At 61.5% G+C, this 113,760-nt stretch carries 107 protein-coding genes, 1 other RNA gene, 3 pseudogenes and 1 riboswitch (2 of these 112 running past the window's edge); of the genes and pseudogenes, 53 read left to right on the forward strand and 58 right to left on the reverse strand.

The window, feature by feature from the left end:
* From HX815_RS02590 to HX815_RS02655, 14 genes are all read left to right on the forward strand, one after another.
* Positions 1-837, forward strand: the 3' portion of a protein-coding gene (locus HX815_RS02590) for a nucleotide sugar dehydrogenase (protein ID WP_003216295.1). Its footprint begins 480 nt before the window's first position; only the last 837 of its 1,317 coding nucleotides appear in the window; its start codon lies beyond the left edge, outside the window; its stop codon occupies positions 835-837.
* Positions 838-921: 84 nt separating this feature from the next.
* The gene (gene alg8, locus HX815_RS02595; RefSeq protein ID WP_003216294.1) at positions 922-2,403 is read left to right on the forward strand and encodes a mannuronan synthase; all 1,482 of its coding nucleotides are present in this window, start codon (positions 922-924) and stop codon (positions 2,401-2,403) included.
* 36 nt (positions 2,404-2,439) lie between these two features.
* On the forward strand, positions 2,440-3,609 hold the full coding sequence (locus HX815_RS02600) for an alginate biosynthesis protein Alg44 (RefSeq protein ID WP_003216292.1): 1,170 nt from the start codon (positions 2,440-2,442) through the stop codon (positions 3,607-3,609).
* A 90-nt stretch (positions 3,610-3,699) separates the two neighbouring features.
* On the forward strand, positions 3,700-5,124 hold the full coding sequence (gene algK, locus HX815_RS02605; RefSeq protein ID WP_371135978.1) for an alginate biosynthesis TPR repeat lipoprotein AlgK: 1,425 nt from the start codon (positions 3,700-3,702) through the stop codon (positions 5,122-5,124).
* Positions 5,121-6,608, forward strand: coding sequence for an alginate export family protein (locus tag HX815_RS02610; protein WP_177027775.1), 1,488 nt, complete (start codon positions 5,121-5,123; stop codon positions 6,606-6,608). The genes algK and HX815_RS02610 overlap by 4 nt, the downstream gene beginning before the upstream one ends.
* Complete coding sequence (algG, locus tag HX815_RS02615; protein WP_043225844.1) at positions 6,608-8,167, forward strand: mannuronan 5-epimerase AlgG; 1,560 nt, start codon at positions 6,608-6,610, stop codon at positions 8,165-8,167. Before HX815_RS02610 ends, algG begins: the two co-directional genes overlap by 1 nt.
* Positions 8,168-8,178: 11 nt before the next feature.
* A complete protein-coding gene (locus tag HX815_RS02620; protein ID WP_177027826.1) occupies positions 8,179-9,627 on the forward strand; it encodes an alginate O-acetyltransferase in 1,449 nt (482 codons plus the stop codon).
* Between the two features lie 8 nt (positions 9,628-9,635).
* Positions 9,636-10,745: a mannuronate-specific alginate lyase gene (locus HX815_RS02625; RefSeq protein WP_177027776.1), complete on the forward strand. Its 1,110-nt coding sequence runs from the start codon at positions 9,636-9,638 to the stop codon at positions 10,743-10,745.
* Between the two features lie 217 nt (positions 10,746-10,962).
* On the forward strand, positions 10,963-12,528 hold the full coding sequence (locus HX815_RS02630; protein ID WP_087692834.1) for an MBOAT family protein: 1,566 nt from the start codon (positions 10,963-10,965) through the stop codon (positions 12,526-12,528).
* 11 nt (positions 12,529-12,539) lie between these two features.
* Positions 12,540-13,727 (forward strand): alginate O-acetyltransferase, encoded by a 1,188-nt coding sequence (locus HX815_RS02635; RefSeq protein WP_102369877.1) that lies wholly within the window; start codon positions 12,540-12,542, stop codon positions 13,725-13,727.
* A 16-nt stretch (positions 13,728-13,743) separates the two neighbouring features.
* The gene (locus tag HX815_RS02640; RefSeq protein WP_008434181.1) at positions 13,744-14,391 is read left to right on the forward strand and encodes an alginate O-acetyltransferase AlgF; all 648 of its coding nucleotides are present in this window, start codon (positions 13,744-13,746) and stop codon (positions 14,389-14,391) included.
* A gap of 149 nt (positions 14,392-14,540) precedes the next feature.
* Positions 14,541-15,992 (forward strand): mannose-1-phosphate guanylyltransferase/mannose-6-phosphate isomerase, encoded by a 1,452-nt coding sequence (locus HX815_RS02645; RefSeq protein ID WP_003216275.1) that lies wholly within the window; start codon positions 14,541-14,543, stop codon positions 15,990-15,992.
* A gap of 154 nt (positions 15,993-16,146) precedes the next feature.
* On the forward strand, positions 16,147-16,611 hold the full coding sequence (locus HX815_RS02650; protein WP_177027777.1) for a multidrug transporter: 465 nt from the start codon (positions 16,147-16,149) through the stop codon (positions 16,609-16,611).
* A gap of 20 nt (positions 16,612-16,631) precedes the next feature.
* A complete protein-coding gene (locus HX815_RS02655) occupies positions 16,632-17,444 on the forward strand; it encodes an SDR family oxidoreductase (RefSeq protein ID WP_177027778.1) in 813 nt (270 codons plus the stop codon).
* A gap of 161 nt (positions 17,445-17,605) precedes the next feature.
* Here HX815_RS02655 and HX815_RS02660 read toward each other — a convergent pair whose 3' ends face one another.
* Positions 17,606-18,469 (reverse strand): LysR family transcriptional regulator, encoded by an 864-nt coding sequence (locus HX815_RS02660; protein ID WP_177027779.1) that lies wholly within the window; start codon positions 18,467-18,469, stop codon positions 17,606-17,608.
* 111 nt (positions 18,470-18,580) lie between these two features.
* Between HX815_RS02660 and HX815_RS02665 the strand changes: the two genes are divergently transcribed.
* Together HX815_RS02665 and HX815_RS02670 are read left to right on the forward strand one after the other, a co-directional pair.
* Positions 18,581-19,771, forward strand: a complete 1,191-nt coding sequence (locus tag HX815_RS02665; protein ID WP_177027780.1) for an MFS transporter — start codon at positions 18,581-18,583, stop codon at positions 19,769-19,771.
* Positions 19,768-20,166: a hypothetical protein gene (locus HX815_RS02670; protein ID WP_008434185.1), complete on the forward strand. Its 399-nt coding sequence runs from the start codon at positions 19,768-19,770 to the stop codon at positions 20,164-20,166. The genes HX815_RS02665 and HX815_RS02670 overlap by 4 nt, the downstream gene beginning before the upstream one ends.
* Positions 20,167-20,268: 102 nt before the next feature.
* Here the strand turns inward: HX815_RS02670 and HX815_RS02675 are convergent, their stop codons facing one another.
* The 4 genes from HX815_RS02675 to HX815_RS02690 are packed head-to-tail and all read right to left on the reverse strand — an operon-like array spanning position 20,269 to position 25,035.
* Complete coding sequence (locus HX815_RS02675) at positions 20,269-21,129, reverse strand: HlyD family secretion protein (RefSeq protein WP_177027781.1); 861 nt, start codon at positions 21,127-21,129, stop codon at positions 20,269-20,271.
* 10 nt (positions 21,130-21,139) lie between these two features.
* Positions 21,140-21,340, reverse strand: coding sequence for a DUF1656 domain-containing protein (locus HX815_RS02680; RefSeq protein ID WP_003216262.1), 201 nt, complete (start codon positions 21,338-21,340; stop codon positions 21,140-21,142).
* Complete coding sequence (locus tag HX815_RS02685; RefSeq protein ID WP_177027782.1) at positions 21,330-23,513, reverse strand: FUSC family protein; 2,184 nt, start codon at positions 23,511-23,513, stop codon at positions 21,330-21,332. The genes HX815_RS02680 and HX815_RS02685 overlap by 11 nt, the downstream gene beginning before the upstream one ends.
* Positions 23,514-23,523: 10 nt before the next feature.
* Complete coding sequence (locus HX815_RS02690; RefSeq protein WP_032899258.1) at positions 23,524-25,035, reverse strand: efflux transporter outer membrane subunit; 1,512 nt, start codon at positions 25,033-25,035, stop codon at positions 23,524-23,526.
* A gap of 182 nt (positions 25,036-25,217) precedes the next feature.
* On the opposite strand from HX815_RS02690, the gene HX815_RS02695 reads away from it, so the two are divergent.
* Positions 25,218-26,186: a LysR family transcriptional regulator gene (locus HX815_RS02695; RefSeq protein WP_003216257.1), complete on the forward strand. Its 969-nt coding sequence runs from the start codon at positions 25,218-25,220 to the stop codon at positions 26,184-26,186.
* A 13-nt stretch (positions 26,187-26,199) separates the two neighbouring features.
* Here the strand turns inward: HX815_RS02695 and HX815_RS02700 are convergent, their stop codons facing one another.
* From HX815_RS02700 to HX815_RS02715, 4 genes are read right to left on the reverse strand one after another with little or no spacing between them, the layout of a single operon-like run.
* Positions 26,200-27,564: a heavy metal sensor histidine kinase gene (locus HX815_RS02700; RefSeq protein WP_003216256.1), complete on the reverse strand. Its 1,365-nt coding sequence runs from the start codon at positions 27,562-27,564 to the stop codon at positions 26,200-26,202.
* The gene (locus HX815_RS02705) at positions 27,554-28,231 is read right to left on the reverse strand and encodes a heavy metal response regulator transcription factor (RefSeq protein WP_003216255.1); all 678 of its coding nucleotides are present in this window, start codon (positions 28,229-28,231) and stop codon (positions 27,554-27,556) included. The genes HX815_RS02700 and HX815_RS02705 overlap by 11 nt, the downstream gene beginning before the upstream one ends.
* 31 nt (positions 28,232-28,262) lie before the next feature.
* On the reverse strand, positions 28,263-31,358 hold the full coding sequence (locus HX815_RS02710) for a multidrug efflux RND transporter permease subunit (RefSeq protein WP_177027783.1): 3,096 nt from the start codon (positions 31,356-31,358) through the stop codon (positions 28,263-28,265).
* A complete protein-coding gene (locus tag HX815_RS02715) occupies positions 31,355-32,521 on the reverse strand; it encodes an efflux RND transporter periplasmic adaptor subunit (RefSeq protein WP_003216249.1) in 1,167 nt (388 codons plus the stop codon). The genes HX815_RS02710 and HX815_RS02715 overlap by 4 nt, the downstream gene beginning before the upstream one ends.
* A 214-nt stretch (positions 32,522-32,735) precedes the next feature.
* Between HX815_RS02715 and HX815_RS02720 the strand changes: the two genes are divergently transcribed.
* The 4 genes and pseudogenes from HX815_RS02720 (at position 32,736) to HX815_RS02730 (ending at position 35,621) form a co-directional block, all read left to right on the forward strand.
* A complete protein-coding gene (locus HX815_RS02720) occupies positions 32,736-32,978 on the forward strand; it encodes a hypothetical protein (protein WP_003216247.1) in 243 nt (80 codons plus the stop codon).
* Between the two features lie 169 nt (positions 32,979-33,147).
* Positions 33,148-33,939 (forward strand): transporter substrate-binding domain-containing protein, encoded by a 792-nt coding sequence (locus tag HX815_RS02725; RefSeq protein WP_008434195.1) that lies wholly within the window; start codon positions 33,148-33,150, stop codon positions 33,937-33,939.
* Positions 33,940-34,046: 107 nt separating this feature from the next.
* Positions 34,047-34,328: pseudogene (locus tag HX815_RS31860) on the forward strand (PAS domain-containing protein); the annotation flags it as partial.
* Between the two features lie 246 nt (positions 34,329-34,574).
* A complete protein-coding gene (locus HX815_RS02730) occupies positions 34,575-35,621 on the forward strand; it encodes a methyl-accepting chemotaxis protein (RefSeq protein ID WP_371135979.1) in 1,047 nt (348 codons plus the stop codon).
* A 3-nt stretch (positions 35,622-35,624) separates the two neighbouring features.
* On the opposite strand, the gene HX815_RS02735 is transcribed toward HX815_RS02730, so the two are convergent.
* From HX815_RS02735 to HX815_RS02750, 5 genes and pseudogenes are all read right to left on the reverse strand, one after another.
* Entirely contained in the window at positions 35,625-36,368 is a 744-nt protein-coding gene (locus HX815_RS02735) for a YkgJ family cysteine cluster protein (protein WP_003216242.1), read from the reverse strand.
* Positions 36,369-36,476: 108 nt separating this feature from the next.
* Positions 36,477-36,959, reverse strand: a complete 483-nt coding sequence (locus tag HX815_RS02740) for an N-acetyltransferase (RefSeq protein ID WP_177027785.1) — start codon at positions 36,957-36,959, stop codon at positions 36,477-36,479.
* Between the two features lie 3 nt (positions 36,960-36,962).
* Positions 36,963-37,865, reverse strand: coding sequence for a chemotaxis protein CheV (locus HX815_RS02745; protein ID WP_102369883.1), 903 nt, complete (start codon positions 37,863-37,865; stop codon positions 36,963-36,965).
* Between the two features lie 51 nt (positions 37,866-37,916).
* A pseudogene (locus HX815_RS31550) lies at positions 37,917-38,015 on the reverse strand (outer membrane lipoprotein carrier protein LolA); the annotation flags it as partial.
* A 28-nt stretch (positions 38,016-38,043) separates the two neighbouring features.
* On the reverse strand, positions 38,044-39,018 hold the full coding sequence (locus HX815_RS02750) for a D-glycerate dehydrogenase (RefSeq protein ID WP_003216236.1): 975 nt from the start codon (positions 39,016-39,018) through the stop codon (positions 38,044-38,046).
* A 351-nt stretch (positions 39,019-39,369) separates the two neighbouring features.
* Between HX815_RS02750 and HX815_RS02755 the strand changes: the two genes are divergently transcribed.
* The 3 genes from HX815_RS02755 (at position 39,370) to HX815_RS02765 (ending at position 43,829) form a co-directional block, all read left to right on the forward strand.
* A complete protein-coding gene (locus tag HX815_RS02755) occupies positions 39,370-40,692 on the forward strand; it encodes an OprD family porin (RefSeq protein WP_177027786.1) in 1,323 nt (440 codons plus the stop codon).
* Positions 40,693-40,778: 86 nt separating this feature from the next.
* On the forward strand, positions 40,779-42,272 hold the full coding sequence (locus HX815_RS02760) for a sensor domain-containing diguanylate cyclase (protein ID WP_177027787.1): 1,494 nt from the start codon (positions 40,779-40,781) through the stop codon (positions 42,270-42,272).
* Positions 42,273-42,323: 51 nt separating this feature from the next.
* A complete protein-coding gene (locus tag HX815_RS02765; RefSeq protein ID WP_003216229.1) occupies positions 42,324-43,829 on the forward strand; it encodes a diguanylate cyclase in 1,506 nt (501 codons plus the stop codon).
* A 103-nt stretch (positions 43,830-43,932) separates the two neighbouring features.
* Here HX815_RS02765 and lpxC read toward each other — a convergent pair whose 3' ends face one another.
* The 18 genes from lpxC to rsmI all read right to left on the reverse strand — a co-directional run bounded on the left by lpxC (position 43,933) and on the right by rsmI (position 63,441).
* Positions 43,933-44,844, reverse strand: a complete 912-nt coding sequence (gene lpxC, locus HX815_RS02770) for a UDP-3-O-acyl-N-acetylglucosamine deacetylase (protein WP_003216227.1) — start codon at positions 44,842-44,844, stop codon at positions 43,933-43,935.
* 112 nt (positions 44,845-44,956) lie between these two features.
* Positions 44,957-46,153, reverse strand: coding sequence for a cell division protein FtsZ (gene ftsZ / locus HX815_RS02775; RefSeq protein ID WP_003216225.1), 1,197 nt, complete (start codon positions 46,151-46,153; stop codon positions 44,957-44,959).
* Positions 46,154-46,218: 65 nt separating this feature from the next.
* Positions 46,219-47,481, reverse strand: coding sequence for a cell division protein FtsA (gene ftsA, locus HX815_RS02780; protein ID WP_003216224.1), 1,263 nt, complete (start codon positions 47,479-47,481; stop codon positions 46,219-46,221).
* Positions 47,482-47,496: 15 nt separating this feature from the next.
* On the reverse strand, positions 47,497-48,363 hold the full coding sequence (locus tag HX815_RS02785; protein ID WP_023659197.1) for a cell division protein FtsQ/DivIB: 867 nt from the start codon (positions 48,361-48,363) through the stop codon (positions 47,497-47,499).
* 4 nt (positions 48,364-48,367) lie between these two features.
* The gene (locus HX815_RS02790) at positions 48,368-49,324 is read right to left on the reverse strand and encodes a D-alanine--D-alanine ligase (protein ID WP_177027788.1); all 957 of its coding nucleotides are present in this window, start codon (positions 49,322-49,324) and stop codon (positions 48,368-48,370) included.
* Positions 49,321-50,766: a UDP-N-acetylmuramate--L-alanine ligase gene (gene murC, locus HX815_RS02795; protein WP_177027789.1), complete on the reverse strand. Its 1,446-nt coding sequence runs from the start codon at positions 50,764-50,766 to the stop codon at positions 49,321-49,323. The genes HX815_RS02790 and murC overlap by 4 nt, the downstream gene beginning before the upstream one ends.
* Positions 50,759-51,829 (reverse strand): undecaprenyldiphospho-muramoylpentapeptide beta-N-acetylglucosaminyltransferase, encoded by a 1,071-nt coding sequence (gene murG / locus HX815_RS02800; protein ID WP_003216217.1) that lies wholly within the window; start codon positions 51,827-51,829, stop codon positions 50,759-50,761. The genes murC and murG overlap by 8 nt, the downstream gene beginning before the upstream one ends.
* Entirely contained in the window at positions 51,819-53,042 is a 1,224-nt protein-coding gene (ftsW, locus tag HX815_RS02805; RefSeq protein ID WP_003216215.1) for a putative lipid II flippase FtsW, read from the reverse strand. The genes murG and ftsW overlap by 11 nt, the downstream gene beginning before the upstream one ends.
* Positions 53,039-54,385 (reverse strand): UDP-N-acetylmuramoyl-L-alanine--D-glutamate ligase, encoded by a 1,347-nt coding sequence (murD, locus tag HX815_RS02810; RefSeq protein ID WP_076014386.1) that lies wholly within the window; start codon positions 54,383-54,385, stop codon positions 53,039-53,041. The genes ftsW and murD overlap by 4 nt, the downstream gene beginning before the upstream one ends.
* A gap of 6 nt (positions 54,386-54,391) precedes the next feature.
* The gene (gene mraY, locus HX815_RS02815; protein WP_008434230.1) at positions 54,392-55,474 is read right to left on the reverse strand and encodes a phospho-N-acetylmuramoyl-pentapeptide-transferase; all 1,083 of its coding nucleotides are present in this window, start codon (positions 55,472-55,474) and stop codon (positions 54,392-54,394) included.
* Positions 55,474-56,844, reverse strand: a complete 1,371-nt coding sequence (gene murF, locus HX815_RS02820) for a UDP-N-acetylmuramoyl-tripeptide--D-alanyl-D-alanine ligase (RefSeq protein ID WP_134327308.1) — start codon at positions 56,842-56,844, stop codon at positions 55,474-55,476. Before murF ends, mraY begins: the two co-directional genes overlap by 1 nt.
* Positions 56,837-58,300, reverse strand: coding sequence for a UDP-N-acetylmuramoyl-L-alanyl-D-glutamate--2,6-diaminopimelate ligase (locus HX815_RS02825; RefSeq protein WP_003216207.1), 1,464 nt, complete (start codon positions 58,298-58,300; stop codon positions 56,837-56,839). Before HX815_RS02825 ends, murF begins: the two co-directional genes overlap by 8 nt.
* The gene (locus HX815_RS02830; RefSeq protein WP_166742205.1) at positions 58,300-60,042 is read right to left on the reverse strand and encodes a penicillin-binding protein 2; all 1,743 of its coding nucleotides are present in this window, start codon (positions 60,040-60,042) and stop codon (positions 58,300-58,302) included. The genes HX815_RS02825 and HX815_RS02830 overlap by 1 nt, the downstream gene beginning before the upstream one ends.
* On the reverse strand, positions 60,042-60,335 hold the full coding sequence (gene ftsL, locus HX815_RS02835; RefSeq protein ID WP_003216203.1) for a cell division protein FtsL: 294 nt from the start codon (positions 60,333-60,335) through the stop codon (positions 60,042-60,044). Before ftsL ends, HX815_RS02830 begins: the two co-directional genes overlap by 1 nt.
* A complete protein-coding gene (rsmH, locus tag HX815_RS02840; protein ID WP_003216201.1) occupies positions 60,332-61,279 on the reverse strand; it encodes a 16S rRNA (cytosine(1402)-N(4))-methyltransferase RsmH in 948 nt (315 codons plus the stop codon). Before rsmH ends, ftsL begins: the two co-directional genes overlap by 4 nt.
* The gene (gene mraZ, locus HX815_RS02845) at positions 61,276-61,731 is read right to left on the reverse strand and encodes a division/cell wall cluster transcriptional repressor MraZ (protein ID WP_003171868.1); all 456 of its coding nucleotides are present in this window, start codon (positions 61,729-61,731) and stop codon (positions 61,276-61,278) included. The genes rsmH and mraZ overlap by 4 nt, the downstream gene beginning before the upstream one ends.
* Before the next feature lie 355 nt (positions 61,732-62,086).
* Positions 62,087-62,440: RNase P RNA component class A (gene rnpB, locus HX815_RS02850), an RNA gene on the reverse strand.
* A gap of 95 nt (positions 62,441-62,535) precedes the next feature.
* Positions 62,536-63,441: a 16S rRNA (cytidine(1402)-2'-O)-methyltransferase gene (gene rsmI / locus HX815_RS02855; RefSeq protein ID WP_161635740.1), complete on the reverse strand. Its 906-nt coding sequence runs from the start codon at positions 63,439-63,441 to the stop codon at positions 62,536-62,538.
* A gap of 176 nt (positions 63,442-63,617) precedes the next feature.
* Here rsmI and HX815_RS02860 point away from each other — a divergent pair, with 176 nt between their 5' ends.
* The 4 genes from HX815_RS02860 (at position 63,618) to HX815_RS02875 (ending at position 67,064) form a co-directional block, all read left to right on the forward strand.
* A complete protein-coding gene (locus HX815_RS02860; protein ID WP_177027790.1) occupies positions 63,618-65,429 on the forward strand; it encodes a penicillin-binding protein activator in 1,812 nt (603 codons plus the stop codon).
* Entirely contained in the window at positions 65,429-65,800 is a 372-nt protein-coding gene (locus HX815_RS02865) for a YraN family protein (protein WP_003216193.1), read from the forward strand. The genes HX815_RS02860 and HX815_RS02865 overlap by 1 nt, the downstream gene beginning before the upstream one ends.
* Before the next feature lie 92 nt (positions 65,801-65,892).
* Positions 65,893-66,486, forward strand: a complete 594-nt coding sequence (locus HX815_RS02870; RefSeq protein ID WP_003216190.1) for a phosphoheptose isomerase — start codon at positions 65,893-65,895, stop codon at positions 66,484-66,486.
* The gene (locus HX815_RS02875; RefSeq protein ID WP_003216188.1) at positions 66,483-67,064 is read left to right on the forward strand and encodes a BON domain-containing protein; all 582 of its coding nucleotides are present in this window, start codon (positions 66,483-66,485) and stop codon (positions 67,062-67,064) included. Before HX815_RS02870 ends, HX815_RS02875 begins: the two co-directional genes overlap by 4 nt.
* 67 nt (positions 67,065-67,131) lie before the next feature.
* Here HX815_RS02875 and HX815_RS02880 read toward each other — a convergent pair whose 3' ends face one another.
* Together HX815_RS02880 and HX815_RS02885 are read right to left on the reverse strand one after the other, a co-directional pair.
* Complete coding sequence (locus tag HX815_RS02880; protein ID WP_032899265.1) at positions 67,132-67,902, reverse strand: OmpA family protein; 771 nt, start codon at positions 67,900-67,902, stop codon at positions 67,132-67,134.
* 218 nt (positions 67,903-68,120) lie between these two features.
* Entirely contained in the window at positions 68,121-68,765 is a 645-nt protein-coding gene (locus tag HX815_RS02885) for an MBL fold metallo-hydrolase (RefSeq protein WP_003216184.1), read from the reverse strand.
* Between the two features lie 179 nt (positions 68,766-68,944).
* Here HX815_RS02885 and HX815_RS02890 point away from each other — a divergent pair, with 179 nt between their 5' ends.
* Genes HX815_RS02890 through HX815_RS02910 form a run of 5 tightly spaced genes read left to right on the forward strand, consistent with a single transcriptional unit; the run spans position 68,945 to position 72,758 of the window.
* Positions 68,945-69,541: a paraquat-inducible protein A gene (locus tag HX815_RS02890; RefSeq protein ID WP_008434242.1), complete on the forward strand. Its 597-nt coding sequence runs from the start codon at positions 68,945-68,947 to the stop codon at positions 69,539-69,541.
* Positions 69,538-70,182, forward strand: a complete 645-nt coding sequence (locus HX815_RS02895; RefSeq protein WP_003216181.1) for a paraquat-inducible protein A — start codon at positions 69,538-69,540, stop codon at positions 70,180-70,182. Before HX815_RS02890 ends, HX815_RS02895 begins: the two co-directional genes overlap by 4 nt.
* Positions 70,163-71,818, forward strand: coding sequence for an intermembrane transport protein PqiB (locus tag HX815_RS02900; RefSeq protein ID WP_177027791.1), 1,656 nt, complete (start codon positions 70,163-70,165; stop codon positions 71,816-71,818). Before HX815_RS02895 ends, HX815_RS02900 begins: the two co-directional genes overlap by 20 nt.
* Positions 71,819-71,835: 17 nt before the next feature.
* Positions 71,836-72,390, forward strand: coding sequence for a membrane integrity-associated transporter subunit PqiC (locus HX815_RS02905; protein ID WP_177027792.1), 555 nt, complete (start codon positions 71,836-71,838; stop codon positions 72,388-72,390).
* 23 nt (positions 72,391-72,413) lie between these two features.
* Positions 72,414-72,758, forward strand: a complete 345-nt coding sequence (locus HX815_RS02910) for a hypothetical protein (RefSeq protein ID WP_003216175.1) — start codon at positions 72,414-72,416, stop codon at positions 72,756-72,758.
* Positions 72,759-72,767: 9 nt separating this feature from the next.
* Here HX815_RS02910 and HX815_RS02915 read toward each other — a convergent pair whose 3' ends face one another.
* The 5 genes from HX815_RS02915 to HX815_RS02935 form a co-directional block, all read right to left on the reverse strand.
* Complete coding sequence (locus HX815_RS02915) at positions 72,768-75,497, reverse strand: LuxR C-terminal-related transcriptional regulator (protein ID WP_177027793.1); 2,730 nt, start codon at positions 75,495-75,497, stop codon at positions 72,768-72,770.
* A 309-nt stretch (positions 75,498-75,806) separates the two neighbouring features.
* Positions 75,807-77,171 carry a DUF1329 domain-containing protein gene (locus HX815_RS02920; RefSeq protein ID WP_008434250.1) on the reverse strand — a complete coding sequence of 455 codons (1,365 nt, stop codon included), beginning with the start codon at positions 77,169-77,171 and terminating at the stop codon, positions 75,807-75,809.
* Between the two features lie 43 nt (positions 77,172-77,214).
* Positions 77,215-79,074, reverse strand: coding sequence for a DUF1302 domain-containing protein (locus tag HX815_RS02925; RefSeq protein WP_008434252.1), 1,860 nt, complete (start codon positions 79,072-79,074; stop codon positions 77,215-77,217).
* 331 nt (positions 79,075-79,405) lie between these two features.
* The gene (locus HX815_RS02930) at positions 79,406-81,088 is read right to left on the reverse strand and encodes a fatty acid--CoA ligase (protein WP_177027794.1); all 1,683 of its coding nucleotides are present in this window, start codon (positions 81,086-81,088) and stop codon (positions 79,406-79,408) included.
* A 131-nt stretch (positions 81,089-81,219) separates the two neighbouring features.
* Positions 81,220-81,852 carry a LysE family translocator gene (locus tag HX815_RS02935; RefSeq protein ID WP_003216169.1) on the reverse strand — a complete coding sequence of 211 codons (633 nt, stop codon included), beginning with the start codon at positions 81,850-81,852 and terminating at the stop codon, positions 81,220-81,222.
* 84 nt (positions 81,853-81,936) lie between these two features.
* Between HX815_RS02935 and HX815_RS02940 the strand changes: the two genes are divergently transcribed.
* The 3 genes from HX815_RS02940 to HX815_RS02950 all read left to right on the forward strand — a co-directional run bounded on the left by HX815_RS02940 (position 81,937) and on the right by HX815_RS02950 (position 84,775).
* On the forward strand, positions 81,937-82,902 hold the full coding sequence (locus tag HX815_RS02940; protein ID WP_003216168.1) for a 2-hydroxyacid dehydrogenase: 966 nt from the start codon (positions 81,937-81,939) through the stop codon (positions 82,900-82,902).
* A gap of 30 nt (positions 82,903-82,932) precedes the next feature.
* Positions 82,933-83,931, forward strand: coding sequence for a class I SAM-dependent methyltransferase (locus HX815_RS02945; protein ID WP_008434258.1), 999 nt, complete (start codon positions 82,933-82,935; stop codon positions 83,929-83,931).
* Positions 83,932-83,982: 51 nt separating this feature from the next.
* Positions 83,983-84,102, forward strand: a riboswitch (yybP-ykoY riboswitch).
* A gap of 88 nt (positions 84,103-84,190) precedes the next feature.
* Entirely contained in the window at positions 84,191-84,775 is a 585-nt protein-coding gene (locus HX815_RS02950) for a TMEM165/GDT1 family protein (RefSeq protein ID WP_003216166.1), read from the forward strand.
* A gap of 160 nt (positions 84,776-84,935) precedes the next feature.
* Here the strand turns inward: HX815_RS02950 and HX815_RS02955 are convergent, their stop codons facing one another.
* Positions 84,936-85,754 carry a M48 family metallopeptidase gene (locus HX815_RS02955; RefSeq protein ID WP_177027795.1) on the reverse strand — a complete coding sequence of 273 codons (819 nt, stop codon included), beginning with the start codon at positions 85,752-85,754 and terminating at the stop codon, positions 84,936-84,938.
* A 1,332-nt stretch (positions 85,755-87,086) separates the two neighbouring features.
* Here HX815_RS02955 and HX815_RS31865 point away from each other — a divergent pair.
* Both HX815_RS31865 and HX815_RS31870 read left to right on the forward strand, forming a co-directional pair.
* Positions 87,087-87,287: pseudogene (locus HX815_RS31865) on the forward strand (HAMP domain-containing protein); the annotation flags it as partial.
* Positions 87,288-87,401: 114 nt separating this feature from the next.
* The gene (locus HX815_RS31870) at positions 87,402-88,145 is read left to right on the forward strand and encodes a methyl-accepting chemotaxis protein (protein ID WP_371135980.1); all 744 of its coding nucleotides are present in this window, start codon (positions 87,402-87,404) and stop codon (positions 88,143-88,145) included.
* A gap of 133 nt (positions 88,146-88,278) precedes the next feature.
* Here HX815_RS31870 and HX815_RS02965 read toward each other — a convergent pair whose 3' ends face one another.
* Genes HX815_RS02965 through HX815_RS02975 form a run of 3 tightly spaced genes read right to left on the reverse strand, consistent with a single transcriptional unit; the run spans position 88,279 to position 89,386 of the window.
* A complete protein-coding gene (locus HX815_RS02965; RefSeq protein ID WP_003216163.1) occupies positions 88,279-88,899 on the reverse strand; it encodes an SOS response-associated peptidase in 621 nt (206 codons plus the stop codon).
* Positions 88,900-88,935: 36 nt separating this feature from the next.
* The gene (locus HX815_RS02970) at positions 88,936-89,196 is read right to left on the reverse strand and encodes a putative signal transducing protein (protein WP_017477710.1); all 261 of its coding nucleotides are present in this window, start codon (positions 89,194-89,196) and stop codon (positions 88,936-88,938) included.
* A gap of 10 nt (positions 89,197-89,206) precedes the next feature.
* Positions 89,207-89,386, reverse strand: a complete 180-nt coding sequence (locus HX815_RS02975) for a CPXCG motif-containing cysteine-rich protein (RefSeq protein WP_102369897.1) — start codon at positions 89,384-89,386, stop codon at positions 89,207-89,209.
* Between the two features lie 144 nt (positions 89,387-89,530).
* Between HX815_RS02975 and HX815_RS02980 the strand changes: the two genes are divergently transcribed.
* On the forward strand, positions 89,531-90,694 hold the full coding sequence (locus HX815_RS02980; RefSeq protein ID WP_029615884.1) for a 1-acyl-sn-glycerol-3-phosphate acyltransferase: 1,164 nt from the start codon (positions 89,531-89,533) through the stop codon (positions 90,692-90,694).
* A gap of 135 nt (positions 90,695-90,829) precedes the next feature.
* Here the strand turns inward: HX815_RS02980 and HX815_RS02985 are convergent, their stop codons facing one another.
* Positions 90,830-91,087, reverse strand: a complete 258-nt coding sequence (locus HX815_RS02985; protein WP_003216159.1) for a hypothetical protein — start codon at positions 91,085-91,087, stop codon at positions 90,830-90,832.
* A 181-nt stretch (positions 91,088-91,268) separates the two neighbouring features.
* Between HX815_RS02985 and HX815_RS02990 the strand changes: the two genes are divergently transcribed.
* A complete protein-coding gene (locus tag HX815_RS02990) occupies positions 91,269-91,478 on the forward strand; it encodes a hypothetical protein (protein ID WP_008434269.1) in 210 nt (69 codons plus the stop codon).
* Positions 91,479-91,585: 107 nt separating this feature from the next.
* On the opposite strand, the gene HX815_RS02995 is transcribed toward HX815_RS02990, so the two are convergent.
* A complete protein-coding gene (locus HX815_RS02995; RefSeq protein WP_003216157.1) occupies positions 91,586-92,170 on the reverse strand; it encodes a YajG family lipoprotein in 585 nt (194 codons plus the stop codon).
* Between the two features lie 184 nt (positions 92,171-92,354).
* Between HX815_RS02995 and HX815_RS03000 the strand changes: the two genes are divergently transcribed.
* The gene (locus tag HX815_RS03000; protein WP_003216156.1) at positions 92,355-92,588 is read left to right on the forward strand and encodes a hypothetical protein; all 234 of its coding nucleotides are present in this window, start codon (positions 92,355-92,357) and stop codon (positions 92,586-92,588) included.
* 727 nt (positions 92,589-93,315) lie between these two features.
* Positions 93,316-94,824 carry a malate dehydrogenase (quinone) gene (gene mqo, locus HX815_RS03005; protein WP_003216154.1) on the forward strand — a complete coding sequence of 503 codons (1,509 nt, stop codon included), beginning with the start codon at positions 93,316-93,318 and terminating at the stop codon, positions 94,822-94,824.
* A gap of 94 nt (positions 94,825-94,918) precedes the next feature.
* Here mqo and HX815_RS03010 read toward each other — a convergent pair whose 3' ends face one another.
* The 3 genes from HX815_RS03010 to HX815_RS03020 all read right to left on the reverse strand — a co-directional run bounded on the left by HX815_RS03010 (position 94,919) and on the right by HX815_RS03020 (position 96,519).
* The gene (locus HX815_RS03010) at positions 94,919-95,206 is read right to left on the reverse strand and encodes a PA4642 family protein (protein ID WP_003216153.1); all 288 of its coding nucleotides are present in this window, start codon (positions 95,204-95,206) and stop codon (positions 94,919-94,921) included.
* Positions 95,207-95,414: 208 nt separating this feature from the next.
* Positions 95,415-95,900: a hypothetical protein gene (locus tag HX815_RS03015; protein WP_008434279.1), complete on the reverse strand. Its 486-nt coding sequence runs from the start codon at positions 95,898-95,900 to the stop codon at positions 95,415-95,417.
* A gap of 61 nt (positions 95,901-95,961) precedes the next feature.
* Positions 95,962-96,519 carry a hypoxanthine-guanine phosphoribosyltransferase gene (locus HX815_RS03020; protein WP_003216150.1) on the reverse strand — a complete coding sequence of 186 codons (558 nt, stop codon included), beginning with the start codon at positions 96,517-96,519 and terminating at the stop codon, positions 95,962-95,964.
* 165 nt (positions 96,520-96,684) lie between these two features.
* Here HX815_RS03020 and upp point away from each other — a divergent pair, with 165 nt between their 5' ends.
* Both upp and HX815_RS03030 read left to right on the forward strand, forming a co-directional pair.
* The gene (gene upp, locus HX815_RS03025; protein WP_003216149.1) at positions 96,685-97,323 is read left to right on the forward strand and encodes a uracil phosphoribosyltransferase; all 639 of its coding nucleotides are present in this window, start codon (positions 96,685-96,687) and stop codon (positions 97,321-97,323) included.
* A 2-nt stretch (positions 97,324-97,325) separates the two neighbouring features.
* Positions 97,326-98,600 carry a uracil-xanthine permease family protein gene (locus HX815_RS03030; RefSeq protein WP_087692860.1) on the forward strand — a complete coding sequence of 425 codons (1,275 nt, stop codon included), beginning with the start codon at positions 97,326-97,328 and terminating at the stop codon, positions 98,598-98,600.
* Between the two features lie 129 nt (positions 98,601-98,729).
* On the opposite strand, the gene hisC is transcribed toward HX815_RS03030, so the two are convergent.
* From hisC to HX815_RS03080, 10 genes are all read right to left on the reverse strand, one after another.
* Positions 98,730-99,782 carry a histidinol-phosphate transaminase gene (gene hisC, locus HX815_RS03035; RefSeq protein WP_003216145.1) on the reverse strand — a complete coding sequence of 351 codons (1,053 nt, stop codon included), beginning with the start codon at positions 99,780-99,782 and terminating at the stop codon, positions 98,730-98,732.
* A 3-nt stretch (positions 99,783-99,785) separates the two neighbouring features.
* Positions 99,786-101,111, reverse strand: a complete 1,326-nt coding sequence (hisD, locus tag HX815_RS03040) for a histidinol dehydrogenase (protein ID WP_008434283.1) — start codon at positions 101,109-101,111, stop codon at positions 99,786-99,788.
* Between the two features lie 127 nt (positions 101,112-101,238).
* Complete coding sequence (gene hisG, locus HX815_RS03045; RefSeq protein WP_003188599.1) at positions 101,239-101,874, reverse strand: ATP phosphoribosyltransferase; 636 nt, start codon at positions 101,872-101,874, stop codon at positions 101,239-101,241.
* A gap of 247 nt (positions 101,875-102,121) precedes the next feature.
* The gene (gene murA, locus HX815_RS03050; RefSeq protein ID WP_003216140.1) at positions 102,122-103,387 is read right to left on the reverse strand and encodes a UDP-N-acetylglucosamine 1-carboxyvinyltransferase; all 1,266 of its coding nucleotides are present in this window, start codon (positions 103,385-103,387) and stop codon (positions 102,122-102,124) included.
* A 23-nt stretch (positions 103,388-103,410) separates the two neighbouring features.
* Complete coding sequence (locus HX815_RS03055) at positions 103,411-103,650, reverse strand: BolA family protein (RefSeq protein ID WP_008434291.1); 240 nt, start codon at positions 103,648-103,650, stop codon at positions 103,411-103,413.
* A 114-nt stretch (positions 103,651-103,764) separates the two neighbouring features.
* Positions 103,765-104,070, reverse strand: a complete 306-nt coding sequence (locus HX815_RS03060; RefSeq protein ID WP_003216137.1) for a lipid asymmetry maintenance protein MlaB — start codon at positions 104,068-104,070, stop codon at positions 103,765-103,767.
* Entirely contained in the window at positions 104,067-104,720 is a 654-nt protein-coding gene (locus HX815_RS03065; RefSeq protein WP_003216135.1) for a phospholipid-binding protein MlaC, read from the reverse strand. The genes HX815_RS03060 and HX815_RS03065 overlap by 4 nt, the downstream gene beginning before the upstream one ends.
* An 11-nt stretch (positions 104,721-104,731) precedes the next feature.
* A complete protein-coding gene (mlaD, locus tag HX815_RS03070; RefSeq protein WP_003216133.1) occupies positions 104,732-105,199 on the reverse strand; it encodes an outer membrane lipid asymmetry maintenance protein MlaD in 468 nt (155 codons plus the stop codon).
* Positions 105,199-105,996 carry a lipid asymmetry maintenance ABC transporter permease subunit MlaE gene (mlaE, locus tag HX815_RS03075; RefSeq protein ID WP_003216131.1) on the reverse strand — a complete coding sequence of 266 codons (798 nt, stop codon included), beginning with the start codon at positions 105,994-105,996 and terminating at the stop codon, positions 105,199-105,201. Before mlaE ends, mlaD begins: the two co-directional genes overlap by 1 nt.
* Positions 105,996-106,805, reverse strand: a complete 810-nt coding sequence (locus HX815_RS03080; protein WP_003216128.1) for an ATP-binding cassette domain-containing protein — start codon at positions 106,803-106,805, stop codon at positions 105,996-105,998. The genes mlaE and HX815_RS03080 overlap by 1 nt, the downstream gene beginning before the upstream one ends.
* Before the next feature lie 292 nt (positions 106,806-107,097).
* Here HX815_RS03080 and HX815_RS03085 point away from each other — a divergent pair, with 292 nt between their 5' ends.
* The 9 genes from HX815_RS03085 to rapZ form a co-directional block, all read left to right on the forward strand.
* Positions 107,098-108,072: a KpsF/GutQ family sugar-phosphate isomerase gene (locus HX815_RS03085; RefSeq protein ID WP_003216126.1), complete on the forward strand. Its 975-nt coding sequence runs from the start codon at positions 107,098-107,100 to the stop codon at positions 108,070-108,072.
* Entirely contained in the window at positions 108,073-108,597 is a 525-nt protein-coding gene (locus HX815_RS03090) for an HAD family hydrolase (protein WP_087692862.1), read from the forward strand.
* 8 nt (positions 108,598-108,605) lie between these two features.
* Entirely contained in the window at positions 108,606-109,178 is a 573-nt protein-coding gene (lptC, locus tag HX815_RS03095) for an LPS export ABC transporter periplasmic protein LptC (protein ID WP_003216122.1), read from the forward strand.
* Positions 109,165-109,737: a lipopolysaccharide transport periplasmic protein LptA gene (gene lptA, locus HX815_RS03100; protein ID WP_023659193.1), complete on the forward strand. Its 573-nt coding sequence runs from the start codon at positions 109,165-109,167 to the stop codon at positions 109,735-109,737. Before lptC ends, lptA begins: the two co-directional genes overlap by 14 nt.
* A complete protein-coding gene (lptB, locus tag HX815_RS03105) occupies positions 109,737-110,462 on the forward strand; it encodes an LPS export ABC transporter ATP-binding protein (protein ID WP_003216119.1) in 726 nt (241 codons plus the stop codon). The genes lptA and lptB overlap by 1 nt, the downstream gene beginning before the upstream one ends.
* A 184-nt stretch (positions 110,463-110,646) precedes the next feature.
* Complete coding sequence (locus HX815_RS03110) at positions 110,647-112,140, forward strand: RNA polymerase factor sigma-54 (RefSeq protein ID WP_003216117.1); 1,494 nt, start codon at positions 110,647-110,649, stop codon at positions 112,138-112,140.
* A gap of 75 nt (positions 112,141-112,215) precedes the next feature.
* Positions 112,216-112,521 carry a ribosome hibernation-promoting factor, HPF/YfiA family gene (hpf, locus tag HX815_RS03115; protein ID WP_003216115.1) on the forward strand — a complete coding sequence of 102 codons (306 nt, stop codon included), beginning with the start codon at positions 112,216-112,218 and terminating at the stop codon, positions 112,519-112,521.
* 12 nt (positions 112,522-112,533) lie between these two features.
* A complete protein-coding gene (gene ptsN, locus HX815_RS03120) occupies positions 112,534-112,998 on the forward strand; it encodes a PTS IIA-like nitrogen regulatory protein PtsN (RefSeq protein ID WP_003216114.1) in 465 nt (154 codons plus the stop codon).
* 2 nt (positions 112,999-113,000) lie between these two features.
* Positions 113,001-113,760, forward strand: the 5' portion of a protein-coding gene (rapZ, locus tag HX815_RS03125; RefSeq protein ID WP_003216111.1) for an RNase adapter RapZ. The gene runs 98 nt beyond the window's last position; the window shows 760 of its 858 coding nt (coding positions 1-760); it begins with the start codon at positions 113,001-113,003; its stop codon lies off the right edge, out of view.

Below are 113,760 nucleotides of genomic sequence, written 5' to 3' on the forward strand. Positions count from 1 at the left end.
GAAAGCACCGCCATCGCCGACTACGACCTGCCGCCGATGACCGTCATCGGTGAATTCGACACCGCTTCCGGCGATGTTCTGCAGTCGCTGTACGAAGAACTCGACGCGCCGATCATCCGCAAGGACATCGCCGTCGCCGAGATGATCAAGTACACCTGCAACGTCTGGCATGCGACCAAAGTGACCTTCGCCAACGAGATCGGCAACATCGCCAAGGCGGTGGGTGTCGACGGTCGCGAAGTGATGGAAGTGGTCTGCCAGGACAAGACCCTCAACCTGTCCCAGTACTACATGCGCCCGGGCTTTGCCTTCGGCGGTTCCTGCCTGCCCAAGGACGTGCGCGCCCTGACGTACCGCGCCGGCTCCCTCGACGTGGATGCGCCGCTGCTCAACTCGCTGATGCGCAGCAACGAGTCCCAGGTGCAAAACGCTTTCGACATCGTTTCCAGCCACGACAAACGCAAAGTCGCCCTGCTGGGCCTGAGCTTCAAGGCCGGCACCGATGACCTGCGCGAAAGCCCGCTGGTGGAACTGGCAGAGATGCTGATCGGCAAGGGTTTCGACCTGAGCATCTACGACAGCAACGTCGAATACGCTCGCGTGCACGGCGCCAACAAGGACTACATCGAAGGCAAGATCCCTCACGTGTCGTCCCTGCTCAACTCGGACTTCGACGAAGTGATCAACAACTCCGACGTGATCATCCTGGGCAACCGCGATGAGAAGTTCCGTGCCCTGGCGCACAACGCACCCCACGGCAAGCAAGTGGTCGACCTGGTGGGCTTCATGTCCAAGGCCACCAGCGTGAGCGGCCGTACCGAAGGCATTTGCTGGTAACAGCAACGGCAAGTTTCAAGCGGCAAGCGTCCTGATCCCCGGCGCTTGCTGCTTGAAACCTCCTTCACCTGCGGAATGACGCCTATGTCCAAGTTAAAACACGTACTCCTCCAATCTGCCGGCTGGCTGTTTTTCCTGAGCCTGCTGATGGGACTCGCCCTGCTGTTGCCGGCGAGTACGTTCGACTCAGAGTCGAAGAATTTTATTTTCCTGATTGGCGCCGTCGGTATCTGGCGCTACTCAATGGGTGCTACGCATTTCTTTCGCGGCATGCTGTTCCTGTACGTGGTCTACCCGCACCTGCGGCGCAAAGTGCGCAAGCTGGGCAAGGCGGCAGACCCGTCCCACGTATTCCTGATGGTCACCAGCTTTCGGATCGACGCGCTGACCACGGCCCAGGTCTACAGCTCGGTGATCCGCGAGGCCATCGAATGTGGCTTCCCTACCACCGTGGTCTGCTCCCTGGTGGAAATGTCCGATGAGCTGCTGGTCAAGAGCCTGTGGGCCAGGATGAACCCGCCCGACCACGTCAAGCTGGACTTCGTGCGCATCGCCGGTACCGGCAAGCGTGACGGCCTGGCCTTCGGTTTTCGCGCCATCTCCCGCCACCTGCCGGACAACCGCGCCGTAGTGGCCGTGATCGATGGCGACACCGTGCTCGCCGAGGGCGTAGTGCGCAAGACCGTGCCGTGGTTCCAGCTGTTCGGCAATGTCGGCGGCCTGACCACCAACGAGTTCTGCGAAGTGCGCGGCGGCTACATCATGAGCGAGTGGCACAAGCTGCGCTTCGCCCAGCGCCACATCAACATGTGCTCCATGGCCCTGTCCAAACGCGTGCTGACCATGACCGGCCGCATGTCGGTATTCCGCGCCAACGTGGTCACCGACCCGGGCTTCATTGCCGATGTGGAAAGCGACTCGCTGCAACACTGGCGCCTGGGCCGCTTCAAGTTTTTGACCGGTGACGACAAGTCCAGCTGGTTCAGCCTGATGCGCCTGGGCTACGACACCTTTTATGTGCCGGATGCCGCGATTCACACCGTGGAACACCCGCCGGAAAAGAGCTTTATCAAGGCCAGCCGCAAACTGATGTTCCGCTGGTACGGCAACAACCTGCGCCAGAACTCACGTGCCCTGGGCCTGGGTATGCGTCGCCTGGGCCTGTTCACCAGCATCGTGCTGTTTGATCAACGCGTGTCGATGTGGACCTCCCTGCTGGGGCTGACCGTGGCGATCATCGCCACCTTCAAATACGGCGGCGCGTTCATCCTCGCCTACCTGCTGTGGATCGGCATCACCCGCCTGATTCTGACCCTGCTGCTGTCGTGCTCCGGCCACAAGATCGGCCCGGCTTACCCGGTGATTCTCTATTACAACCAGATCATGGGCGCGCTGGTGAAGATCTACGTGTTCTTCCGCCTTGATCAACAGTCCTGGACCCGCCAGGACACCAAACTGACCCGCGATTTGGCCAGCTTTCAACGTTGGTTCAACACCTGGTCGTCTCGGACCATGACCTTCTCCGCCGGCAGCATTTTCGTCGCCGTGTTGCTGATGATGGTTTGACCCTGCCAAGCCTGAATTAACTAGGAACTAAACACCATGAATAGCCCAGTAAACGCCAACGTTGTCCACGAATCGGAAGCCCAGCGCCAACACGCCCGGGTCAAAATCCCGGCCAAGCTGCGCTTCTTCGGCGCCGATCAAACACCGATGGAAGTGCGGGTGATCGACCTGTCCGCCGGCGGCCTGGCCTTCAACGCCCCGCAGCAGCCGCTGAAAGTCGGCGATGTGCACAAGGGTCGCTTGCAATTCGTGATCGACAACCTGGGCCTGGCGATGGACGTCGAGCTGCAGATTCGCTCCTACGACCGCCAGACCGGCCGCACCGGTTGCCAGTTCCAGAACCTCGATGCACAAGACATCTCCACCCTGCGCCACCTGATCACCTCGCACCTGGCCGGTGACATCGTGACCATGGGTGACGTGCTGGCAACCCTGCAACGCGACAACTTCACCAAGGCGCGCAAGGTCAAGGACGGCGGCAGCAACATGAGCGTCGGTGGCCGCCTGCGGGCGGTGACTTTCAGCCTCGGGATCTTCGTGGTGGGCCTGGCGGCATTCGGCTTCGTGGTCAAATCGGTGTACGGCATGTACTTCGTCAGCCACGCCACCTCCGGCCTGGTGAGCGTGCCCGGGATGAACGTGACCATGCCCCGCGATGGCACCGTGCAAAGCCTGATCAAAGGCGATGCGGTCGCCGCCAAAGGCGCGCCATTGGCAACCTTCAGTACCAGCATGCTCGACGTACTCAAGGGCCATCTGGACGAAGACCAGCTGCAACCGGCCAAGGTCGAAGAACTGTTCGGCAAGCAAATGACCGGCACCCTCACCTCCCCTTGCGACTGCGTCGTGGCCCAGCAACTGGTCGCCGACGGTCAGTACGCCAGCAAGGGCGACGTGATCTTCCAACTGGTGCCACGCGGCAGCCAGGCCAACGTTGATGCGCGCTTCTCCTATCGCCAGTTTGCCGACGTACGCCCGGGCACCCGCGTGAACTTCCAGGTAGCGGATGAAGAGCAGGTACGCACCGGCACCATCGTCAGCAGCACCAGCCTGAACAGCAGCGAAATGTCCTCCGACATCCGCGTGCAGATCAAACCCGACGCCCCGCTGGACAGCACCTACGCCGGTCGCCCGGTTGAAGTGACCAGCGATCGCGGCCCGTCCCTGAACTGGCTGATCGACAAAGCCATGGCCAACGGTCTGTAAGCAGAGGACATGCCTGTGATGACTCTCTCAAAAACACCGCAATCCCTGTGGGAGCGGGCTTGCTCGCGAAAGCAGTGTGTCAGCCAACACATGCATCAACTGACAGGGCCCCTTCGCGAGCAAGCCCGCTCCCACATGGGAACTGCGGCGTTGCTGGCTGTTGCGGTCAGCCTCGCCGGTTGCGCCGGCCTGCCCGACCAACGCCTGGCCAATGAAGCGCTGAAACGTGGCGACACCGTCACTGCCCAGCAGAACTACCAGCAGCTCGCGGATTTGGGCTACAGCGAGGCCCAAGTAGGCCTGGCGGATATCCAGGTCGGCACCCGCGACCCCGAGCAAATCAAGCAGGCCGAAGCGACGTACCGCGCGGCTGCCGATACCTCGCCCCGTGCCCAGGCACGCCTGGGCCGCCTGCTGGTGGCCAAGCCCGGCGCGACCGAAGCCGAACACCATGAAGCCGAAGGCCTGCTGAAAAAAGCCTTTGCCAATGGCGAAGGCAACACCCTGATCCCGCTGGCAATGCTCTACCTGCAATACCCGCACAGTTTCCCGAACATCAACGCCCAGCAGCAGATCAGCAAATGGCGCGCCTCGGGTTACCCGGAAGCCGGTCTCGCCCAGGTGCTGCTGTATCGCACCCAGGACACCTACGACCAGCACCTGGATGAAGTGGAAAGCATCTGCAAGGCGGCGCTGAACACCACCGATATCTGCTACGTCGAGCTGGCCACGGTCTACCAGAAAAAAGCCGAGCCGGAAAAACAGGCCGAACTGCTCAAGCAGATGGAAGCCGGCTACAGCCGCGGCACCGTCACCGCCCAACGGGTCGACAGCGTGGCTCGTGTACTGGGTGATGCAAGCCTGGGCAAGACCGACGAAAAAACCGCCCAGGCCCTGCTGGAAAAAATCGCCCCCGGCTACCCGGCCTCCTGGGTCAGCCTGGCGCAACTGCTCTACGACTTCCCGGAACTGGGCGACGTCGACCAGATGATGAAGTACCTCGACAACGGCCGCGCCGCCGACCAGCCCCGCGCCGAACTGTTGCTGGGCAAGCTCTACTACGAAGGCAAGTGGGTCCCGGCTGACGCCAAGGCCGCCGAAGAACACTTCCAGAAAGCCGTCGGCCGCGAAGTCGCCGCCGACTACTACCTCGGCCAGATCTACCGCCGTGGCTACCTGGGCAAGGTCTATTCGCAAAAGGCCCTGGACCATCTGTTGACCGCTGCGCGCAACGGCCAGAACAGCGCCGACTTCGCGATTGCCCAGCTGTTTTCCCAAGGCAAGGGCACCAAGCCCGACCCGCTTAACGCCTATGTCTTCAGCCAGTTGGCCAAGGCCCAGGACACGCCGGAAGCCAACGACCTGGCGACCCAGCTCGAAGCGCCGCTGACCCCGGAACAACGCGCCGAAGGCCAACGCCTGGTGCAACAGGAGCTGGCCGTGCGCGGCACCCTGGCCCAAAGCACGCTGCAATTGCACGCCCTGCAAGAAGAAGACGGCGAGGAATCCCTATGAAGCTCAACCCATTCGTCAAGGCCGGTATCGGCCTGACCTTCGCCCTGCTGTGGTCGTGCCCGACCCTGGCGGCGCTGACCGAAGCCAAGAACTTCGGCCTGGAAGTCAAAGTCACCGGCCAGTCCGAAGATGACCGCGACCTGGGCACCCAGAAAGGCGGCGACGTCAACGGCATCGGCCTTGACCTGCGCCCGTGGATCTACGGTGAAAGCGGCAACTGGAGCGCCTACGCCATGGGCCAGGCCGTGACCTCCAGCGACATCATCGAGACCGACACCCTGCAACAGTCCTCGGATGACGCCACTCAACAGACCAGCAATGACGACCGCAAGAGCAAGAAGAACTACCTGGCGATGCGCGAGTTCTGGGTCGCCTATGGCGGCTTCACGCCCTACCCCGGCGAGATCCTCAAGCTTGGTCGCCAACGCCTGCGCAATGACGACGGCCAATGGCGCGACACCAATATCGAAGCGCTGAACTGGACCTTCGACACCACCTTGCTCAAGGCCAATGTCGGCGTCGCCGAGCGCTTCAGCGAATACCGCACCGACCTCAAGGAACTGTCGCCCAAGGACAAGGACCGTCAGCACCTGTACGCCGACGCCGCCTACCAGTGGACGCCAGGCCAGTGGATCGGCCTGCGCGCGCACCACACCCATGATGACGGCAAGCTCGACTACCCGGAACCGGGCGTGGCCACCGACTCGCTGGACAAGCGCGAGAACGGCGACCTGACCTGGCTCGGCATCGAAGCCAACAGCGACGCCTACAACTGGCGCAACACCAACACCGTCAACTACTGGGCGAGCGTCACCGGCATGCAGGGCGACCGCGACACGGTCAACGCCTTGAACGCCGACGGCACCCGCCCCACCAACGCCAAGCGCAGCGATGACGTGAATGGCTGGGCCACCGACCTGGGTGTGCGCCTGCGTCTCGACCCGCAGTGGCAAGTGGGCGCCGCCTACTCCCGCGCCAGTGCCGAATACGAGCAGAACGGCCTGCAAAGCAACCGTTCGAACTGGACCGGTACCCAGTCCCGCGTCCATCGCTTCGGCGAAGCGTTTCGCGGCGAGATGAACAACATGCAGTCCATGAGCCTGTTCGGGTCCTGGCAGCTGCGCGAGGACTATGACGCAAGCCTGGTGTACCACAAGTTCTGGCGCGTCGACGGCAACAAGCCGGTGGGCAGCAACGGCATCGATGCCGTGCAGAACAACACCGATGACGTGACCGGCGCGATCCTGTCCAGCACGTCCCTGCCGCTTGAAGACGGCAAGAAAGATCTCGGCCAGGAGATGGACCTGGTGGTCACCAAGTACTTCAAGAAAGGCCTGCTGCCGGCCGGGCTCAGCCAGTCGATCGACGAGCCGTCGGCCCTGGTGCGCTTCCGTGCAGGCGTGTTCAAGCCGGGCGACGCCTATGGCAGCCAGGTCGACTCGTACATGCATCGCGCCTTTGTCGACGTGATCTGGAAGTTCTGATGGGAGCCTGCGCAATGAAGTCTCAAAGCCTGCTCGTCGCGGCCATGCTGCTGGCCAGCGCCTCGGCCTTCGCCGACAAAGCGCCGACCATCGCCAAAGAGCTGCAACAGGCCAAGACCTACACCATCTCCAGCCCGCCGACCGAGCCGCTGGAGATGGCCAAGCCTGCGCTGCCGGACGTGTCCGGCTACACCGCGGCCAATATCGCGAAAAAGATCGTGCGTACCAAGCCAGGCAAAATCAGCATCCGCCGGATGATGCAGGAAGACGCCCTGAAGGACTTCATCGGCGGCGACAACAAGATGGCCGAATGGGTAGTGCGCCAGCACGGCATTCCCCAGGCGATCTTTGTCGACGACGGCTACATGAACCTCAAGGACCTGCTGAAGAAAGTGCCCAAGCAGTACTTCAGCGAAACCTCGCCGGGGGTGTTCCTGGCCAAGTTGCCGATCGTGGTGGGCCGTAAAGGCATCCTCGAAATCGACAAGCAGACTCAAGAGCTGCGCCTGTCCCAGGAAGCCGGTTCGTTCCTGATCAACGACGGCCAGTTGTTCGTACGTGACACCAGAATCACCGGCTGGCGCGAGAAGACCAACGGCCCGGCGACCTTCCAGTCGCCCAAGGAATTCCGCCCGTTCCTGCTGGCCTGGGGCGGCACCGAGACCTACATAGCCAACAGCAAGATGGCCAGTTTCGGCTACGCCAACAGTAAGTCGTATGGCGTGAGTATTTCCCAGTACACGCCGAACATGGCCAAGGTGCTCAAGCGTCCTGAACCGACGGGCTGGATCGTCGACTCCGAGTTCTCGGACATGTGGTACGGCTTCTACTGCTACGAAACCACCGGCTTTGTGCTCAAGGGCAATACCTACAAGGACAACATCGTCTACGGCATTGACCCCCACGACCGTTCACACGGCCTGATCATCACCGACAACACCGTCTACGGCACGAAAAAGAAGCACGGCATCATCATTTCCCGGGAAGTGAACGACAGCTTCATCTTCAACAACCGCAGCTTCGACAACAAGCTCTCGGGCCTGGTGATCGACCGTAACAGCGTCAACAACCTGATCGCCGACAACGAGATCTACCGCAACCACACCGACGGCATCACCCTCTATGAGAGCGGCGATAACCTGCTGTGGGGCAACAAGGTGATCAGCAACCGTCGCCACGGCATCCGCGTGCGTAACAGCGTGAACATTCGCCTGTACGAGAACATTGCCATGGCCAACGGGCTGACCGGCGTGTACGGCCACATCAAGGATTTGACCGACACCGACCGCGACATCGCCCTCGACCCGTTCGACACCAAGGTCTCGCTGATCGTGGTCGGCGGTGAACTGGCCGCCAACGGCAGCGGGCCGCTGTCCATCGACTCGCCGTTGAGCGTCGAGCTGTACCGCGTATCGATGCTTGCGCCGACCAAATCCAGTGGCATCAGCTTCTCGGGCGTTCTTGGCGATCGCCAGGAAGAGATCCTCGACTTGCTGGTACGCCAGAAGAAAGCCGTGCTGATCGACCCTGTCGAACGCCAGACCGAAATGCAGGACTGAGGATGACCTTTATGCACCCACACATGATCAAACTGCTCAGCCTTTCGGGTTTGACCCTCGGCCTGCTCGCGGCCAGCCAGGGCGTGCGCGCCGACGAAATCAAGGCGCCAACCTTCACCGCCGAACCGTGCTGCAGCCTGTGCCCGGCCGCCCACGACGCGAAGAACTACACCACGCGCTACCAGCAGAACTTCACCACCCTGGTGCAAGCTCAGGGCGATTGGCTGTTCCGGACCCAGGAAGACCTGCGCACCGAATTCGACACCAGCCCCGCCGGCTACAAACGCATGCAGCAGCTGCACGATGCGTTCAAGAGCAAGGGCGTGGAACTGGTGGTGGTCTACCAGCCGACCCGTGGCTTGGTGAACCGCAACAAGCTCAACCCTGAAGAGAAAGCCAAGTTCGATTTCGACAAGGCCCTGGGCAATTACAAGACCATGCTCGGGCGCTTCGCCAAGATGGGCTACGTCGTGCCGGACCTGTCGCCGCTGACCAACGAGCAACTGCCGGATGAATTGCCGGCCCACGATTTCTACTTCCGCGGCGACCAACACTGGACGCCATACGGCGCCCAGCGCACCGCCAAAATCGTCGGCGCGAAAGTGCGGGCGATGCCTGAATTTGCCGGCATCCCCCAGCGCGAATTCGAGACCAAACGGTCCGGGCGCATGGGCAAGACCGGCACCCTGCACAACATGGCCGGGCAACTGTGCGGCACCAGCTACGCGATCCAGTACATGGACCAGTTCACCACCGAGCCCAAGGGCGAAGCGGCGGACGGCGACCTGTTCGGTGATTCCGGCAACCCGCAGATCACCCTCGTGGGTACCAGCCACAGTGGCAAGAACTACAATTTCGCCGGCTTCCTGGAACAGGAAATCGGTGCCGACATCCTTAACGTCGCCTTCCCCGGTGGTGGCCTGGAAGGCTCGATGATCCAGTACCTGGGCAGCGAAGAATTCCAGAAGACCCCGCCGAAGATCCTGATCTGGGAATTCTCGCCGCTGTATCGCCTGGACCAGGAGACCATCTACCGCCAGATGATGTCGCTGCTGGACAACGGCTGTGAAGGCAAGACCGCCCAGATGACTGCCAGTACCACGCTGAAACCCGGCAAGAACGAATTGCTGGTGAACAGTTCGAACAAAGACCTGCGCAACAGCAGTCACCAGGTCGACATCCGCTTCGCCGACCCATCGGTGAAAACCCTGCAAGCCACCCTCTGGTACATGAACGGGCGCCACGAGGACATCAAGATCGAGAAACCCGAAACATCCGATACAGACGGGCGTTTCGCCTTTGAACTGCGCACCGATGAAGACTGGGCCACGCAAAACCTGCTGGCCGTGGAAGTGCAGGGCCCTGAAGCGGGCCAGGCCGCGCAGAAAGTCGAAGCGAAAATTTGCACACGCAACGTATTCCCCGCCGGTGGTCAACAGACTGCTTCGGCCGGGCAATGAGGTTACCTATGCAGAAGTTATTGATTCCATCGTTGCTGGGCCTGGCGATGTTTGCCGGCCAAGTCAACGCCGCCGCACCACTGCGTCCGCCCCAGGGTTATTTCGCCCCGGTGGAAGCATTCAAGACCGGCGACTTCAAGAATGACTGCGACGCCATGCCGGCGCCGTACACCGGCTCGCTGCAATTTCGCAGCAAGTACGAAGGTTCGGACAAGGCTCGTTCCACCCTGAATGTGCAGTCCGAAAAAGCCTTTCGCGACAGCACCGCCGACATCACCAAGCTGGAAAAAGACACCAGCAAGCGCGTGATGCAATTCATGCGCGACGGCCGTCCGGAGCAGTTGGAATGCACGCTGAACTGGCTCACGAGCTGGGCCAAGGCCGATGCATTGATGTCCAAGGACTTCAACCACACCGGCAAGTCCATGCGCAAATGGGCACTGGGCAGCATGGCGTCGGCCTATGTGCGCCTGAAGTTCTCCGACTCTCATCCGCTGGCCAACCACCAGCAGGAGTCGCAGTTGATCGAAGCCTGGTTCAGCAAAATGGCCGACCAGGTGGTGAGCGACTGGGACAACCTGCCGCTGGATAAAACCAACAACCACTCCTACTGGGCTGCCTGGTCGGTGATGGCGACCTCCGTCGCCGTGAACCGCCGCGACCTGTTTGACTGGGCCGTGAAGGAATACAAGGTCGGCGCCAACCAGGTGGATGCCCAAGGCTTCCTGCCCAACGAATTGAAGCGTCAGCAACGAGCCCTGTCGTACCACAACTACGCCCTGCCGCCGCTGGCGATGATCGCCAGTTTTGCCCTGGTGAACGGTGTGGACCTGCGCCAGGAAAACAACGGCGCGTTGAAACGCCTGGGTGACAAGGTGCTGGCCGGGGTGAAAGACCCGGAGATCTTCGAGCAGAAGAACGGCAAGGAACAGGACATGAAGGACCTCAAGGAAGACATGAAATTTGCCTGGCTTGAGCCCTTCTGCACCCTCTACACCTGCGCCCCGGATGTGATCGAGCGCAAGCACGGCATGCAGCCGTTCAAGACGTTCCGCCTGGGGGGTGACCTGACCAAGGTCTACGACCCGGCGCATGAGAAAGGCAACAAAGGCAGCTGACGAAACGCACTTCAAATGTGAGAGCGGGCTTGCTCGCGAAGGCGGTGTATCAGTCGCCCTCTGTGTTGAATGACACACCGCATTCGCGAGCAAGCCAGCTCCCACATTTTGAGCCGGTTTCGTCAGTGGGAATGTAATACCGCCCCTCTCCGTTTTCGGTGGGGGGTTTGGGGGGGCCGTTGGCCCTTGACTGTTGGTTAAACATGGAGAGATCGGGATGGTTTTCTCGTCCAATGTGTTCCTGTTCCTGTTCTTGCCGATCTTCCTCGGCTTGTACTACCTGAGCGGGCAACGCTATCGCAATCTGCTGCTGCTGGTTGCCAGTTATGTGTTCTACGCCTGGTGGCGAGTGGACTTCCTGGCGCTGTTCGCCGCCGTGACGCTGTGGAACTACTGGATCGGCCTCAAGGTCGGTGCGGCAGGCGTGCGCACCAGGCCGGCCCAGCGCTGGCTGCTGCTGGGCGTGGCGGTCGATCTGTGCATCCTCGGCTACTTCAAGTACGCCAACTTCGGTGTCGACAGCATCAACCTGATGATGAAGTCGGCCGGCCTTGAGCCTTTCATCCTGACCCACGTGCTGTTGCCGATCGGGATCTCGTTCTACATCTTCGAGTCCATCAGCTACATCATCGACGTGTACCGCGGCGACACCCCGGCCACCCGCAACCTGATCGACTTTGCGGCGTTCGTGGCGATCTTCCCGCACCTGATTGCCGGCCCGGTGTTGCGCTTTCGCGACCTGGCCGACCAGTTCAACAACCGCACCCACACCCTCGATAAATTCTCCGAGGGCTGCACGCGGTTCATGCAGGGTTTCATCAAGAAGGTGTTTATCGCCGACACCCTGGCGGTGGTCGCCGATCATTGCTTCGCCCTGCAAAACCCCACCACCGGCGATGCCTGGCTCGGCGCACTGGCGTACACCGCGCAGCTGTACTTCGACTTCTCCGGCTACAGCGACATGGCCATCGGCCTGGGCTTGATGATGGGTTTTCGCTTCATGGAAAACTTCAAGCAGCCGTACATCAGCCAGTCGATCACCGAGTTCTGGCGGCGCTGGCACATCAGCCTGTCCACCTGGCTGCGTGACTACCTGTACATCACCCTGGGCGGCAACCGTAAAGGCACGCTGACCACCTACCGCAACCTGTTCCTGACCATGCTCCTCGGTGGCCTGTGGCACGGTGCGAACATCACCTACATCGTGTGGGGCGCCTGGCACGGCATGTGGCTGGCGATTGAAAAAGCCATCGGCCTCAACACCGCACCGCGCAGTTTCAACGTTGTGCGCTGGGCCTTCACCTTCCTGCTGGTGGTGATGGGCTGGGTGATCTTCCGCTCGGAAAACCTGCACGTCGCCGGCCGTATGTACGGCGCGATGTTCAGCTTCGGCGAGTGGTCGCTGTCGGAACTCAACCGCGCCAGCCTCACCGGCCTGCAAGTGGCAACCCTGGTGGTGGCGTACGCAACCCTGGCGTTCTTCGGCCTGCGGGACTTCTACAGCAACCGCCCACCGGAAAAAACCAAGCCTGCGGTGAACACCCAGGCCGACGGCCCGGCGACTGCGCAACCGGGCTTGATCAAGGCCGTACCGGGCGACAACCCGGGCAGCATCCATGAGCCCGGCTACACCGTGGGCACCGAGGCCACCGTGCAACCGGCCTACTGGAGCGCCACCTGGCCACGCTACGCCATGCGCGCCGCAGTACTGCTGCTGTTCGTGGCGTCGATTCTCAAACTTTCGGCGCAGAGCTTCTCGCCGTTCCTTTACTTCCAGTTCTGAGGGAGCCGACCATGACCCGTTCATTACGCGTCCTCTACATCGCCTTGTTCCTCGCCGTGCTGCTGGCGTTGGGCGCCTGGTCGATGCGCAGTTTCCTGGGCTTCAGCACCAACGCCGACGCCACCGTGCTCAACGGCCGCTGGACCAAGGCCGTCGAGACCCACTACGACGACCAGTTCCCGATCAAGCGCCTGGGCACCAACCTCTGGGCAGCGCTGGACTACAAGCTGTTCAACGAAGGCCGCCCTGGCGTGGTGATTGGCCGCGACCACTGGTTGTACAGCGACGAGGAATTCAACCCGATCGTCAACGAAGACCAGAACCTGCAAGGCAACTACGCCTTGGTGGAAGGCGTGCGCCAGAAACTCAAGGCCCAGGGTATCCAACTGGTGATGGCGATCGTGCCGGCCAAGGTGCGGCTGTACCCGGAACACCTGGGTGAAGTGCAGCCGGCGAGCATCCGCGCCGGTCTGTACCAGGACTTCCATGCCCGCATGGCCGCCGACAAGATCGTCGCCCCTGACCTGATGGGCCCGCTGCAACAGGCCAAGCTGCACGGACAGCAAGTGTTCCTGCGCACCGACACCCACTGGACCCCGGACGGCGCTGAAGTGGCGGCCAAAGAATTGGCCAAGACAATTGCCAACAAAACGCCCCTGAGCGGCGAGCCTCAACGCTTTGTCACCGAAGCCGAGAAGACCGAGCCACACAAGGGCGACCTGCGCCTGTTCCTGCCGCTGGACCCGCTGTTCGAAAACCTGATGCCGCCCAAGGAGCCACTGCAAAAACGCGTGACGCACCTGGCTGAAACCAAAGGCGACGATGCGCTGTTCACCGACAGTGAAACCCCGGTGGCCCTGGTGGGCACCAGTTACAGCGCCAACCCGAACTGGAACTTTGTCGGCGCGCTGAAGCAAGCCCTGGGCAGCGACGTCATCAACTACTCCGAAGACGGCCACGGCCCGATCCTGCCGATGCTCAGCTACCTGAAAAGCGACGACTTCAAGAACAGCCCGCCACAGGTGCTGATCTGGGAGTTTCCCGAGCGTTATCTGCCTGTGAACAACGAAATCGGCGATGCCGACCCGCAGTGGGTTGCGCAGCTCAAACAAGCCGGTATGCGCCAACAGAACATGGCTATCAACACCCCCACCGTTAAAAACATGAACTCCGAGACGCCCGACCGGGCGCAAAACTGAAAGAGAGGTAACTCACATGACTTTCACTACTAACCTCGCAAAAACTTTTGCCCTCGTCGCCGGCATGAGCGTTGTTTCGATGTCCGCCTTCGCCGGTGGCGACGCCGCCCTCTACGGTCCCGTCGCGCCAAAAGGCTCGAGCTTTGTGCGGGTGTACAACGCCAGCAACCAGGAAGTCAGCGCCACCGTCGGCAGCACCAACCTCAACGAGGTTGCACCGCTGGCCAGCAGTGACTTCAGCTTCATGCCGGGCGGTGACTACAGCGCCAAGGTCGGCAGCCAGACCCTGCCGGTCAAGCTCGCCGCCGACCACTACTACACCCTGGTCAGCAGCGGCAGCGGCCAACCGCAACTGATCGAAGAACCGCCGTTCAAGAACAAGCAGAAATCCCTGGTGCGCGTGCAGAACCTCAGTGACAAGTCGCTGACCCTGAAAACCGCCGATGGCAAGACCGACGTGGTCCAGGCCGTGGCCGCCAAGGGCCGTGGCGAGCGCGAGATCAACCCGGTGAAGGTCAGCCTGGCGCTGTATGAAGGCGATAAAAAAGTCGGCGACGTGAAGCCGGTAGCTCTGGAACGCGGTGAGGCCGCAGTGCTGTACGTCACCGGCACCGGCGCCAACCTGTCGCCAGTGTGGGTGAAACGCCCTGTGTCGACCCGCTGATTAGATTTTCAGATTGACGCTGCCCCCTGTGGGAGCTGGCTTGCCTGCGATGCGGACAACTCGGTGTATCAGGTACACCGAGGTGATGCCATCGCGGGCAAGCCCGGCTCCCACAGGCTCTAACCAAATTTGATTCAAGGAGAAACACCATGATCCCAGTAATCCTTTCCGGTGGTAGCGGCTCACGCCTTTGGCCGCTTTCGCGTAAACAGTTTCCCAAGCAGTTCTTGGCCCTGACCGGCGAGCACACCTTGTTCCAGCAAACCCTGGAGCGCCTGGTGTTCGACGGCATGGACGCGCCCATCGTGGTGTGCAACAAGGACCACCGCTTTATCGTCAACGAGCAACTGGCTGCCCGCAAACTGGAAACCCAGCGCATCCTGATGGAGCCGTTCGGCCGCAATACCGCGCCGGCCGTGGCCCTGACGGCGATGATGCTGGTCAACGAAGGCCGCGACGAACTGATGCTGGTGCTGCCCGCCGACCACGTGCTGGATGACCAGAAAGCCCTGCAACGCGCCCTGGCCCTGGCCACTGTGGCGGCTGAGCGTGGCGAAATGGTGCTGTTCGGTGTGCCGGCCACCCGTCCGGAGACCGGCTACGGCTATATCAAGTCGACCAACGATTCGCTGCTGCCCGAAGGCGTCAGCCGCGTGCAACAGTTCGTGGAAAAACCCGATGAAAAACGCGCCGCCGAATTCGTCAAGAGCGGTGGTTATTTCTGGAACAGCGGCATGTTCCTGTTCCGTGCCAGCCGCTTCCTCGAAGAGCTGAAAAAACACGACCCGGACATCTACGACACCTGCCTGCTGACCCTGGAACGCAGCAACCAAACCGCCGACACCATCGACATCGACGAATCCACCTTCGCCTGCTGCCCGGACAACTCCATCGACTACGCCGTGATGGAAAAAACCCAACTGGCCTGCGTGGTGCCGTTGACTGCCGGCTGGAGCGACGTGGGTTGCTGGGCATCGTTGTGGGACGTGAATGAAAAAGACGCCAACGGCAACGTCAGCAAGGGCGACGTGGTGATCCAGGACAGCAAGAACTGCATGATCCACGGCAACGGCAAGCTGGTGTCGGTGATCGGCCTGGAAAACATCGTGGTGGTAGAAACCAAGGACGCGATGATGATTGCCCACAAGGACAAGGTCCAGGGCGTCAAGCAGATGGTCAACACCCTCAACGAGCAGGGCCGCAGCGAAACCCAGAACCACTGCGAGGTGTACCGTCCATGGGGCTCGTACGACTCGGTGGATATGGGCGGGCGCTTCCAGGTCAAGCACATCTCGGTGAAACCGGGCGCGTGCCTGTCGTTGCAGATGCACCACCACCGCGCCGAACACTGGATCGTGGTCAGCGGCACCGCCGAAGTCACCTGTGACGAGAACGTGTTCCTGCTCACCGAAAACCAGTCCACCTACATCCCGATTGCCTCCGTGCACCGTTTGCGTAACCCGGGCAAGATTCCATTGGAGATTATCGAGGTGCAGTCCGGCAGCTACCTGGGTGAAGACGATATCGAACGCTTTGAAGATATCTACGGTCGATCCACGCCAATCGAGCGTGGCGTTTCGGTGAAAACCATCGCGCAGTAAACAGAGCAGCACAACAAGCCCCCGCCCCACCGACTGCGTCCCCTATCCGCAGCCGGTGGGCCGGGGGCTTTTTCTTTGGGGCCGGGGAACCCGAAGATGGTCAACTCCACCTACGCTTGGTTAGGATGCCCGTTCCGTTTTCGAGGTTGTTGCCATGTTCTTTGGTGTCTTGCTGATTATCACCTGGCTGATCCTCTTGCTGCGCTACCCCGCCAGGGCGTTGCCGGTTTCCCTCGCGGCCGCCGTCGGCCTGGGCCTGGTGGCGGTATGGGTGGTGTGGCTGGACAACCGCGAGGCCCAGCAATTGGCACGCCTGGAACTGCGTACCGCCTACGCGCCGAAAGAATGCCCCGCAGACCGCCCGCTCAAGCTCACCTTGAACAACGGCAACAACGTACCGCTGACCGAACTGCGTTGGCGCATCGCCGCGTATGCGCCGGGCGATACGGTCAACCTGGCAGACAACGTGTACGCTGCCCCGCGCTATCGCGGCCCCGGCGAACTGCAGGCCGGCGCCACCTGGGAAGACTGCCTGCCAGTGCCGCCGCTGCGCCCCGGCTACCGCCCGCAAACCCTGGAATTTCGTGCCGAGCATTTGCAAGGCAGCTTCTCTGACTGATAACGACAAAGGACTGATCCATGCCCAACGTACTGATCACCGGGTGCTCCAGTGGCATTGGCCGTGCCCTGGCGGACGCCTTCAAGCAAGCCGGCTTTGACGTGTGGGCCAGCGCCCGGCGCAGCGAGGATGTGGCGGCACTTGCCAGCGCCGGCTTTAACGCGGTGCAACTGGACGTCAACGACAGCGCTGCACTGGCGCAGTTGGCCGGGCAGGTCGGCGAGCTGGATGTGCTGATCAACAACGCCGGCTATGGCGCCATGGGTCCGTTGCTCGACGGCGGCACCCAGGCGATGCAGCAGCAATTCGAGACCAACGTATTCTCAGTGGTCGGCGTGACTCAGGCGCTGTTCCCGGCCCTGCGTCGCCGTAAAGGGTTGGTGGTGAATATCGGCAGCGTGTCCGGCGTGTTGGTCACACCGTTCGCCGGTGCGTATTGCGCCTCGAAAGCCGCAGTGCATGCCTTGAGTGATGCGTTGCGCATGGAGCTCGCACCGTTTGACGTGCGGGTGATGGAAGTGCAGCCAGGCGCCATCGATACAAGTTTTGCAAAAAACGCCGGCACCCAGGCCGAACTGTTGATCAATGAAAAGTCGCCCTGGTGGCCACTGCGCGAAAGCATCCGCGCCCGGGCCAAGGCCTCCCAGGATCGGCCTACGCCCGCCAGCCAGTTTGCGGCAGACGTGCTCAAGGCCGTGCAACAGGGCACGCCGCCGCGCCTGTTGCGCTCGGGTAATGGCTGCCGGGCATTGCCGTGGATGGCGGCGCTGTTGCCCAAGGGCTTGCTGGAGACTGTCTTGAAAAAACGCTTTGGCCTGAGCGGCCAGCTCTAAGAGCCCCCGCCTCCCCGTGGCGAGGGAGCTTGCTCCCGCTGGGCTGCGCAGCAGCCCCAAAACCACCCATCCAAGTTTCCTGAAAGAATGCGCTGACCTTTTCAGGGGTGCTTCGCCCCCCAGCGGGAGCAAGCTCCCTCGCCACACGGTTTCTCGGCTGATCAGCCTTTCATGAAATCAATGAAGGCCCGCACTTTCAGGGGCAAATGCCGGGTATCCGGGTACAACGCGTACACCCCCTGCGGCGCAAATCGATACCCCGGCAGCAACCGCACCAAACGCCCCGCATCCAGGTCTTCCTGCACCAGCCACTGGGGCAGGATCGCCACGCCATGCCCGCGCACGGCAAACGCCTGGAGAATGGCGGCACTGTCGGCAACCAGTGAAGCCTTGCCGGGGCCTGGACGGTACAGGTGCTCATGGCCGGCCGGGTCGAGCACCGTCAACTCCGTCAGCCGCCCGTGCCCCAGCTTGGGCAGTTGCTCCAGTTCTTCCAGCGTGGCGACCCCGGCAAACCCCGGTGCAGCCACGGCGAGGATTTCGTAGCTCGACAGCTGCACCGCCCGATGATTGGAGTCGAGCATCCGCCCCAATCGAATAGCCACATCGAAGCGCTCGGAGATCAGGTCAGCGTGGCTGGAGGAGGTGGATAACTGGATGTTCAATTCCGGGTGCAGGCCGCGAAAGGTTTCCACTGCCGGCACCACCACCGCCAATCCGTATTCGACGGTGGTGGTGATCCGCAATGTGCCCTTGAGCTGGCTGTGCTCCGAACGGGCCTCTTCCACCGCCAGGCGCGCTTCTTCCAGCATGCGCGTGCAGCGCAGGTAAAAGCGTTCGCCCGCATCGGTCAGTGCCAGTTGCCGAGTATTGCGGGTCAGCAGGGTCACGCCCAGCTCGGCTTCCAGGCGCTTGAGGTTGAAGCTCACCACTGCTCGCGTCTGCCCGAGGACATCAGCGGCTGCCGTCAACGAACCGGCCTCGACCACGGCCTTGAAGGTGTCGAATCGATCCAGACTGACCATTGGTCACGCGCTCCTTTGTCAAAATATTTTTGACAAACTAACAGTCAAACCGCTGTTTCCCAAGTGCCCGCACCCGCCTACCCTGCCGCCATCCACAGCAGGAACTGCGCAATGACCTACCGCTCGAAAGTCACCTGGATCTTTCTACTGGGCTTCGCCCTCGACCTGGTGAACATGTTTGTCGCCACCATCGCTTACCCGGACATCGCCCGCGAGTTGCACGCCTCGGTCACGCAACTGGCATGGATCGGCAACGCCTACATGCTCGGCCTGACCGTGGTGATTCCCCTGAGCGTTTGGCTGGCGGCGCTGCTGGGTGAGCGCCGGTTGATTGCCGTCAGCCTGTTGCTGTTCGGCGTAGCCTCGGTGCTGGTGGGCCAGGCCGCCTCGATTGAAGCGCTGATCGGCTGGCGCCTGTTGCAGGGCTTGGGTGGCGGCTTGTTGATTCCGGTGGGGCAAGCCTTGGCCTATCGGCATTTTCCGCCGGCAGAACGCAGCCAACTGACAGCCAGGGTCATGCTGGTGGCGCTGCTGATTCCGGCGTTGTCGCCAGCATTGGGCGGCCTGGTGGTGGACAGCGTGTCGTGGCGCTGGATCTTTTTCGCCAACCTGCCGCTGGCGTTGATTACCTTGATGTTGACGTTGAGCTGGCTGGAGGCGGACACACCCGCTGCCACCCGCCCAACTCTTGATCTCGGCGCGGTGCTCGCGCAGATTCGCCGGCCAATGCTGCGGGTCGCGATGCAGGTCTACCTGTTCATCCCGGGCGTGTTTATCGGCACCAGCCTGGTGGCGATTCTTTATCTGCACGGCCTCGGCTTTACCGCCAGCCTCATCGGCGCGCTGATGCTGCCGTGGGCGCTGGCCTCGGGGCTGGCGATTGCCTTGAGCAAAAAACTGTTCAATCGCTGCGGGCCGAGGCCGCTGCTGCTGGCGGGCATGCTGCTGCAAGCCCTCGGCATCCTGTTGCTGATCGAGCCGCACCCGGTTGTCGTGGTGCTCGCCTACCTCCTGATGGGCCTGGGCGGCAGCCTGTGCAGCAGCACCGCGCAAACCCTGGCCTTTCTCGACATTCCGGCCGAGCGCATGGGGCATGCCAGCGCCTTGTGGAACATCAATCGGCAATTGAGTTTTTGCCTCGGCGCCGCCGTGCTCAGTGGGGTGCTGGCTGCGCTGGACTCGTTCACCGTCACCTTCGCGATTGCCGCAGCGTTGACCCTGTTTCCGTTATTTGCCGTACTGTGCCTGGATGCGTCCAAGGTACGGACACTGCTTCACCCTGCCAGCGAGCCCATACGATGATTGACTACCGCGATTTTTTTGATGAAGTGATCCAGGCCCACGTCGAGATCGAACAATGGTTTGCCGGCACAGCCCCCGAGGGAACACTGGAGGTTTTGCTGAGGCGTTTTTCGCCGGACTTTTCCATGATCACCCCGGCGGGCAAACAACTGGATTTTGCACTGCTCAACCAGCTGTTCAGCCAGGCTGGCGGCAAGCGGCCCGGGTTCAGGATCAGCCTCAGCGAGTTTGCCGGGATTGACCGACATGCCCGTGGCGCGACGGTGAGTTATCGCGAGCAGCAGGTGGATGGCAGCGGTGCCCAAACCGATCGGCGATCGACCGTGGTGTTTGAAAAACAGGCCAGTGGCGCCCTGCTGTGGCGCCATTTGCACGAGACGTTTCTACAGGCCTGACACGGTAAAAATGTGGGAGCGGGCTTGCTCGCGAATGCGGTGGATCAGTCGATATTTTCGTTGACTGACACACTGCCTTCGCGAGCAAGCCCGCTCCCACATTCAGTTCTGTGTTTGGTTGACGATCACGGTGCAGGTGATCCCCGCCGCCAACAGCACACCTTCCGGCACTTCATCGATATGAATCCGCACCGGCACCCGCTGGGCCAGGCGCACCCAGTTGAACGTCGGGTTCACATCGGCGATCAACTCGCGGCTCTCCGGGTTGTCCCGGTCGTAGATGCCGCGCGAAATGCTTTCCACGTGCCCCTTGAGGGTTTCGCCGCTCATCAACTGCATGTCGGCCTTGTCCCCGACTTTGACGTGGGGCAGCTTGGTTTCTTCGAAGAAGCCGTACACCCAGAACGAGTTCATATCCACCACCGCCATCTTCGCCTCGCCGATGCGTGCATAGTCGCCACGGTGCACGTTGAGGTTGGTGACGTAGCCGTCGACCGCCGCCACCACCTGGGTGCGCTTGAGGTTGAGTTCGGCCGCTTCCAGTTGCGCCAGCGCATGCTGGTAATCCGCCAGGGCCGAGTCGGCGATATTGCTGGCGTCGTCGCGATTTTCCTTGGAGATCACCAGGGCGTCGAGATCGGCGCGGCGGTGGGCGTTGACCTTGCGCATCTCCCAGGTGGCCTTGCGGGACGCCACCAGGGATTGCGCCTGCTTGACCGCAATCTGGTAATGCTCAGGGTCGATCTGCATCAGCAGGTCACCCTTTTTCACCAACTGGTTGTCACGCACCGGAACGTTGACCACTTCGCCGGTGACGTCGGCGGCGACGTTGATGATGTCGGCGCGCACCCGGCCATCGCGGGTCCAGGGAGTTTCCATGTAGTGCACCCACAACGTGCGGCCAATCCAGATCGCCAGGGCCAGTACCAGCAAGGTCGCGAGCAGGCTGAAAAACTTTTTCATCGGGGCATTCTCAACGGTAGACGGTCAGCGCCAGGGCGCCGAACAAGCAAGCGAACAGGCTCAAGCGCAGCAGCGCCGGGTGCCAGAAAAAACGGTACAGGTCAAAGCCGGCCAGGAACCGGTCAAGGGCCCAGGCCAGGCCCGCCGCGATCAGAAACATCAGGGTCATGGTGGGCATGTAGACGCCGTGGAAGGCGATTTCACGAGGCATGGGCGGGTCCTTCGGGCTTGAGGGCAGCCAGGGGTGATTGCGGGTCCAGCAATGAGGTGCGGATAAAGTGCAGGTAGCTTTTTACCCGGCGCAGGGCCGAGGTGTCGAAGTGCGGGGCGAAGGGTTCGTCGGTGACCTGCACGCGGCTGATGGCGTGGTCCACGGCGATCAGGCTGCGCTCCAGGTTGCTGGCGCTGGGTTGCAGGAACAGCCGCACCAACGAGCGGCCCATCACCCGGATCGCCTGGCGCCACGGCTGGGATTCGGCATACGCCGGGTGCACCGGCAGGATCGCCTGTTCCTTGCGCAACTCGATGATCGCGTGGCCGACTTCCAGCACCACGAACATCCAGCGCAGCAGGTTGCGTTGCACCTGGGGTTGCCCGGCGGCAAAGCCGTAGGCCTGGTGCAGCAGGTCGCGGGTGCGGCTTTCGAAACCCGACGCCAGGCCCTTGAGTTTGCCGCTGATGGCGAACACCACTTGCTCGCGCAAGTCCTGCTCCAGCCGACGCCACAACCAGCGGCTGTTGGGCGGCAGGATGATCGCGCCCGCCGCCGCACACACCAGCATGCCGATGACCATGGCGATGTAGTCGTTGATGAAGGTATAGGGGTTGTAGATCGTGAGGTTGTCCGGCACCGAGCCAGTGCTGAAGAAGATCAGCAACCCGACGCCGACTCCCGCGTACTGCGGGCGCGAAGCCAGGAACGAACCGAAGATGATCACCGGCGCGAGCATCACGCACAGCAACGGGAAACCGTCGATCCAGGGGAACACGAAGAACATTTCGACAAAGCCCACCAGCGCCCCGATCAAGGTGCCGCAAGCCATTTGAAAGGCCATGCGCTTGGGGTTGGGGGTGGCGGCCGACAAACCCACCGTCGCCGCGGCGATCAGGGTCATGGTGGCGCCACTGGGCCAGGCCGTGGCCACCCAGTAACTGCCGAGCACGATCAGGATAAACGAGGCGCGAATCCCCGAGGCGGCGCAGGCCAGCCAGTTGGTTTTGGGGGTGTAGGGTTCGTCCCAGTGTTCGCGCTCGTGGCTGTGATCCGCCAGGGAGGCGTGGGTCTGGGCGTAGTTGTGCAAGTCGTCGACGAAGCGGTACAGCAGCTCATAGGCGGTGTGAAAGTCCAACAGTTCGGCATCGCTGGGGGCGCTTTCCTGGAAGCGGGTGCGCAGGCTGCGCACCTTGGCGGGCAGGCCTTCCTTGTAGGCGTTCAACTGATTGGCCAGGCGCGCCGCATCGGGGCTGGTGAGCGCACGGCCGGAAAAACCGTCGAGCAGTTCCGCCAGGTCTTGCAGGCCCGGCTTGATCGCAGCCACCACGTGATCGGCCTCCTGGCTGCGCAGGCGCTCGAGCAATTGGTGCAAGGCGTTGAAGCGCGTGGTGATGCCCATGAACTCGCTGTTCAAGCGCGTCAGCCGGCCATTGCGCCGACGCATGTGCGGGTCTTCGAACACGGTGATGCTGCGCAGCCCTTCCAGGCCCACGGCTTCGGCGATAAAGCGCACGTTGCTGCGTTCAAAGCCTTCGCGCTCGCTGCGACCGCGCAGGCCGTCGGTGACGAACAGCGCGAACACACCGAAGCGCTGGTACAGGGCGTTGCGCATCGCAGCGCTGGAGGTTTGCGGCAGGATCGCGGCGCTGACCAGCGTGGAGCAGACAATCCCCAACGAGATTTCCAGGACTCGCCACACCGCCGCCATAAACGCGCCGTCGGGATGGGCCAGGGCCGGCAAGCCAACCATCGCCGCGGTGTAGCCGGCCAGCACAAAACCGTAGGCGCGAAAGTTGCGATTGCGGGTCGCGCCAGCAGTGCAGATGCCGACCCAGATCGCCAGCGAACCGAGGAACAGTTCAGTGTTCTGCGCAAACAACGCGATCAGGAACACCATCACCGCCGAGCCCGCCAGGGTGCCCAGGAAGCGGTAGAAACTCTTGGCGAACACCTGGCCGCTTTGCGGCTGCATCACGATAAACACCGTGATCATCGCGGTACGCGGTTGCGGCAATTCCAGGCGCATGGCCAGCCACAACGTCAGGAAGGCCGCGATCAGCACCTTGAAGATATAGACCCAGGTCACGCCATCACTGCGTGCCCAATCGAAGAAACCACGGCGCCACTCAAGCGAGTGCAACCAGCGCAGCGGTGCAGGCAAGGGAGTCATCGCATCCTACTCAGTGATCAAACACGGCGAGGGCCGCCGGGGTCTTGCTCGGTAAGGTCTGGCTGTCCTGAGGCACATCGCTGCCGGCACCGAGGCCACCGCCCAACGCGGTCACCAGTTCGGCGTGGGCACTCAGGCGTGCAGCCTGGACCTGCTGCTGCACCTGCTGCTGGCGGAACAACAGGCTCTGGGCATTCAGCACGTTGAGGTAGTCGGTGAGGCCGCGCTGGTAGGCGATCATCGCGATGTCATAGGTCTTCTGCGCCGAAGCCACGGATTCGGCGGCGAAGGCTTGCTGCTTGTCCATCGACTCGCGGCGGATCAACTGGTCGCTGATGCCCTTGAGCGCGTTGACCAGGGTCTGGTTGTAGTGCGCGACGGCGATGTCGTAGCCGGCGCTGGCCTCCCCCAACTGCGAGCGCAGGCGGCCACCGTCGAAGATCGGCAGGCTGATGGCAGGGCCGGCGGTGTAGTTGAGTTTCTTGCCGGTCAGGAAACTCAGCATTCCGCCGCCGGTGGCGACGTAGCCGAGGCTGCCCACCAGGTCGACGTTGGGGTAGAAACCGGCGTGGGCCACATCAATGCCACGGGCCTGGGCCGCCACTTGCCAGCGGCTGGCGACCACGTCCGGGCGCTGGCCGAGCAGTTCGGCGGGCAAGCTCGACGGCAGTTTCAGCGGCGCGGCCAGGGACAAGGTGGGCCGCTGCAACTGCGCGCCCGCCCCCGGCCCTTTGCCCGCCAGCGCGGCCAACTGGTTGCGACTCAGGGCGATCTGTTCATCCAGGGCGTCCAGCTGCCGATGGGTTTCCGGCAGCGGCGTCTCAGCCTGGCTGACTTCGAAGTGGGTGCCGATCCCACCATTCAAACGCTTTTGCGCAAGGTCGAGAATCTGTTGTTGCTGGGCCAGGGTGGCGGCCACGATATCGCGCTGGGCGAAGTGCAACGACAGCTGGATATAGGCGCGCACCACGTTGTTCTGCAATTCGAGCTGCGCCTGGCGCGCTTCGGCGGCGCTCATGTGGGCCATGTCCACGGCGCGCTCGGTGGCGTTGCTTTCGCGGCCCCAGAGGTCGAGGGCATAACTCAGCCCCAGGGACGCGTTGTTGTCCCAGGTGGTGGAATTGTCCAGCGCGCCCGGGCCGTAGAATTGGTCGCTGGGCCAGTTATGGCGCTTGAGCGTGGCATCACCATTGATCTGCAACGACTCGGCCGACTCGGCGATCCCGGCCATGGCCCGGGCTTCACGCACACGTGCAGCGGCCATGGCCATGCTCGGGCTGCCTTGCACGGCGAGGTCGATCCAGTGGTTGAGTTGCGGGTCGCCGTAGGCTTGCCACCATTGCGCGGTGGGCCAGTGGGCGTCCTGAGCGGCGCTTTTGATCGCCTCGTCGGTGGCCAATGAATTGGCGACGAGTGACTGGCCTTGAGGGGCAATTCCTCCGGTTCCGATGCAGCCGCTGATTGCTAACGATAAGGCCCAAACACTGAGAGTCTTCAGCTCTCTGCTGATGCGACGCGGCACTGCTGCGAATTCCTGAGAGGGTGTTGCGGGGAAGGTGGCGCAATTCTAAGGGGCGGGCCGGATGGCGATAAGGTGGGATTCTTGTGAATCTTTGTTACCGTTCAGGCGATAATCCGTTCGTAGGGATCACTGGATCCTGCAACTTCGTGTCACAATTTGCCATCTCCCCTGAGAGCACCTTAATGGACACCTTGCAAAACATGCGCGCCTTCAGTTGTGTGGCCGAAGCCGGCAGCTTCACCGCCGCCGCCGTGCAGCTGGATACCACCACTGCCAACGTCTCGCGCGCGGTCTCCAACCTTGAGGCCCATCTGCAAACCCGTTTGCTCAACCGCACCACCCGCCGCATCGCCTTGACCGAGGCCGGCAAGCGCTATTTGCTGCGTTGCGAGCAGATCCTGGCGTATGTCGAGGAAGCGGAAGCCGAAGCCAGCGACGCCCACGCCCGCCCGGCCGGGCAGTTGAAAGTGCACACCATGACCGGCATCGGCCAGCACTTCGTGATCGATGCGATTGCCCGCTACCGCCGCACCCACCCGGACGTGACCTTTGACCTGACCATGGCCAACCGCGTGCCGGACCTGCTGGATGAGGGTTACGACGTGTCCATCGTGCTCGCCAGCGAGTTGCCGGATTCGGGGTTTGTCTCGCAGCGCCTGGGGATAACTTACAGCATCGCCTGTGCCTCGCCGGCCTACGTCAAGGCCAACGGCTGCGCGCAACGGCCGAGTGACCTGCTCAACCACGCGTGCCTGCGCCTGGTCAGCCCGGTGATTCAGCTGGATAAATGGTCGTTCAATGGCCCGGAAGGCCAGGAAAGTGTGGCGATCAACAGCTCACCGTTCCTGGTGAACTCGGCGGATGCGATGAAGACCGCGATCACCAGCGGCATGGGCGTTGGCCTGTTGCCGGTGTATGCGGCGATTGAAGGGCTGCGCAACGGCACCCTGGTGCGGGTGATGCCCAACTACCGCTCCCAGGAGCTCAACCTGTACGCCATCTACCCGTCGCGCCAATACCTGGATGCGAAGATCAAGACGTGGGTGGAATACCTGCGCAGTTCCCTGCCGGAAATCATGGCCGCGCATCAGGCGGAACTGGCGGCCTATGAGCTAAGTGGCAGTTTGGGCGGGGTACGACTGAGTAACTGAGGGGGGGCGGCCGCTACACCGGCAGCGTAATGCCAAAGGTGTTGCCGCCGCCCTCGCTGCGCACAAACACATCTCCGCCGTGCATCAACGCGATCGCCTTGACGATCGCCAGTCCCAACCCGTGATTCGCCCCACTATTGCTGCGGGACGCGTCCACCCGATAGAACCGCTCGAACAACCGGGGCAGATGCTCGCTGGCAATCTCATCGCCCGGGTTGGTCACCCCGATCGCCACGTGGTCCTCCAGCACTTCGATCTTCACCTCGATCACCTGGCCAGGCGCCGTATGCTGCACCGCATTGCTCAACAGGTTGATCAACGCCCGGCGCAAGTGCGCCTTCTCGATCTGCACCTGGGCATCGCCGGTCACACGCACCTGCACCTGGGCGTCCTCGAGGATAAAGTCCAGGTAATCCAGGGTGGTCGCCACTTCATCCGCCAGCGAACTGGTGATCAGCTTGGTGGCCTTGCTGCCCTGGTCTGCACTGGCCAGGAACAGCATGTCATTGATGATCGAGCGCAGCCGTTCCAGCTCTTCGAGGTTCGATTGCAGCACCTCGAAATAATGCTCGGCCGAACGCCCACGGGTCAGTGCCACCTGGGTCTGGCCGATCAGGTTGGTCAGCGGCGAGCGCAGCTCATGGGCCACATCGGCGTTGAATGACTCCAGGCGCGAATAGGCCTGTTCCACCCGGTCGAGGGTCGAGTTGAAGGAGTTGACGAACTGCTTCAGCTCCGGCGGCAATGGCGACAATTGCAGGCGCCCGGAGAGTTTCGGCGGTGCAAGTTTCTGCGCCTCGTCCGACAGCTTGATCAGCGGCTTGAGACCGATGCGCGCCACCCAGAACCCCAGCAGCGAGGCCAGCAGCACGCCGACAAACGCCAGGCCGATCAGCGCCACCAGCAGTTGATGCTGGGTGGCGCGGAAGTTCTCGGTGTCGACCGCGATCAGGAAACGCAGCGGCGGGCGCTGCTCCTTGGCTGGAAACTGGCTGACCAATACTTTGAACGGGTAGGCATGGCCCGGCAGGCGCAAGTCGCGCTTGCCGGTCGGGCCGGCGGCAAAGGCGCGAATCTGCGCGTCCGGGTTGCCGTATTCGTAGGTCGGGTCGCTGCTCACCACCCAGAAGCGAATGCGCTTGTCTTCCTCTCCCAACAACTTGAGCTTGGCGGTGATCTTCGCCCAATGGTCCGGCGTACCGAAGCGATTGACCGAAGACTCCAGCACGCTGTAGCGCGCATCCAGCTCGGCCCCGGGCAGCAGGCCCAGGCCTTTGTCCACCTGCTGGTACAGCGCGCCGCCGATCAACAGGAAGATCAGCAGCGCCACCAGGGTGAACATGCCGCTCAGGCGCAGGGCGATGGAGTTAGCCGACACTGCGGTTCTCCAGCACGTAACCCATGCCACGGATGGTGTGCAGCAGTTTCTGTTCGAACGGCCCGTCGAGCTTGGCCCGCAGGCGTTTGATCGCCACTTCCACCACGTTGGCGTCGCTGTCGAAATTGATGTCCCAGACCATTTCCGCAATCGAGGTCTTGGACAGGATTTCACCCTGGCGCCGGGCCAATACGCTGAGCAGCGAGAACTCCTTGGCGGTCAGGTCCAGGCGAACGCCGTTGCGACTGGCCTTGCGGCTGATCAGGTCGATCCACAGGTCGGCGATGGTCACCTGCACCGGCTCATGCCCGCCGCTGCGACGGGTCAGCGCTTGCAGGCGCGCCACCAGTTCGAGGAACGAGAACGGCTTGCCGAGGTAATCATCCGCGCCTTCGCGCAGGCCGCGAATACGGTCTTCCACGCGCTCGCGGGCGGTGAGCATGATCACCGGCGTCTGCTTGCGCGCCCGCAGCGCGCGCAATACGCCAAAGCCATCCAGGCCGGGCAGCATCACGTCGAGCACGATGACCGCGTAATCGTTCTCCAGGGCCAGGTGCAACCCTTCGACGCCTTCACGGGCGACGTCGACGGTATAGCCTTGCTCCGTCAGGCCGCGGTGCAGGTAGTCGGCGGTTTTTTCTTCGTCTTCAATAATCAGTACACGCATGAGCCTTTTGTTCCAGGACGGGGCCTCAGCCTCAGTGTGTGATTGCCAGCTGGGGAGCTGGTTTGGGTCTGTGGAAAAACTTCTCGAGGTACAAGTATATGACCGGTGTGGTGAACAGCGTCAGCGCCTGGCTCACCAGCAACCCGCCCACCACCGCGATACCCAGCGGCTGGCGCATTTCCGCGCCGGGGCCGGAGCCCAGCATCAGCGGCACCGCACCCAGCAGGGCGGCCAGGGTGGTCATGATGATCGGCCGGAACCGCGTGACACACGCCTCATAAATCGCTTCCTCGGGCGGCAGGCCGCGTACGCGCTGGGCGTCCAGGGCGAAGTCGATCATCAGGATACCGTTCTTCTTCACGATCCCGATCAGCAGCACCAGGCCGATCAACGCCATGATCGAAAAGTCCTGGCCCATCAGTGACAACATGATCAGCGCCCCCAACCCCGCCGATGGCAAGGTGGAGATGATCGTCAGCGGGTGCACGAAGCTCTCGTACAGCACACCCAGGATAATGTAGACCGCCACCAGTGCCGCGAGGATCAGCCAGGGCTGGCTGGCCAACGAACTCTGGAACGCCTGGGCCGCGCCCTGGAAGTTGCCGATGATGGTAGTCGGCATGCCGATTTCATTCTTCGCCTGGTTGAGCAGGATCACCGCATCGCCCAACGCGACGCCGGGTGCCAGGTTGAACGACAGGTTGGCCGCCGGGAACATGCCGTCATGGCTGATGGACAAGGGCCCGACGGTGGGCGGGTCGACCTTGGCCACCGCCGACAGCGGTACCATCTCGTTGGTCAGCGGCGAGCGCAGGTAGAAGTAGTTCAGGCTTTCGGCCTTGCCGCGTTGCTGGGTGTCCAGTTCCAGCACCACCTGGTACTGGTTGATCTCGGTCTGGAATTCGTTGATCTGGCGCTGGCCGAAGGCGTCGTACAGCGCCTGGTCCACATCGGTGGCAGTGAGGCCAAACCGCGCGGCGGCCTGACGGTCGATGCTGATGTGGGTGATGCTGCCGCCCAGCTGCAAGTCGTTGGACAGGTCGCGGAACGCCGGGTTGGCCCGCAGTTTTTCGGTGAGGCGCTGGGTCCAGGTATTCAGGGTCGGGCCATCATTGCTCTTGAGCACGTACTGGTACTGGGCGCGGCTGGGGCCGGAGCTTAAGTTGATGTCCTGGCCGGCCCGCAGGTACAGGACGATGCCCGGCACTTTCGCCAGTTTCGGGCGGATCCGGTCGATAAACTGGCTGGCCGACACGTCGCGATCCCCGCGATCTTTCAAGGCAATCCAGAATCGGCCGTTGGCGATGGTCTGGTTGCTGCCGGTCACACCCACCGAATGGGAGAACGCTTCCACCGCCGGGTCATCCTTGACGATCTCGGCGATTGCCTTGTGCTTGGCGACCATGTCCGGGAACGACACGTCGGCCGCCGCTTCGCTGGTGCCGAGGACGAAGCCGGTGTCTTGTACCGGAAAGAAACCCTTGGGGATAAACACGTAGCCGACCACGGCCAGGACCAGGGTCACCATGAAGATCGCGGCCATGGTGCGTTGATGGGCCAGGGCGCGGCGCAGATTGCGCGCATAGCCGGCCAGCAGGCGTTCGCTGAAACCGGGTTTGTCGTGGGCATGATGGGTTGGTGCGCGCATGAACAACGCGGCCAGGGTCGGCGCCAGGGTCAGCGAGACCACCACCGAAATCAGGATGGTCGAGGTGGCTGTCAAGGCAAACTCCTTGAACAACCGCCCCACGACACCGCCCATGAACAGCAGCGGGATAAACGCCGCCACCAGCGAGAAGCTGATGGAGACCACGGTAAAACCGATTTCACCCGCGCCCTTGATCGCGGCTTCGCGCTTGTCGAGGCCCGCTTCCAGGTGGCGGTGAATGTTCTCCACCACCACGATCGCATCGTCCACCACAAACCCCACGGCGATCACGATCGCCACCAGGGTCAGGTTGTTCAGGCTGAAGCCCATCAGGTACATCAGGGCAAAACTGGCCACCAGCGACACGCCGAGCACGCTGGACACGATCAACGTGGCCGACAGCTGGCGCAGGAACAGCGCCATCACCGCCACCACCAGCAGGATGGCGATCAGCAGGGTCACTTCCACTTCATGCAGGGACGCGCGGATGGTCTTGGTGCGGTCGGTCAACACGCTGACCTGCACCGAGGCCGGCAGCATGGCTTGCAGGCGCGGCAGTTCGGCTTGAATGCGGTCCACGGTCTCGACGATGTTCGCGCCGGGCTGGCGGGAGATCACCAGGTTGACGCCTGGGGTGTCGCCGGACCAGGCCTGCACGTAGGCGTTTTCCGAGCCGTTGATGACTTTGGCGATATCCCGCAGCTGTACAGGTGCCCCGTCCTTGTAGGACACGATCAGTTGGGCGTAATCCTCGGGGTGGAACAACTGGTCGTTGGTCGAGAGGGTCGACACGCTGTTCTCGCCGTAGATCGCGCCCTTGGCCAGGTTCAGGCTCGATTGCTGGATCGCCAGGCGCACGTCCGCCAGGGTCAGGCCGATGGCCGCGAGTTTATCGGCCGACGCCTGCACCCGGATGGCCGGGCGTTGCTGGCCGGTAATGTTGATCTGGCCGACCCCGTCGATCTGGCTGATCTGCCGGGCCAGCAGGGTTTCCACGTAGTCGCTCAGCTCGGTGCTGGGCATGCTGTCGGAGCTGACGCTGAGGATCAGCACCGGGCTGTCCGCCGGGTTGACCTTCTTCCAGGTCGGCAGGCTCGGCATGTCGCTGGGCAGTTTGCCGGACGCGGTGTTGATCGCCGCCTGCACTTCCTGGGCGGCGGTGTCGATGCTCTTGGTGAGGGTGAATTGCAGGGTCAGCAGGCTGGAGCCCAAGGCGCTGCTGGAGGTCATCTGGGTCATGCCGGGGATGGCGCTGAATTGCACCTCCAGCGGCGTTGCCACGGATGAGGCCATGGTGTCCGGGCTGGCGCCGGGCAGCGTGGCACTGACCTGGATCGTCGGAAATTCCGCTTCCGGCAGTGGGGCGATGGCCAGGCGTGGAAAGGCAATCATCCCGAGCAATACCAAAGCGAAGGTCAGCAGCAAGGTGGCGACCGGGTGGTCGACGCACCAGGCCGACGGCGAACGACTGCCACTCATGGCTGCACCTTGGCATCAACGGTCTGGATCACCTGCGGCGGCTCCTTGAGCACATCGACCTGGGCGCCCGCCTTGAGCCGTGACTGGCCGTCGCTGACCAGCACATCGCCGGCCTGCACACCCTGGAGGATGTTCATGTCGCTGTTCTGGTACAGCACCTGCACCGGCACCACCTCTACCTTGTCACCCTTGAGCCGGTACACGAAGTGCGAATCCAGGCCGCGTTGCACCACGGTAGGCGGCACCACCAGGGCATTCTTGTGCAGGGCGGTCTGGATGCGGATCGTCACCAACTGCCCCGGCCAGAGTTTCTGAGCGCCGTTGCTGAACTCGGCCTTGGCGCGGATGGTGCCGGTGGTGCCGCTGATCTGGTTGTCGATCAGGCTCAGGCGGCCCTCCCCCAGCAGGTCGCCGGTCTGGCCGTCGGTGTCGGCGCCCATGTAGGCGTTGACGTCGGCGGGCAGTTGCGCGGCGATCAGGCCTTGCAGGGTCGGCAGCATCTGTTGCGGCAGGGAGAACTCGACGGCAATCGGGTCGATCTGGGTCACGGAGAACAAGCCCTGGGTGTCGCTCATGCGCAGGAAGTTGCCTTCATCCACCGTGCGAATCCCGACGCGACCGGTAACCGGCGAGCGAATCTGGGTGTACGAAAGCTGCACCTGCGCCGAATCAATCGCGGCCTGGTTGCCTTGGGCCGTGGCCTTGAGCTGGTTGACCAGGGCTTGTTGCTGGTCATAGGTCTGCTTGGACACGCCGTCGTCGATGCTCAGTTCCTTGTAGCGCTTGAGGTTGACCAGCGCGACTTGCAGTTGCGCCTGGCTTTCCCCGAGTTGCGCCTTGGCCTGGTCCAGGCTGGCGCGGATCGAGCGGTCATCAATGGTCGCCAGCAGGTCGCCGGCCTTCACCAGTTGACCTTCCTTGACCAGCAATTTGGTAAGGATGCCGTCGATCTGCGGGCGAATCACCACACTGTGCAACGACAGCACCGAGCCGATGCCGCTGACAAACCGCGGGATGTCCTGCTGTTTGACGCTGATCACCCGCACCGGGATCGCCGACGATGCGGTCAGTTTGGTCTTGGCCGGGCGAGTCACCACCCAGGCAACCACGGCCAGTACCACAAGGACGCCCACGATCAAGGCAGGTTTTCGTTGAATGTGCATGGGGTGAGGCGCCAGGGCAAAGGATCGGAAGAATGAAGGCTCTTTATAGCCCGCCAACCGGGTCAGCAAAGTGACTGCTAACTGACAGCGCCGTCAGTAAAGTCCGACCATTCGTACGAGCAGTGGTTAAAGATCCGAGGCGCGCAGGTATACTGCGCGGCGGTGTGGCCTGCAAGTCGGGCCCGCGTCATTTTCAGTACTCCCCGGAGCTTCCATGAATTCCCCGACACAACCCGCTGTTGAAGCGGTCGACATCGACCAACAGGCCAACCCTGACAGCGTCGAAGGCGAAACCAAGGCCGAGATCCCGGCGTTCAAGTTTCCGTTCAAGCCGGGCGAACTGGCCGGGGCGAAAAACGCCAGCCAGCCGTGGTACAAAAACGGCGCCAAGAACGGCCACACCAAGAGCCCGGGCATGGCGCCTCCCGGCACCCGTCGCTCGATGGGCAAGCGCTGACCGGTAATAAATCCTCCGTAATGGAGATTTATGCCTACAACAGTTACTGACGTTTCGCCTTGTAGGCCTGCGGCCAATTCTTGAAAGCTTGCATGACACCCGCTTGCCCCGACTCTTTCGCTCGGGGCTGGACGTGGTAAAGCTGGTTTTCTGGAAAAGGACGTCCCCTGTGGTTCTGATACGCACCTGTGTCGTGCTGTTGTTGTCGCTGATGGCCAGCGTTTTCTCCACCACTGCGGCCAGCGGTCAACCACGGCATGAAATTCGTTTCGCCGTTGCTGCGCAATTTCCACCCTTCCAAAGCCGCAATCAACATGGCCAGCTTGCAGGGCTGAACATCGAGCTGGGCAATGCCTTATGCATACAGCTCAATGTGCGGTGTACCTGGGTCGACCAGGTCCTTGTGGAAAACTTCCCCGCCCTTGAAGCCAGGCAATTCGACGCGATCATGGGCATGGCCCCTACACTGAAACGGCGCCAGCGGGTGAATTTCACCGATAACCTTTATCCGATCACCACGCGCCTGGTGGCCCGCAAGACATCGGGTTTGAAGCCGACCCCACGGTCACTGAAGGGCAAGCGCGTGGGCGTTCTGGTGGGCAGCAACCGCGAAGCCTTCGCCCTGTCGAAGTGGGCGCCCAAGGGGGTCATCGTCAAGGCATTCTGGCGTAATGACGAGTTGATCCGCAGCCTGCTGGCAGGCGACATCGATGCAACATTGCAAGGCACCGTGGAAATCCGTGAGGCGCTGCTCGACACCGCTGATGGTCAGGTTTTCGACTTCCTCGGCCCTCACGTCTCCACCGAACTGCTGGGTAACGGCGTGGCGATCGCACTGCGCAAGCCCGACACCGCCTTGCGCAGCGCCCTCAATCACGCCCTCGAGCAACTGAAGCAGAGCGGCGAATACCAACGCATCATCGAGCCCTACCGGCTGGACGCGCCGCTCTCCAGACCGTAATGGCCAATTAATTGCGCGGAACATGAGCTGGATCAGTATTTGCCCAACCGGTGCGCTTAGAGTCGACGCCCTGCCGACTCCTCCAACAATCACGAGCGCGCTTTTCCATGAAGATCAATCTGCCGGTCACCGGTCGAAATGTGGATTTTGCCCCCGACGCCAATATCCTCTCGACCACCGACCTGACCAGCGCAATTACCTACGCCAACCAGGACTTCATCGATATCAGCGGCTACACCCGCGAGGAGCTGCTGGGCACGCCGCACAACCTGCTGCGTCACCCGGACATGCCGGCCGCGGCGTTTGCGCACATGTGGCAGGTATTGAAAAGCGGTCGCTCGTGGATGGGTATGGTGAAAAATCGCTGCAAGAACGGCGATCACTATTGGGTCAGTGCCTATGCCACGCCGGTCACCCGGGACGGCGTGACGGTGGAGTATCAATCGGTGCGCACCAAGCCCGATGCACGGCGGGTGCATCGGGCCGAACGGGCCTATGCCCGCCTGCGTGCCGGCACTCGGCGAGCACGGCCCGTGGTGGGCATGACCTTCAAGCTGTCGGCATGGGTCCTGGGGGCTTGCGCCGCAACCTGGGCATTGGGCCTTGGGCTGGCGACTTATCCGCTGACCTGGCAACTGCTGGCGGGAACGGCGGCCTGCGCCGTGGGGGTAGCGGGTGTGCATGGCTTGTTACGGCCCCTGGCACAGTTGAACCAGCGGGCACGGCTGATTGCCGATAACCCGCTGAGCCAGGCGATCTACACCGGGCGCAAGGACGAGTTCGGGCGTATCGAGTTTGCCATGCAGATGCTGGAGGCCCAGGTGGGCGCAGTGGTCGGCCGGATTGGCGATGCGTCGCAACGTCTGTCCGGCCATGCCGCGGCGCTGGTGCAACAACTGGACAGCAGCCACACCAGCAGCCTCGGCCAACAGACCCAGACGGATCAGGTCGCCGCTGCGATCAATCAAATGGCCGCCAGCGTGGCGCAAGTCGCCGAGCACGCGTTGCAGGCGTCCAGGGCCGCAGACCAGGCCGGCAGCGAAACCCGCGAGGGCCATCAACGAGTGGATGAAAGCCGCGACGCGGTGCTGCGTTTGTCCGAGGAACTGGCGCGGGCCACCGCAGTGATCCATCAACTGGAAAGCCACAGCGGCGATATTTCCGGGGTGCTGGAAGTGATCCGGGCGATTGCCGAACAGACCAACCTGCTGGCGCTGAATGCCGCCATCGAAGCGGCGTGGGCCGGGGAGCAAGGACGCGGGTTTGCCGTGGTGGCCGATGAGGTACGAGGCCTGGCCCAGCGTACGCAGGATTCGACCAATGAGATCCAGCGCATGATCAGCACCCTGCAAGGCGGCGCCCGGGATGCGGTGCAGGCGATGGCGCAAAGCAGCCAGCATGTGGAGGCCAGCGTCGATCAGGCCCAGCGCGCCGCTGCCGCACTGGATGGGATCAGCCAGCGAGTGACCCGAATTACCGCCATGAGCCAGCAGATCGCGGCGGCGGTGGAAGAACAGAGTGCGGTGAGCGAAGACATCAATCGCAACATCATCGGCATTCGCAATGCCGGGAAAGTGACGGTCAGCGCTGGCCAGCAGAGCCAGCTCAGCTCAGGGGACGTGGCGGGGCTGGCGGATGACTTGCGGCGGTTGGCGGAGGAATTCTGGGGCAAGCGGCGCTAGCGCTTAAGCCGCCCGCAATGAAATGAAGGCGTAGTTCGCCGGCACCTCGGTGGCAATCCGGGCGCCGGCATCCAGCAGTTGCTCGGCAATGTCCATCCCGGACACATGAAACACCCACTCATTGGCCTGCACGACTTCTTGCGTCGCCAACTCGATCGCCTGGGCAAACAGGCCCATGTCGGGCAAGTACGCGGTAAACCCATCGCCCTTGAGCGCCGTGGTATGGATGCCCAGCAACCCGCACACGGCTTCCTTGGCCTGGATATCATCGCGGTCAGCCTGGCGTGAGCGGCGGATCAACTCGGCCAGCTCCTTGTCCATCAACTCGCCCCCCACGATCAGCGCCGGCCCCTGCTCCCAGGATTCCGGCGGGCAGTCCTTGGCGGCCGGGTTCAACGGGATGTGCGGATTGATCTCCATCGGGTAGATGCGGCACACCAACGGCCGCCGCTCGTAAATGCGGCAACGGTCGTCTTCGTCAAGATTCCGGCAGCGCCCGGCGTTATAGGCGGCAAAGGTGATTGCCACATACGCCTCGGTATTGCCGCTGGGCACGATGGCGGAACGGCGTTGTGCGTGGTCACGTTGCAACTCGGGCAGCCCCAGGCCACTGCCCAGGAAACCTTCCACCAGCACGATGACATTACCGCCGTCAGCCGCCCAGCTGCGGGCTTCTTCGAGGGTCAAGGGCACATGGTGGTCGGTGCAGCATTTGCCGCAACCGACGCAGGAAAAATGGGTATTCATGGAGGATCTGTCACCAGGCAAGGTCAGAAGGCACTCATGAACGGTGGCGGGTTTTTGCCTCTGTTCACCGTTCTGCCTCTGTGCAAAGCAAGTTATGCGCCAGCGCCGTCAGTCCTCGGGGACAAGGTCGCGAAGCACAAACACCATGCCCACACGTTCATACAGCCGCCGTGCCCGCAAGTTGGACTCCAGCACCTTGAGGTCGACAAACGCTTCGCCGCGTTGCTTGAACACCTGGAAGGTGTGCAGCAATAACGCACGGCCCAACCCCATGCCCTGGGCACAGGGGTGAATGGCCAGGTTCTTGATGTAGGCGCTGGTCCAGCATTGGGACACACCCAGAATGCCGCTGGCGTTACTCGCCACCAGGCACAGTTTGGGGTCGAAATCGGCATCGGTAACGAACTGCTGGCGCCAGTGCTCAAGGGAGCCGACGCGTCCGCCGCCTTGTTCCTGGGCCAGGCTCAATACCGCGTGGATCGCCGGGGCCATGGCTTCGCGGTAATGATCCAGCTGGATATCCGCCGGCCATTGCGGGGCGGGCAGGCTGCCGGTGAGGTCGCGGCGCAGCAGCTGGAAATATTCACCCATCGGTCACAGGCCCTGTTGCGCCACGGTCTGGGCGGCTACCACCAGGCACTTGGTCAGTTCCGGCGAAGAAAACTTGGTGAGTACCGCATTGGCACCGGCCAGGCGGGCTTTTTCGCTGTTCATCGCACTGTCCAGGGAGGTGTGCAGCAGCACATAGAGGTCCTGGAAGTCCGGGGTTTCCCGCAGGGTACGGGTGAAGGCGTAGCCGTCCATTTCGGACATTTCGATGTCCGAGACCACCACGTTGATTTGCTCGACGGTGCCTTGCAGCTCCAGCAAACGGTCAATTGCTTCCTTGGCGCTGCGGGCGGTGTGGCAGGTGAGGCCGAGGTTGCGCAGGGTGTGCACCGATTGCTGCAGCGCTACCTGGCTGTCGTCCACCACCAGGATTCGGGCGTTGCCCAGCACTTCGGCTTCTTCCATGGTCAGGTCGGTGGGCGCCGCTTCGATCTGTGCCGGGGCGATGCCGTGGATGACTTTCTCGATGTCCAGCACTTGCACCAGGGCGCCTTCGACCTGGGTCACCCCGGTGATAAACGAACGCGTACCGCCGGAACCAAACGGCGGCGGGCGAATGTCGGTGGTCAGGCAGTGCACGATCTTGCTCACCGCCTGCACATGCAGGCCCTGCTTGGAACGGCTCACGTCGGTGACGATCAGGCAGCCGCCGTCCGGGTCTTGCAGGGGCATCTCCCCCAGGGCGCGGCTCAGGTCGATCACCGACAACGCTGTGCCGCGCAAGGTGGCGATGCCTTTGACGTGGGGGTGCGACTCCGGCAGCTTGGTCAGCGGCGGGCAGGGAATGATTTCACTGACTTTCAGCAGGTTGATCGCCATCAGCTTGCCGCTGCGCAAGGTAAAGAGCAGAAGCGAGAGTGAATCTGCGCGGGCTTTGGTGGTGGACATAAAAACCTTCTGTGGATCAGGGATGACGATCTATAGACCGTTATCGACTTGCACGCGAAAAACTGTAGGAGCGAGCTTGCTCGCGAAAAACCTGAGGGCGCTGTGTTTATCCAGGCTGCCCGCGTAATCGTTGACGCGTTTCGCGAGCAAACTCGCTCCTACCTACAACAAGCAGTCGTCAGCCCTTCCACACCTGCGGGTTTACCAGATCCTGCGGACGCTCGCCCAGCAAGGCGCTGCGCAGGTTTTCCAGGGCGCGGTTGGCCATGGCTTCGCGGGTCTCGTTGGTGGCCGAGCCGATGTGCGGCAGGGTCACCGCATTGCTCAGCTGGAACAGCGGCGACTCGGACAGCGGCTCCTGCTCGTACACATCCAGGCCGGCACCACGGATGGTCTGGTTTTGCAGGGCCTGGATCAGCGCCGGCTCATCCACCACCGGGCCACGGGAGATGTTCACCAGGATCGCACTGGATTTCATCAGCCCCAGCTCGCGATGGCTGATCAGGTGGCGGGTTTTCTCGCTCAGTGGCACCACCAGGCAGACGAAATCGGCTTCGGCCAGCAACTGGTCGAGGCTGCGAAACTGCGCGCCGAGTTCCTGTTCCAGTTCGGTCTTGCGGCTGTTGCCGCTGTACAGAATCGGCATATTGAAACCCAGGCGACCCCGACGGGCGACGGCCGCGCCGATGTTGCCCATGCCGACGATACCCAGGGTCTTGCCGTGTACATCACAGCCAAACAACGGCGCGCCGACGCTGGCTTTCCACTGGCCGGCCTTGGTCCAGGCGTCCAGTTCGGCGACGCGGCGGGCGCTGCTCATCAGCAGGGCGAAGGCCAGGTCGGCGGTGCTTTCGGTGAGCACATCCGGGGTGTTGGTGAGCATGATCCCGCGCTCATTGAAGTACGCCAGGTCGTAGTTGTCGTAGCCCACCGACACGCTGGAAACCACTTCCAGTTTGCTTGCACCTTCCAGTTGCGCGCGGCCCAGTTTGCGGCCTACGCCGATCAGGCCGTGGGCATGGGGCAAGGCTTCGTTGAACTGGGCGTTGATGTCGCCCTGCTTGGGGTTGGGGGCGATGACATCGAAATCCTGTTGCAGGCGTTCGATCATTTCCGGGGTGACGCGGCTGAAGGCGAGGACGGTCTTTTTCATGGAAGGCGGGCTCATCGACTACGTGGGAATGGCAAGCACGCTAACATTCTTGGGTAGGGCTTGTCAGGCCGCCCCTCACACCCCACTGCCAGACTGTTGCGATTTGGGCAACAGTCATTATCTTGTTACACTCTGTATCGCACCGCTCACCTGCGCTAATTTGTCGCATCGATGAGCGCAGCGGTTAAGACCGACCCGCTCTCCCCCGATTTCCCTCGACTTATTTCCAGGGCTCTACACTGGGAATCTGTCTTAAAGCCGCTGAGTTCAGCGGCTTTTTTTTGCGCTGAAAAAAGGCCAGGAACCCCAACAACACTGGCCGGTTTCGATTGACCCAAAGGAGCTCCACCGGTGAAAACCTCGCTGACGTTCACCCCGTTATTCCTCGCGATTGCTGCAACGATCGTTCCCCTTGCCCACGCGGCAGACACCCCGGCCACCGACGGCTTCGTCGAAGGTTCCAGCTTCAAGATCAACACCCGCAACTACTACATGAACCGCGACCGTCGCGACATTCACACCGATGACAGCAAGGAATGGGGCCAGGGCTTCATCGGCATCTTCGAATCCGGCTACACCCCCGGCACCGTCGGCTTCGGCCTGGACGCCAACGCCATGCTCGGCCTCAAGCTCGACGGCGGTGGCGGCACCGACGGCTCGAGCATCCTGCCGGTAAGCTCCGGCAACGGCAAAGCGCCCGGCTCGTTCTCCACCGCCGGCGCCACCCTGAAAATGCGCGCCTTCGACACCGAACTGAAAGCCGGCGACCTGTTCCTCAACAACCCGGTGATTGCCGGCGGCATGACCCGCATGCTGCCCCAGACCTTCCGCGGCGTGAGCCTGACCAACCACAGCCTGGACGGCTGGATGTTCGAGGGCGGCCAGGCCAGCTTCACCAAACTCTACAACCAGAGCGGCCGTCGCCGCATCGGCACCAGCTACGGCGCATTGCCCAATGGCGAAGACAGCCGCCACCTGGACTGGGCCGGCGTGTCCTTCAGCGGCGTGCCGGGGCTGACCAGCAACCTGTACGCGTCCGAACTCAAGGACATCTGGAACCAGTACTACTACGACCTGGACTACACCTGGCAGTTGAACGAGCTGGTCAGCCTGAACCCGGGCCTGCACTACTACCACACCCAGGAGACCGGCAAAGCCTTGCTGGGCAACATCGACAACAACACCTACAGCCTGCATTTCACCGTGGGCGTGGGCAATCACAGCGTTACCGCCGCCTACCAGCGGGTCAACGGCAACACGCCGTTCGACTACATCAGCCAGGGCGACAGCATCTACCTGGACAACTCCCAGCAATACTCCGACTTCAACGGCCCCAACGAGCGCTCGTGGAAGCTCAAGTACGCCTATGACTTCGTCGGGCTGGGCCTGCCGGGCCTGACCTCGGCGGTGTCGTATATCAGCGGCAAGACCGACCTGACCACGGTCGATCCGGACAGCCGTGGTTACTCATCCTGGTACAGTGCCGACGGCAAGAACGCCAAGCACTGGGAACGGGACATCGACCTCAAGTACGTGGTGCAAGGCGGCAAGGCCAAGGACCTGGCCGTGCGCCTGCAATGGGCGACCAATCGCGGCGGCAATGGCTACGCGGCAGTGGACCGGGACGTGGATGAGTACCGCGTGATCGTCGACTATCCGATTGACGTTTTTTAACCTTCAGGCTTTCTTTTAGCGGCGACGACTTATTTTTCACAGCATGGAACTAAACTGCCAGCATCTTGAGTGCCGAAGCCAGTCCCATGAGTCAACGCCGCGCCTTCACCCTGCCTGCACGCCCGGAGCTTTTGCTGATTCTGGGCAGTGGCCTTACTGTCGTGCTGATCGTGGTCATCGTTGCCGTACTGCTGATCCGCGAACACGCCAGCGCCTTGCAGGCAGCCAAGCGCTCCACCAGCAATATCACCCAACTGATCAATGCCGATGTGCTGCGCAACGTCGAGCTCTACGACCTGGCGCTGAACGGCCTGATCACCGCAACCACTCGCGATGACCTGCCCCAGGTTTCCGCCGAAGTCCTGCATATGGTGCAGTTCGACCAGTCCACGGCCGCCCCTTTCAAAGGCGAAGTCCTGCTGCTGGACAAAACCGGCGCGGTCACCGCCGACTCCTCCACGCTGACCCCCACGCCACGTAATTTCGCCAATCGCGACTATTTCCAGATCCACCAACAGAACCCCGATGCCGGGCTGTTCATCAGTCGGCCCTTCAAGATTCGTTGCGACTGCGATCAAGTCTGGCGCATCGCCTTCAGCCGCCGGGTGCCCGGACCCAATGGCGAGTTTGCCGGTGTGGCGGTGGCAACCATGCGCCTGGCGTATTTCGACCAGTTGTTCAATAGCCTGACCATCGGCAGCGGCAGCAGCATCAACCTGCTGAATAACGACGGCATCCTGTTGGCCCAGCAGCCGCTGCTCGAAAGAGACATGATCAACAAGGACCTGAGCGCGCGGCCCAACTTCAAGCGAATGCTGCGCGAAGGCAGCGGCAGTTTCAGCGCCATCTCCGCCATCAGTGGCGCGCAACGGCTGTACACCTTCACCAGCGTCGGCGCGCTGCCGCTGATTGTGGTGGTGGCGTTGTCGAGCGATGACGTGTTTGCCGCCTGGAAGCGCGCCGCCCTGCTGATCAGTGGCGCCACCGGCGTGCTGTGTGTGGGGCTGTTGTGGCTGACCTGGATGCTGCGCCTGGAACTGCGCCGCCGCTATCGCGCCGAGAAGGTGTTGTCGGAACTGGCAGCCACCGACGGCCTCACCGGCCTGGCCAACCGCCGCACCCTCGACCAGCGCCTGCGCCTGGAATGGGAGCGCGCGCAACGCTCAGGCGAGCCACTGGCCTTGCTGATGATTGATGTCGACCACTTCAAGGCCTTCAACGACCGCCATGGTCACCAGGGTGGCGACGAGGCCTTGCGCAACGTGGCCCGGGTCATCGGCAGCAATATTCGTCGCCCCGCCGACCTGGCCGCGCGCTACGGCGGTGAAGAGTTCGCGGTGATCCTCCCGGATACCGACGGCGAGGGCGCAAGCACCATCGCCGAACATATCCGCAGTGCGGTAGAGCACTTGCCACCGGCGGACGGCGACGCGCTGTCGGTCACCGTCAGCGTCGGGCTCAGTACCTGGGACAAACGCAGCCGTGGCTCGCTGGAAGAGCTGCTGCTGAGTGCCGATCGGGCGCTGTATGACGCCAAGCATTCCGGGCGCAACCGCATCGTTCACAGCCAGGCCACATAAGCCGTTATCAGCAACTACGCTAAGGGCATCCTCGAAGCAGAAGTACGCCCGATGAGCCCAGGCACTACCCGCCCGCCCCGCCCCACCCACCGTCCGGAGCTGCTGCTGATCATCGGCAGTTGCGTCACGGTGCTGCTGATCATGCTGGTGGTCGCGGTGCTGCTGATTCGCGAACACGCCAACACGTTGCAGGCGGCCCAGCGCACGGCCAATAACATCACCCAACTGATCGACGCCGACGTGCTGCGCAACGTCGAGCTGTACGACTTGTCGATCAAAGGCCTGATCGCCGCCACCGAACGCACTGATTTGGCTGGGGTATCGGCCGGCATCCGTCACCTGGTGCTGTTCGACCGTTCGGAAGCGGCGCCCTACAAAGGCGACATCCTGTTGTTGGACAAGGATGGCAACGTGATCGCCGACTCAGCCCTGCAGACGCCCAAATCCGCCAACTTCGCCGACCGCGATTACTTCCAGGCCCATCGGCAGAATCCCGACCTGGGCCTGTTCATCAGCCGGCCCTTCACGGCGCGCTGCGTGTGTGACGACCAATGGCGTATCGCATTCAGCCGCCGGGTTTCCGGGCCGGATGGGCGATTCCTCGGCGTGGCCGTGGCCACCATGCGCCTGTCGTACTTTCAGCAACTGTTCCGCAGCCTGAATATCGGCAGCGACAGCACCATCAACCTGATCAACCGGCAAGGCATCCTGCTGGCCCAGCAGCCGCTGCTGGAACGGGACATGATCGACAAGGACCTCAGCCAGCGGCCCAACGTCGCGCGCATATTGCACGAGCGCGACGGCAACTTTCGCGGCACCTCCAGTGTGGATGAGGAGCACCGCCTGTATACGTTCTCAACGGTGGGCGATTTACCGCTGATCGTCGTCGTGGGGCTGTCCACGAATGACATATTCGCCCCCTGGAAGCGCGCAGCACTGGTGATCAGCGGCGCCACCGGGATTTTGTGCATCGGCCTTTTGTGGCTGACCTGGATGCTCTGCATGGAACTGCGCAGGCGCCACCGTGCCGAGCAGGTGCTGTCAGAACTGGCAGCCACCGACGCGCTCACCGGCTTGGCCAACCGCCGCACCCTGGACCAGCGACTGCGCCTGGAATGGGACCGCGCCCAGCGTTCGGCCGAGCCGTTGACGGTGCTGATGATTGACGTGGACCACTTCAAGGCGTTCAACGACCGACATGGCCATCAAGGTGGTGACGAGGCACTGCGCACGGTGGCGCAGGTGATCGAGGGCAATATCCGCCGCCCGGCCGACCTCGCGGCCCGCTATGGGGGTGAGGAGTTTGCGGTGGTGCTGCCGCATACCGACAGCCAGGGTGCACGCGTGATTGCTGAACATATCCGCAGCAGTGTCGAACACCTGCCGCGAGTGGGCGGGGATACGGTGCCGATTACCGTCAGCATCGGCCTCAGTACCTGGACCAAAAACAGCCGCACCACGCTGGAGGAATTACTGCTCAACGCCGACCAGGCGCTGTATGAGGCCAAGCATACCGGGCGTAATCGCGTTGTTGATGCCGGCGCTTTAAAGCCGTGATGCGAAGCGTCACAGGAGGCGTTACCACGCAGAGCGTGGGAACGATCAAAAAAAAGGCCACCCGAAGGCAGCCTTTAAAAACAAAAGGAAAGAGAGTTGTTACTTACACCGCCGCGACGGGACGCATGTAAGAGATCGGTGCGGTGCTGGCATCTTCGAAGGTCACGACTTCCCAGGCATCTGTCTGTGCAATCAGCTTGCGCAGCAGTTGGTTGTTCAGGGCGTGACCAGACTTGAAGCCTTTGAACTCGCCTATCAGGCTATTGCCCAGCAGGTAGAGGTCACCGATTGCATCGAGGATCTTGTGCTTCACGAATTCGTCTTCATAGCGAAGGCCGTCTTCGTTCAGTACACCATCCGCGTCGACCACAATGGCGTTTTCAACGCTGCCGCCGAGTGCGAGGTTGTGCTTGCGCAGGTACTCGATGTCACTCATGAAACCAAAGGTACGGGCGCGGCTGACTTCTTTTACGAACGAAGTGCTGGAAAAATCCACGCTTGCACTTTGGGTGCGGTCACGGAATACCGGGTGATCGAAATCGATCTCAAAGCTCACTTTAAAGCCTTCGAACGGGACGAAGGTGGCGCGCTTGTCGCCGTCTTCTACTGTCACTTCCCGCAGAATGCGAATGAACTTCTTGGCTGCGTCCTGTTCTTCCAGGCCGGCAGATTGAATCAAGAATACGAAGGGTCCGGCGCTGCCATCCATGATCGGGACTTCGGACGCGGAGAGCTCGACGTAGGCGTTATCGATGCCCAGACCGGCCATGGCCGAGAGCAAGTGCTCCACCGTGTCCACTTTGACGTCACCGTTGACCAACGTGGTCGACATCGTGGTTTCGCCAACATTTTCCGCGCGAGCAGGTATCTGCACCACAGGGTCCAGGTCGGCACGAACAAACACGATGCCGGTGTCGACAGGTGCGGGCTTGAGGGTCAGGTATACCTTCTCCCCGGAGTGCAGACCTACACCTGTGGCACGGATAATATTCTTCAGGGTGCGTTGTTTAATCATGGCTTGGACCGCTTCAGCGCAAATTGCGAACTGGTATCAACAAAGGCTGGCGATAATAGCAGACCAGACCTTTGCTGAACACCAATCACCTTCATAGCCCTGATACATTCCATTAATCGGCCTGACGACGCAGGAAAGCCGGGATGTCCAGGTAGTCCAGGTCATCTTGCGGATTCGGGCTGCGGGATGCAGCAGCACCGGCCTGAGCCTGGTTGCGCATCACGGTCGGACGATCCAGGTCACGATAGTTCACAGACGGCAGTTCCTGGCGCGACGGCGCTGGAGCGGCAGCTTGCTGGCTGGCGTGGCTGGTATGGACGGTGTTGTCGATGACCTTTACAGGCTTCTCGATTTTCGCACCCAGGCCGGTCGCAACAACGGTCACGTGCAGTTCGTCGCGCATGTCCGGATCGATAACGGTACCGACCTTGACCATGGCGTGCTCGGAAGCGAAGGCTTCGATGATGCTACCCACGTCGGAGTACTCACCCAGGGACAGGTCAGGACCGGCGGTGATGTTCACCAGGATGCCGCGTGCGCCTTGCAGGTTCACGTCTTCCAGCAACGGGTTGCGGATGGCCGCTTCGGTAGCTTCACGTGCACGGTTCGGACCGCTGGCGCAGCCAGTGCCCATCATCGCCATGCCCATTTCGCTCATCACGGTACGTACGTCGGCAAAGTCGACGTTGATCATGCCCGGACGCTTGATGATGTCGGAGATACCGCGAACGGCACCGGCCAGTACATCGTCAGCCTTGGCAAACGCGGACAGCAGGCTTGCGTCCTTGCCGAGGATGGTCAGCAGCTTCTCGTTGGGAATGGTGATCAACGAGTCGACGCTTTCGGACAGCAGACGGATGCCTTCATCGGCGATCTGCATGCGCTTGCGACCTTCGAACGGGAATGGACGGGTCACGACGGCAACCGTCAGGATCCCCATTTCCTTGGCCACTTCGGCAATGATCGGCGCAGCACCGGTACCGGTACCACCACCCATGCCCGTGGTAATGAACACCATGTTGGTGCCTTGCAGCACTTCAGCGATGCGCTCGCGGTCTTCCAGGGCGGCTTGACGGCCGACTTCCGGATTCGCGCCGGCACCCAGGCCCTTGGTCACGGCTGTGCCCAATTGCAGGATGGTGCGTGCACCGATGCTTTTGAGGGCCTGGGCGTCAGTGTTGGCGCAGATGAATTCAACGCCTTCAATGTTGCTCTTGACCATGTGGTTGACAGCGTTGCCGCCGCCACCGCCGACGCCGATCACTTTGATGACCGGGCTTGCGGGGATGTTGTCTACGAGTTCGAACATTTTCCCTCTCCTTTCATTTCTCTAGTTTTTTCGCCTACTACTTGAAACGGTGTTGCGGTAAATCTTTAGAAATTGCCTTTCACCCAAGCCTGCAACCGCTCGAACAACGGCGCTTTCGCTTCGTCGTCGCTTCTGTAGCTGTCGCGGTTGCTCGGGCCCGACAGGGAAATGCCGTCGGTCTGCTTTTGCAGCCCGTACAACAGCAAGCCCACACCGGTGGAATAAATCGGGTTGCGCACTACGTCGCCCAGGCCTTTCACGCCGTGGGGCACGCCCAGGCGGACCGGCATGTGGAAGATTTCCTCGGCCAGTTCGACCGCGCCTTCCATCTTCGAGGTGCCACCGGTCAGCACGATGCCGGCCGGGATCAAATCTTCGTAGCCGCTGCGACGCAGTTCAGCCTGGATCAGGGTGAACAGTTCGTCGTAGCGCGGCTCGACCACTTCGGCCAATGCCTGGCGCGACAGTTCGCGCGGTGGACGGTCGCCCACGCTTGGCACCTTGATGGTTTCACCGGCACCGGCCAGCTTGGCCAGGGCGCAGGCGTAACGGATCTTGATTTCTTCGGCGTACTGGGTCGGTGTGCGCAACGCCATGGCGATGTCGTTGGTCACCTGGTCACCGGCAATCGGGATCACGGCGGTGTGACGAATCGCACCCTCGGTGAAGATCGCGATGTCCGTGGTGCCGCCGCCGATGTCTACCAGGCACACGCCCAGTTCTTTTTCGTCGTCGGTCAGTACCGAGTAAGCCGAAGCCAACTGCTCGAGAATGATGTCGTCGATTTCCAGGCCGCAGCGGCGCACGCATTTTTCAATGTTCTGTGCTGCGTTGACGGCGCAGGTCACTACGTGAACCTTGGCTTCCAGACGTACGCCCGACATGCCCAGGGGCTCGCGAACGCCTTCCTGGTTATCGATCACGTAGTCCTGCGGCAGGGTGTGCAGCACGCGCTGGTCAGCCGGGATCGCCACGGCTTGCGCTGCGTCGAGTACCCGCTCCAGGTCGGCCGAGCTGACTTCGCGGTCGCGAATCGCCACGATACCGTGGGAATTCAGGCTGCGGATGTGGTTGCCGGCAACGCCGACAAATGCCGAGTGAATCCGGCAACCGGCCATCAGCTGCGCTTCTTCGATGGCGCGCTGGATCGATTGCACGGTGGATTCAATATTCACCACCACGCCCTTCTTCAGGCCCCGGGACGGATGCGTGCCGATTCCGACGATTTCCAGCGTGCCGTCGTCCGCGACCTCGCCTACCAGCGCCACCACCTTGGAGGTGCCGATATCCAGACCGACGATCATTTTGCCGCTTTGCACGTTTGCCATGGGTCCTGCCTCTTCTTAATTCTTCGCGACAGCAGGTTGCGCTGCCGTGGGCGCCGCAGGGGCCCGCCAGCCGACGGCAAGGCCGTTGGCGTAACGCAGGTCGATGCTCGCAATGTTCGTAATCTGTTCTTTCAAGGTCTTTTCATAGATGGCGATAAAACGGCGCATCTTTTCCACCAGGTTGCCGCGTCCCAGCAACAACTCGATGCCCGGGCCGGAACTGCCTGCACCCGTGGTCAAAAACCAGCTGCCCCGCTCGCGCAATTCCAGTCGCGCAATCGAGAAGCCCAACGGCCGCAGCATCTGGCTCAACGCCTGGTACTGCTGCATCACTTGCTGCTGCGCCCGCTGCGGCCCGAACAACTGCGGCAGGTGCTCGTAATTCGCCACTTCGCGAGGTGCAAACGCCTGGCCCTGGTTGTTCAACAGCGCACCATCACCCCAACGGGCCACGGGCAGTTGTTCTTCCAGGCGGATCGTCACTTGATCCGGCCACACGCGACGTACTTCGGCGTGGGCAATCCATGGCATCTGTTCCAGCTCGGAGCGCATGCCTGCCAGGTCGATGGTGAAGAAGCTCGACGCCACAAACGGGGCGATTCGCTGCTGCACGGCTTGCTGGCTGATGTAGCTCAAGTCGCCCTGCACGCTGATCTTGGTGATCGGCCGGTCGGCATACGGCAGCAGGCGCTGGGCGCCTTCATACGTACCGAACCCCAGGGCCACCAGGATCACCGGCCAGAACAGCGCCTTGAGAAAACCAAAGTTGGCTTTCGGCATGCGCGCCGACATCGGCTCTTTAGCCACCATTCGGCTGGCACCACGCGGCACCGGCTTGCGGCCGGGAGCGGGTTGCTGATGACGAAGCGATGCGCCGTTCATGGTCTTAGCCTCGTGGCTCTATGCTTGCTGCCAGGATCGCCAGCACCAACTGCTGGAAATCCAGGCCGGCGGCACGAGCGGCCATGGGTACCAGGCTGTGGTCGGTCATCCCGGGTGCAGTGTTGACTTCCAGGAACCAGAAGTTCCCCTGGTCATCCTGCATCACGTCTGCCCGCGCCCAACCGGCGATACCCAGCGCCTCACAGGCTTTCGCCGTGAGGTCCATCAATTCCTGTTCCTTGGCTGCGTCGAGGCCGCACGGGATCCGGTACTGGGTATCGGAGGCCACATACTTGGCGTCGTAGTCGTAAAAGGTGTGGGGCGTGCCCAATGCGATGGGCGGCAATACCTGGCCACGCAGAGTAGCGATGGTGAACTCGGGACCTTGAATCCACTGTTCCACCAACACTTGCGAATCGTAGGTACTGGCCGCTTTCCATGCGTCAATCAATTCGGCGGCTGAGTTCACTTTAGCCATGCCGATACTGGAGCCTTCATGGGCTGGTTTGACGATCAAAGGCAGGCCCAGTTCCTTGGCTGCAGAAATACAATCGTCTTCGCTGCACAGCACGCTGTGACGCGGGGTCGGAATACCCAGGCTGTGCCACACCTGCTTGGTGCGCAACTTGTCCATGGCCAGGGCCGAAGCGAGGATGCCGCTGCCGGTATACGGAATGCCCAGGCACTCCAGCAGGCCCTGCATGCTGCCGTCTTCACCGCCACGGCCGTGAAGAATGATGAAGGCGCGGTCGATCTTCTCGGCCTGCAGGCGCGACAGGAAGTCATCACCCACGTCGATGCCGAACGCATTCACACCGGCACTTTGCAGCGCTTCCAGCACGGCATTGCCGGACTTCAGCGACACTTCACGCTCAGCGCTCTTGCCACCGAACAGCACCGCAACCCGGCCGAAGTCGGCAGGTTGAATGGTCGAGGACAGGGAGCCGTAGTCAGTGGTCATTTCGACTTCCCCTGTGCGACGGCAAACAGCGGGCTTGCCAGCAATTTAGGGGCGAGGCCACCGATGTCACCGGCACCCTGGCACAGCAGGATGTCGCCGGCACGCAGCAGCGGCTTGACGATCGGCGCCAGGTCCACACCACGCTCGATGTAGATCGGGTCCAACTGGCCGCGTTGACGGATGCTGTTGCACAACTTGCGGCTGTCGGCGCCCGGGATCGGCTCTTCACCGGCCGGGTAGACTTCCATCAGCAGCAACACGTTGGCATCCGCCAGTACATTGACGAAATCGTCGTACAGGTCGCGGGTACGGCTGTAGCGGTGCGGCTGGTACACCATCACCAGGCGGCGTTCCGGCCAGCCACCGCGTACGGCCTTGATCACCGCTGCCACTTCGGTCGGGTGGTGACCGTAGTCGTCCACCAGCATCACGTTGCCGCCGTCCACCGGCAGTTCGCCGTAGACCTGGAAGCGACGACCCACACCGGCAAAACCCGACAGGCCTTCGACGATGGCTTCATCGCTGACGCCTTCGTCGGAGGCGATGCAGATGGTCGCCAGGGAGTTGAGTACGTTGTGGTTGCCCGGCATGTTCACCGAGACATCCAGCGGCTCGCGGTCAGGACGCAGCACGGTGAAGAAAGTCTGCATGCCTTGCTGGCGCACATTGATCGCGCGCACGTCGCAGTCTTCGCTGAAGCCGTAGGTCACGGTCGGACGCTTCACCAGCGGCAGGATTTCGCGCACCACCGGATCGTCCAGGCACACCACGGCCAGACCGTAGAACGGCAGGTTGTGCAGGAACTCGACGAAGGTTTTCTTCAGTTTGTTGAAGTCACCGTCGTAGGTCGCCATGTGGTCGGCGTCGATGTTGGTCACCACGGCCACCAGCGGTTGCAGGTGCAGGAAGCTGGCGTCGCTTTCATCGGCTTCGGCGATCAGGTAACGGCTGGTCCCCAGTTGTGCATTGGTGCCGGCTGCATTCAGGCGGCCACCGATGACGAAAGTCGGGTCCAGGCCACCGGCGGCGAACACCGAGGCGATCAGGCTGGTGGTGGTGGTCTTGCCGTGGGTACCGGCGACGGCGATGCCGTGGCGGTAGCGCATCAGCTCAGCCAGCATTTCGGCACGCGGCACTACGGGAATGCGGCGTTCAAGGGCGGTGGCCACTTCCGGGTTGGAGGTGTTCACAGCGCTGGAGACCACCAGCACGTCGGCTTCGGCAGCGTTCTCGGCGCGGTGGCCGATAAAGATTTTTGCGCCAAACGATTCCAGGCGCTCGGTGACCGGCGACATTTTCAGGTCGGAGCCGGACACCTGATAACCCAGGTTCAGCAACACTTCGGCGATCCCGCACATGCCCACGCCGCCGATACCGACGAAGTGGATGCGACGGATGCGGCGCATTTCCGGTTGCGGCATGGCTTTCTGATTCTCAACCATGGGCCACCTCCAGGCAGATATCGACCACGGTGCGGGTTGCGTCAGGTTTGGCCAGGCGGCTTGCGGTGCTCGCCATGCTGTTCAGTCGTTCCGGTTGCATCAAAACCTCGGTCAGGCGTGCGGCCAAATCGGCGGCGCCAGTCGTTCTTTGCGGCAGCAGGAAGGCAGCGCCCTCCCCGGCCAAATATTCGGCGTTGCGGGTCTGGTGATCGTCGATCGCGTGGGGCAAAGGCACCAGCAAGGACGGCAGACCGGCGGCAGCCAGTTCACTGACGGTCAACGCACCTGCGCGACAGACCACCAGGTCGGCCCAGCCATAGGCTTGGGCCATGTCTTTGATGAAGGGCTGCACATTCGCCTCCACACCCGCATCGCGATAACGCGTGGCGGTCACTTCATCGTGGTTCTTGCCGGCCTGATGGAAGATCTCCGGGCGCAGCTCCACGGGGAGTTGCGACACCGCTTCAGGCAGCAATTTGTTCAACGGTTCGGCGCCCAGGCTTCCGCCCAGGATCAACAGGTGCGCCTTGCGACCGGCCAATGGCTGGCGGGCGATGTCCATGAACAGTTCGGTACGCACCGGGTTGCCGGTGGTACGCAACTTGTCCGCGGCACCAAAGGTCTTCGGAAACGCCTCGCATACCCGTGCAGCCAAGGGCACCAGCAAGCGGTTGGCAGTGCCGGCCACGGCATTCTGCTCGTGGACGATCACTGGCACGCCGGCGAGTCTTGCCGCAACACCGCCCGGGCCGGTCACGTAGCCACCAAAGCCCAGCACGCATACCGGCTTCACTTCGCGGATCACCTTGCGCGCTTGCCACACGGCCTTGAGCAACACGAACGGCGCCTTCAGCAGGGACAATTTGCCCTTGCCACGCAAGCCGGTGACGTTGATCAAATGCAGCGGCAAGCCGGCATTCGGTACCAGATCGTTTTCGATGCCGCGCGGCGTACCGAGCCAATGCACGGTGTAGCCACGGTTCTGGAACTCACGGGCACAGGCCAGCGCCGGGAACACGTGGCCACCGGTGCCGCCTGCCATGATCAGCACGTTAGCGCCCATGGTTCGGCTCCTCGGCGAAGTCGCTTTCGCTGAACTCCATCTCTTCGCTGCCCAGGTGGGTCCGACTCTCCCACTCGATGCGCAGCAACAACCCGAGACAGGCGCAGCAAATCACCAACGAGCTGCCGCCGTAACTGAGGAACGGCAAGGTCAGGCCCTTGGTCGGCAGCAGGCCGACGTTCACCCCGATGTTGATCAGGAACTGGCCGATCCACAGGAACGACAAGCCGTACGCCACGTAGGCGGCGAAATATTGCTTGGCCTTTTCGGCCCACAAGCCGATGTACATGCCGCGAACACACACGAACACGAACAGCGCGACGGTGCACAGCGAACCGACCACACCCAGCTCTTCGGCGAGTACCGAGAACACGAAGTCGGTGTGGGCTTCCGGCAGGTAGAACTGCTTCTGCACGCTGTTGCCCAGGCCCACGCCCAGCCACTCGCCGCGACCAAAGGCGATCAACGCCTGGGTCAACTGGTAGCCGGAACCGAACTGATCGGACCACGGGTCGGTAAAGGTAATCAGACGGGCCATCCGATAGGGTTGCGCCTGCACCAGAATGGTCACGGCGGCCACCGCCAGCACCACCATCAAGGTGAAGCGGAACAGGCCGACGCCGCCGAGGAACAGCATCGCCGCCGCCGCGCCCATCATTACAACGGTGGCGCCGAAGTCCGGCTCCATCAGCAACAGGCCGGCCATGGGCAGCAGCACGATGAATGGCTTGAAGAAGCCCATCCAGCTTTCGCGTACTTCTTTCTGGCGCCGCACCAGGTAGCCGGCGAGGTAGATCACCACGAACACCTTGGCGATTTCCGAGGGCTGCACGTTGAACGCACCGAAGCCGATCCAGCGCATCGAACCGTTCACCTCACGCCCGATGCCGGGCAGGATCACCATCACCAACAGGCCGAAGGCGCCCACCAGCATCAGCCAACCCAGGCGCTGCCAGGTGGCGATCGGGATCATCATGGTGACGATACATGCGCCAAGGCCAATCACCAGGTACACCAGGTGACGGATCATCATGTACAGGGTGTTGCCCGATTGCACCGCAGCCACTTCCGAGGAGGCCGAGGTGATCATCACCAGGCCCAGGCCCAGCAGCGCGAGGCAACCGGCGAGCATCGGGAAATCAAGGTCGATACCGCGCCCGGTAATGATCGGCGACGGGTACGGCTTGATGATGTTACGGAAATTGATACTCATGCCAAGGCCTCCACGGCGCGGGCGAACAGCTGGCCGCGCTCTTCGTAGTTCTTGAACATGTCGAAACTGGCGCAGGCAGGCGACAGCAGCACCACGTCGCCCGGCTGAGCCAAGGCTTTGGATTGGGCAATGGCATCGTCCAGGGACTGCGCGCGCACCTGCGGTACGGCGTCGCCCAGGGCATCGGCGATCAGGCCGGAATCACGGCCCATCAGCACCACGGCGCGGCAGTTGGCGGCGACCGGGCCTTTAAGGTCCTTGAAGTCGGCACCCTTGCCGTCGCCACCGGCAATCAGCACGACCTTGCCTTGAATGTCGGCACCCAAACCTTCGATGGCAGCGAGTGCCGCACCGACGTTGGTGGCCTTGGAATCGTTGTAATAGCCAACGCCATCCAGCTCGCGAACCCACTGGCAGCGATGCTCAAGGCCGGCAAAGCTGCGCAGGGCCGAGAGCATGGCGTCGAACGGCAAGCCAACTGCGTGACCGAGCGCCAGCGCCGCCAGGGCGTTGGCCTGGTTGTGAGCACCGCGGATTTTCAGTTCGCGCACCGGCATCAGGTTCTGGAATTCGAAGGCCAGGTATTTCTCGCCGTTCTCTTCCCGAAGGCCGAAGGCCTTGAAGTCAGGCTTGTTCAGGCCGAAGGTCCAGCACGGCAGACCTTCGCCGATCAGCGGACGGCTCAGGGCATCCTGACGGTTCACCACCACTTGCCGCGCGCCACGGAAGATCCGGTGCTTGGCCAGGTGATACGCCGGCAGGCCGCTGTAGCGGTCCATGTGGTCTTCGCTGACGTTGAGCACGGTGGCCACTTCGGCGTTGAGCTGGTCGGTGGTTTCCAGCTGGAAGCTCGACAGCTCCATCACGTACAGCTCGACGTCGTCGTTGAGCAGGTCCAGCGCCGGCGTGCCGAGGTTGCCGCCCACGGCCACGCGCTTGCCGGCCGCAGCCGCCATCTCGCCCACCAGGGTGGTCACGGTGCTTTTGGCATTGGAACCGCTGATGGCCACGATCGGCGCCTTCGCGTTACGCGCGAACAGCTCGATATCGCCGGACAACTTCACGCCACGGGCCGCCGCCGCTTGCAGGGCCGGGGTCGCCAGGGCCAGGCCGGGGCTCACGTAGAGCTCATCGGCACGGCACAGAAACTCGACATCCAGCTCGCCACAACGCACTTCCACGTGCGGGTAGTCACGGCGCAGCGTGACCAGCTCCGGTGGATTTTCCCGCGTATCGGCCACGGCAAACGACGTGCCCCGGTTCGCCAGGAAGCGAACCAGGGACATGCCGCTCTTGCCGAGGCCGACAACGATGCGGAAGTGGTCTGAAGCGATCAGGGACACTCGTTTCTACCTCAGTTTCAGGGTGGCAAGGCCGAACAGAACCAGAATCACGGTGATAATCCAGAAACGGACAATCACCCGCGGCTCAGGCCAGCCCTTGAGTTCAAAGTGGTGGTGAATCGGCGCCATGCGGAATACGCGGCGCCCGGTCAATTTGAAGGAGGCAACCTGGATCACCACCGACAGGGTTTCCATCACGAACACACCGCCCATGATGAACAGGACGATTTCCTGACGGACGATCACCGCGATGGTGCCCAGGGCCGCGCCCAGCGCCAGTGCGCCGACGTCGCCCATGAAGACTTGTGCGGGGTAGGTGTTGAACCACAGGAAGCCCAGGCCCGCACCGATCAACGCACCGCAGAACACAATCAGTTCGCCCGCGCCCGGTACATACGGGATCAGCAGGTATTCAGCGAATTTCACGTTACCCGACAGGTAGCAGAAGATGCCGAGGGCACCGCCCACCATCACCGTCGGCATGATCGCCAGGCCGTCGAGGCCGTCCGTCAGGTTGACCGCGTTGCTGGAGCCGACGATCACGAAGTAGGTCAGCACCACGAAGCCGACGCCCAGTGGAATGCTGGCGTCCTTGAGCATCGGGATGATCAGGGTGGTTTCCACCGCGCTTGGCGCAGTCATGAACAGGAAGATCGCCGCGCCGAGGCCGAACACCGACTGCCAGAAATACTTCCAGCGGCTAGGCAGCCCCTTGGAGTTCTTCTCGATCACCTTGCGGTAGTCATCTACCCAACCGATGGCGCCGAACAGCAGGGTCACCAGCAGCACGGTCCAGACATAACGGTTATGCAGGTCAGCCCACAGCAGCGTACTGATGCCGATGGACGACAGGATCAACGCACCGCCCATGGTCGGGGTGCCGGATTTGGACAGGTGCGACTGCGGGCCGTCGTTGCGTACCGACTGGCCAATCTGCAGGTTTTGCAGGGTACGGATCATCCATGGCCCGAGGAACAGCGACAACGACAGCGCGGTCAGCACACCCAGGATCCCGCGCAGGGTCAGGTACTGAAAGACCGCGAAGCCTTTGTGGAACTGTTGCAGATACTCAGCCAGCAGCAGCAGCATTAATGTTTCTCCGTACTTGAGCCACACAAGGCCGCGACGACGTTTTCCATCACCGCGCTGCGCGATCCCTTGATCAAAATAGTGGTGTGTTTGTCTTGTTCAGCCGCACTCAGTGCCTGGATCAGTTCGGCCTGGCTGGCGAAATGCCTGGCGCCCGGCCCGAAGGTGTCCACGGCGTGCAGCATGTTCGGGCCAACGGCGTAAAGGGCATCGACCTTGCCGGCGGCGTACGCGCCGACTTCACGGTGAGACTGTTCGGCCCACTCGCCCAGCTCGGCGATATCTCCCAGCACCAGCACCTTGCGACCGTCGAAGCTGGTCAGCAGGTCGATGGCGGCACAGATCGAGGACTGGTTGGCGTTGTAGGTGTCATCAATCACGCGCATGCCGTTGCTGGCCAGTTGCGCGACGGTGCGGCCCTTGACCGGTTGCACGGCGCCAAGGCCGGTGGCGATGCCAAACAACGACACGCCCAGCACGTGGGCGGCGGCGGCGGCAGCCAGGGCATTGGCGACGTTGTGGTTGCCCAGCAGGTTCAGTTGTACGTGCTCGTCACCTTGCGGGGTATGCAGGGTGAAGGACGGGCAGCCACGGGCGTCGGCCTTGATATTCGAGGCATGGAAATCGGCAGCGGCGTTGTGCACCGCGAAGCTCAACACCTTGCGACCGGCGGCACGTACACGCCAGGTTTCGAAGGCCTTGTCATCGAGGTTCAGCACGGCAGTGCCGGATGCGTCGAGGCCTTCGATGATTTCGCCCTTGGCTTCAACGATCTTTTCAGGGCCGCCAAACTCGCCGACGTGGGCAGTACCGGCGTTGCTGATCACCGCGACATGAGGCTTGGTCATGGCCACGGTGTAGGCGATTTCGCCGATGCGCGAAGCACCCAGCTCAATGACGGCCGCCGTGTGTTCCGGGGCCAGTTCGAGCAGGGTCAGCGGAGCGCCGAAGTCATTGTTCAGGTTGCCACGGGTCGCCAGGACCGGGCCGCGCGTGCGCAGGATGCCGGCCAGCAGCTCCTTGACCGTGGTCTTGCCGCTGGAACCGGTGATCGCCGCAACAGGCTTGGTGAAGGCGGCACGGTTCAGCGCCCCCAGTTGGCCGAGGGCCAGGCGGGTGTCGGCGACCAGCAATTGTGGCAGCGTAGAGTCAGAGACTTCGCGCTGCACCAGAGCGCCGACAGCGCCTTTGGCAGCGACGTCATTCAGGTAGTCATGGCCATCGAAGCTCGGGCCGGCCAAGGCGACAAACAGTTGCCCGGGCTTGATCGTCCGGCTGTCGATGCTGACGCCATCAAAGCTGCAATCAGCCGACAGCACGCGGGCCGACAAGGCCTGGGTCAGTTCGCTGAATGTGAGCGCCTTAAGCATGGGCCACCTCCCATGCGGTCAAGGCATGATCGGCCTCGACCAGATCAGAGAAGGCGTGACGTTCGCCGTTGATTTCCTGATAGTCCTCGTGGCCTTTACCGGCCAGCACCACCACATCGTCAGCACTTGCGCCGGCGATCAATTGGGCGATGGCTGCACCGCGACCGGCAACGAACGTCGCCTTGGACGCATCTTTAAAGCCGACACGAATGTCATCGAAAATCTGGCTTGGGTCTTCGCTGCGCGGGTTGTCGTCAGTGACGAGCACACCGTCGGCCAGTCGCTCGACGATTTCCGCCATCAGCGGGCGCTTGCCGCGATCGCGGTCACCGCCACAGCCGAACAGGCACAGCAATTTACCCTTGGCATGGGGGCGCAGGGCCTGCAGGATTTTTTCCAGGGCGTCCGGCGTGTGGGCGTAATCGACCACCACCAGCGGCTGGGTGCCGCCGCCGAGGCGCTGCATGCGACCGGCCGGGCCTTCGAGCTTCGGCAGCACCCGCAGGATTTCGTCGAGGGCGTAATCCAGGCCGAGCAAGGCACCCACAGCGGCCAACACGTTGCTCAGGTTGAAACGCCCGAGCAAGGTGCTGCGCAAATGGTGCTCGCCCTGTGGCGTAACCAGCGTGGCGCGCACGCCTTCGTCATCAAAGGTGGCTTCACGGCAATACAGGTAGGCGCTGGAGTCTTCCAGGCTGTAGCTGATCAGGCGACCGTCGCCTTGGGCGGCGGCCAGTTGGCGACCGAATTCGTCGTCCAGGTTGACCACCCGGCACTTCAGGTCATTCCAGGCAAACAGCCGGGCCTTGGTGGCGGCGTAGGCCTCCATGGTCCCGTGGTAATCCAGGTGATCGCGGGACAGGTTGGTCATCACCGCCACGTCGAACGCCAGGGCAGTCACGCGCCCCTGGTCCAGACCGTGGGACGAGACTTCCATGGCAACCGCCTTGGCACCGGCCTTTTTCAGGTCGGCCAGGGTCGCTTGCACGGCAATCGGGTTAGGCGTGGTGTGCAGCCCGCTTTGCAGCGCTCCGTAGAAACCGGTGCCCAGGGTGCCCACGATGCCGCAATGCTGACCCAGCAGGTCAAGCGCCTGGGCAACCAATTGGGTCACGCTGGTCTTGCCGTTGGTACCGGTCACGCCCACCAGGTTCAGGGTGCGGCTCGGGTCGCCATAAAAGCGCCCGGCGATGTCCGACAATTGCGCAGCCAGGCCCTTGACCGGAATCAAAGGCACGTCGGTGATCGGCAGCACGGTGGCGCCTTCCACTTCATAGGCCACTGCCGCAGCGCCGCGTTGCAGCGCGTCGGCGATATGGTCACGGCCGTCGAACTTGCCACCCGGCACTGCCAGGAACAGGTCGCCGGCACGCACATTACGGCTGTCCAGGGTCAACTCGCGAATCAGCAGATCGCGGCCGGCGTGGGCAAAAATCTTGTTCAGGCTCAGAGACATCAGCCGCGCCCTCCATTGGCTTTTACAGCAGCGGCCGGCGGGCCGGCGTTCGCTTGTTGGGTAGCCGGCAGGTTGTCCGGCGTGATGTTCATCAGGCGCAACGTCCCGGACATCACCTTGCTGAACACGGGCGCCGATACCAGGCCACCGAAGTAACCGGCTTTGCTCGGCTCATCGATCACCACGACGATGGCGTAGCGCGGATCGCTCATCGGGCCGAAGCCTGCGAACAGCGAGCGGTAGGAGTTTTCGGCGTAGCCCTTGGTACCCACGGCGGTTTTACGCGCGGTACCGGACTTGCCTGCCACGTGATACGCCGGCACCTGGGCACGGAACACGCCACGCGGTGCTTCGATCACTTGTTGCAGCATGCCTTGCATGGTCTTCGCGACGTTTTCCGGGATCACCTGGGTCGCAGGCGGCGCCTCGTCCAGGTGGATCAGGCTCAGCGGCACCATGCGGCCGTTGTTGGCCAGCACCGAGAAGGCGTGGGCCAGTTGGATGGCTGTTACCGACAGGCCATAACCGTAGGAAAGCGTGGCGGTCTCGGCTTTTTTCCAGTCACGGTAGTTCGGCAGGTTGCCCACACGTTCGCCCGGGAAGTCCAGGCCGGTGGGTTGCCCCAGGCCGACTTTCTGCGCGAGGTGGTAGATGGCTTCGCCGCCGATATCGAAGGCGACTTTACTCATGCCCACGTTACTGGAGTTGATCAGGATACCTGTCAAATCCAGCACCGGACCTTCGGTGCGCGACACGTCACGAATGGTGTATTTGCCCAGCTGCAATGTGCCCGGGTAAACCTCGACCTTGTCGGCCGGTTTCCAGCGCCCGGTTTCCAGGGCGGCACTCATGGAAATGGCTTTCATGGTCGAACCCGGCTCGAACACGTCGATCATGGCGCGGTTGCGCATCATCGCCGGCTGCAGGTTGCGACGGTTATTCGGGTTGTAGGTCGGCTGGTTGACCATGGCGAGAATCTCGCCGGTCTTCACGTCCATGATCACCAGGCTGCCGGCTTTCGCACCGTTCTCGATGATCGCGTTACGCAGCTCACGGTTGGCCAGGTATTGCAGGCGCAGGTCAATCGACAACGCCAAGGGCTTACCGGCCTTGGCGTTTTTGGTGACCTGGACATCCTTGATCAGTCTGCCGCGCCGATCCTTGATGACCTGTCGTTTGCCGGGAACCCCGGCCAGCCATTCGTCGTAGGCGAGTTCCACGCCTTCGCGACCGTGATCATCAATGTCGGTGAAACCCACCATATGGGCAGTGGTTTCGCCGGCCGGGTAGAAACGCCGAAATTCCTCGATGCCGTAGACACCGGGGACTTTAAGGTCGAGTACTTGCTGGCCTTGTTCGGGGGTGAGCCCGCGAACCAGGTAGATGAATTCTTTATTGGCCTGGGCTTCGAGGCGTTCGCTCAGGGCTTTCGGGTCCTGGCCCAGGGCAGCAGCGAGTTCCGGCCATTTGTCTTTGGCGGTCTGCATTTCCTTGGCGTTGGCCCACAGGGTGGTCACCGGGGTACTGACGGCCAGGGGCTCGCCGTTACGGTCGGTGATCAGGCCGCGGTGTGCAGGAATCGGGATATGCCGCAGGCTACGGGCATCGCCCTGGCCGATCAGGAAGTCACGGTCCACCACTTGCAGGTCGATAATCCGCCAGGCAATCGCGCCCACCATCAGTGCCAGCAACCCCAGCACTACGCGGAAACGCCACGGGTAGAGTGCGCCCTCGAGTTTCATCATGGCGCCACCATGCGAACTTCTGCAGCGCCCGGGATGTGCATCTTAAGTTGTTCAGTGGCCAGCACTTCGATGCGGCTGTGGGCCGTCCAGGTACTTTGCTCGAGGATCAACCGGCCCCACTCCGCCTGCGCCTTGTCGCGCACGCTCAACTCCCCGTACAGGGTATTGAGCAGTTGGCGGTTGTAATGGGCGCTGTAGGACACCGCAATCGCGGACACCAGCACGCCAACAAATAGCAGCAACATAAAGAAGCTGCCGCCCGGGAGGGGCTTGGCGAAAAGCTTGCTCACCGCAACTTCTCCGCAACGCGCATGACAGCGCTACGGGCACGTGGGTTGGCCTTGAGTTCGGCTTCGGAAGCGAACTGCGCTTTGCCATGGATTTTGATTTTCGGCACAAAAGCTTCGTAACGCACCGGCAGGTTGCGCGGCAGGTTGTCGGACTCGCCCTTGACCAGGCGACGCATGAACAATTTGACGATGCGGTCTTCCAGGGAGTGGAAGCTGATCACCACCAGGCGACCGCCCACTTCCAGAGCTTCCAGGGCGGCTTCGAGGCCGGCTTCCAGGTCGCCCAATTCGTTGTTGACGTGAATACGCAGGCCCTGGAACGCACGGGTTGCCGGGTTCTTGCCCTTTTCCCATGCAGGGTTGGCGACTTTCAGCACCTCAGCCAGGTCGGCCGTGCGCTCGAACGGCTGGATTTCCCGGCGTTCGACCACGGCACGCGCCATGCGGCCAGCGAAGCGCTCTTCGCCGTATTCCTTGAACACACGGGTGATTTCTTCGTGGGGAGCGGTAGCGATGAACTGCGCGGCGCTGATGCCACGGCTTGGGTCCATGCGCATGTCCAGCGGGCCGTCGTTCATGAAACTGAAGCCACGCTCAGGGTCGTCCAGCTGCGGGGAAGACACGCCCAGGTCCAGCAGAACCCCGGCCACCTTGCCCGCCATGCCACGTTCGGCGACTTCTGCACCGAGCTCGGCAAAGCTGCGCTGCACAACGACAAAGCGGCCGTCTTCGGCCGCTAGCGCTTGCCCGGTGGCAATCGCTTGAGGGTCTTTGTCGAACCCGAGGAGCTTACCGTCCGGACCCAGCTGGCTGAGGATCAGCCGACTGTGCCCGCCCCTGCCGAAGGTGCCATCCAAATAGCAGCCATCCGCGCGTACGGCGAGAGCCTCAACGGCTTCGTCAAGCAGTACGGTGATGTGGTTAAAGCCGCTATCAATAGTCACAGGATCAAATCACGCAGTTCATCAGGCATGGCGCCCGGTTGTTGAATAGCAGCCAGGTCAGCTGCAGAAACAGCATCCCAGGCATCTTCGTCCCACAATTGGAACTTGTTCAGTTGGCCTACCAGCATCGCGCGCTTGTCCAATTTGGCGTATTCGCGCAGACGCGGTGGAACCAGGAAACGACCACTGCCATCGAGTTCGAGGTCGACGGCATTACCAATCAGCAAGCGTTGCAGGCGGCGGTTCTCTTCACGCAGTGAAGGCAGTGCACGCAACTTGGTTTCAATCAGCTCCCACTCATCGAGCGGGTACACACATAAACAGGGATCAACGGCATCGATGGTGATGATTAATTGCCCGGAACTTCGCGAAATGAGCTCGTCACGATACCGGCTCGGCATGGCGAGACGGCCTTTTGCATCGAGACTGATAGCGTTAGCTCCGCGAAACACAGATGCGTTTCTCCAAATTTTAGCGTTTTACGTTCAAAAAACCCACTTTGTGCCACTTTCCGCCACTTGCGCACACTATAGGAATGCGCCCACCACACCGTCAAGGCGCGGATTCAAGGAAAAGCCTTACAGAACGGAGATTTAGGAAGGTAAAGGGAGGAGAAACGAGAGTTTGACGGCGATTTTGACTCAACAACACCAAATAGCTCAAAGAGCTAAGGCTTAAAGTTAAAGTAATTTATTAAGAGTAAGATTTTTTCGGTATTACGAAGACGCATCTGCTGACGATTCAGCAGGGAGGGATTCTCGCGTTACTACCAGGTTCCTGCCCGAGATTCGGACAGAAGGAAAAAAGGTGGAGAGTCGATCTGTAAGCCGGGTTCTGTCTTGAACAGTCATTCGTCTACGATGGCCATCACTGGACATCTTTAGCAACCTACCCGGTCCCAGCGCGGGCCACGCCTTGGGACCCTATTTGGTCTTGCTCCAAGTGGGGTTTACCTAGCCACGAACTGTTGCCAGTCGTGCGGTGCGCTCTTACCGCACCTTTTCACCCTTACCGGTACCGAAGTACTTAGGCGGTTATTTTCTGTGGCACTTTCCGTAGGCTCACGCCTCCCAGGCATTACCTGGCACTTCGCCCTATGGAGCCCGGACTTTCCTCCCCCCTCTAATTTTCATAGAAGGCAGCGACTGTCCAATCGACTCTCCGCCGCGCAGGTTAACGGCACGGCGGCGTTAGAACAAGTATTAAAAGACACTAATGCCATCATGTTCAGACGGAGTGCAGGTTAGAACCCGGAACTATTCGCCCTTTTGTTTATCCAGCGCCACTTGATACAGGACGTTCTTGCGTACGCCGGTTATTTCCGCGGCCAATGCAGCGGCGCGCTTCAATGGCATCTCCTTGAGCAGCAGGTCAAGAATGCGCATTGCCTCGCTGCCCACGGCATCTTCGCTTTCCGGCGCCGACCAGCCGGCTACCAGCACCACGCACTCGCCGCGCTGCTGATTGCTGTCGCCCTCGACAAATTCGCGCAGTTCCTGCAGCGGCAAGCCCTTGAGGGTTTCGAAGGTCTTGGTGATTTCCCGCGCCAGCAGTGCCAGGCGATCGCCGCCGAACACCAGCTCCATATCTTGCAGGCACTCAAGGATGCGGTGCGGGGCTTCGTAGAAGATCAGCGTGCGTGGCTCTTCCTTTACCAGTTCCAGGCGCGCCCGGCGCCCGACGGCCTTGGCGGGCAGGAAGCCTTCGAAGATAAACCGGTCCGACGGCAAGCCGGCAGCAGACAATGCAGCAATCAGCGCGCACGCTCCCGGAACAGGCACTACATTGATACCAGCCGCCCGCGCCTGGCGAACCAGATGATAGCCAGGGTCGGAAATCAGCGGCGTACCCGCATCCGAGATCAACGCCACGTCATCACCCGCCAACAAACGAGTGATAAAACGACTGCCTTCTTCACGCTCGTTGTGTTCGTGACAGGCGGCCAAGGGGGTCGGAATACCGAAATGCTGCATCAACCGCTGGGAGTGCCGAGTGTCTTCAGCCGCGATCAGTTTTACGTCGCGCAACACTTTCAGCGCACGCGCACTGATGTCGTCCAGGTTGCCAATGGGCGTCGCCACGACAAAAAGCGAGCCTGCAGTGGAATTCAAAGGACCTGGAGCAGTCAAAACGCACACCTCGATGGTTGGCAAAAGCCACATTGTAGCGCGTAGACGCCTTGAATATATGCCCTCGGGGCGGGTTCGATTTCAGCCGCCTATAGGGTCCTGCAACATTTACACGACCTAAATAGACGGTTTCACGCCAGTAACATCGCGCCCCGGCCAGTGCTTGGGTACAATTCCACGCTAATTTGATCGGTATCAGGAACACTTACATGATCGCTTGCCTGCGGCTGTTCTCTGCCCTCTGCCTCGCTGCCCTGTTGGCGGCTTGCGCCAGCTCGCCCTCGTCCAGCCTTGGCGACCTCCCCCGGACTCCGGATGCCAGCATCGAGCAACTGCTCGAACAGGCGACTTCGGCCAAGACTCCGGAAAAAGCCGCGCTGTTGCGCTTGAGTGCGGCTGACCTGGCGTTTCACCAAAACAATCCGGGACGCTCGGCGCAGATTCTTGCCCAGGTGCCACTGGACGTCCTGAAACCGGCGGCGCAGGTATTTGCCAGCACCCTGTCGGCTGAACTGGCGATGGCCCGCAACCAGCCCAAGGCAGCGTTGACGGCCTTGAATCACCCGAGCCTGCAAAGCCTCAAGGATCTGCCGCCTGAACAGCAGATCCGCACGGGCACCGTGCATGCCCGCGCCTATGAGGCCGACGGCCAGACCCTGGCCGCCGCCCGCGAGCGCGTCGCCATGGCCCCGCTGCTGACGGGCGATGCCTACAACAGCAACCACGAAGCCATCTGGGCACTGATTGCCGCCTTGCCTGCCGATCAACTGCAAGCCAGCGGCAACCCGACGCTGGACGGCTGGATCAGCCTGGCCCAGGCAGTCAAGGGCGCCGGCACTCTGGAGCAACAGCAGGCGGCCATCGACACCTGGCGCGCCCAGAACCCTGGCCACCCGGCAGCTTCGCAATTGCCGCAGCCGCTGACCAAGCTCAAGGAACTGGCCAGCCAGCCGCTGAACAAGATCGCGCTGCTGCTGCCGCAGGAAGGTCCGCTGGCCGGCGTTGCCAAGGCGCTGCGCGAAGGCTTCATGGCCGCGCACTACCAGGCTGAACAAGCCGGGCAGAAGCCGCCGGTGATCGAGTTCTACGACAGCTCGCGCCTGACCTCCATCGACGACTTCTACGCCAAGGCCCAGGCCGCCGGCGTGCAACTGGTGGTCGGCCCGCTGGAGAAGCCACTGGTCAAGCAACTCAGCGCACGCCCGCGATTGCCGATCACCACCCTGGCCCTGAACTACAGCGAAGCCGACCAGAACCCGGCGCAACTGTTCCAGTTTGGCCTGGCCGCTGAAGACGAAGCCCGTGAAGTGTCCCGTCGTGCTCGCGCCGATGGCCTGCACCGCGCCGCCGCCATGGTGCCGAAAGGCGAATGGGGCGAGCGCGTCTACAAGGCATTCCGTCAGGATTGGGAAGCCAATGGCGGCACCGTGGTGGGCGTCGAGTACGTTGACCAGCCGGTAGCCCTGGCCCAGCAGATTGCCGACCTGTTCCAGCTGCGCAAGAGCGAAGGCCGCGCCAAGAGCCTGCAAAGCACGGTAGGTTCGGATGTTTCCGCCCAGCCATCGCGCCGCCAGGACATCGAGTTCATCTTCCTGGCCGTGACTCCGCAACTGGCCCAGCAGATCAAGCCGACCCTGAACTTCCAATACGCTGGCGACGTGCCGGTGTATGCGACGTCCCACGTGTTCAGCGCCAGTGGCGACAAGAACCAGTACCTGGACATGACCAACGTGATGTTCTGCGAAACCCCTTGGCTGCTGAACACCACCGACCCGCTGCGCAACCAGGTCGCCGCCCAATGGCCACAAGCCAACGGCAGCCTTGGCCGCCTGTACGCGATGGGTGTGGATGCCTACCGCCTGGCGCCGCGCCTGGGGCAGCTCAAGGCACTGCCGGACACTCGTGTCGACGGCCTGTCGGGCAACCTGGGCGTCAGCGCCAGCCAGCGTGTCGACCGCCAGATGCCATGGGCGAAGTTCGTCGGTGGCGAGATCCAGCGCCTGCCTGATACCCCGCGCTGATGCCCGAGCGGTCAAGCGCACAAAGCGGCAAGGACGCCGAACTTCAAGCTCTCGAGTACCTGCAACGACAAGGTCTGCGCCTCCTGGCGCAGAACTGGTTATGCAAACGCGGCGAGCTTGATCTGGTCATGCTTGACGGCGATACAGTAGTATTTGTCGAAGTCCGCTACAGAAAACACGCACAATGGGGTGGCGCGCTCGCCAGTATCGACGGGCGCAAGCGCCAGAAGTTGATACTCGCCGCGCAGTTTTTCCTGCTCAAGGAGCGTCGCTGGGCCGATCATCCCTGCCGTTTCGATGTGGTTGCCATAGAAAGCACTCCCCGGGGAACAGCCGATCTGAACTGGCTGCAAGATGCCTTTGACAGCTGATTCGCCGGACATCTACACCGCACACTTTTGCTCTTTGCTTTGCGGGCTGCACATTCCTGTGCCAAACAGCCGCGCTACTTAAGGTCACACAGATGGACATGCAATCCCGAATTCGCCAGCTTTTCCAGGCCAGTATCGATACCAAGCAACAGGCGATGGACGTACTTGCACCGCACATCGAGCAAGCCAGTCAGGTCATGGTCAACGCCTTGCTCAACGAAGGCAAAATGCTTTCGTGCGGCAACGGCGGTTCGGCCGGCGATGCCCAGCATTTCTCCTCCGAGCTGCTCAACCGCTTCGAGCGTGAGCGCCCGAGCCTGCCGGCCATCGCCCTGACCACCGACACCTCGACGATCACCTCGATCGCCAACGACTACAGCTACAACGAAATCTTCTCCAAACAGATCCGCGCCCTTGGCCAGCCGGGGGACGTCCTGCTGGCGATCTCCACCAGCGGTAACTCGGCGAATATTATTCAAGCGATCCAGGCCGCACATGATCGTGAAATGATTGTCGTAGCATTGACCGGACGCGACGGCGGCGGCATGGCCTCGCTGCTGTTGCCCGAAGACGTGGAAATCCGCGTCCCGGCCAATGTCACCGCACGTATCCAGGAAGTCCACCTGCTGGCGATCCACTGCCTGTGCGATCTGATCGACAGCCAACTGTTCGGGAGTGAAGAATGACCGTTAAACGCCTTAGCCTATTGGCAATCACGCTGTGCCTAGGCATCAGCGGCTGCAGCTCGGTAATCGAAGCGAGCCGCGACACGCCCATCCAGGACGATAAAGGCACCCGCACTTTCGGCAGCAAAATCGATGACTCACTGATCGAGACCAAGGTTTCCGTCAACGTTTCCAAGGCCGCTCCAGACCTGGGCAACGGCGCGTCGCGCATCGTGGTCGTCAGCTTCAACGGCGTGGTGCTGCTCACCGGCCAAACCCCGCGCGCCGACTTGAAGGCCCAGGCTGAACAAGCTGCCGCCACTGTGCAGCGGGTCAAGAAGGTTCACAACGAACTGCAGGTGATGGACCCGATCACCCTGCTGGCAATCAGCAACGACGCCCTGCTGACCACCAAGATCAAGACCCAGATGCTGACCGACAGCGCCATTCCCGGCTCTCGGATCAAGATCGTCACCGACAACGGCATCGTCTACATGATGGGCCTGCTGACCCAGGCAGAAGCCACCCGCGCCGCCAACCTGGTACAAAGTGTGTCCGGCGTACAGAAGATCGTGAAGCTGTTCGAATACATCGACTGATTTATCGTCAGCCACAAAAAAGGGCGCCGTGCATGGATTGCACGGCGCCCTTTTTATTGACTACAGATTACTGGTACTGCTGGTACGGGTTGCCCTGGAACTGGTTGTTCTGCTGCGGCGCCTGTTGCTGCTGGGCGGCCGGCTGACCGTACTGCTGGCCAGGGATCGGGCCCAGGTTGACCTCCACACGACGGTTCTGGGCACGGCCATTGACATCGGCGTTGCTGGCGATCGGGTTATCCGGGCCGGCACCGCGGGCACTCAGGTTGGTCGGGCTGACACCTTGGGAGGTCAGGTAATTGGCCACGCTCTGCGCACGACGCTGGGACAGGTCCATGTTGAGCTGACGGCTGCCAGTGCTGTCGGTGTAGCCAACGATCTGGATGGTGTTCTGGTTGAACTGCTTCAGCGAGTTCGCCAGGTTGTTCAGCGGCGTGTAGAAGCTGCTGGAGATCGCATCCGAGTTGGTGGCGAAGGTGATGTTACCCGGCATGATCAGCTTGATCTGGTCGCCCTGGCGCTGCACTTCGACACCGGTGTTGGCCATGCTGGCGCGCAGTTTCTTTTCCTGCTGGTCGGCGTAGTAGCCGTAGCCCGCACCACCGATACCGGCGACGGCAGCGCCGATCAGCGCACCCTTGCCGCGATTGTTGTGGTCGATGGCTGCACCCGCCAACGCACCAGCCAGGGCGCCCAGGCCACCATACTTGGCGGTGTTGCTCACACCGGAAGAGCCACCACCCTGTGCCTGGCTGCCGTCATAAGGATTAGGTGAAGCGCAGCCCGACAACAGGGCTACGGCAGTAGCAACAACAAGCAGACGACGAGAAGTGAACATGAAGGAAGCTCCTACTTTTGCATTCGGTGATGCAGAGGACATTGGCATTGGACCTGTGCCGAGCTTGGAACACGACAAACGGTAAAAATTCCATCTCCACACAAGCCCGGCCACACTCAAACCCTAGCAGAGACTTCCTGAACGGTGATTGTCATTTTCTCTATATGTTTCGTCTGATAGTTGCCACTTGGTATCCGAAAAACTACCCACATTTTCCTTCACGCGCGGACAAACGGATTCTCACGCATTTCATCTCCCAGACGCGTGTCCGGACCGTGCCCTGTCACCACCACCGCCGCCTCATCCAGGGTGTAGAGCCGTTGCTTGATCGAGCGCACGATGGTCGCCTGGTCACCGCCCCACAAATCCGTACGGCCCACGCCGCGCCGAAACAGGGTGTCGCCGGCAATCAGCAACTTCGCATCGGCGAACCAGAAACTCATCGAGCCGGGTGTGTGTCCAGGTGTATGCAAGGCAACCCCGCAACCACAGGCCAGCTCTTCTTCATCCTCCAGCCAACGATCCGGCGACGGCACTGGCGTGTAAGGCACGCGGAACATCTGGCACTGCATTTCCAGGTTGTCCCACAGAAACTGGTCTTCCTTGTGCAGGTGCAGGGTAGCGCCGGTTTTTTCCTTCAACTGCCCGGAGGCCAGGAAGTGATCGAGATGGGCGTGGGTGTGAATAATGCTGACCACTTTCAGGCCCAGCGCATCGAGGCGCGCCAGGATCAGCTCATGGTTGCCGCCCGGGTCGACGACGATGGCTTTTTTGGTGACGGGGTCGCCGATGATCGTGCAGTTGCACTGCAACGGGCCTACCGGGAACGTTTCGCGGATCAGCGCGGGAGACTGAATATTCATGGGTATTCCTGCAAATTCAAAGGCACACTCTTTTGTACTGCATTCCGGCGCACAGTATGTTCGACCCTGCACCCGATCCGAAAGCGCTCGCGAGCGCACGGCTGTCAAACCCGGCAACTGCTAAGCTACTCTGGCGCCAGTCATACAACGCGCAACGTATAGCGCATGGAGTGGGACTTATGGCGACCCTCAGCCCATTGATCATCTGCGAACACTGCGATTGCGTGTACGAAAAAGTCGCGCTCGCCAAACATCAGAAGACCCTTTGCACCCGCTGCGCAGGCGTACTCCAGCGTTATAACGGGCTGTCGGTGGAACAACGCCTGGCCCTGACCCTGACCGCCACCGTGCTGTGGATTTTCGCCAACTTCTACCCGGTGATGAGCATCAGCCTGCAAGGCCTGAAAAGCAGCGCCACGTTATGGGATTCGGTGGTCGCACTGGCCCAGGGCCCGATCACCTTCATCGCGCTGGTGGCGGCGATTTCCATCATCATCGCGCCGGTGTTTCAGTTGCTGCTGTTGATCTGGGTGCTGGGCTTTGCGATGAAGGGCCAACGCTCGCCGGCGTTCAAGCTGTGCATGCGCTGGCTCGAAGCGCTTCGGCCCTGGAGCATGCTCGAAGTCTGCCTGCTGGGCGCCATGGTGGCGGTGTTCAAACTCGCCGGCATGCTGGATGTGTTGCCCGGCACCGGCCTGTTTGCCCTGGCCGCTCTCAGCCTGTTGCTGATCCGCATTGCCGGGCGTGATATTCGCGACCTGTGGGACATTTTATGAGCCGTCCACCGACCGCCAGCGAACTGAACCTGTGCCTGTGCCACAGCTGCGGCCAGGCTTGCGACGTCAGCACCGCGCCCGACGAATGCGAGCGTTGCGGCGCGCCGCTGCACCGGCGCAAGGTCCATTCGCTGACCCGTACCTGGGCCTATATGCTGACGGCGCTGGCGTTTTACGTGCCCGCCAACTTACTGCCGGTGATGAACACCTCGATGCTCGGCTCGGGCGCCGACAGCACCATCATGAGCGGCGTGCTGGAGTTCTGGCAGCACGGCGCCTGGGACATCGCCCTGATCATTTTCATCGCCAGCATCGCGGTGCCGGGTATCAAGTTCGTCGCATTGACGTTGCTGCTGGTCACCGTGCAGCGCAATAACCAGTGGGCGCGCAAGGAGCGCTCGAAGCTGTTTCGCTTCGTCGAAGTGATTGGCTACTGGTCGATGCTGGATGTGATCGTGGTGGCCTTGGTGGCCGCCCTGGTGCGGTTCCAGGCCCTGGGCACCATCGAGCCGCGCCTGGGCATTCTGTTCTTTGGCCTGGTGGTGGTCTTCACCATGCTCTCGGCAATGAGTTTCGACCCGCGCCTGATCTGGGAAAACCCACACAACGAGGAGATGCCGGATGGCGTCGCAAACCACTGACAAACCGCAGCCTGCGGGCTCGCCTGCGATCAAGACGCGGCGCTTCAGCGTCTCGCTGGTGTGGATCGTGCCGATTGTCGCGGTGCTGGTGGGCATTTCGCTGGTGGTGCACAGCATCCTTCAGCAGGGGCCGAGCATTACCATTACCTTCAAGACCGGCAGCGGCCTGACCGCCAACAAGACCGACGTGAAATACCGCAACGTGGTGATCGGCCAGGTGACTGACGTGGAGTTGAGCGACGATCAGAAAAGCGTCAACGCCACGATCAAACTGTCCAAGCAGGCTGAAAGCTTCACCCGTGAAGACTCGCAGTTCTGGGTGGTGCGCCCACGTATCGGCGCCGGTGGCGTTTCCGGTATCGACACGCTGCTCTCCGGGGATTACATCGGCGCCGATATCGGCCAGTCCGATACCCGCGCCAACCGGTTCACCGGCCTGGAAAACCCGCCGCCCATTACCTATGGCGAACCGGGCAAGCGCTTCACGCTGCACACCCAGGATCTGGGTTCGCTGGATATCGGCTCCCCCGTGTACTACCGCAAGATTCCCGTTGGCCAGGTGGTGGCCTATGCCCTGGACGCTGACGGCAAGGGCGTGAACATCGACGTGTTCGTGCATGCACCCAATGACGCCTACGTCACCGAGAACACCCGGTTCTGGAACGCCAGCGGGATTGATGTGAGTGTCGGCGCAAACGGGTTTGCGCTGAAAACCGAATCCTTGTCGTCCATGCTGGTGGGCGGCATCGCCTTCCTCGCCCCGCCCTACAGCCCCAACGACAAGCCGGCCGACGAAGAACACTCCTACGAACTGTTCGCCGACCAGCAAACCGCGCTGGCCCCGCCCAATGGCAAGGCGCAATACCTGAACCTGCGGTTCGACCAGGCCTTGCGCGGGCTTACGGTGGGTGCGCCAGTGGAGTTCCTGGGTATCGAATTCGGCAAAGTGGTGTCGATCAACCTGGATTTCGACGAGAAAAAACGCAGCTTCCCGGTCAACGTCGGCATCGTGATCTACCCGCAGCGCCTCGGCGAAGCCAACACCAAAATGCTCACGGTCTTGAAGCATGACCCCAACGACGAAGCCGGCGGTGTGCGCCTGATAGGCAGCTTCATCGAACACGGCCTGCGCGCCCAGGCCCGCAGCGGCAACCTGCTCACTGGCCAGCTGTATATCGCCCTGGACTTCTTCCCCAAGGCCGACAAAGTCGTGTTTGACCCGAACCTGCGCCCCGTCAGTATTCCGACCATCCCCGGCAACCTGGAACAACTGCAGGAAAAACTCGAAGGCATCGTCAACAAGATCAACCAACTGCCAATCGAGCGAATTGCCGGCAACCTCGACGGCAGCCTGGTCGAACTGCGCAAGGGTCTCAGCCAGTTCAACGCCAAGACACTGCCGGGGGTGCAAAACACGCTGGCCGACGTGAGTAAAACCCTGCAATCCGCCAGTTCGACCCTGGCCGAGGATTCGCCGCAACGGGAACAGTTGACCCAGACCCTGGACGAACTGAGCCGCATGTCGCGCTCCCTGCGAGAGCTGTCGGACTACCTGGCACGCCATCCCGAATCGCTGATTCGCGGTCGCCCCGACAACGCCGCGCCCTCCGACCTGCAAGGGCCACCGCGCAAATGACCACAGGAGCAACCACCATGGCTTTGCCGCTGAAGATCACGCTGCTCACCGGGTTGCTGCTGCTGACGGCGTGCCGCAGTGAGCCCATTCAATTTCATACCCTGACGCCGGTGCAGCGCAGCAATGCGTCATTGACCGCGGGGGGCGAGATCCGGATTGAAAGCATCACGGTCCCGCCACAGGTCGACCGGCCGCAGATTGTCATCCGCCAGGGTGACAGCGGCGTGGCCATTCTCGAGACGCAATGGTGGGCTGCCAGCCTGGTGGATGAGTTGCGCAGCGCGCTGGTGGATCAACTCGCCAGCAGCCGGAAAAACCTGGCGGTGCGCATTGAGGTCCAGCGCTTTGACTCGATCCCCGGGCAGTACGCCCTGCTCGACGTCAAATGGCGGCTTCGCCAGACGGGCACGGACGAACGCACGCCGCTGACGTGTCGCACGGTGGTGCAGTCGCCATCCGGCCCGACCATTGATGACCTGGTGATCGCGCAGCAAAACAACGTCAAGCGGTTTGCCGCGCTGCTCAGCCAGGCCGCCGACAAGTCATCGAGTGAGTGCCCCGCCGTGCGGTAAACATTGATCCAGGGGATCGAGCCATGCGCACATTCTGGAAGTGGTATCAGCAACTGCTGGAGAATGACTTCAGCACCCAGGTCTTCGACAATGTGAAGAACCTGCTGGTATGCGCGCTCTTGTTTGCTGCGGGCACCAACGCACTGGCCGGGAAACATGAGCTGTTCCTCGGCATCCTGGCGTCAAGCGTGGCCGGGTGGGGCTTGATCGTGGTCTCAAGCTTGCTGATGGTGCTGAATGTGAGCGATGGCATCCGCCGGCTCGCCAAGCTGCGTTATCACCTGGTCCTTCAGCTGCTGCTTATCCTGATCTATGTGCTGGTGGCAGCCCGCGTGGTGGAAATCGTCTGGGGCTTTCGATCCCATTGATCCAGGTTTCTACCCCAGCAATCCCATCTCCTGCGCCCGCGCCACCGCCTGTGTGCGCCGCTCCACCCCGAGCTTGCTGTTGATATGGCTGGCGTGGGTTTTCACGGTGTGCAGGGAGATAAACAGCTGATTGCTGATCTCCTGGTTTGAACAACCCTGTGCGATCAGGTGCAGCACCGCCAGTTCACGGGTGCTCAGGGTCTCCAGTGTGTGTGGGGTTTCAACTACTGCAACATCCGGCAAGAGTGCCAGCAGGCCCTGGTTCATCAGTCCATGGGGATCCCGAGACAGCTGCTCCCGCGTCCACTCGGGATAGCGTTCCAACAGGCGCTGGAAAGGTTGCATCGCGCCACCGGCAGCCGCTTCAAGCGCGCGGGCAAACACCGGGCGGGCCTGGGCTTCCTGGCCACCGTCCAGCAGTAACAGTGCCTGCTGGGTCAGCGCCATCAGGCTGATCATCTGCCGGCCGCTGTTATGGGCCTGGCGTGCCAGTTCATCGAGCCGTTGCAGTGAAGCCGCCGGCTGATGACGGATGGCGTCGAGTGCCGCCTGTTGCAACTCGATATGTTGCGGCAGGTGCGGGTGGAACTCCGGTGCGGCAGCGGCCTGTTCACCGTTGTAGGTTTGCCCCAGCCGCGTCAGCCAGGCATCGGCCAGGTCGGTGCGCCCCTGAGCCAGCCATAGCTCGCATTTGACCAGGGTGATCATCGCCAGATAGAAAATCGGCGGCACGTCCCAGATATGCATCAAGCGCTCGGCCTCGGCCAATTCGGCAAAGGCCACGGAGAAGTCGCCACGGCGACCTTCGAAGCTGGCGATCACACAGTGGCCGATCAACACGCTGATATCCCGACAGGCTCGCGCCTCCGTCAATCCGGCACGCAGCCGAGCGAGCCCGGCTTCAGGCTGGCAGCGCATCAGCAGCAAATAGCCTTCGTACAACGCCAGGCGCGCGCGCACTGCGTACAGCCGTTGCGGCGCCAGGCCTTGCAAACGTTGCAGGCCCTGGCGCACTTCATCCAGTGACCGCAGGACCTCGCCACGGGCCTGCAGTACACGGGCTCGGTCGTAATGGGCCAGCGCTTCAAACAATGGATTGCCGACCCGCTGCGCCAACTCCAGGGATTCGCGGTTCAGGCCGCGGGCGCGCCACAGGTCGGCGTCGACAATGGCCAGGTTGGACAGGGTCGACAGGCACATCAACCGCTGGCCATAGCGTTTGTGCGGCAGGCTTTCCAGGGCCTCGCTGCAATACGACTGGGTCAGCTCACGATCACCACGGCCCCGGGCAATAATCCCGCTGAGGGCCAGCCATTGCGCCAGCATCGACTTTTGCGCGGTGGCCGACGGGGCCGGTAAAAAACGGCTGAGGTGGCTGGCCAGTTCCTGCGCCGCATCCAGCTGGCAGGCCAGGCCCAACGCCCAGCTGTAGAGCACGATCAGGCGTGGCGTACTCATCAGCAAACTGTCGGGCAAGTCCATTTTCCAGCGCAGCAGCATGCCGACATTCTGCTCCGCCAGCAGTTGCTCTTCGGACAGGTTCTGCACCAGGTTTGCCGCCACATCCAGGTGACCCGCACGCAGCGCCTGCTCCACTGCCTCGTCGATCAAGCCCTGGGCATTGAACCAGCGGCAGGCCCGCAGGTGCAGGCTGGCTGCCGGCAACACGGCATTGCTCGCGCGCCGGGTGCGCAGCAGGTCGGAAAACAGATGGTGATAACGGTACCAATGGCCCTGCTCGTCCAGCGGCACCAGGAATACCTGGTGGGCTTGCAGGTAGCGCAGGATTTCCGTGCTGTCGTGGGCCTCGCGCACGGCGTCGCACAGCTCGCTGCAAAAGCGCTCCTGGGACGCGGTGTCGTAGAGGAACGCCTGGACTTCCGAGGGCAGGCAGTCGATGACTTCTTCGAGCAGGTAATCGCGGATCAGCCCTTCCCCGCCGTGCAAACCCTGGGGCAGCGTACCTTCGCTGCCGGCCTCGGAAGCCGCCAGCAGCCAGAAACGCAGGCCGGCCACCCAGCCTTCGCTGCGCCGGATCAGGTTATCCAGGGCTTCACCACGCAATGAACTGCTGTGGCGATCCAGCAGCGCCAGGGATTCGCCGTGAGTCAGGCGCAGGTCCTGCTCGTGCAGTTCCAGCAAATGCCGGGACAGGCGCAGTCGGGCCAGGTGCCAGTCGGGACGCTGACGGCTGGTGACCAGCACCAGCAGGCCGTCGGGCAGGTGATTGAGGAAAAATTGCAGGCAGCGGTCGAGTACCGGGCCCTGGGCCAGATGGTAGTCATCCAGCACCAGCAACAGCGGCGCCTGGGTCGACAGATGCACCGTCAGTTCATCCAGCAGGCCGTCGAGCCATTCTTCAAAGGCGAAGGGTTGGTGACGCTGGCGCATTTTCAGCAGGCCCAGGGATTGGGCGCCCAACTGCGGGAAGTATTGCTGCAAGCCGTCGAGCAGGCGTTCAAGAAAACGTCCCGGGTCGTTGTCCCGGGGACTTAGCCCCAACCACAGGCTTTGCCAGTGGGCCGGCAGGCTCTGGCAGAACTCCACCGCCAGCGAACTCTTGCCGAACCCGGCCGGGGCGCTGACCAGCAACAGACGCCCGGCCAACCCTTCACTCAGCCGTTCGCACAGGCGCGGTCGCAACACGTAGCCGTCAGGCAGTGGGGGTCGATAGAAGCGCCCTTCCAGGGTCGGAATCACCGCGCTGGCAGGCCCTTGAATTCGGGACAGATCAGTCATCGCCGGGCTCTTGTAGAAGGCTGTTGTCGGCATTGCAGATGTCCGCAGACTAGCGGTAAAAGCGGCAGCTTTGTAGATCTTTGCAACATTTGTCTGAAAAAGACTACAACAAAAAATATCCGGACTTCTTCTGTAACGACCGACACTCTGTGGCGAGGGAGCTTGCTCCCGCTGGAGTGCGCAGCGCTCCCGTTTTTGGGGCTGCTACGCATCCCTGCGGGAGCAAGCTCCCTCGCCACAGTGGTCCGGCAAAAAAAAGCCCCGAACCAGTCGGGGCTTCTTCGAGGATGCGGCCTCGTTTACAGCAAGTTAGCGAACACCATCCTGGCGCAGGGCCGCCGGGGTGAAGTCGCTGGTGGTGGCGGTGAAGCCGAAGTCATAGGCCTGTTTCTCTTCGTTCTTCATGCCCAGGGCCAGGTAGCGGCCGGACTGCAGGTCGTAGAGGGTTTCGAGGGCGTACCACGGCACTTGCTTGTCGTAGTAGTTCTCGGCATGGGCTTCAGCCACGCGCCACAGCTGGCCACGACCGTCGTAGTGGTCGATGACCGCGGCTTGCCAAGTGTCTTCGTCAATGAAGAAGTCACGCTTGGCGTAGATATGGCGCTGGCCTTCCTTCAGGGTTGCAACCACATGCCACACGCGGCGCAGCTCGTAGCGCGCCAGGTCCTGGTTGATGTGGCCGGCCTTGATGATGTCGACATACTTGAGCTTCGGATCGTCAAGCTTGTAGCTGTTTTCGGCGATGTAGAGCTCTTTCTTGCCTTCCAGTTTCCAGTCGTAGCGGTCCGGTGCACCGTTGAACATGTCGAGGTTGTCGGAGGTACGCAGGCCGTCGGCGGCGGTACCCGGGCCGTCATACGACACTTGCGGTGCCCGGCGCACACGACGCTGGCCGGCGTTGTAGACCCACGCCGAACGCGGCTCTTTCACCTGGTCGAGGGTTTCGTGCACCAGCAGCACACCACCGGCCAGACGTGCCGGCGCAGTCACTTGCTGCTTGAAGTAGAACAGGATGTTGCCCGGGTTTTTCGGGTCGTAGTCCTTCATCTTGTCGCGGAACACGAACTGATCACGGAAATACACCAGGCTGAACGAGCCGTTGGTTTGCGGCGTGGCCTGGGTCACCAGGCGGGTCACGCTGCCGCCGCGATAGCGGGTGATGTGGTTCCAGATCACTTCAACGCCGCTTTTCGGAATCGGGAACGGTACGGCGGTTTCAAAGTTTTCCAGGCCGTTGCCGCCGGACACCAGGTTGGTGCTGGTGGCGTTTTTCTTGATGGCGGCGAACACATCAGCCGGCACCGTGGCGCCGCGATGGGTCGGGTAGACCGGCATCTTGAAGGTGTCGGGGTAGCGCTTGAACATCGCGTACTGCCCCGGCGCCAGCTTGTCCTTGTACTGCTCGACGTTCTGCGCGGTGATGGTGAATTGCGGTTGTTCGCTGGCGTACGGGTTGGCCAGGAAGCCACGGGCATCCACGGCACCGGCGTTGGTGGGCAGCGGCGACCATTTAGGGATGGTGCCGGCCGCGTTACCGGCCATTTCAGCGCCCATCGGGGTCAGGGTCGTGCCGAGCTTGGCGGCTTCATCCGCCGAGACCGCCGCCATGACGCTACCCGCCATGATCGACAGCCCCAGCACACCCACCTGCAACAGATTTTTAGTTATTTTCATGTTCTGGTTCTTCCTTAAAACATACTGCTTAAAGAGAGTGTGCTTAGAAGTTCACGCCAGCGCTCAAGGCGATAAAGTCACGGTCATCCACCGTGGTGAATTTGCCGCCAAAGAAGTTGGTGTAGTTGAGGCTGACGGTGTAGGTGTTCTGGTACTCGGCATCGACACCCAGGCTGACGGCCTTGCGCCCCTCTTCAAAGTTGCCGCCAGGACCTGGCGAGTAGCCTTTGACGTCATGGGACCACGCCACGTTGGGCTTGAGGTTTACACCGGCGAAGACGTCCGGGTACTCCCAGATGGCACGAGCGCGATAGCCCCAGGAGGTGGCCGTGGTGTAGCCGTCGTTGTTGCAGTTGGTGTTCAGGCCAGCGGCGTTCGGCAGACCGGCGCCGTTGGCCGTCGAGTTGTTAAGGGCGTTACAGAACCCGCCTGGCAGCGTGCCAGGACCGAAGACCGGATCTCGGCCATAACGTGCGTCGGATTTGCTTTCCAGGCCACCGACGTGGGTCACGCCAATTTCACCGACCGTGGTCAAACGACTGGCGCCCATGACCTGATCAAAGAAGTGCGTAAAGGTGGTCTGGAACTGCGTCACTTCCTTGCGATTGTAGCCATGCAGATCCTGGCCTGGCGTGCCCTTCAGCACCGAGGCATTCCCGTAGCCCGGAATCGGCGTGACACCCGCATAAAGAATGTCGGTGGTGCTTAACTGTACTGGCGCATTTGGCCGATAGCTCAACTCACCGCTCCAGGCAGTACCGGTAGGCAGCGTGGTGGAGAAGCTCAAGCCGTAAAGACGAATGTCTTCAGGGTATTCGATGAAGTAATTGGAACTGCCCGCGACAATCAGCGGCCGCAGTGCTCCCAAAGGCCCCAGAGGCCGCGTGTAGGCCGAAGCTGGAGCGCCTTGAGCACTGAAGATCGGCGCACGGCTGTGGTAGTTCATGAAGTAGGCGCCGAACTCGGTATCCAGCGGCTCGAAGTTGTAGTGCATCGCCACGCCGAACTGGCCGCTGTCGCGGGCGTCACGGTCCGGCCCACGGCGCACCAGCACACCTTCGTTGTTCACATCCACGCCCAGGGCGTTGAGGGTAGGCAGTGCAGCGCCTGGAATGGTCGAGCGCTTGTTCAGCACCCGCAAGTTGTTGTTACAACCATCGGAAACCACATCCGGCTGCGAGAAGAACGTCCCGCAGTTGTCGGTCACCGTCTGGTCCCACTCCAACTGATAGAACGCTTCTGCCGACAAGTTATCGGTCAGCGTCTGCGACACATAGAACATGTTGACCGGGATCAGGCCTTCCTTGATCTCGGCCCCGGGACGACGGAATGCGGACACGTCGATCGGGTTGATGGAGTTGATACCGCCACCAATAAAGGTACTTTCACCCCAACTCACCACCTGCTTGCCGAACCGCACGTTACCTGGCAGATCAGCAATGGTGTAGTTGTGATAGATGAATGCATCGAGAATCTGCCCGCCAGAAGACTTGGCGCCCTCTTTGCGGTTGTTGTTGCTGACATTCTTGAAGTCCAGGTCTTCGTTTTGCAGCGCGAAGTCATACCAGTACTTGCCCCGGACAAACACGCCGGTGTCGCCGTATTTCAACTCAAGGTCATGAATGCCTTTGAAGATCTTCGAGAAGGAATCACCTTTGTCGAAGTTCAGGTGACCGTCATCCGAGGTTTGCGACAACCCCCTGCCACCGTTGTTGGCACCGATCAGGTCTTTATTGCGACCCGCCGTCGACCAACTGGCCCCGACCGACAGGGACGAGTCAAAGCTGCCTTCGATTTCACCGATGTTGAAACTGACGCCGAATGCAGGCCCGGCGAGCGTAGAGGCGAGGCTGACGGCCAAAGGCAGTTTTGCCCGGCGCCAGAACTGGTGTGCTGAGATCATCGACGCTACTCCATGTGCATTATTGTTATGGCAGTGAGTCGTTTCTAAGGGCTTGTAACGGCCGGAATACAACGATTCCAATGCCGGGCGAACAGATGAACCCGCCAGGTTCACAGCACCGCACCTTGAAAAACTCTGGGATGAACTATAGCCAGCAGGGGGTACCGCTTGATCCCTCTAAAGTGTGATTTGCATCACCAACCCGTCTGCCACAGTCCTTTTCGCCATGCTGACGAAGGTCAGCGACGGAAGGATGGCTGAAAATTGGCAAATCACAAGTGAAGGCTTGGACTAGAGCGCTGCCGTGCCCGCGAGGGCACGGCAAGCAGCGTCAGAGGGTGGAGAGGAAGGTGCTGTTGTTGGCCTGCCATTCAATGATGTCGATACGGATACGTTTTTTGTCGAGCTTGCCGACACTGGTCTTGGGAATTTCCGTAACAACGGCGATCTGGCTTGGAATCGCCCACTTGCTCAGGTGGCCCAATTCCACGAATGGCTTGAGATGTTCCTTGAGCTCCTTGGCCCCTATCACATGGCCATCACGCACCACCAGCAACGCAAACGGGCGCTCACCCCACTGCGGGTCGGCAATCCCCACCACCGCTACTTCGCGTACCGCCGGGTGGCGGCTGACCAGGTCCTCAAGGGCCAGCGAGGAGATCCACTCGCCGCCGGTCTTGATCACGTCCTTGATGCGGTCGCGAATATCGATCACGCCGAAGGCATCGAGGGTGGCCACATCGCCGGTGTGCATCCAGCCGCCGGCCCACAGCTCGGCGCCCTTCTGCGGCTCGTTGAAATAGCCTTCGCTGAGCCATGGCGCGCGCAGCACCAGCTCGCCCTGGGATTCACCGTCGGCGGGCAGGAAGTTGCCCTCGCCATCGATGATCGCCGCTTCCACCAATGGCCCGGGCACGCCGGCCTTGATGCGGTAGGTGGTGCGCTCGTCTTCGGTACCCGCCATCAGTTCTTCATTGAGGTGGGCGCAGGACACCAGCGGCCCGGTCTCGGACATGCCGTACGCCGCCGTCAGCTGAATCCCGCGGGCCTTGGAGGCTTCATACAGCGAACGATTGAGGGCGCTGCCACCGATGACGATTTTCCAGCCGCCGAAATCCACGCCCTGCCCGGCCTTGGCGTTGAGCACCATTTGCAGGATGGTCGGCACACAATGGGAGAAGGTGACCTTCTCCTTGCGCCACAGCTCCACCAGGTATTCGGGGTCGTAGCGGCCTGGATAAACCTGCTTCAGGCCGAGCATGGTCGCCACATACGGCAGGCCCCAGGCGTGGACGTGGAACATCGGAGTGATCGGCATGTAGACGTCGTTGGTGCCCAACAGCCGCACGCTGTCGACGCTGCCCATGATGGTCGCCACGCCCATGGTGTGCAGCACCAGTTGGCGGTGGGTGAAGTACACGCCCTTGGGATTGCCCGTGGTGCCGGTGGTGTAGAAGGTGGTGGCGACGGAGTTTTCGTCGAAATCCTCGAAGTCATAGCGGGGGCTCGCCGCCGCCAGTAATGTTTCGTACTCACCCACCAGGTTCGGCAGCTCGGCGGTTTTGTCCGCGCCGTCGGTGAGCAGCAGGGTTTTGTCGACGGTGGTGAGGTGGCCGGCGATGGCCTGGTAGAGCCCCACGAACTCGCTGTTGACCAGCACAAAGCGGTCCTCGGCGTGGTTCATGGTGTACAGAATCTGTTCCGGGGACAGGCGCACGTTGATGGTGTGGATTACCGCACCAATCATCGGAATGGCAAACATGCATTCCAGGTAGCGATGGCTGTCCCAGTCCATCACGGCCACGGTATCACCGGCCTTGACCCCGGCCTCGATCAGCACATTGGCCAGGCGGGCGACGCGCTCGATCAGGGTCGGATAGGTGTAGCGCAACTGGTCGCGGTAGACGATTTCCCGGGTCTTCTCGTAGCGTGTCCCGGACATCAACAGGCGTTTGATCAACAGCGGGTATTGGTAGGCGCCTTCGGCGGGCGGGATAACACGAGTCTGCAACATACGAATCCCTTATCTGACTGCACGGTCTTGGCTGAAACATCTGCACTTTAGAGCGCTTATGTTTCAGCCAAATCAGCCAAAGGAATGATTTGCAGAACCCAATGAATGCTAGCTTTGAGCCAGCATCCGGCTTATTTCATGCTGGTAAAGGCCAGCTTCACACCGATGGCAATCAGCACCGCGCCCATGGTGCGGTCGAACCAGTGGCCCATGCGTGCAAAACCGGCGCGTACGCGTTGCTGGCTGAACAGCATGGCCACCAGGCAAAACCAGATCGCGGTCGCCACGGCCAGGTACACGCCGTAACCGGCCTGGACCGCCAACGGCGTGTGGGGATTGATCACCACGGTGAACAGCGACAGGAAGAACAGCGTGGCCTTGGGGTTCAAGCCATTGGTGACAAAACCCGAGGTAAACGCACCACGGGCAGTGCGCTCGCCCGCTTCCAGGTGCAGGTCTTCTTCACTGGCAGGCTTGGCCGGCTGGGCGCGCAGGGCCTTGAAGCCGATGTACAGCAGGTAGGCCGCCGCCGCCCATTTCAGCGCATTGAACAGCACGATGGACTGGGACACGATCAAGCCGATGCCCAGCAGCGAATACCCCACGTGCAGGAAAATCGCCGAACCGACGCCCAACGCCGTCCAGGTGCCGGCCCGTCGGCCATGGGTCACGCTTTCACGTACCACCACGGCGAAATCCGGGCCAGGGCTGGCCACCGCCAACAGGTGAATCAGTGCCACGGTCAAGAACTCGGTGAGGTACATGCACACTCCAGGAAGTAACTGATTATTTCATCTGATAGGCTCGGCAGATTACGCCTTCGAATCCCGCCGCAAAAGGTACAGTTGATGACGAACAATCGCCGCGCCGTCTTCCTTGATCACCCTTCCCTGGACCTCGGGGACCTGGACCTCAGCGGGTTGCAGGCACTCTTCAGCGAACTGAGCCTGCACCAGCAGACCACACCCGAAAACATTATCGAACGCCTGCAAGGCGCGCAGGTGGCGATCAGCAACAAGATCGCGCTGAATGCCGAGACCCTGGCGGCCTGCCCCGAGCTGAAGCTGATCCTGGTGACCGCCACCGGCACCAACAACGTCGACCTCGCCGCCGCCCGCGCCCACGGCGTTACCGTGAGCAATTGCCAGGGTTACGGCACGCCATCGGTGGCGCAGCATACGATCATGCTGCTGCTGAACCTGGCGACGCGCCTGAACGACTATCAACGGGATGTGCAGGCGGGGCACTGGCAACAAGCCAAGCAGTTCTGCCTGCTGGACTACCCGATCGTCGAACTGGAAGGCAAAACCCTCGGGCTGCTGGGCCATGGTGAATTGGGCGGTGCCGTTGCGCGCCTGGCTGAAGCCTTTGGCATGCGCGTGATCCTGGGTGCGATTCCAGGCCGCCCGGCCCGTGCCGATCGCGTGCCGCTGGACGAGTTGCTGGCGCAGGTCGACGCGCTGACCCTGCACTGCCCGCTCAACGAACACACCCGCGACTTTATCGGTGCCCGTGAACTCGCCTTGCTCAAGCCCGGCGCGTTTATCGTCAACACCGCCCGTGGTGGCTTGATCAACGAACAGGCCCTGGCCGATGCCTTGCGCAGTGGGCACCTGGGCGGCGCGGCGACCGATGTATTGAGCGTGGAACCGCCGGTGAACGGCAACCCGTTGCTGGCCGGCGACATCCCGCGCTTGATCGTCACCCCGCACAACGCCTGGGGCAGCCGCGAAGCCCGGCAGCGGATCGTCGGCCAATTGATCGAAAACGCTCAGGGCTTTTTCAGCGGCGCCCCGCTGCGTGTCGTCAGTTGATAAACTGCGCCCCTTTTCAAGGAGCAGACCATGGATCCGCGCAGTGAAGTACTGCTTCGCCAGGCCGAACTTTTTCAAGGCGACGTGCTGCTGGTGGGCTTGCCCGCCGATGACCTGCTGGGCCGCCTGCCCAATGCCCATGGCTGGAGCTGGCACGCCGGCGACCAGGCCGCACTGGACGCACGTTTTGCCGAGCGCAGCCAGTTCGGTGTGAACGTGCCCGAGCGTTCGTTCGAGACCGCGGTGGTGTTCCTGCCCAAGTCCAAGGACCTCACCGACTACCTGCTCAATGCCGTGGCGGCGCGTTTGCCCGGCAAGGAGTTGTACCTGGTGGGGGAGAAGAAAGGCGGCATCGAAAGCGCGGCCAAGCAACTGAACCCGTTCGGCAAACCGCGCAAGCTCGACAATGCGCGGCACTGCCAGTTGTGGCTGGTGACGGTGGCCAACGCCCCCGAGCCGGTAGAACTGGAGAGCCTGGCGCAGGTCTTCGAGGTGCCGCTGGCTGAGGGCCCGCTCAAGGTGGTGAGCCTGCCGGGCGTGTTCAGCCACGGTCGGCTGGATCGCGGTACCGCATTGCTGCTGGAGCATCTGGACAAGTTGCCGAGCGGTCACTTGCTGGATTTCGGTTGTGGCGCGGGTGTGCTCGGGGCAGCGGTCAAGCGTCGCTACCCGCATAACACGGTGACAATGCTCGACGTGGATGCCTTTGCCGCTGCCAGCAGTCGCCTGACATTGGCGGCCAATGGCCTGGAAGCCGAGGTGTTGACCGGTGATGGCATCGACGCTGCTCCGATGAATCTGAACGCGATTCTGAGCAACCCGCCGTTCCACGTCGGGGTGCACACCGATTATTTCGCCACCGAGAACCTGCTACGAAAAGCGGCCAAACATCTGGCAAAAGGCGGCGAACTTCGCTTGGTTGCGAACAGTTTCCTGAAGTATCAGCCGCTGATCGAAGAGCATCTTGGCGTGTGCGCAATCAAGGCAGAAGGTCAGGGTTTTCGCATTTACCGTGCCAAGCGCGGCTGAGATCTTTTTCCAAAAGAAGGCTTGCCGAATGGATTTTGCCTAGGCAGAATCCGCTCCGTCCTAGGGGAGTAGTCTCCCACGAGCGCCACGCTCGTCCGGCATACGTCAACATACTTGGTCAACAGGCCATGGCGTATGCGACCCAGGAGTCCGCACAGACGGACCGGGGTTTGACAAGACCTATGACACGAACACCTTACCCGGGGCGGGAAGGCTGTACGTGTCATAGCCGTGTCGACCCGCCCCTGGAACTTACCTGATGCTGGATTCTCTGCTCGTCCCTACCGCAATCGTTGCCTTGGCCGAAATTGGCGACAAGACGCAACTGCTCGCGCTCATTCTCGCTGCACGCTTTCGCAAACCCTGGCCGATCATCGCCGGCATCGTTGCCGCGACCCTGGCCAACCATGCGGCCGCCGGTGCCGTGGGGGCTTGGTTCGGGAGTTTCTTCTCGGATGCGGTGCTGCACTGGATCCTCGCGGCGAGCTTCTGCGCCACGGCGCTGTGGACCCTGGTGCCCGACAAGCTCGACGATGACGAAGCCAGCACTTCCCGCAAGTTCGGGCCCTTCCTGACCACGCTGATCGCGTTCTTCCTCGCGGAAATCGGCGACAAGACCCAGATCGCTACCGTGATGCTCGCGGCGCAATACCCGGAACTGTGGCTGGTGATTATCGGCACCACCCTGGGCATGTTGATTGCCAACGTGCCGGTAGTGCTGGCGGGTAATTTTGCCGCGGACAAATTGCCGCTGACGCTGATTCGTCGACTGGCGGCTACGGCATTCTTCATCCTGGCCATTGTTGCGGTGTACAAGGCCATGCAGAGCAGTGGCTGGATCTAAACGCAACCCCATATGGGGGCTGGGCTTTTGTGGGAGCTGGCTTGCCTGCGATAGCATCACCTCGGTGCAACTGACACACCGAGGTGCCTGCATCGCGGGCAAGCCCGACTCCCACACAAGCCGGGCCCCCACATTCAGATTTGCATTTCAGCCTTATAAATCAGGATTTTTTCGCCTGCTGATACAACGGCATCACCTTCGGAATCGCCGCCTGCAACGAGGCGATCCGGCTGTCGGAGGCAGGGTGGGTGCTCATGAATTCAGGTAGCGAGCCTTCCGAAGCCTTGGCCATTTTGTTCCACAGGGTAATCGCCGCGTTCGGGTTGTAACCGGCACGCGCCGACAACTCCAGGCCGATCAGGTCCGCTTCGTTTTCATTGCTGCGGCTGTTGGGCAAGGTCATGCCGTAGTTGGCCACGGTATCGGCCAGCGCCAGGCTGTCCTGACCGAGGCCGAACAAGGCACCGGCCCCCTGCTTCGCCATTTCGATACCGTAGGCCTTGGACATGGCTTCGCGGCCGTGTTCACGCAAGGCGTGGGCAATTTCATGGCCCATCACGGCGGCGAGTTCGTCGTCGGTCAACTTGAGATTGTCGATCAGCGCGCTGTAGACAAAGATCTTGCCGCCAGGCCCGCAGTTGGCGTTCATCTCGTCACTTTTGATCAGGTTCACTTCCCACTTCCACTGCGCCGCATCCGGGCGGAAGGTGGGCGCCTGGGCGATCAGGCGGTTGGCAATCGCCTGCACGCGCTTGGCGTTGGCGCTGGTCTTGTCCACCAGGCCCTTGCCGCTGGCTTCACCCAGGGTCTGCTGGTAGGACTGCGCATACATCTGGTCGACTTCCTGGCTCGACAACATGCTGAACATGTACTGCTTGCGCTCAACCCCCACGGCGCCGCCGCTTGTGGTGTTGACCGACTGACAACCGGCGAGCAACAAAGCCGCGCCCAACGCACATACCGCCACTGTCTTTTTCATCAACCTGCTCCCTGAAAACATGGCGCGTATCGTAGTCGACCAATTGTATCGACGCCAGATACAACAGACGTATAGCCACCTGATTTCAGATACATCCCACACTGCCGCAAAAAATTCACAAACGCTGGCAACCATTCCATTTACGACATTCGCCCATCCGGCACAGCCATTTTGAGGTAATGGCCCTCATGTCTCCCCCGCCCGCGGCCGATATACACAAGCAGCCAATCTCCCCCTGCGTTCGGAGCCGTCATGAAGTTCAAGTCGATTCAATTTTCTGTCGCGGCACTGGCCGGGGCCATTGTCCTGAGCGTGGTGGCGGTGTTGGTGCTGTATGCCTTGTTCGCCGGGGCGCGCACCCAGGAGATGGTGCTGGAACGCACCCAGGGTCAATTCGAACAAATCATCGAGCAGCGCCTGACCGCCCTGGCGCAAACCCAGGCGACGCTGATCCAGCGCGAACTCGAAGCACCGCTGGTGACGGCCAAGGGCCTGGCCACCGCCAACGCCCTGATGGGCATGAAAGACGCCAACGGCAACCCGCAACTGGCGGTCTCCCGTGAACAACTGATCAACCTGATCCACGAAACCGTGGTGCGTAACCCGAAGATTCTTGGCGCCTATATAGGCTGGGAAGCCAACGCCATCGACCACAACGATGCTGCCTACGTGAACAGCCCGGTGGTCGGCATCGAAACCAACGGCCGCTTCCTGCCGTGGTGGTTCCGCAATGCCGACGGCAGCCTGGGCCTGGATAAACTGGCTGACGTGGCCGACCAGACCATCCTGTCCACCGGCGTGCGCGCCAGTGAGTACTACCTGTGTTCCAAGGAAAGCAAAAAGCCCTGCGCCATCGATCCGGCCCCTTATAAAGTCGGGAACGCGATGGTGATGCTCGCCTCGTTTATCGAACCAATCATGATCGACGGCACCTTTCAGGGCATCGTCGGCGCCGACCTGTCGGTGAACTTCATCCAGGAAATGCTCACCAAGGCTGATCAGAATTTGTACAACGGTGCTGGCGAGTTGGCGCTGATTTCCAGCAACGGCCGCCTGGTGGCCTACACCAAGGACGCCAGCAAGCTCGGGGAAAAGGCCAGCGACCTGCTGGACAGCAACGAACTGGCCAACCTCGGCCAACTGAAGATCGGCGAGGTGCGCTATGACGTGGACAAGCAACACGGGCATATCGAGCTGTTCCTGCCGTTCAACATCGGCCAGACCGACGCCCGCTGGACCCTGCTCCTGCAACTGCCCCTGAGTGCGGTAATGGCCGACCTGCAGGCGATGCAGCACGACCTCGACGCCCAGCGCAAAACCGATATTTTCGGCATGGCCGTGGCCGGGCTGCTGATCGCCGGCATCGGCTTGCTGGTGATCTGGCTGGTGGGCCACGGCATTGCCCGGCCGCTCAAGCAAATGGTGGCGATGCTCAATGACATCGCCCAGGGCGAAGGCGACCTGACCCGGCGCCTGACCAGTGATCGCGCCGACGAACTGGGGGCGATTGCCAGCGGCTTCAATACATTCCTGGCCAAGTTGCAGGGGATGATTACCCAGGTGGTGAGTTCGGTGCAGAAGGTCAGCGACTCCTCGGAGCACACCGCCGACATCGCGATTCGTACCAACCAGGGCGTGCACAAGCAAATGGTCGAGATCGACCAGGTGGCTACCGCCGTGCACGAGATGACCGCGACCGCACAGGACGTGGCGCGCAACGCCACCCAGGCCGCACAGGCCGCCAGCCACGCTGATCAAGCGGCGAGCCAGGGCATGCAGATTGTGCGCGACACCTCCACCTCCATCGGCGCCCTCGCCGAGGAAATCGGCAAGGCGGTCGGTGTGGTGCAGGCGCTGGCCAAGGACAGCGAGAACATCAATGCCATCCTCACGGCGATTCGCGGAATTGCCGAGCAGACCAACCTGCTGGCGCTCAACGCGGCAATCGAAGCAGCACGGGCCGGTGAGCAAGGGCGCGGGTTTGCGGTGGTGGCCGACGAGGTGCGCAACCTGGCGCAGAAGACCCAGAAGGCTACCGAAGAAATCCAGGCCATGATCCAGCAACTGCAGCAGGGCACCCGCGACGTGGTGCGGGTGATGGAAGACAGCCAGAACCGCACCGATGAAAGCGTGCAGCACGCGGCCAAGGCGGCTCAGGCGCTGGAGACCATTACCCGGGCGGTGTCGGTGATCAACGACATGAACACCCAGATCGCCAGCGCCGCCGAGGAACAGAGCGCGGTGGCCGAGGACATTAACCGTAACGTGATCAATATCGGACAGGTGGCCAATGAAGTGGCAGGCGGAGCGGATGAGTCGAGCGCGGCCAGCGCAGACCTGACCAAGCTGGCGGAACAGCAGCGGCGGTTGATCAATCAGTTCAAGGTTTGAGTCAAGCGGCGCCCTTTCGGGCGCCTTCGCGAGCAAGCCCGCTCCCACATTTGATCGCATTCCTTCAGTTGAAATGCAATCAAATGTGGGAGCGGGCTTGCTCGCGAAGAGGCCGGCCGATTCAACACAACGCTCAACCCGGCGTCAGGCACTCCGGTCCATTCAGCTTCGGATCGTTGACCATATTGGCCAGCACCCGCTCGCGCAACGCGGTGGGTTCACTGGCCAATAAGGCCTGCAAGGTGTGCAGCGGGGTCTCGGGGTTCAGCCAGGCTGCCTGCCCCGCCGCATCCAGAATCAACGGTCGGCGCTGACTCTGCGCCGCCTGGGTCACCACCGCCGTACTCAACCAAACCTGCTCCTGCACCGGATACGCCTCCCAGATCGCCGCAAAGAACAGCGTGCTGCCCTCCCCCGGCGTTAGCCAGTACGGGCGCTTGCGCTGGGTGCCGCGCCATTCGTAGAAACCATTGGCCGGAAGCAGGCAGCGGCGCTGGCGAAACGCTTCGCGAAACATCGGCTGTTCGGCAAGGGTTTCCGCCCGGGCATGGGCCGGTGTACGAGAGAGATCGGTCAGCCAGGGCGGCGTCAGGCCCCAGCGCGCCCGCGCCAGGGTGTGCTGGCCGTCACTCAGGCGCTGGATCAGCACCGAGTCATTGGGAGAGATGTTCCACTGGGCCTGCTGGTCGGCCGGGAAGCCCGGCAAGGCAGCAAACGCGGGGTTCCAGCGAAACAGGGCATAACGTCCACACATGGGGCAACACGACTCTTGGAGAAACTGGCCGACAGCCTAACAGACCAGCACGTCGGGAAAGCTGTCGGGTTCATCACCGGGCAGTGGTTGCGCACCGTTGTAGGCGGTGATCAGCTCGCGGGCGTAGGCGGCCTGGTCGTTCTCCACCGCCAGCGCCAGCAGGCCATAGATCGGCAGTTCGCCGGTACCCCCGAGCAAATCGCGCCCCACCAGGTGCGCGGTGATGCCCTCGCTTTCGAGCATGCCTTGCAGCAGCTCGCCTTCCATCAGGTTTTCCGGCTCGTAGATTCGCTGCATGGGCGTACCTTTATTCGTTCTCGCTGCGCACGTTGAGCATCCATTCGTCGTCATGAACCTGCAGCTCGAAAACAATGGGCCGGCAGCACACCGGGCAGTCCTCAATATATTCCTGATCGCCCGCCGACAGGTCCAGTAGCGCCGTGACTACCTCTCCACAATAAGGACATTCGTACGACTCCTCTTCCATCGCGGTCTCCAAGGTGACTTGTGCGTATAATCGCCGGTCTATTTACAGGGCTATTTTTCGTCCCGGCCAATTGCCCGGACCACGCCCTGATATTTATTGTTCCAAACCTTTACTTACCCTAGCCGTTTCTAACAAGAGAGCATGATGGGCGAATTCGATACCATCCGACCTTACAACGACAGCGAAGTCCCGGCAGTGCTGGCCCGACTGTTCAGTGACAAGGCCTTTCTGGACATCCTGACCCACTTTCGCTTCCCGCGCTTTGCCGGCGCCTTCGGCTGGCTGCTCAAGCCGATGATCGCTCATAAACTGCGCCGTGAGTTCGCCGGCGTCACTACCGTGGCCACGCTGCAGGACAAAGTCGAGTTTTACGTCGACCACACCATCGAGCGGGCAACCGACGGCGTGACCTATACCGGCGTGGAGCAGTTCAAGTCCGGCAGCGCCTACCTGTTCCTGGCCAACCACCGCGACATCGTGATGGACCCGGCCTTCGTCAACTACGCCGTGTACCACGCCGGCCTGCCGACGCCGCGCATCGCCATCGGCGACAACCTGCTGCAGAAGCCGTTTGTCAGCGACCTGATGCGCCTGAACAAGAGTTTCATCGTGCACCGCTCGATCACCGGGCGCAAAGAGAAGATGGCGGCCTATCAGTTGCTGTCGGCCTACATCAACCATTCGATTCGCAACGACTGCCAGTCGATCTGGATCGCCCAGGCCGAAGGCCGCGCCAAGGATGGGGATGATCGCACCGAGTCGGCGATCCTCAAGATGTTCCACATGAGCCGCAAGGACGAGCCGTTCGCCGAAGTCATCCAGTCACTGAACCTGACGCCGGTGTCCATCAGCTACGAATACGACCCGTGCGACGCAGCCAAGGCCCGCGAGCTGTACATCCGCGCCACCACCGGCACCTACAGCAAGGCGCCGGGGGAAGATGACGTGAGCATCGCCCTGGGCATCACCGGCTACAAGGGCCGGGTACACGTCAACTTCGCGCCGCCGATCACCGAGGCGTTCGAAGACACCAAGCTGTTGGCGATCGAAATGGACCGGCAGATCCTGGGTGGGTATCGGTTGTTCCCGGTGCATTACCTGGCGTACGCCCAATGGAGCGATGCCGATCCGCAATTGCAGGTACCGACCGCAGCCGAGGTATTCCCGGCGGACGAGTTGGCCAAGGCAAAGGCAGAGTGGGAGCGGCGCTTGAATGCGTGCCCGGCCGAGCATCGGCCGTATCTGGTATTGCAATACGCGACGCCGGTGAGGAATCAGTACCGGGTCAAGGCCGGGATTGCCCTGTAACCCGGTACCAGCAACAGCGCAAACCCAATGTGGGAGCGGGCTTGCTCGCGAAGGCGGTGGATCAGCCAATCATGTATTGACTGACACCGCGCTTTCGCGAGCGAGCCCGCTCCCACAGTTGTTTTTAGGGTGTTCCTACAATCGGGTACTAAGAAAGGACACCAGCAACGCCAGCCCCAGACAGGCAAACCCCAACCGGTAGAACAGGCGATAGGTACGCTGCGTCAACACGTCCAGATACAGCATCGGCTGATCAATGGCACGCAGTTCGCTTTGCGCGGCAAGGCGGGCCATCGCGCGCTGTTCATGCAGGCGCGTGACAAACAGCAGCCATGCCGCCGGGCAGGCCAGTAACAGGGCAAGGGAATTGAGCAGTAGTGCGGTCAGCGACATCGCAAACCTCGATGTATCAGTGTCTTGGTATCAATCCAGATACAAACCTGAATGATATGCGCCGCCTGCGCGTCATTACTCCTTCCCCATTGACGGCTAATGTATCCAGTAATTTACAGCGTCACCTGAACGTCACCTTAACAAGCCACTCTGTTGCCCTTCGAAAGCCCGGGAGCTTGTCATGTTGCACGCGCAGAACCAGGATCGGCTGTATCTGATTGCCCCAAGTGATGAGCAAGAGGCCCTGGTGGGCGGCCTCGCGTTCAATGTGCAGGACCGCCACTGGCTGGTGTATTGCGCCCTCGGCGGGCATCAACATGCCGACCTGCCGGAGCTGGACTTGCTCACTGGCGTGAGTGTGCTGGACTTTTATGTCGAAACGGCTGCATGAAAACGGCAGGCGTAAAAAAACCGGGCTCAGTGATGAGCCCGGTTTTTTGATCGTTCCCACGCGCCGCAAAGGAATGCCGACTGGGGCGCTCCGCGCCCGCCTGACGGTTACTGCGAGCTGAGCAGCGAACCGATGCTCGGGTCCTTGAACAGGCGCGTCAGGGCATCGCTCAACACGTCGCTGACCAGCTTGGTGTTGGTTTCCTGGTTCGGCGCCATGCCGAAGCGCTGGTCCAGGGATGCGCCGTAACGGCCGCTGTAGCGACGGGTACCGGCAGTCACGTCGGACTTGAAGGTCGCGCCGATGGTGGCTTCAGTCACGTACAGGCCTTCCTTGGGCGACTGATACTTCAGCTCGGCCAGGGTGATGGTCAGTTGTGGCGCACCTGGCGAGTTGGAAGGGGTGAAGCCCAACAGGCGCACGGCCGCTTCGGCCTGGGCTTGCAGCTTGGGCAGCACGTCCGCACCGGTCACCGTAATGGCGCTGGTTTCCGGGTACAGGCCGCCACGGGTGCCGAGGGTCGGCGACGGACGACCGTCAACCACACGCACCGACACCGGCTGGCCATGGCCGACAGGCGCCAGCTGGGTGGTGATTTTCGGTTGCGGGCTGAGTTGTTGCGGGCTGTGGGCGCAGCCAACCAGGGTCAAACTGGTCACAGTGATCAAACCGAACAACAGGCGTTGCAACATACTCATTTCTCCAGGACTAGATGCAAACAGGGCGCCAGTATAACGGTGAGCGCTCGCCACTCACCAGAATTCCTGAACGGCGCCTGAACTGTCGGCGAAATTACAATTTTCACACAGAACCGTCACCTCAATGTCATGCCAGACTGCCAACCTTCGCAGCATGTAACGAACCGGGTACACAGCCATGCGCCTTCTCAAATCTTTGTTCTTTTCCCACGCCAGCCATCGCCACTTCGCCCTGCTCGACGCCCAAGGCTGCTGCCAGGCTTTCAAGCAGTGCAGCCTGCCGCCCGTCGGTGAAGGCTGGGTCGAAGTCGAAGAGACCCGCCTGAGCTGGATGCACCGCCCGCTGCCCGCCAGCGCGCGCGTCAGCCCCCGGGTTTCGCAGCCACAGGCACGGCACGCGTTGGCCTCCTGACCAGACTGCTAATAAAAGTCATTAAACACGTCCATTTGCGCGCATTTCTTCGCTACAATCTCCCCCCGATTATAAGGACGTCTCCTGATCGGGCCTCGCAGCATCGCTAATGCACTTGTATTAGCTCCCCCGCACCGCCCACAGAGAGCCGCCCACACAGATCGTGTGAAGCTGGCGAGCTTGCTGTTTTCTCTGCAAACCATCGTCTTTACCCGAATCTGCCAGAGCTGCCATGCGCTCGGCCACTTGAGTTGTTTGCCCGTTTTGCCGCTTGCCGGCAGTGATTTCGGGCCAGGTGCCAGGCTGGGGCAGCCCTTTTTTGAGGTTCACGTCTTCAAAAGAGCGTGAAAAAAACGGGTTTTCACAACTTCACAAGAGTGTGGCGAGCAAATGAATAGTTTTGCGTTTGTACAAGCACCATCAGCGTCTGGAACAGCCCCACCACACAGGACCGAGCACTCCTCAAGAACCGGAGCTTGAAGCCTGTCCGCTACGGATTTGGTTGCACGATCGGACGAGCTTGACCATAAGTCGAATTGCCACAGGCGCCCTTAAATGCGTTCATACGCAGATCAGGCCCGGTCGGCAGCGTCCGCTTGCGATAAATTGCGAAGAATCGGACATGGCGATCCTGGCCATGGGTAACCTGGGGCATCACGTGAACCGCCCCGTCACTCCTGGCAGCCATGCCGTCAATTTGGTGCTGCAGATTTTGGAGACGCGTTAAATGGCGCATAACGAAGCAGTCGACGTAGTACTGGTAGGTGCGGGCATCATGAGTGCCACCCTCGCCGTACTGCTCAAAGAGCTCGACCCCGGCCTCAAGCTGGAAGTCGTTGAGCTGATGGATTCGGGTGCCGCGGAAAGTTCCAACCCGTGGAACAACGCCGGTACCGGCCACGCCGGGCTGTGTGAGCTGAACTACACACCGCAGGCCGCCGACGGCTCCATCGACATCAAGAAAGCCGTGCACATCAACACCCAATTCGAGGTGTCGAAGCAGTTCTGGGCCTACCTGACCAAGAAAGGCACCTTTGGCTCGTCCAAATCCTTTATCAGCCCCGTGCCGCACCTGAGCTTCGTACAGGGCGAAAAAGGCGTGTCGTTCCTCAAGAAGCGCTTTGAAACCCTCAGCCAGCACCACGCGTTCTCGGACATGCACTACACCGAAGACCGCAGCGAGATGGCCGAGTGGATGCCGCTGATGATGCCCGGCCGCCCACTGGACGAAAAAATCGCCGCCACCCGCGTGATGAACGGCACCGACGTCAACTTCGGCGCCCTGACCAACCAGTTGCTCTCGCACCTGACCAGCGCCCCGGATGCCCAGGTCAAGTACAGCAAGCGCGTCACCGGCCTCAAGCGCAACGGCGCCGGCTGGACCGTGAGCATCAAGGACGTCAACAGCGGCAATTCCCGTGATGTGGACGCCAAGTTCGTGTTCCTCGGCGCCGGTGGCGCGGCCCTGCCGCTGTTGCAAGCCTCGGGCATCGAGGAAAGCAAGGGCTTCGGCGGCTTCCCGGTCAGCGGCCAGTGGCTGCGTTGCGACAACCCGGAAGTGGTCAAGCACCACCAGGCCAAGGTCTACAGCCAGGCGGCCGTGGGTTCGCCACCGATGTCGGTGCCGCACCTCGACACCCGTGTGGTCGACGGCAAGAAATCCCTGCTGTTCGGGCCATACGCCGGTTTCACCACCAAGTTCCTCAAGCACGGCTCGTTCCTTGACCTGCCCATGTCGATTCGTGCCGGCAACATCGGCCCGATGCTGGCCGTGGCCCGGGACAACATGGACCTGACCAAGTACCTGGTCAGCGAGGTGCGCCAGTCCATGGAGCAGCGCCTGGAATCCCTGCGTCGCTTCTACCCTGAGGCAAAAGCCGAAGACTGGCGCCTGGAAGTGGCCGGCCAACGGGTGCAGATCATCAAGAAAGACCCGAAGAAAGGCGGCGTGCTGCAATTCGGTACCGAACTGGTTGCGGCCAAGGACGGTTCGCTGGCCGCCCTGCTCGGCGCGTCTCCAGGTGCCTCGGTGACCGTGTCGATCATGCTGGAACTGATCGAACGCTGCTTCCCGACGAAAGCGGCCGGTGAGTGGGCCGCCAAGCTGCACGAGATCTTCCCGGCTCGGGAAAAGGTCCTGGAGACCGATGCCGAGCTGTATCGCAAGATCAACACGCAGAACAACATCAGCCTGGAACTGGTTGAGCAGAGCAGCGAGACCGAAAGCTACGCTTGAGCGTCGTGACGCAGAGCGTCAGTTGATGCATTCCCACGCAGAGCGTGGGAACGAAAAACGCCCCTAACGGGGCGTTTTTTTTCGTCCGCAACAATCAGCCGCGAGCTTGTTCGATCAGCTCGATGTACTCGGCGGCGTTGCGCTGGTCCTTGATCACTTCAACGAAGGTCAGGCCATGCTCGTCCTTGCCATCGAGGTCCAGGCCGGCTTCCTTGAAGAAAACCAGGAAGCGTTCGAAGTCGTCGATACGCAGGCCGCGGTAGGCCTTGATCAGTTTGTGCAGGGACGGCGAAGTGGCGTCTACCGGCTCGAAATCCAGGAACAGCTTGATTTGCTCGTCGCCGATTTCATCACCAATCACCTGTTTCTTATCTTTACGCATTACCGACTCCAGCCTGCAGACATTTACACGGGAAAAGCAGTTTACCTGCGGCACCGCGGCTTCGAAAGCTACGCGAACCAATGTGGGAGCCGGCTTGCCTGCGATAGCGGTGCATCAGTAACAGATGGGCCAACGGACCCACCGCTATCGCAGGCAAGCCAGCTCCCACATTGACTGTATTTACACCGCCGAATGCGCGTCGGCTGGATTATTTGGCGCGCACCGCCCCGGTGTGCAAATCGGCCCAGATATGGCCGTTGGCGTAAGTGAGGAATTGCACATAGACCGTGTCATTGCGCAACAAGTCGACGATCACCCGATACTGGGTCACCGGATACGACAAGGTCAGGGTTTTGCTTTTGTCGTCGAACACCGGCTTTTTCAGGCTTTTGCTTTCAGCATCAAAGTTGAGGATCACCTGGGCGATGGTCGCGCCTTTGTTCAGGGACTTGCCCTTGAGGCGGATCATCAACGGCGAGGTCACCGGGATCGGCTGCTGGGTGGATTGGCGCTGGTTACCCACCACCACCGAATACTCGGTGACTTGCAGCAATTGCTGCTGGTCCGGGGTTTCGGCGCGCAGGGTCAGGTCGTCGGGCGGCAGGAATTGGCTGTGCAGCGGCGCCGGAGCAGCCGCCAGGGGCAAACTGAGGGTCAGCGCCAGGGCGGCGCAGGTGCGAATCAACAGGCTCATGAACAGCTCCAGACGCAGGGGCCAAGCACGATAGCATGACAACCCTGCGCCTGAATCCCGCTTACATCCCTTTGACGGCGTAGATCCCATTGGCGTTGCGCCAGTAGCCTTTGTAGTCCATGCCGTAACCGAAGATGTAACGGTCAATGCACGGCAGGCCCACGTAATCGGCTTTCAGGTCCGGACGGGCCTTGCGGTCGTGGTCCTTGTCGATCAGCACGGCAGTGTGCACCTTGCGCGCGCCGGCGTGTTTGCAGAAGTCGATGATCGCGCCCAGGGTGTGACCTTCGTCGAGGATGTCGTCGATGATCAGCACGTCGCGGTCGATGAACGAGACTTCCGGCTTGGCTTTCCAGAACAGGTCGCCGCCACTGGTTTCATTGCGATAGCGAGTGGCGTGCAGGTAGGACGCTTCCAGCGGGAATTGCAGGTGGGTGAGCAATTTACCGGCGAAAATCAGGCCACCGTTCATCACGCAAAAGACCACCGGGTTGGTGTCGGCCATTTCACGGGAGATGTGCGCGCCGACCTTGGCGATGGCCTCTTCGACTTGCGCTTCGGTGTACAGGCAGTCAGCCTCGCGCATGATTTGACGGATATGCTCGAGATCAGCGGACATGGCGCTCTCCAAGGGGGTGCTGTGGCAAGAAAAGCGGGCAAAGGTACGCATGTGAGGCCCAACGTTCAAGCCTTAATGGACTAACGTACTAGATGTCTATAGGACAACACCCTCGGATAGATTAATCTAGGCCGGTTTTTTTGCCCGCCGCCGGAGCCTTTCCCCATGCCCATCCGTGAGATCCGCCATCCGCTGATCCGACATAAACTCGGCCTTATGCGCCGCGCCGACATTAGCACGAAGAACTTCCGTGAGCTTGCTCAGGAAGTCGGAGCGCTGCTCACCTACGAGGCGACCAAAGACCTGCCCCTGGAAAACTACGAGATCGCCGGTTGGTGTGGTCCCGTCCAGGTCGAGAAAATCGCCGGCAAGAAGATTACCGTGGTGCCGATCCTGCGTGCCGGTATCGGCATGCTCGAAGGCGTGCTCAGCCTGATCCCGGGTGCCAAGGTCAGCGCCGTAGGCGTGGCCCGCAACGAAGAGACGCTGCAGGCCCACACCTACCTGGAAAAACTGGTACCGGAAATCGACGAGCGCCTGGCGATGATCATCGACCCGATGCTCGCCACCGGTAGCTCCATGGTTGCCACCATCGACCTGCTGAAAAAAGCCGGTTGCAAGGACATCCGCGCCATGGTGCTGGTGGCCGCTCCCGAAGGCATCGCCGCCGTCGAGAAAGCCCACCCGGACGTGTTGATCTACACCGCATCCATCGATGAACGCCTGAATGAACATGGCTACATCATCCCGGGCCTGGGCGATGCCGGCGACAAGATCTTCGGTACCAAGCAGAAGGACGCGTGACCATGCAGGATGAGTTCAACGACCCGCTTTGGCGCCAGATCCTGTCTGGCGCACAGATGCTCTTCGTAGCATTTGGCGCGCTGGTGTTGATGCCGCTGATCACCGGTCTCGATCCAAACGTCGCCCTGTTCACCGCAGGCTTGGGCACCTTGTTGTTCCAGGTGGTTACCGGGCGCCAGGTACCGGTGTTCCTGGCGTCGAGCTTTGCGTTTATCACCCCGATCATTCTCGCCAAGGGCCAGTTCGGCCTCGCGGCGACCATGGGCGGCGTGATGGCGGCCGGCTTCGTTTACACCTTCCTGGGCCTGGCCGTGAAGATCAAGGGCACCGGTTTCATCGACCGGCTGCTGCCGCCGGTGGTGATCGGGCCGGTGATCATTTCCATTGGCCTGGCCATGGCGCCGATTGCGGCCAATATGGCGATGGGCAAGGCCGGTGACGGCAGTGAGTTGATCCACTACCAGACCGCCATGCTGATCTCGATGCCGGCGCTGCTGACCACGCTGATCGTGGCGGTGTTCGGCAAAGGCATTTTCCGCCTGGTGCCGATCATCTCCGGCGTGCTGGTGGGTTTCGCCATGTCGTTCTACTTCGGCGTAGTCGACACCGCGAAGATCGCCGCCGCACCGTGGTTCGCCCTGCCCCACTTCACCGCGCCGGAATTCAACTGGCAGGCGATCCTGTTTATCGTCCCGGTGGCCCTGGCCCCGGCGATCGAACACATCGGTGGTGTGATTGCGGTGGGCAGCGTGACCGGTCGCGACTACCTGAAGAAGCCCGGCCTGCACCGCACCCTGCTGGGTGACGGGATCGCCACCACCGCTGCCGGCCTGTTCGGCGGCCCGCCCAACACGACCTACGCGGAAGTGACGGGCGCGGTGATGCTGACCAAGAACTACAACCCGAAGATCATGACCTGGGCGGCGGTATTTGCCATCAGCCTGGCGTTTATCGGCAAGTTCGGCGCGCTGCTGCAGAGCATTCCAGTCCCGGTAATGGGCGGGATTCTGTGTCTGCTGTTCGGCTCGATTGCCGCAGTGGGGATGAACACCCTGATCCGCCACAAGATCGACCTTGGCGAAGCGCGCAACCTGGTGATTGTGTCGGTGACCCTGGTGTTCGGAATTGGCGGTGTGCTGGTAGGCACCGGCACTGGCCCGGATGACTTTGGCCTGAAGGGCATCGCCCTGTGTGCGGTGGTAGCGATTGCGTTGAATCTGCTGCTGCCGGGCAATGACGGCTGGAAGAACAGGAAGCCGGATGAGCCGCTGATCTAACTGCCAACGCAAAACCAATGTGGGAGCGGGCTTGCTCGCGAATGCAGTGTGTCATTCAGCACATCAGTGACTGAACCACCGCATTCGCGAGCAAGCCCGCTCCCACATTTTTTTGAGTTTCAGTGTGGCTTACAGCTCGCCCAACGCATCGATCAGCGCCTGGTTCTGCTCCGGCGTGCCAATACTGATCCGCAGGAACTGGGCAATCCGCTCCTGCTTGAAGTGCCGCACAATCACCCCCTGCTCCCGCACCTTGGCCGCCAGCCCGGCAGCGTCGTGCCCTGGATGCCGGGCAAAGATGAAGTTGGCCGCCGACGGCAGTACTTCAAACCCCTTGGCCTGCAGTTGCGCCACCAGCTTTTCACGGCTATCGATCACCAACTTGCAGGTGTTCCGGAAGTATTCGCGGTCTTCAAAAGCGGCGGCCGCGCCGACAATCGCCAGACGGTCCAGCGGGTAGGAGTTGAAGCTGTTCTTGACCCGCTCCAGCGCCTCGATCAGATCCGGGTGGCCCACGGCCAGGCCCACCCGCAAACCGGCCAGGGAGCGCGACTTGGAGAGGGTCTGGGTCACCAGCAGGTTCGGGTAACGGTCCACCAGGCTGATGGCGGTCTCGCCGCCGAAGTCGATATAGGCTTCATCGACCACCACCACCGAGTCCGGGCTGGCCTTGAGGATTTGCTCCACGGCGTCCAGCGCCATCACGCAACCGGTCGGCGCGTTCGGGTTCGGGAAGATGATCCCGCCGTTGGGCCTGGCGTAGTCCGACACGCGGATCTGGAACTGTTCATCCAGCGGCACTGCGTCGAAGGCAATGCGGTACAGGCCGCAGTACACCGGGTAGAAGCTGTAGCTGATGTCCGGGAACAGCAGCGGCAGGTCGTGCTGGAACAAACCGTGGAAGATGTGCGCCAGGACTTCATCGGAGCCGTTGCCGAGGAACACCTTGCCCGCGTCGATCCCGTAGTACTTGGCCACCGCCTGCTTGAGCAGGTCGCTGTTGGGGTCCGGGTACAAACGCAGATTGTCGTTCAGCTCGGCCTGCATGGCAGCCAGCGCCTTGGGCGATGGGCCGTAGGGGTTTTCATTGGTGTTGAGTTTTACCAGCTTGGTCAGCTTCGGTTGCTCACCGGGCACGTAAGGCACGAGATCCTTGACGAGCGGGCTCCAGAATTTGCTCATGTTTCAGTTCCCCTGCTTATCGTCAACGATGCGGTATTCGGCGCTGCGGGCGTGGGCGGTCAGCGACTCGCCACGGGCCAGCACGGAAGCGGTCTTGCCCAACTCCGACGCGCCCTCTGGCGAGCAGAAGATGATCGACGAGCGCTTCTGGAAGTCATACACGCCCAGCGGCGAGGAGAACCGCGCAGTGCCCGACGTGGGCAGCACGTGGTTGGGACCTGCGCAGTAGTCGCCCAGGGCTTCGCTGGTGTGGCGGCCCATGAAGATCGCGCCGGCGTGGCGAATCAGCGGCAGCCAGGCTTGTGGGTCGGCGACGGACAACTCCAGGTGTTCCGGGGCGATACGGTTGGCCACTTCGATGGCCTGCTCCATGTCGCGGACCAGGATCAGGGCGCCACGGCCATTGATCGACTTCTCGATGATCTCGGCGCGCTCCATGGTCGGCAGCAGCTTGGCGATGCTGGCGGCGACCTTGTCCAGGAATTCGGCATCCGGGCTGACGAGGATCGCCTGGGCGTCTTCGTCGTGCTCGGCCTGGGAGAACAGGTCCATGGCGATCCAGTCCGGGTCGGTCTGGCCGTCACACACCACGAGGATTTCCGAAGGGCCGGCGATCATGTCGATGCCGACCTGGCCAAATACATGGCGCTTGGCCGTGGCCACGTAGATGTTGCCCGGGCCAACCACCTTGTCGACCTTCGGCACGCTTTCGGTACCGTAGGCCAGGGCCGCTACCGCTTGGGCGCCACCGATGGTGAACACGCGATCAACGCCCGCGATGCAGGCCGCTGCCAGCACCAGTTCGTTGATTTCGCCGCGCGGGGTAGGCACCACCATGACCACTTCGGTCACGCCGGCCACCTTGGCCGGAATCGCGTTCATCAGTACCGAGGACGGGTACGACGCTTTGCCGCCCGGCACGTACAGGCCAGCACGGTCCAGCGGCGTGACCTTCTGGCCCAGTACGGTGCCGTCGGCCTCGGTGTAGCTCCAGGAATCCTGTTTCTGTTTCTCGTGGTAGCTGCGCACCCGCGCGGCCGCCACTTCCAGGGCTTCGCGCTGGGGCGCGGTGATGCGGGTCAAGGCCAGTTCCAGGCGTTCGCGGGGCAGGATCAGGTCGGCCATGGAGGCGACATCCAGGCCATCGAACTGCCGGGTAAAATCAACCAGCGCCGCGTCACCGCGCTCGCGCACGGCCTTGATGATGTCGAGCACCCGCTGATTGACCGAATCGTCGGACACGCTTTCCCAGCTCAGCAGATGATCCAGATGATGGGCGAAATCCGGGTCGGCAGCGTTGAGTCGGGCAATTGCAGTGGACGTGGTCATAGCGAGGGCCTCATAGGAATGGCAAAAATGCTCAGGCGCCGAAAGTTAGCAGTCGATCCGCTTGGGCACCTGAGAATTCTGGCTATGAGGCGGATAGACGGGCGCGGCTTGGGGCCGCGCGGGTGAGTCAACCGCGGTGTCGAGACTCCACTGCCTTGCGCAGGGTGTCGATCAACGCCTGGATACGGGCGTGCTGCATTTTCATCGAAGCTTTGTTGACGATCAGCCGGGAGCTGATGTCGGCGATAAAGTCCTGGGGCTCCAGGCCGTTGGCGCGCAGGGTGTTGCCGGTGTCGACCACGTCGATGATCTTGTCGGCCAGGCCGATCAGCGGTGCCAGCTCCATCGAGCCGTAAAGCTTGATGATGTCGACCTGGCGGCCTTGCTCGGCGTAGTAACGCTTGGCAACGTTGACGAACTTGGTCGCCACCCGCAGGCGGCCTTTAGGCTCGACGTCACCGACACGGCCGGCGGTCATCAGCTTGCACAGGGCGATACGCAGGTCCAGCGGCTCGTACAGGCCCTGGCCGCCATATTCCATCAACACGTCTTTGCCAGCGACGCCGAGGTCGGCCGCGCCATGTTCAACGTAAGTTGGCACATCGGTGGCACGCACGATCAGCAGGCGAACGTCGTCCTGGGTCGTGGGGATGATCAGCTTGCGGCTCTTGTCCGGATTCTCGGTCGGCACGATGCCCGCTTCAGCCAGAAGCGGCAAAGTGTCGTCAAGGATGCGGCCCTTGGACAGTGCGATGGTCAACATGGGAAACGTCAGTCCTTCATCAGGCTATTGCTGTCCGGTCGCAATCGGCGCCAGACACAGATCGAGGCCATTACAGCCTCGACTTGAAACAAATCAGCTAACAGCATACATCGTCATGTGGCGAGGGAGCTTGCTCCCGCTGGGGCGCGAAGCGGCCCTGATCTTTGTTTAAAAAGACTGGGACTGCTGCGCAGTCCAGCGGGAGCAAGCTCCCTCGCCACAATGAACGTGTTTGCAGTTCCTGGAACTAGCCCGGTACGCGGCGGATTTTCGCGCCGAGCATCTGCAGCTTCTCTTCGATGCACTCGTAACCACGGTCTATGTGGTAGATGCGGTCGATGAGGGTGTCGCCGTCAGCGCACAACGCCGAGATCACCAGGCTGGCGGAGGCACGCAGGTCGGTAGCCATCACTGGCGCGCCCTTGAGCTTCTCGATACCGGTCACGATGGCGGTGTTGCCTTCGACCTGGATCTTGGCGCCCATGCGGTGCAGCTCGTACACGTGCATGAAGCGGTTTTCGAAGATGGTCTCGATCACGGCACCGGTGCCTTCGGCAATCGCGTTCAGGGAAATGAACTGCGCCTGCATGTCGGTCGGGAACGCCGGGTACGGAGCGGTACGCACGTTAACGGCTTTTGGCCGCTTGCCATGCATGTTCAGCTCGATCCAGTCTTCACCGGTGGTGATCTCGGCGCCGGCTTCCTTGAGTTTTTCCAGGACGGCTTCGAGGATGGTCGGATCAGTGTCCTTGACCTTGACACGGCCACCGGTGACGGCAGCCGCGACCAGGTAGGTACCGGTCTCGATGCGGTCCGGCATCACCTTGTAGGTAGCCGAATGCAGGCGTTTCACGCCATCAATGGTGATGGTGTCGGTGCCGGCGCCGGTGATGTTGGCACCCATGGCGATCAGGAAGTTGGCCAGGTCGACCACTTCCGGCTCGCGCGCGGCGTTTTGCAGCACGCTGCGGCCATTGGCCAGGGCAGCGGCCATCATGATGTTCTCGGTACCGGTCACACTGACGGTATCAAAGAAGAAGTTTGCGCCACGCAGGCCGCCTTCCGGCGCCTTGGCCTTGATGTAGCCGCCTTCGACGTCAATGGTTGCACCCATGGCTTCGAGGCCACGGATGTGCAGGTCCACCGGACGCGAACCGATGGCGCAACCGCCAGGCAGTGCGACTTCGGCTTCGCCGAACCGGGCAACCATCGGGCCCAGTACCAGGATCGAGGCGCGCATGGTTTTCACCAGCTCGTACGGTGCGATCAGGGTCTTGATGGTGCGCGGGTCGATTTCGACGCTGAGTTTCTCGTCGATCACCGGCTCGATGCCCATGCGACCGAACAACTCGATCATGGTGGTGATGTCATGCAGGTGCGGCAGGTTGGCCACGGTAACCGGGCCATCGCACAGCAAGGTCGCTGCCAGGATCGGCAGGGCGGAGTTCTTCGCCCCGGAAATACGGATCTCGCCATCAAGACGAGCACCGCCGGTAATAATCAATTTATCCATAAGAATCTCGACGCCTTGGGGGCTCAGGTGCGCTCGGCCCAGGCCGCGCGGCTGAAAAATTTCATAGTGACCGCATGGATGCTGCCATCGGTGATCCACGGGTTCAAATGGGCATAGATCTGCTGCTGACGCTTGACCGGGCTCAATGCCGCCAGTTCATCGCTAATCACGTTCAGCTGGAAATTGCAGCCTTCGCCCTCAACTTCAACATTAGTTTCGGGCAGCTTTCCTTCAAGGAAGCTTTTAACTTCTAGGGCCTGCATGATCAACCTCTATGGGCGCCCAGTGCGCGCGGGTCGCACATCATACAAAAAAGCCCCGCGCCTGCGAACCCCGCATAGCAGGACTCTGACGGGGGGCTTCTTTAATAATGTGTATTAAGGATGCGCCAACAGCTCGGTCAGACCGGAAACCTCAGCGATTTCACGCATGTCTTCGGGCAATGCACGAATGCTCACCGGCTTTTTGACGGCCTGCGCATCGCGCATGAAACACAGCAGCAACGACAAGCCGACGCTGCTGGACTTCACCACCGCCGAGCAATCCAGCACCAGCGCAGGAGCGGTACTGGCATTGATCAGCGCCTGGCCCTGCTTGCGCAGGGCGGGTCCAGTGCTGTAATCCAGCACGCCGCTGAGCAACAGCTCACCGGACTCGCCAAGGCGAATGGCCGACTCGGTCATTGGGCAGGCTTCCCGGCAGCTTTGTCGGTTTCTTCCTTGGCCTTGGCCACTTCACCGGCCCAACCGTTGATGGTTTTGTCCAGGTCGTTGCCATTGCGCTGCATGGCATCCGCGAACTGGTCACGGAACAGCTTGCCAATGTTGATGCCGTTGATGATCACGTTACGCAGTTTCCACTCGCCGTTGACCTTCTCGAGCGTGTACTGCACAGGGTAGACCGCGCCGTTGTTGCCCTTGACGCTCATGTTGACGCTGGTGCGGTCACCCGACTCATCCCCGGCAGGGGCGACGGTAATCCCCTGGTTGTTGTACTCCAGCAGGGCGTTGCCGTAGAACTGGAACAAGCCCTTCTTGAAGTTTTCCTGGAATGTCTGCATCTGCGCAGGCGTAGCCTTGCGCGAGTACTTGACGGTCATGATGCTTTTGGAAATACCTTCAGCATCAACAACAGGCCCGACAATCGTGTTCAGCGCGTTATAGAACTGACTCGGGTCCTGCTTGTACTTTTCCTTGTTGGCACTCAGGTCAGCCAACATCTTGTTGGTGGTGTCCTGCACCAGGTCATGCGCAGAACCGCCGGCAGCGGCGTTAGCCATCAACGGCAGTGCCGCGAGCAGTACCAACAGGCCACGTCGCAAAGTAGAGATCATGAACACATTCCTCATTTGGCGTCTTTATTGACGGTATTGAGCAGGAATTTACCGATCAAGTCCTCCAGCACCAACGACGACTGTGTGTCATGAATGGTCGAACCATCCTTGAGCAGGGCAGATTCCCCGCCGACGCTGATGCCGATGTACTTCTCGCCCAGCAGGCCAGCGGTGAGGATAGACGCAGTGGAGTCAGTCGGCAGGTTATCTACCTTCTTGTCCACCTGCATGGTCACACGGCCGGTGAAGCTGTCGCGGTCCAGATCGATTGCCGTGACCTTGCCGATGGTTACACCCGCCATGGTCACTTTAGCTCTGACAGTCAAACCGGCGATATTGTCGAAGTAGGCGTAAAGTTTATAAGTATCGGCGGTGGGGCTGGCCGATAGGCCGCTGACTCGCAGGGCGAGCAACAGTAAAGCCAGGATGCCAGCCAGCAAGAAAAGGCCGACACCGATTTCCACAGTGCGGTTTTGCATCAGAAATCTCCAAACATCAAGGCGGTCAAAATGAAGTCAAGGCCCAGTACCGCCAGCGAGGCGTACACAACGGTCTTGGTGGTGGCGCGACTGATCCCTTCTGAGGTGGGCTCACAGTCATAGCCTTGGAATACGGCGATCCAGGTCACTACAAAGGCGAAGACGATGCTTTTAATGATGCCGTTGAGCACGTCGCCGCTGAAGGTCACGCTGTTTTGCATGTTGCCCCAGTAGGAGCCGTCGTAGACGCCCAACCAGTCAACCGCCACCCATGAACCGCCCCAGATCCCGACCACGCTGAACACCATCGCCAGCAGTGGTAGGGAAATGAAGCCGGCCCACAGGCGCGGGGCAACAATGTACTTGAGTGGATCGACGCCGATCATTTCCAGGCTGGACAGCTGCTCGGTGGCCTTCATGTTGCCGATTTCGGCCGTCAGCGCAGAACCTGCGCGCCCGGCAAACAGCAGCGCGGTCACCACCGGGCCCAACTCACGCAACAGCGTCAGGGCAACCATCTGCCCAACAGCCTGCTCGGACCCGTAGCTGGAGAGGATATTGAAGCCTTGCAGCGCCAACACCATGCCGATGAACACCCCGGAGACCACGATGATCACCAGGGACATCACGCCCACGGAGTGCAATTGCTTGATCAGCAGGCCGAAACCGCCGCCAATACCGCCGCGGCCGAGCAAGGCATGAAACAGGAAAATCGTCGAACGCCCCAGCACACCGATGATATCGATGCCGGAGCGACCGAAAAGGCGAACCTTTTCGAGTAATGATGTCTTGCGCATCAGCGCTTCCCCAGAAGATCTGAGCGGTAGTCCGCTGCCGGAAAGTGAAAAGGCACCGGGCCATCGGGATCGCCGGTCATGAATTGGCGAATGCGCGGGTTGTCTGCGTTCATCAGTTCTTCAGGCGTGCCCTGCCCCAGCACCTGGCCATCGCCCACTACATATAGGTAGTCGGCAATGCTCGCGGTCTCGGCCAGGTCGTGGGAAACCACGATACTGGTGATACCCAACGCATCATTGAGCAGGCGGATCAGGCGTACCAGCACCCCCATGGCAATCGGGTCCTGGCCAACGAAAGGCTCGTCGTACATGAGAATCTGCGGGTCGAGGGCGATGGCACGCGCCAGGGCGACACGACGCTTCATGCCTCCGGACAACTCGTCGGGCATCAAATCGATAGCACCGCGCAGCCCGACGGCCTGCAATTTCAGCAACACAATGTCACGAATCATTTCATCGGACAGCTGTGTATGCACCCGCAGCGGGAACGCCACGTTTTCGAAAACATCGAGATCGGTAAACAACGCGCCGCTCTGGAACAGGACGCCCATGTGTTTGCGGGCATCGAACAGGTCACTGCGCGAAAGGGTCGGCAGGTTCTGGCCATTGACCCAGACTTCACCGGCGGAGGGGCGCAATTGCATGCCCATCAGGCGCAGCAGCGTAGTCTTGCCGCAGCCGGAAGGCCCCATGATGCCCGTGACTTTGCCGCGGGGAATGCGAATATCCACATTATTGAAGATGCTGCGCGTACCGCGCTTGAAGGAAAGGCCCTTCAGCTCGACCGCGTAGGCGTTATCGGCACTCATCTAAACTCCTTGGGATGCAGCCTTTCACTCAGACACTTTGTTTTCGACAAATGCTTGCGCCGAATAGACAAAAAGGCCGTGCGGACCGAACTGGCCGCGAACTATATCACTGCTGGTACAGCGCCCCCAAGGCCGGAACAGAGCTTGTTCAGAAACAGGACAGCTAAAAAATCCTGGCTGAGGTTCAATCTCAACCACAGGTGGATTGAATAAAGCCTGACGAACTTGTGTGAGGGAATTGATCATTACCGTTATAATCGCCGACTTTTCGTCAGGCTATACGATTTCAGACATGAGCCAATCCAGCGACCTTATTCAATCCGCACAACGCACCATCCGCCTCGAGCTTGAAGCCGTAGAAGGCTTGCTGGCCCATATCGACGCGGATTTCGTACGCGCCTGCGAGATGATTCTGGCCAGCAAGGGCCGCGTAGTGGTGGTCGGCATGGGCAAATCCGGGCATGTCGGCAACAAGATCGCCGCCACCCTGGCGAGCACCGGGACCACCGCGTTCTTCGTGCATCCGGCCGAAGCCAGCCACGGCGACATGGGCATGATCACCCGGGACGACATCATCCTGGCACTGTCCAACTCCGGCACCACCAACGAAATCGTGACCCTGCTGCCGCTGATCAAGCGCCTGGGTATCCAGCTGATCAGCGTGACCGGCAACCCGGACTCGACGCTGGCAAAAGCCGCCGAAGTGAATTTGAACGTGCACGTTGCCCACGAGGCCTGCCCGCTGAACCTGGCACCGACCTCCTCCACCACCGCTGCCCTGGTCATGGGCGATGCGCTGGCCGTGGCATTGCTGGAAGCCCGCGGGTTTACCGCCGAAGACTTCGCGTTTTCCCACCCGGGCGGCGCCCTTGGCCGTCGCCTGCTGCTGAAAGTGGAAAACGTCATGCACGCCGGCGACGAGCTGCCACAAGTGCCACGCGGCACCTTGCTGAAAGATGCCTTGATGGAAATGACCCTCAAGCGCCTGGGCATGACCGTAATCCTGGAGTCCGACGGGCGGCTGGCCGGGGTCTTCACCGACGGCGACCTGCGCCGCACCCTGGACCGCAACCTCGACATCCAGACCGCCACCATCGACGAAGTCATGACGCCTCACGGCAAGACCGCACGCCCTGACATGCTCGCGGCCGAAGCACTGAAGATCATGGAAGACCACAAGATCCTGGCGCTGGTGGTGGTCGACAGCGACGACCGTCCGGTTGGCGCCCTGAACATGCACGACTTGCTGCGTGCGGGAGTGATGTAAATGACCACCGACCTGTTGCAACGGGGCAAGCACATCAAGCTGGCGATTTTCGACGTCGACGGCGTGCTGACGGATGGCCGCCTGTACTTTCTGGAAGACGGCAGCGAATTCAAGACGTTCAACACCCTCGACGGCCAGGGCATCAAGATGCTGATGGCGGCGGGCGTGCAAACCGGCATCATCAGCGGTCGCAAGACCCCGGTTGTGGAACGCCGTGCACAAAACCTGGGTATTCCTCACCTGTATCAGGGCCGCGAGGATAAACTGGTGGTTCTGGACGAGCTTCTTGGCCAACTCAACCTAAGCTATGAGCAGGTTGCGTACCTGGGTGACGATTTACCCGACCTGCCGGTGATTCGCCGGGTCGGCCTGGGCATGGCCGTGGCCAATGCGGCGGCGTTCGTTCGCGAACACGCCCATGGTGTAACCACCGCCCGCGGCGGCGAAGGCGCCGCCCGCGAGTTCTGCGAGTTGATTCTGCGCGCCCAAGGCAGCCTTGAAGCGGCCCACGCCGCCTACCTATAGAGCGTTTTATGCTGAGTAAAAAGATTCGCAATTTCCTGATACTTGCAGTCATCGCCGCGGTTTTCCTCGCGGTCGGCTACTGGAATATCAGCCCGGAGCGCTTCCTCGACAAGCCGGTTGCACAGGTTGACGAGAGTGCTATCGACTATTACGCCATCAACGCCCACAGCATCCAGTACCTGCCCGATGGCAAGGTCCAGTATGAAATGACCTCCGACAAGGTCGAACACTTGAAGGCATCCGAGGTCACTTTGCTGACCAAGCCGGACATGAACCTGTACCGCGGCGCCGAATTTCCATGGCACGTCACCAGCGAGCGTGGCGAGGTCAACCCGGACGGCACCCAAGTGGAACTGATTGACTCGGTGCGGGTAGCCCGCACTGACGCCAAGAACCGCGACACCATTATTACCAGCAGTCGCATGACCGTATTCCCACAGAAGCAATATGCGCAGACCGAGCAAGACGTTAGAATTGACGGCGCTGGCGGTGTATCGACTGGCAAGGGAATGAAAGCGTATTTGAAAGAAAGCAGGATACACCTGCTATCGAACGTAAGAGGACAGTATGAGGCTCGTTAAAACCCTCCCTATTTTGCTCGGCCTGGGCGCAGCACTGGGAAGCGTGAGCGCCTGGGCTCTGCCGAACGATAGCCAGCAACCGATCCACATTCAGGCTGACGATGCGCAGCTGGATGACAAGCAAGGTATCGCGACCTACACGGGCAGCGTGATCATCACCCAGGGCTCGATGAAAGTGACGGGTAACACCGTGACACTGACTCGTACCCCGGCGGGCGATATCGACGTGGTCACTTCGGTGGGCAACCTGGCGTATTTCGAACAACTGCAGAAAGTGGGCGACCCTACGCCGGTCAAAGGCTATGGCAAGACGATCCAGTACCACGCCCAGCAAAACCGCATCGTGCTGATCGACCAGGCCCGGGTCATCAATGACGGCAACACCACCGACGGCGAAAAAATCGTCTACGACACGGTGAAGCAGATCGCCCAGGCCGGCCGTGCTACCGGCTCGAAAATCAGCACGCCGAAGCCGCGTATCGACATGGTTATCCAGCCGAAGCAGAAACCGGGCGCAGCCCAGCCGGCGCCGAAACCCGACGCGAAGAAGGCGAATTAATGGCAACCCTGAAAGCCCAGCATCTGGCCAAGGCTTATAAAAGCCGTCAGGTCGTGCGTGACGTCAGCCTGTCGATCGACAGCGGCCAGATCGTCGGTTTGCTCGGCCCCAACGGTGCCGGCAAGACCACCTGCTTCTACATGATCGTCGGCCTGGTGCAGGCCGATCAAGGCCGCGTCCTGATCGACGACCTGGACGTGAGCCACCAGCCTATGCACGGCCGTGCGCAAGCGGGTATCGGCTATCTTCCCCAGGAAGCATCGATCTTCCGCAAACTGTCGGTTTCCGACAACATCATGGCCATCCTCGAGACCCGCAAGGAACTCGACCGCGCCGGGCGCAAGAAAGAGCTGGAAAGCCTGCTGCAGGAATTCCACATCAACCACATTCGCGACAACCTCGGCATGAGCCTTTCCGGCGGCGAGCGTCGTCGTGTGGAAATCGCCCGCGCGCTGGCCACGGCGCCCAAGTTCATCCTGCTGGACGAACCTTTCGCCGGTGTCGACCCGATCTCGGTCGGCGACATCAAGCAGATCATCCATCATCTCAAGGCCAAGGGCATCGGTGTATTGATCACCGACCACAACGTCCGTGAGACACTCGATATCTGCGAAACCGCCTACATCGTCAACGATGGACAGCTGATTGCCGAAGGTGACTCTGCCACTATCCTGGCCAACGAACTGGTCAAGGAAGTGTATCTGGGTCACGAGTTCCGCCTGTAAACACGGTGGTATCAGGCCATTCGCCATGGAGCGCGGTAGTCAATAAAAACCTCAGTATTTTTATTGTTACCGCGCTCTAGGCAAAGCCCCCGATATCAGGCATATAATTTGCTTATGTTTGGCGCTCACGCGCCCTGTCGTGGATGGCGCATTGCGCCGGCGAATAAGGTGTTAAGCCCCTGCCATGAAACCATCGCTAGTCCTGAGAATGGGCCAGCAGCTGACGATGACACCGCAGCTGCAACAGGCCATCCGCCTGCTCCAATTGTCGACCCTGGACCTGCAACAGGAAATCCAGGAGGCCCTGGAGTCCAATCCGATGCTCGAACGCCAGGAAGAAGGCGACGACTTCGATAATGCAGACCCGCTGGCCGACAACATCGAGCAAAAGCCCAACCCCGACGTACAGGAACCCTCCTATCAGGAAACCGCCCCCACGGTGGATAACCTTGAGGAAGGCGAATGGAACGAACGCATTCCCAACGAACTTCCCGTGGATACCGCCTGGGAAGACGTCTACCAGACCAGCGCCAGCAGCCTGCCCAGCAACGATGACGACGAGTGGGACTTCACCACCCGCACATCAGCCGGCGAGAGCCTGCAAAGCCATTTGCTCTGGCAGCTGAACCTGGCACCGATGTCCGATACCGATCGCCTGATCGCCGTGACCCTGATCGATTGCATCAACAACCAGGGCTACCTGGACGAGACCCTTGAGGAGATCCTCGAGGCGTTCGACCCGGAACTGGACATCGAACTGGACGAAATCGAAGCCGTCCTGCACCGCATCCAGCAATTCGAGCCGGCCGGCATCGGCGCCCGCAACCTCAGCGAGTGCCTGCTGCTGCAACTGCGCCAATTGCCGGCCAAGACGCCTTGGCTGAGCGAAGCGCAGCGCCTGGTCACCGACTACATCGACCTGCTGGGCAGCCGCGACTACAGCCAGCTGATGCGCCGCATGAAGCTCAAGGAAGATGACCTGCGCCAGATCATCGAGCTGGTGCAGAGCCTCAACCCACGCCCGGGCTCGCAGATCGAGTCCAGCGAAGCCGAATATGTCGTGCCCGACGTGATTGTGCGCAAGGACAACGAACGCTGGCTGGTGGAGCTGAACCAGGAATCGGTGCCGCGCCTGCGGGTCAATCCGCAATACGCAGGTTTTGTGCGCCGCGCCGACACCAGCGCTGATAACACCTTCATGCGTAACCAACTGCAGGAAGCCCGCTGGTTCATCAAGAGCCTGCAAAGCCGCAACGAAACCCTGATGAAAGTCGCCACCCAGATCGTCGAGCACCAGCGCGGCTTCCTGGAATACGGCGATGAAGCGATGAAGCCGCTGGTATTGCACGACATCGCCGAGGCGGTGGGCATGCACGAATCAACTATTTCCCGGGTGACCACGCAAAAATTCATGCATACCCCACGGGGTATTTATGAGCTGAAATACTTTTTCTCCAGCCACGTCAGCACCTCCGAAGGCGGCGAATGCTCGTCCACGGCGATCCGCGCGATCATCAAAAAACTGGTTGCCGCGGAAAATCAGAAAAAGCCGTTGAGTGACAGCAAGATCGCTGGTTTACTGGAGGCACAAGGCATTCAGGTCGCCCGTCGAACCGTCGCCAAGTACCGCGAGTCCCTTGGGATCGCGCCTTCCAGCGAGCGTAAGCGTTTGATGTGACGGGCGGGCCATAGCGTTCCAGTGGCGGGTATTCCTACCCGCCGCTTTATGCACTGGCAACGAAGGAGAAGCTGTATGCAAGTCAACATCAGTGGACACCATGTAGAAGTCACCCCTCCATTGCGCGAATACGTCGAGCTGAAGCTGAAGAAGCTTGAGGGCCATTTCGACAAGATCACCAACGTGCAGGTCATCATGAAGGTCGACAAGCTTCAGCAGAAAATCGAAGCGACACTTCAGATACCCGGTGGCGAAGTGGTCGCCAATGCCGAACATGAAGACATGTATGCATCAATCGACTTGCTCACAGACAAGCTTGACCGCCAACTTAAAAAGCATAAGGAAAAGCAGCAGAGCCTTCTTCAAGGCACTGGCCGCTAACACTCCCCACCCATGATCCGACTTGAAACCATCCTGACCCCCGGCCGTTCCCTCGTGAACGTGCCGGGCGGCAGTAAAAAGCGCGCCCTCGAACAAATTGCCAACCTGATCGGCCGCGAAGTGCCCGAACTGGATACGCAAGCTGTGTACGAGGCCCTGATCGCCCGTGAAAAGCTCGGCTCCACCGGCTTTGGCAACGGCATCGCCATTCCTCACTGCCGCCTGCAAGGTTGTGAGTCTCCAGTCAGCGCCCTGCTGCACCTGGACGCCCCTATCGATTTCGACGCCATCGACGGCGCGCCGGTCGACCTGCTGTTCGTGCTGCTGGTCCCGCAAGCTGCCACCGATGCGCACCTGGAGCTGCTTCGGCAGATCGCCAGCATGCTCGACCGCAAGGACGTACGCGACAAACTGCGTAGTGCCTCAAGCAATGAGGCGCTCTACCAGGTTGTCCTGGATGAACAAAACGGGCATTAATCATGCGTTTGATCATCGTCAGCGGCCGTTCCGGCTCAGGTAAAAGCACGGCCCTCAATGTTCTTGAGGACAACGGCTTCTATTGCATCGACAACCTGCCCGCCGGCCTGCTACCGGAACTGGCGGAACGCGCGCTGATTCATACCGAGCTGGCGCAACCGCTGGTCGCCGTGTCGATCGACGCCCGCAACCTGCCCAGCCACCTCACACGCTTTCCTGAACTGCTCGAAGAAGTGCGGGCCAAGCATATCCATTGCGATGTGCTGTACCTGGACGCCGACGAAGAGACCCTGCTCAAGCGCTTCTCCGAAACCCGTCGCCGCCACCCGTTGAGCAGCCCTCATCGCTCCCTGGCCGAAGCCATCGAGGACGAGACCAAACTGCTGGGGCCGATCATTGACCTGGCCGACCTCAAGATCAACACCACCAGCCTGAACCTGTATCAACTGCGGGATGCGATCAAGCTGCGTCTGCTGAACCAGCCGGAGCCGGGCACGGCGTTCCTTGTCGAGTCGTTCGGTTTCAAGCGCGGCATGCCGGTAGATGCCGACCTGGTGTTCGATGTGCGCTGCCTGCCCAACCCGTACTGGAAGCCGGAACTGCGCGATCAGTCGGGGCTGGACCAACCTGTGGCCGAGTACCTGGCGGCGCAACCGGATGTCGAGGAGATGTACCAGGACATCTCCAGCTACCTGCTCAAATGGCTGCCGCGTTTCGCGGCCAGCAATCGGGCTTATGTCACCATCGCCATTGGCTGCACCG

Origin of the sequence: Pseudomonas sp. E6002 (assembly GCF_013385565.1) — a bacterium.
Lineage (GTDB): Bacteria > Pseudomonadota > Gammaproteobacteria > Pseudomonadales > Pseudomonadaceae > Aquipseudomonas.

Bases quoted from the DNA above. Each gene is read 5' to 3' on its own strand.
- alg8 (WP_003216294.1), top strand. From the start codon at position 922: ATGTCCAAGTTAAAACACGTACTCCTCCAATCTGCCGGCTGGCTGTTT.
- HX815_RS02600 (WP_003216292.1), top strand. From the start codon at position 2,440: ATGAATAGCCCAGTAAACGCCAACGTTGTCCACGAATCGGAAGCCCAG.
- algK (WP_371135978.1), top strand. From the start codon at position 3,700: ATGCATCAACTGACAGGGCCCCTTCGCGAGCAAGCCCGCTCCCACATG.
- HX815_RS02610 (WP_177027775.1), top strand. From the start codon at position 5,121: ATGAAGCTCAACCCATTCGTCAAGGCCGGTATCGGCCTGACCTTCGCC.
- algG (WP_043225844.1), top strand. From the start codon at position 6,608: ATGGGAGCCTGCGCAATGAAGTCTCAAAGCCTGCTCGTCGCGGCCATG.
- HX815_RS02620 (WP_177027826.1), top strand. From the start codon at position 8,179: ATGCACCCACACATGATCAAACTGCTCAGCCTTTCGGGTTTGACCCTC.
- HX815_RS02625 (WP_177027776.1), top strand. From the start codon at position 9,636: ATGCAGAAGTTATTGATTCCATCGTTGCTGGGCCTGGCGATGTTTGCC.
- HX815_RS02630 (WP_087692834.1), top strand. From the start codon at position 10,963: ATGGTTTTCTCGTCCAATGTGTTCCTGTTCCTGTTCTTGCCGATCTTC.
- HX815_RS02635 (WP_102369877.1), top strand. From the start codon at position 12,540: ATGACCCGTTCATTACGCGTCCTCTACATCGCCTTGTTCCTCGCCGTG.
- HX815_RS02640 (WP_008434181.1), top strand. From the start codon at position 13,744: ATGACTTTCACTACTAACCTCGCAAAAACTTTTGCCCTCGTCGCCGGC.
- HX815_RS02645 (WP_003216275.1), top strand. From the start codon at position 14,541: ATGATCCCAGTAATCCTTTCCGGTGGTAGCGGCTCACGCCTTTGGCCG.
- HX815_RS02650 (WP_177027777.1), top strand. From the start codon at position 16,147: ATGTTCTTTGGTGTCTTGCTGATTATCACCTGGCTGATCCTCTTGCTG.
- HX815_RS02655 (WP_177027778.1), top strand. From the start codon at position 16,632: ATGCCCAACGTACTGATCACCGGGTGCTCCAGTGGCATTGGCCGTGCC.
- HX815_RS02660 (WP_177027779.1), bottom strand. From the start codon at position 18,469: ATGGTCAGTCTGGATCGATTCGACACCTTCAAGGCCGTGGTCGAGGCC.
- HX815_RS02665 (WP_177027780.1), top strand. From the start codon at position 18,581: ATGACCTACCGCTCGAAAGTCACCTGGATCTTTCTACTGGGCTTCGCC.
- HX815_RS02670 (WP_008434185.1), top strand. From the start codon at position 19,768: ATGATTGACTACCGCGATTTTTTTGATGAAGTGATCCAGGCCCACGTC.
- HX815_RS02675 (WP_177027781.1), bottom strand. From the start codon at position 21,129: ATGAAAAAGTTTTTCAGCCTGCTCGCGACCTTGCTGGTACTGGCCCTG.
- HX815_RS02680 (WP_003216262.1), bottom strand. From the start codon at position 21,340: ATGCCTCGTGAAATCGCCTTCCACGGCGTCTACATGCCCACCATGACC.
- HX815_RS02685 (WP_177027782.1), bottom strand. From the start codon at position 23,513: ATGACTCCCTTGCCTGCACCGCTGCGCTGGTTGCACTCGCTTGAGTGG.
- HX815_RS02695 (WP_003216257.1), top strand. From the start codon at position 25,218: ATGGACACCTTGCAAAACATGCGCGCCTTCAGTTGTGTGGCCGAAGCC.
- HX815_RS02705 (WP_003216255.1), bottom strand. From the start codon at position 28,231: ATGCGTGTACTGATTATTGAAGACGAAGAAAAAACCGCCGACTACCTG.
- HX815_RS02710 (WP_177027783.1), bottom strand. From the start codon at position 31,358: ATGAGTGGCAGTCGTTCGCCGTCGGCCTGGTGCGTCGACCACCCGGTC.
- HX815_RS02715 (WP_003216249.1), bottom strand. From the start codon at position 32,521: ATGCACATTCAACGAAAACCTGCCTTGATCGTGGGCGTCCTTGTGGTA.
- HX815_RS02720 (WP_003216247.1), top strand. From the start codon at position 32,736: ATGAATTCCCCGACACAACCCGCTGTTGAAGCGGTCGACATCGACCAA.
- HX815_RS02735 (WP_003216242.1), bottom strand. From the start codon at position 36,368: ATGAATACCCATTTTTCCTGCGTCGGTTGCGGCAAATGCTGCACCGAC.
- HX815_RS02740 (WP_177027785.1), bottom strand. From the start codon at position 36,959: ATGGGTGAATATTTCCAGCTGCTGCGCCGCGACCTCACCGGCAGCCTG.
- HX815_RS02745 (WP_102369883.1), bottom strand. From the start codon at position 37,865: ATGTCCACCACCAAAGCCCGCGCAGATTCACTCTCGCTTCTGCTCTTT.
- HX815_RS02750 (WP_003216236.1), bottom strand. From the start codon at position 39,018: ATGAAAAAGACCGTCCTCGCCTTCAGCCGCGTCACCCCGGAAATGATC.
- HX815_RS02760 (WP_177027787.1), top strand. From the start codon at position 40,779: ATGAGTCAACGCCGCGCCTTCACCCTGCCTGCACGCCCGGAGCTTTTG.
- HX815_RS02765 (WP_003216229.1), top strand. From the start codon at position 42,324: ATGAGCCCAGGCACTACCCGCCCGCCCCGCCCCACCCACCGTCCGGAG.
- lpxC (WP_003216227.1), bottom strand. From the start codon at position 44,844: ATGATTAAACAACGCACCCTGAAGAATATTATCCGTGCCACAGGTGTA.
- ftsZ (WP_003216225.1), bottom strand. From the start codon at position 46,153: ATGTTCGAACTCGTAGACAACATCCCCGCAAGCCCGGTCATCAAAGTG.
- ftsA (WP_003216224.1), bottom strand. From the start codon at position 47,481: ATGGCAAACGTGCAAAGCGGCAAAATGATCGTCGGTCTGGATATCGGC.
- HX815_RS02785 (WP_023659197.1), bottom strand. From the start codon at position 48,363: ATGAACGGCGCATCGCTTCGTCATCAGCAACCCGCTCCCGGCCGCAAG.
- HX815_RS02790 (WP_177027788.1), bottom strand. From the start codon at position 49,324: ATGACCACTGACTACGGCTCCCTGTCCTCGACCATTCAACCTGCCGAC.
- murC (WP_177027789.1), bottom strand. From the start codon at position 50,766: ATGGTTGAGAATCAGAAAGCCATGCCGCAACCGGAAATGCGCCGCATC.
- murG (WP_003216217.1), bottom strand. From the start codon at position 51,829: ATGGGCGCTAACGTGCTGATCATGGCAGGCGGCACCGGTGGCCACGTG.
- ftsW (WP_003216215.1), bottom strand. From the start codon at position 53,042: ATGAGTATCAATTTCCGTAACATCATCAAGCCGTACCCGTCGCCGATC.
- mraY (WP_008434230.1), bottom strand. From the start codon at position 55,474: ATGCTGCTGCTGCTGGCTGAGTATCTGCAACAGTTCCACAAAGGCTTC.
- murF (WP_134327308.1), bottom strand. From the start codon at position 56,844: ATGCTTAAGGCGCTCACATTCAGCGAACTGACCCAGGCCTTGTCGGCC.
- HX815_RS02825 (WP_003216207.1), bottom strand. From the start codon at position 58,300: ATGTCTCTGAGCCTGAACAAGATTTTTGCCCACGCCGGCCGCGATCTG.
- HX815_RS02830 (WP_166742205.1), bottom strand. From the start codon at position 60,042: ATGAAACTCGAGGGCGCACTCTACCCGTGGCGTTTCCGCGTAGTGCTG.
- rsmI (WP_161635740.1), bottom strand. From the start codon at position 63,441: ATGTGGCTTTTGCCAACCATCGAGGTGTGCGTTTTGACTGCTCCAGGT.
- HX815_RS02860 (WP_177027790.1), top strand. From the start codon at position 63,618: ATGATCGCTTGCCTGCGGCTGTTCTCTGCCCTCTGCCTCGCTGCCCTG.
- HX815_RS02865 (WP_003216193.1), top strand. From the start codon at position 65,429: ATGCCCGAGCGGTCAAGCGCACAAAGCGGCAAGGACGCCGAACTTCAA.
- HX815_RS02870 (WP_003216190.1), top strand. From the start codon at position 65,893: ATGGACATGCAATCCCGAATTCGCCAGCTTTTCCAGGCCAGTATCGAT.
- HX815_RS02875 (WP_003216188.1), top strand. From the start codon at position 66,483: ATGACCGTTAAACGCCTTAGCCTATTGGCAATCACGCTGTGCCTAGGC.
- HX815_RS02880 (WP_032899265.1), bottom strand. From the start codon at position 67,902: ATGTTCACTTCTCGTCGTCTGCTTGTTGTTGCTACTGCCGTAGCCCTG.
- HX815_RS02885 (WP_003216184.1), bottom strand. From the start codon at position 68,765: ATGAATATTCAGTCTCCCGCGCTGATCCGCGAAACGTTCCCGGTAGGC.
- HX815_RS02890 (WP_008434242.1), top strand. From the start codon at position 68,945: ATGGCGACCCTCAGCCCATTGATCATCTGCGAACACTGCGATTGCGTG.
- HX815_RS02895 (WP_003216181.1), top strand. From the start codon at position 69,538: ATGAGCCGTCCACCGACCGCCAGCGAACTGAACCTGTGCCTGTGCCAC.
- HX815_RS02900 (WP_177027791.1), top strand. From the start codon at position 70,163: ATGGCGTCGCAAACCACTGACAAACCGCAGCCTGCGGGCTCGCCTGCG.
- HX815_RS02905 (WP_177027792.1), top strand. From the start codon at position 71,836: ATGGCTTTGCCGCTGAAGATCACGCTGCTCACCGGGTTGCTGCTGCTG.
- HX815_RS02910 (WP_003216175.1), top strand. From the start codon at position 72,414: ATGCGCACATTCTGGAAGTGGTATCAGCAACTGCTGGAGAATGACTTC.
- HX815_RS02915 (WP_177027793.1), bottom strand. From the start codon at position 75,497: ATGACTGATCTGTCCCGAATTCAAGGGCCTGCCAGCGCGGTGATTCCG.
- HX815_RS02920 (WP_008434250.1), bottom strand. From the start codon at position 77,171: ATGAAAATAACTAAAAATCTGTTGCAGGTGGGTGTGCTGGGGCTGTCG.
- HX815_RS02925 (WP_008434252.1), bottom strand. From the start codon at position 79,074: ATGATCTCAGCACACCAGTTCTGGCGCCGGGCAAAACTGCCTTTGGCC.
- HX815_RS02930 (WP_177027794.1), bottom strand. From the start codon at position 81,088: ATGTTGCAGACTCGTGTTATCCCGCCCGCCGAAGGCGCCTACCAATAC.
- HX815_RS02935 (WP_003216169.1), bottom strand. From the start codon at position 81,852: ATGTACCTCACCGAGTTCTTGACCGTGGCACTGATTCACCTGTTGGCG.
- HX815_RS02940 (WP_003216168.1), top strand. From the start codon at position 81,937: ATGACGAACAATCGCCGCGCCGTCTTCCTTGATCACCCTTCCCTGGAC.
- HX815_RS02945 (WP_008434258.1), top strand. From the start codon at position 82,933: ATGGATCCGCGCAGTGAAGTACTGCTTCGCCAGGCCGAACTTTTTCAA.
- HX815_RS02950 (WP_003216166.1), top strand. From the start codon at position 84,191: ATGCTGGATTCTCTGCTCGTCCCTACCGCAATCGTTGCCTTGGCCGAA.
- HX815_RS02955 (WP_177027795.1), bottom strand. From the start codon at position 85,754: ATGAAAAAGACAGTGGCGGTATGTGCGTTGGGCGCGGCTTTGTTGCTC.
- HX815_RS31870 (WP_371135980.1), top strand. From the start codon at position 87,402: ATGGTCGAGATCGACCAGGTGGCTACCGCCGTGCACGAGATGACCGCG.
- HX815_RS02965 (WP_003216163.1), bottom strand. From the start codon at position 88,899: ATGTGTGGACGTTATGCCCTGTTTCGCTGGAACCCCGCGTTTGCTGCC.
- HX815_RS02970 (WP_017477710.1), bottom strand. From the start codon at position 89,196: ATGCAGCGAATCTACGAGCCGGAAAACCTGATGGAAGGCGAGCTGCTG.
- HX815_RS02975 (WP_102369897.1), bottom strand. From the start codon at position 89,386: ATGGAAGAGGAGTCGTACGAATGTCCTTATTGTGGAGAGGTAGTCACG.
- HX815_RS02980 (WP_029615884.1), top strand. From the start codon at position 89,531: ATGGGCGAATTCGATACCATCCGACCTTACAACGACAGCGAAGTCCCG.
- HX815_RS02985 (WP_003216159.1), bottom strand. From the start codon at position 91,087: ATGTCGCTGACCGCACTACTGCTCAATTCCCTTGCCCTGTTACTGGCC.
- HX815_RS02990 (WP_008434269.1), top strand. From the start codon at position 91,269: ATGTTGCACGCGCAGAACCAGGATCGGCTGTATCTGATTGCCCCAAGT.
- HX815_RS02995 (WP_003216157.1), bottom strand. From the start codon at position 92,170: ATGTTGCAACGCCTGTTGTTCGGTTTGATCACTGTGACCAGTTTGACC.
- HX815_RS03000 (WP_003216156.1), top strand. From the start codon at position 92,355: ATGCGCCTTCTCAAATCTTTGTTCTTTTCCCACGCCAGCCATCGCCAC.
- mqo (WP_003216154.1), top strand. From the start codon at position 93,316: ATGGCGCATAACGAAGCAGTCGACGTAGTACTGGTAGGTGCGGGCATC.
- HX815_RS03010 (WP_003216153.1), bottom strand. From the start codon at position 95,206: ATGCGTAAAGATAAGAAACAGGTGATTGGTGATGAAATCGGCGACGAG.
- HX815_RS03015 (WP_008434279.1), bottom strand. From the start codon at position 95,900: ATGAGCCTGTTGATTCGCACCTGCGCCGCCCTGGCGCTGACCCTCAGT.
- HX815_RS03020 (WP_003216150.1), bottom strand. From the start codon at position 96,519: ATGTCCGCTGATCTCGAGCATATCCGTCAAATCATGCGCGAGGCTGAC.
- upp (WP_003216149.1), top strand. From the start codon at position 96,685: ATGCCCATCCGTGAGATCCGCCATCCGCTGATCCGACATAAACTCGGC.
- HX815_RS03030 (WP_087692860.1), top strand. From the start codon at position 97,326: ATGCAGGATGAGTTCAACGACCCGCTTTGGCGCCAGATCCTGTCTGGC.
- hisC (WP_003216145.1), bottom strand. From the start codon at position 99,782: ATGAGCAAATTCTGGAGCCCGCTCGTCAAGGATCTCGTGCCTTACGTG.
- hisD (WP_008434283.1), bottom strand. From the start codon at position 101,111: ATGACCACGTCCACTGCAATTGCCCGACTCAACGCTGCCGACCCGGAT.
- hisG (WP_003188599.1), bottom strand. From the start codon at position 101,874: ATGTTGACCATCGCACTGTCCAAGGGCCGCATCCTTGACGACACTTTG.
- murA (WP_003216140.1), bottom strand. From the start codon at position 103,387: ATGGATAAATTGATTATTACCGGCGGTGCTCGTCTTGATGGCGAGATC.
- HX815_RS03055 (WP_008434291.1), bottom strand. From the start codon at position 103,650: ATGCAGGCCCTAGAAGTTAAAAGCTTCCTTGAAGGAAAGCTGCCCGAA.
- HX815_RS03060 (WP_003216137.1), bottom strand. From the start codon at position 104,070: ATGACCGAGTCGGCCATTCGCCTTGGCGAGTCCGGTGAGCTGTTGCTC.
- HX815_RS03065 (WP_003216135.1), bottom strand. From the start codon at position 104,720: ATGATCTCTACTTTGCGACGTGGCCTGTTGGTACTGCTCGCGGCACTG.
- mlaD (WP_003216133.1), bottom strand. From the start codon at position 105,199: ATGCAAAACCGCACTGTGGAAATCGGTGTCGGCCTTTTCTTGCTGGCT.
- mlaE (WP_003216131.1), bottom strand. From the start codon at position 105,996: ATGCGCAAGACATCATTACTCGAAAAGGTTCGCCTTTTCGGTCGCTCC.
- HX815_RS03080 (WP_003216128.1), bottom strand. From the start codon at position 106,805: ATGAGTGCCGATAACGCCTACGCGGTCGAGCTGAAGGGCCTTTCCTTC.
- HX815_RS03085 (WP_003216126.1), top strand. From the start codon at position 107,098: ATGAGCCAATCCAGCGACCTTATTCAATCCGCACAACGCACCATCCGC.
- HX815_RS03090 (WP_087692862.1), top strand. From the start codon at position 108,073: ATGACCACCGACCTGTTGCAACGGGGCAAGCACATCAAGCTGGCGATT.
- lptC (WP_003216122.1), top strand. From the start codon at position 108,606: ATGCTGAGTAAAAAGATTCGCAATTTCCTGATACTTGCAGTCATCGCC.
- lptA (WP_023659193.1), top strand. From the start codon at position 109,165: ATGAGGCTCGTTAAAACCCTCCCTATTTTGCTCGGCCTGGGCGCAGCA.
- lptB (WP_003216119.1), top strand. From the start codon at position 109,737: ATGGCAACCCTGAAAGCCCAGCATCTGGCCAAGGCTTATAAAAGCCGT.
- HX815_RS03110 (WP_003216117.1), top strand. From the start codon at position 110,647: ATGAAACCATCGCTAGTCCTGAGAATGGGCCAGCAGCTGACGATGACA.
- hpf (WP_003216115.1), top strand. From the start codon at position 112,216: ATGCAAGTCAACATCAGTGGACACCATGTAGAAGTCACCCCTCCATTG.
- ptsN (WP_003216114.1), top strand. From the start codon at position 112,534: ATGATCCGACTTGAAACCATCCTGACCCCCGGCCGTTCCCTCGTGAAC.